The organism is Sphingomonas sp., assembly GCF_017304615.1.
Classification (GTDB): Bacteria; Pseudomonadota; Alphaproteobacteria; order Sphingomonadales; family Sphingomonadaceae; genus Sphingomonas.
On record NZ_JAFKLZ010000001.1, the window covers coordinates 392560 to 503818 of the forward strand.

The window sequence follows — 111259 nt, forward strand, 5'->3', positions numbered from 1 at the left end:
CGGAACGGCTTGCCCTTGTGGCGGATCGGCGAAGGGCCCGGGTGACGCGGAGCGGGCGGGCGCTGGTCGTTGCCGGTCGGCGCGGCACGGTGGAGCTTTGCGCGCGCAGGCGCGGCGGGCGCAGTGCCGGGACCATCGACCGGTTGGATACGGATGCCGCTGTCGTCCTCGCCGTCCTGGCCGGCGCTCTTGATCACCGCGGCCGCGAAGCGCGAGGCAAGGGCGCGCGGGATCTGAAAGCCGGTTTCGTTGGCCTGGATGCGGATCGCGCCGACCTCGTTCTTTGTGATCCCGCCGCGGCGGCAGATCAGCGGCAGCAACCAGCGCGGATCGGCATTCTGGCGACGGCCGACGTTCATCACGAACCAGACGGTGTCGTCGAAGCCGGGGCGATGATGTTGTTTGTCGGGCGCGAGGTTGGGGTTCGGCGTCGAGGTCAGCAATTCCTCGGGCTGCGGCATCGACGCGCGGTGCGCGTGGACCAGCGCGGCGGCGATATCCTCGGGCGACTTCTTCGCCATCAACTCGGCGGCGATCGCGCGGTCGTCGTCGTCGATCTCGACCTCGGCCAACATCGCGTCGAGCATCCGCTCGCGATCCTTGGCGCGGATGTCCTCGGGCGTCGGGACCGGCACCCAGCTGAAATCGATCCGCGCGCCCTTCAGCATCATCTCGACGCGGCGGCGGCGCGGGAAGGGAACGATGAGGACCGCGGTACCCTTCTTGCCCGCGCGGCCTGTGCGTCCGGAGCGATGCTGGAGCGTCTCGGCATCGCGCGGCAATTCGACGTGAACGACGAGGCTGAGCGTCGGCAGGTCGATCCCACGTGCCGCCACGTCGGTAGCTACGCAGACGCGCGCGCGGCGATCGCGCATCGCCTGGAGCGCGTGGTTGCGCTCGCTTTGCGAATGCTCGCCGGACAGCGCGACCGCCGCGAACCCGCGCTCGACCAGGCTGGCGTGGAGGTGGCGGACATTGTCGCGGGTCGCGCAAAACAGCAACGCCGTCTCCGCTTCGTGAAAGCGTAGCAGGTTGATGACGGCGTGCTCGATGTCCGACGGGCTGACCGCGATTGCCTGATAGGCGATGTCACCGTGCCCGCGATCCTCGCCGACGGTCGAGATGCGCAGCGCGTCGTTCTGATACTTCCTGGCCAGCGCGACGATCGGGCGCGGCATCGTCGCCGAGAACAAGAGCGTGCGGCGGTCGCGCGGGGTCGCGTCGAGCAGCGCCTCGAGGTCCTCGCGAAAGCCCATGTCGAGCATCTCGTCGGCCTCGTCGAGCACCGCGACCTTCAGCGTTGACAGGTCGAGTGCGCCGCGTTCGCTGTGGTCCTTCAGGCGCCCCGGCGTGCCGACGACGATATGCGCGCCGTGGCTGAGCGCGCGCCGCTCGCGGCTGGCGTCCATCCCGCCGACGCAGGTCGCGATCCGCGCCCCGGCCTTGGCGTAGAGCCACGACAATTCCTTGGCGACCTGTAGCGCAAGCTCGCGGGTCGGCGCGATCACCAGCGCCATCGGCGCGCCAGGCTGGGGCAGGCGGCCATCCTCGCCGAGCAATTCGCCCGCCATAGAAATGCCGAACGCGACGGTCTTGCCTGACCCGGTCTGCGCGGAGACGAGCAAGTCGCGGCCTTGGGCGGCGGGCTCGCTGACCTGCGCCTGGACGGGGGTGAGGGCGGAATAGCCCTTGGCGGTCAGCGCTTCGGACAGGGCGGCGGGCAGGTGCGAAAAGGGCATGCGATCTCAACAGCGATACGTTCGGCCCAAGGCTAACGCGCCGGGCCGGAAACGGGAATGGAAATAGGGATTGGATGTGCGCCTACGCTCTTTTGCGCCGTTTGGCAAAAGTCAGGCGTGAACCTTCATAGCCGCGTTCATCAAAGTAACGAGCACGGCCACCAGAGCAACGGCGATCACCAGCCAGTAACCCGGCCCGAATGCGGTCGCGCGATCGGGGTCGGCGCTGTCGTACCAGATCGTGTGGACGCCGCTCGGCCGCCAGCCGGCGCGGACGTAGCGCTTGACCTCGGCGACGTGACGCTCGCCATCCTCGTCCTGATAATGGACGGTTTCCTCGATCAGCCGCTGGTTGTCGCCGTCGGTGATCCGCCAGCCGCGCAGCGTGCCCATGCCCCAGAAATCGTCGCGCCGCTCAGCATCGGTATAGTCGCTCGCCCACACCACGGCCGCCGCCGGCTTCCACGCCGCGAACAAGGTCGCCGCGCGATAGAGGCAGTAGAGCAAGCCGAGCACCAGGGCCGGCGCCGCGAGGGTAACAAGATCCCGCATCCCGTTGGCTTGGGTAGCCGGCAAACCTCACGAACCGGTAAAAGCGAAAAGGGCCGGGAGTTTCCTCCCGGCCCTTCGCATTTCATCGGATGGCGACGATCAGGCGCCCGCGAGTTCCGCGGTGTCGACCTTGATCCCCGGACCCATCGTCGAGCTGAGCGCGACCTTGCGGACATACTTGCCCTTGGCGCCGGCCGGCTTGGCCTTGACCACCGCGTCGAGCAGCGCGTCGAAGTTCGCGCGCAGGTCTTCCGCGGGGAACGACGCCTTGCCGATGCCCGAGTGGATGATCCCGGCCTTTTCGACGCGATATTCGATCTGGCCACCCTTGGCAGCCTTGACCGCAGCCGCGACGTCCATCGTCACCGTGCCCAGCTTCGGGTTCGGCATCAGGCCCTTCGGACCCAGCACCTTGCCGAGGCGACCGACGATTCCCATCATGTCCGGGGTCGCGATGCAGCGGTCGAAATCGATCGTGCCGCCCTGGACGATTTCCATCAGGTCCTCGGCGCCAACGACATCGGCGCCGGCGGCCTTGGCCTCGTCGGCCTTCGCGCCCTTGGCGAACACGCCGACGCGGACGGTTTTGCCGGTGCCTTTGGGGAGGGTGACGACGCCGCGGACCATCTGGTCGGCGTGGCGGGGGTCGACGCCCAGGTTGAGGGCGACTTCGATCGTTTCGTCGAACTTCGAGGTCGCGTTGGCCTTGGCGAGCGAAATCGCTTCATCGACGCCGTGGAGCTTCTCGCGGTCGACCGAGAGAGCCTTCTGCTTCTTGCTAACGAATGCCATGTTCTCAGCCCTCCACCACTTCGAGGCCCATCGCGCGGGCGGAGCCTTCGATGATGCGGGTCGCCGCTTCCATGTCGTTGGCGTTCAAGTCCTTCATCTTCGTCTCGGCGATCGCGGTCAGCGCCGAGCGCTTGATCTTGCCCGCGGAGACCTTGCCCGGCTCCTTCGAGCCCGATTTCAGGTTCGCGGCCTTCTTGATCAGGAACGACGCCGGCGGAGTCTTCGTCTCGAACGAGAACGAACGGTCCGCATAGACGGTGATGACGGTCGGGATCGGCGCGTTCTTTTCCATGTCGCCCGTCGCGGCGTTGAACGCCTTGCAGAACTCCATGATGTTCACGCCGCGCTGACCAAGCGCCGGGCCGATCGGCGGCGACGGATTGGCGGCGCCGGCGGGCACCTGCAGCTTGATATAGCCGGTAATCTTCTTTGCCATGGTGGCTTTCTCTCACTCTGTTGGCGGCTCTGAGCGCTACAGCGCCCCGCCGTTTCAAGTTTAGCGGTACAAGCGGACGCACGCGCCCTCCCGCAGGTTTCCATTGCTGTAGCGTTGGAAGCGCGCGCCGATAGCCGAAGCGGGGCGCGGGATCAAGTACGGGGCGACGAAAGGGTTGAGAAGTTGGAAATCGTTTGACAGCCTCCGCGCATGTCAAAGCCGTTCAATCGCGCACAAACGCTGCAAAACACCGCTTTCCTGCGCGAATTGCGGCGCACCGGGAACGTCCGGCTGTCGGCGCGCGCGGTCGGGCTGAAATATTCGACGATCCAGCATCGCCGCCGCGCGCACCCGGCCTTCGCGCTTCGATGGGACGCCGCGTTGGTGTTCGCGCAGGCGCGACTCGCGAAACAGGGCCTGAAGAGTCCGAAGGCGCGGGAGGAGGGCAACAGGACCTCAGGCGGTGAGGCCGTCGTGGTCCGCCGCAACGACGGCAAGCTGCAGATGCGGCGCGCCCAGCCCGGCAAGCTGACCAAGCAATGCGAACAGGCGTTCCTGTCGGCGCTGTCCGTGTCCGCCAACGTCCGGCTGTCGGCCGCGGCGGCGGGCGCGGCGGAGGCGGCCTTCTATCGCCGCCGCCGTCGCGACAAGGGGTTCGCGCGCGAATGGCGGCTGGCGCTGGAGGCGGGGTATGAGCGGCTCGAAATGGCGCTGCTCGCCAGCGCCTCGCCCGCCAGCCACGAGGACGATGCGTGGCGCCACAACGCGCCGCCCGACATGCCGCCGATGACGGTCAACCAGGCGCTGCAACTGATGTACCTGCACCAGAAGGAAGCGCGGCTGGGCGGCACACACGAACTGTTGCGGCGGCGGCGGCCGGGCGAAAGCCGCGCGGAAATGTCGATGCGGCTGACCTTGCTCTACGAGGAACGGCAGGCGCGCGAGCAGGAGAAGATCGCGGTGGCGGAAGCCGAACGCCGCGCGCGGGGCGAGCCGAGTCCCTACGAAGCGTGGCGCGCGGTGGTCGACCTGGCGCAAGTCACCGGCTGGTCGAGCGCGGACCCGGCCAAGACGCCGCATGATCCGGACCGGGCGCTGTTCGGGGGATGGCGGATGCGGGAGTTGAGGAGGAAGCTAGAGTAGGCTTGGCTGCTGCCCGGTATCCTCGCGCGCGGCGCGCTTGAACGCGGCCCCGGCGTCGACCCACGGAATGTCTGGCCGCTTGCCCTGGAACAGTTCGGCAAGCGTCAGGATTTGCAGCCGCGGATAGCTTTTGCCGGTCGCTTCCGAATGGAACCGGCCGACCGCGGCGGCTTCCTTTTCCATCGGGCCGGACGGCATCGCCTTGGTGATGAATACGCCGATCGGCGACTTTTCGCGTTCCATCGCCGAATGGAGATCGCGGATCATCTGGACGCCGACATTGTCGCCGCCTTTGACCGACACCAGCGCCTTTTCGGTCTTCTTGCCGTCTGGCTTGAAATAGATGATGCCGTCGATGCCCCCGTCCGCGCCCTTTTTCTTGCCGCCGAACGGCATGGCGTCGACCATGCTGACCGCCCACCATTGGAACTGGTATTTGTCGCGCCGCGCCAAGTCCTCGGCGGAGGCGAGGTCCTTCGGCGTGCCCTCAACTGTGAACGCGATGCCGGGAAACGCGGCCTTCATCCGCTTTTCGATCAGGCTGATCGCCAGATGGGTGATGTCGATTCCGATCCATTGCCGGCCGAGCTTCTGCGCGGCGTGGACGGCGGTGCCGCAGCCGCAGAACGGGTCGAGGACGACGTCGCCTTCGTTGGACGAGGCGGCGATGATGCGTTCCAGTAGGGCGAGAGGTTTCTGGGTTGGGTAGCCGAGGCGTTCTTGGGCTTGGGAGTTGAGTGGTGGAATGTCTGTCCACACGTCCCCCAGCGGCACGCCTTCCTGCTCGTCCAAATACCGTTTCAGGCGGGGTACTGCACCCGGGCTTGGTTGGATAACGAGGCCGTCTTCATAAGCCTTTTGCATCCGGTCTTTAGTCCAGCGCCATACACGTGTCACTCCAAGAAACTCGTATGTAAGATTGGGGCGATCTTTGTTCGGATTCAAAAGATTATCGAGCTGATACCGCCGACCCGTCTCGGGTTCGACATTGGAGTAATGACTCCGGATATACGCGTCGGAATGACCAATATATTGGGAGTTCCAAGTGGCGCCGGAATCCTTCCGGGTCACCAATATGACGTCATGCGAACTTGCAAATCGGGTGAAGGCGTGGCCCTTCGCCGCCGTCCTATTCCAAATTATTTCGTTGAAAAATTTATCAGCCCCGAACACCCCATCCAGCAGCAGCTTGAGGTAGTGGCTCGCGGTCGGATCGCAGTGCAGATACAGGCTGCCGGTCGGCTTGAGCACGCGGTGCAACTCGATCAGGCGGATCGCCATCATCGACAGATACGCCATCATATCGTTTTCGCCGAGGAAGCCGCGCATCGCGTTCAGCAGGTCGAACGCCTTGGTATTGCCGCTGCGCGCGACCTGATCGAAGGCGTCCTCCGCCACGTCGTTCCAATGCCAGGTATCCTCGAACGCCTCGATCTGCGCGTCGGACGAACTGCCGGTCGGCGATTTGAACAAGATGTTGTAATTGGCGTTCGAATTGAACGGCGGGTCGAGATAGACGAGGTCGACGCTCTCGCTCGGCACATGCTCGCGCAGCACATCCAGATTGTCGCCGTAATAGAGCCGGTTGGTCATCGGCCCACCATGGCGGGAAATCGGGCGCGGCGGAAGGGGGCGTGGTGTTGGGGGCGGACCGACGCGGGAGTGAATCCCGCGTCGTCGTCGGACGGGTTCGCTTCGCGACCCGCCGGCCGGTCGAGCGCCGTTCTCGCGATTTAGCTGACGCTAAATCGCGTGCGGCTCCGACTTACTTGCTCCGCTCGACCTGTTCGAAGTCCAACTCAACAGGCGTCGCGCGGCCGAAGATCGACACGCTGACCTTGACCTTCGCCTTGTCGAAATCGAGTTCCTCGACCACGCCGTTGAAGCTCGCGAACGGGCCGTCGAGCACCTTGACGCTGTCGCCGATCTCGTAATCGACCTTGACCTGCGCCTTGGGCGCGTTGGCGGCGGCTTCGTCCTTCGAATTCAGCATCCGCGCGGCCTCGGCGTCGCTGATCGCCTGGGGCTTGCCGTTGGGGCCGAGGAAGCCTGTCACCTTCGGCGTGTTCTTCACCAGGTGATAGACGTCGTCGTTCATGCTGAGCTTGGCCAGCACATAGCCGGGCATGAACTTGCGTTCGACCGACACCTTCTTGCCGCGGCGCGCCTCGGTGACGGTTTCGGTCGGAACCTCGATCGCCTCGACCAGCTGATCGAGGCCCATGCGAGTCGCCTCGGCCATGATCGCGTCGCGGACCTTGCCCTCGAAACCCGAATAAGCGTGAATGATGTACCAGCGTGCCACGTGGGCGCTCCCCTTGATTGGTCTTACTTGGCCGCGAGGCTCAGGAGGAAGCCGACCAGCGCCTCGAACCCCGAATCGATCGCGAAGAAGAAGATCGCCAGGATCAGCGTCATGATCATCACCATGACGCCGGTCATGATCGTCTCGCGCCGGGTCGGCCAGACGACCTTGCGGGTCTCCGCACGGACTTGCTGGATGAATTCGACCGGGGATGTCTTCGCCACGTAACGGCCTCGCTAATGTTGTTCGCGTCCGGACATAGGACCGCCGCCCGCTCCCGTGAAGGGCCGGACGAAGGATTTCCGATGTCGGATTGGTGCGCGCGATACCCGCTTCGCGGCGGCTTTGCAACGGCGGAGAGGGCGGCGTTGCGAGCGGCTTGCCCGGCGCGCCGCGTTGCGGCAAGCTGCGCGCTCGGAAAAGCGCACGGAATTTGGGGGCCATGCCGGTACCGTATCGCACCATCAGGCCGCGCCCGCCGCGGGCCGAGCCGGTCGCCGCGCCGCCGCCCGCATCGGGCTGGACCGATTCGATCGCGCCGCTGGGCCTGATCGTGGCGGCGCTGGGCCTGATCGCAACCACCGCGCAGAGCCTGCTCGCCTATCTGACGGTCGACACGCCCTATCGCACCCTGGTCTACGAACAGCAGATCAAGCAGGCGGTCGAGGCGATCGATTACATGGAAAGCGCGATGAGCGACGTCGATCGCTGGAGTTCCAGCCGCGACCAGAATCGCCGCGACCCGCTGACCGTTCCCAAGGAGATGCGCGTGAAGATGCGGCGCTTCGCGGAGATCCCCGGGACCGTCTGGCTGCTCAAGCCCGACGCGCGGCAGGAGCTCGCCAACGCCGCGCTCCAGTTCAACAACTACGTCTCGCTGTGCGAGATGCCGGCCTACGTCAACAAGCAGACCAAGCCGGAAGCGTGCCATGATATGTACGCGAAGATCGGGCTATCGCTGGAGGCGTCGAAGAACCGGCTGCTCGATTATGGCAATATCCGGTCGCGGGCCCAGAACTGACGGAGGAAGGAACATGCGCGCCATCGCCAGTCCAGCAGTCGCAGCCGCGCTGATCCTCGCGAGCGCCGGTCCGGCGGGGGCGGACATCGTCAAGCCCAAGCCGGTCAAACAAAGCGGCCCCGCGAACCCGGCGTCGCCGTCCGCGGCCAACGCGACCGATCAACCGCCGGCGCCACGCACCAAGCAGGACCCGTGCGCCGACGTCCACACCTATCGCACCACCGCCGCCCGCGCGATGTGCGTCGCCGAACGCGGCTTTCCGCAGGTGCCCGACGGGGAGTAGGGGGCGGAGAAGGGTTTCGGTTTGTGGAGTGGGAAAGGGCCGCCGCGGCGAAGCCGCGTCGTCGGACGGTTTGGCTGTCGCCGACCGCCGGCCGGCCTCGCTGCGTCTGTCGATTAGCTGCGCTAATCGTCGCGCAGCGGGCCGTGGCAGGGGAGCTCGGATTCGAACCGAGGGCCTTCGGTTTTGGAGACCGACGCTCTAACCAGCTGAGCTACACCCCTAGGCCGCCGCGGCTCCTACCGTTCTCGCGGGGGGAGCGCAAGGCACTCGACTAATCGTAAACCGGTGCTCCGGCGCAGGCCGGAGCGTTGGAGGGTGGGTACGCCGCTTGCGGGCAGGGCTCCGGCCTGCGCCGGAGCACAGTAGAAGCGACGTTATGCCGCCGCCTGGTCGTCCCATTTGCGGTTCGCCAGCGCCCGCGCTTCCGCGACGGGGAGCGGGCGGCCGAAATAATAGCCCTGGACCTTGGTGCAGCCGAGCTCCTGGATCATCTGGTGTTCCTGCTCGGTCTCGACGCCTTCCGCGGTCGTCGCCATGCCGAGCGACTGCGCCAGCGCGACCACGGCGCGGATGATCGCGATCGGTTCGGCCTGACCCTTGGAGGCGGCCTGAACGAAGCTGCGATCGACCTTGATCGTCGAGAATCGCGTGCGCGCGAGATAGCCGAGCGACGAATAGCCCGTGCCGAAATCGTCGAGGCTCAACCGCACGCCGAGGTCGAGGACGCGTTCGAGCACCTGCACCGCGCCGGTGCCTTCGCGCATGAACACGCCTTCGGTCACTTCGAGTTCGAGCCGGTCGGGCGGCAGGCCGCTATTGGCGAGTGCCGAGGCGACGACCGACACGAAGGCGGGGTTGTGGAGCTGTTCGGGCGACACGTTGACCGCGACGCGGATCGGGTGCGGCCATTTGGCGGCTTCCGCGCAGGCCGAGCGCAACACCCATTCGCCCATCGGCACGATCAGCCGGGCGTCCTCCGCTAGGGGCACGAACTTGGCCGGCGAGATCACGCCGAGTTCGGGATGCGTCCAACGTAGCAGCGCCTCGAAGCCCTTCAAACGTCCGTCGCCGGCGGAGACCACCGGCTGGTATTCGAGGTGCATCTCACCCTTTTCGAGGGCCTGGCGCAGCGCCATTTCGAGGACGCGGCGTTCCTCCGCGGCGATGTGCAATTGCGGTTCGTAGGTGTTGAACGCGCCGCCGCCGCCGTCTTTCGAGCGATAGAGGGCAAGGTCGGCCGAGCGGATCAGCATTTCCGCGGTGCGCCCGTCGCGCGGGCCGATGGCGATGCCGATCGACGCGCCGATGAACAGGGTATGCGCGTCGAGTTCGTAGGGCTTGGATAGCGTATCGATGATCGCATGTGCGAGCCGTTCGACGCGCTCGCTATCGGACGCGTCGCGCACCACGACCGCAAATTCGTCGCCGCCAAGCCGCCCGATCAATTCGTTGTCGGTCATCAGCCGCGCCAGCCGCTCCGACACCTGGCCGAGCAAGCGGTCGCCGACCGGGTGGCCGAGCGAATCGTTGACCGCCTTGAACCGGTCGAGGTCGATCATCATGAAGCCGCAGCGCGTGTTCCATTTGTCCGCTTCGGCGATCGCGTGGGCGAGCTGTTCATGGAGCTGGAGGCGGTTGGGCAGGCCGGTCAGCGCGTCGAATCGCGCCATGCGGTTGATCTGGTCGGCGGATTCGCGTTCGGCGGTGATGTCGCGCCCGACGCCGCGGAACCCCAGGAACGCGCCGCGATCGTCGTAGCGCGGGCTGGCGGACAGCGCGAACCAGTGGAGCTGGTCCTTCACCTGGATCTGGAGCATCAGGTCGCGGAACGGTTCGCGCCCCTTCAGCTTTTCCGCCAGCGTGCGCAGCCCGGCGGTGAAATCACCCGATTCCCAGCGTTCGGCGGCGAGCGCCTGGAGCAGGGGCATGCCGTTGATCTTGACGGGGTCGAGGTGCACCGAGCGAGCGAAGCGCGGCGAGGCGCGGACGATGCGCCGCGCGGCGTCGGTTTCCCACAGCCAGTCGCCATCCTCCTCCTCGAATTCGCGGAGCAGCAGGCTGACGGTCTGGTCGCGCTCGGCGAGGCCGATCTCTCCGGCGCGGATCACCACCAAGGCGCGCGCCCGCTGAAGGCAGCCGATCATCAGCAGCACGACGAACAGGACAGTCGCCGCCGCCAGCAGCGGACTGCCGAGCCGGATCAGCATCGCGGTCACCGCCGTGCCGAGAATGCCGAGGAAGCTGAGCGTTGCCGTGGGCAGCGCCGCCATCGACACCGCGCTGGCGGTCATCATCACCGAGAGCAGGATCCACAACGCCATCGCGACGCCGATCGGCGCGTGGGCGCCGAGTGCGAGCGGCGGAATCGACCAGACGCAGGCGAGTCCCACGCCCTCGATCACGGTGTCGCGGACATCGTGCAGAGTCGCACTGATCGCATCGCGATGACGCGATGCCAGGCGGCGGATCGCCACGGTGGTGCCGACGATCCCGGTGACGATGCCCCAGCCGAACAGCAAGGTGCGCGGCACCTGGCCGTCGAACAGCATCACGATCAGCGCGGCACCCACCAGATTCGCGGCGAGCAGGAACATGGCGAGCTGGCGCCCGGCGTGCAGCTGCGCCGCGCGAATCGGCCCCCAGTCCGTGGTGTCCGGGGGGTCATACAGCCCCAGCAGCGCGCGGACGTCGATCCGCGGTTTGGGAAATTGTGACGAAGCGCCTGTACTCACCCCGGCGCGATAGCGCGGGGAGGGTTAGCGAAGGGTTAGGATGGCGGTCAAAAATGCCGCCCCTGCCAACGAAAACGGCTCGACCCTTCGATCACCCGATTTACCGCGCCCGGCGGCTAAGCCGTTCGAATCACGCCGCGATCGCGTAGGGCTTGATCTCGCCGGCGAGGTAGAGGTTGCGCGCCTTGGCCCGGCTGAGCTTGCCCGAGCTGGTGCGGGGCAGGGTGCGCGGCGGGATGAGTTCGATCACGCAGTTCATGCCGGTCACCGACCGCACGCGCTCGCGGATTTCGTCGCGCAGGCGGAGCCGTTCGGCCTCGTCGGTGGTGCGGCACTGGACCAGCACCGCGGGGGTCTCCTCGCCGCCCGGCGCGGTGATCGCGAAGGCGGCGATGTCGCCGGCCTTGAAGCCCGGCAGCTGCTCGACCGCCCATTCGATGTCCTGCGGCCAGTGGTTGCGGCCGTTGACGATGATCATGTCCTTGGCGCGGCCGACGATGTAGATGTAGCCGTCCGACATGTAGCCCATGTCGCCGGTGTCGAGCCAGCCGTCCTTCATGCACGCGGCGGTCGCTTCGGGGTCGCGGAAATAGCCGACCATCAGCGACGGTCCGGCGCACCACACCTTGCCGATCGCGCGGTCGGGGAGCGGGGTGCCGTCCTCCTCGCGAATCTCGATCCGCATGTCGCGCGCGGGCTTGCCGCAATTGACGATGGCGCGGTAGCGCTGGGGCCGGTCGCGGCGGCCTTCCTGACCGGAAAGCTGTGTTTCCTCAACGAGTTCGACGCGGATGCCCTCGCCGGGTGGCATGATCGAAACGGCGAGCGTCGCTTCGGCGAGACCGTAGCTGGGCAGGAAGGCGCTGGCCTTGAACCCGGCATCGGCGAAGGCGTCGACGAACGACTGCATCACGTCGGGGCGGATCATGTCGGCGCCGTTGCCCGCGACACGCCAGCGCGACAGGTCGAAGCGGTCGGCGACATGGCTCTGGCTGCCGATGCGGCGCGCGCAGATGTCGTAGCCGAAGGTGGGCGAATAGCTGAGCGTGGTGCCCGGATTGCGGCTGATCAGGTCGAGCCAGGCGAGCGGACGGCGCGCGAAATCCTCGGTCTTGAGATAGTCGGTCGAGACCTGGTTGGCGACGATCGACAGGAAGCAGCCGACCAGCCCCATGTCGTGATACCAGGGGAGCCACGACACGCAGCGGTCGCCGTCGCCGACGTTCATGCCGATCGAATGCGCCGCGAGGTTGGACAGGAGCGCGGCGTGGGTGATCGCGACGCCGTGCGGGAAGCGAGTCGATCCGCTGGAATATTGCAGATACGCGACGTCGCCGGTCTTGGCCTGGGGCAGGGTCGCGTCGGGTGCGGCGCGCTGGCCGAATTCGGCCCAGTCGATCCCCTCGACGCCGCAATTCTTCGCCGCTTCCGCGCACATCGCGCCGATTTCGGGCGGGTAGATCAGCATCGTCGGGTCGCAGCTGTTCAGCTGAACCGACAACTGGTCGATATAGCTTTGCGCACCGCCGAAGCTGGTCGGCAGCGGCAGCGGTACCGGCCAGGCGCCGGCATAGACCACGCCGAAGAACAGGGCCGCGAAATCGGTGCCTGTCTCCGCGATCAGGGCGATGCGATCCTGCGGCTTCACGCCCGCGGCGATCAGGCGGCGGGCCATCGCCAGCGCGTCCTCGCGCAGTTCGGAAAACGGATAGGGCCGCACCAGCGTCCCGCGCGGATCATGGAAATTGAGACCCTTGGTGCCTTGCGCGGCATAATCCAGGGCCTCGCCCAGCGTCGCGAAGTCGGCGTAGCGGCGGGGCAGCGAGTCGTCGCTCGGGGTGGGGCTAAGCCCGGCCGGTCGTTCCATCACTGCGTCAGTCGTGTCCATTGTCATGCGTTTGTCGCGCCCATGTTCTACGTCCTGCCCATCTACGCGGGCTGTAACCATGCCATTGGTAGACCCCCTGCCAATAGCACGTGTTTAGAATCGGCAATCAGTGTGGCACAAACATGGCGACATGCCTCGGCTTCCTCGTCCTTCCGCCCCGCCGCTCGACCGTCCGGCGCTTGAGCGGCTGGCGTTGCGGTATGTCGAGCGTTTCGCGACGACCCGCGCCCGGCTGACCGACTATCTGAAGCGGAAGATACGCGAACGCGGCTGGGAAGGCGAGGGCGCAGACCCCGCAGGGATCGCCGAGCGGTTCGCCGAACTCGGCTATATCGACGACCGCGCCTATGGCGAGGCGAAGGCGAACGCGATGGCGCGGCGCGGGCTGGGCGCGCGGCGCGTGGCGGGGGCGCTGCACCATGCGGGGGTAAGAGGCGAGGATGCCGAGGCGATCGCGCCGGGCATCGAGGAGCGCGCGGTCGAGGCGGCGATCGCGTTTGCCCGGCGCAAGCGGATCGGGCCTTTCGCCGCGGCAATCGCCGATCGCGAGCTTCGCGAGAAGCATATCGGGGCAATGCTGCGCGCCGGGCACGCGCCCGCGCTCGCCAGGCGGATTGCCGCCATGACGCCGGGGGACGATCCCGGCGATCTGTACACTTGATCTGGATCAAAACGGGACCGAAACGATCGGCCGCGAATCTTTTGGATTTTGCGCCGAACGTGATAGACATAGCTGTTCAGGGGGTAAGTGTGCGCGTCGAACCGCAGCCGGATCACATGGAACGGCCGCTGCAGCCGTCGGAAACGACCGTCGCGTCACCCGCGCCGGCCGAAGAGGCACTTTATACCGGCGTCATCAAATGGTTCGACGTGACTCGCGGGTTCGGCTTTCTGGTCGACGACAATCAGGCGGGCGACGTCCTGATCCACTTCTCTGTGCTCCAGCCGCACGGGCGGCGCAGCCTGCCCGAGGGCGCGCGGATCGAATGCCGCGCGGTGCTGCGCCAGCGCGGGCTGCAGGCGACCGAGATATTGTCGATCGACCTGTCCTCCGCCGTGGAGCCGCCGCCGCGCCTGCGGAGCGAGGGCGAGCGTGTCGATCCGATGGCGATGCTCGCCCAGGCCGGCGAGTTCGAATCCGTCTCCGTAAAGTGGTTCAATCGGTTGAAAGGCTATGGTTTCCTGGTGCGCGGATCGGATTCGAGCGATATATTCGTCCATATGGAAACGCTGCGCCGCGCCGGATTTCACGAAGTCGAGCCGGACCAGCGGATGCGCGCGCGGATCGTCAACGGGCGCAAGGGTCCGCTGGCGGTCGCGGTCGACCGGGACGAATGATCGCATGAAGTTTCGCGGATTGCTGTTGCCGCTGGCGCTGTGCGTGCTGCCCGCGGGGTGCGCGACGGGCGACGCTGCCGGCAATGATACGGGCAACAGCGCGACGGCGGCGCGCACGATCGCGGTGACGATCACGAGCAAGACGGGCGCCCACACCTTCCAGGTCGACCGCGCGACTACCGCGGCGGAGCAGGAGCGGGGCCTGATGTTCCGCACCGACCTGACCGACAGCAACGGGATGCTGTTCTGGCCCTATCCCCCCAACGGCCCGCCGCGCGAGGCGAATTTCTGGATGAAGAACACGCCTAGCGCGCTCGACATCATCTTCATCCGCGCCGACGGCACGATCGCGCACATCGCGGCGGATGCCGTGCCGTACGACGAAACCCCGCTGTCGTCGGGCGAACCGGTGGCCGCGGTGCTGGAGATCAAGGGCGGCCGCGCGGCGGCGCTGGGCATCGCCGAAGGGGACAAGGTTAGCTGGGCGAAATAGATTTTGATTGGACCCCTATGGCCTCTCATTATCAAAGACGATCCGGTAATATCGTATTGCTTAAGTCAATTTTCTCCAATTCCCTCTGGCAGTCATACTCAGATGGTTCTTTTCCGCATGGTACGGAATAGTTGTATACTTTATCCTTGTTAAGGTCGATTAATAGTCGAGCTTGTCGAAGTTTGTCTTCTATTACGCTCTGCATGCCATCTATTTCTCTCACCGCTAGGCCCTGCGGGAAATTTGGATTCTCATCGATAAGTCTTAGAATAAATTCGTTATATGTGATATTATCCTGATATATATCATACATAGTCTGATAAAAAGTTCTAGCTATAATGTCGGACTTTTCTATGTTAAACTCGACATTTAAATATTCTATATCATTTTGATATTTCTTTTTACTTAACATCGCCCCATCGCGGATCTCATAATATTGTTGCGAATGCGGCTTGGGTCTACGTAGGGCGGCGGTGCCCATCGTCTGCATGTCTTGCCGCCCCTCCAGTTGAGTATTGTATGTAATCGATAGCATACCGATCAATTGAAGACGCTGTAATGCTCGATCACGCCAATTTTCCTTATCTTGAATATGTTGCTGTAGATATGGCACGGCAAAAGCCGTGATGATTACGGCAATGCTCAAGACAGATGAGATGCCTGCAATTACGGTCGCTCGTCGGGCCTCGTGCACAGCGGCCCAATCAGGAAGCAGCTCGACTTTATCTTTGGCGCCGGACTGCCGGGAAAGAAAACGTGCATTGGCGATGACTTTTCGAGTCCGTCGGTGACGTCGGGCCACAACCAAAATTCGCATCTTCCGGATCCAGCGTTTCATCGCTGATAAACTACCTGATCGCACAACGATGATTACCCCCAAATGACGTCAGCCAGTTCGTCGACAACCTGCCATATGATTGTTCGCCGCTAAGGGAATCTCCTCAATCCGCAGTAAATTGGCAACAATTTTGCTTTGCAGCGCTGGCGCAATCAAGCCTACTTTCGGATGCACAATCCCGATGGGATCGCCAGTCCGGTTAACTGGCTGCCAGTCCCCCATTCGCTTGCCCTCGCTCCGCCCGCCCGCTAATCGCTCGGCCATGGGCATCAATCTCAATCCCTTCACCTGGTGGAACGGCATCAGTTGGGGCACGGCGGTCGGGCTGATCGGCAAGGAACGCGTCGGCGAGGACGCGCTCGGCAACGTCTATTACCAGGGCGGCAGGGACACGAACGGCAATCCGCGCCGCTGGTGCGTCTATGCCGGCGCGAACGACGCCAGCCGCGTGCCGCCCGACTGGTTCAGCTGGCTGCACCATCAGATCGACGACGTGCCCGACCGCGCGTTGCCGCCGCAGCGGCGCTGGGAGAAACCGGCGGTGCCCAACATGACCGGCACCGCGCTCGCCTATCGCCCGCCCGGCGCGCTGGAAAAGGGCGGCAAGCGCGCGCCCGCGACCGGCGATTACGAAGCCTGGACGCCCGACGCATGAACTGGCGCCGCGTGGTCGGCGTCGTCGCTGCACTGGCTGGCGCGGGAGCGGCGGGCTGGGCCGGGTATAACTGGTATCAGGGGCAACAGGCGAAGGCGCCGGTCGCCGTGGCGTCCGCTCCCGCGACGGCGCTCGACGAAGCCGATGTCGCGGGCGGGGTGGAGACGGTCGACGTGTCGGGCGATCCCAGCAACCCGCAAGCAGGCACGACGCCGATGAAGGACCGCGTCGCCGTGCTCGGCCTGCTCAACAAGCGCAACGGCCAGGCGCGCGACCTGACGCTGAAGCCCGGCCAGGCGGCGCGAGTCGGCAACGCCATCGTCCGGCTGCGCGCGTGCGAACAGACCGCGCCGTGGGAGGCCGAGCATTATACCGGCGCGTTCGTCCAGCTCGACATCGCGCAGACCGACGGATCGTGGAAGCGGGTGCATTCGGGCTGGCTCTACAAGGAACGCCCGAACCTGAACGTCGTGCGCGACCCGGTCTATGACGTGTGGGTCAAGAGCTGCACGATGTCCTTCCCGGCCAGCGGCCCCGACACCGTGACCGCGCCGACCGAGACCAAGGGCAAGTCGAGTGCGCCGAAATCGCCCGATGGCGGGGCGGACGACTCCGCCGCAGCACCGAGCGAACCCTCGATCGCGCCGCCCAGCAACGCGATGTAATCGCCGCGGCTGATCTCCACCGCGCCCAGCGTGGCGAGGTGCGGGGTCATGAACTGGCAGTCGAGCAGGGTGAACCCGCCGGCCTTCAGCCGCGCGACGAGCCAGGCGAGCGCGACCTTCGACGCGTCGGTCGCGCGGCTGACCATCGATTCGCCGAAGAAGGCGCGGCCGAGCGCGAGGCCGTACAAGCCGCCGACCAGCGCGTCGCCGTCCCAGCATTCGACCGAATGGGCGTAGCCGCGGAAATGGAGGTTGGTGAAGGCATGCTCGATCGTCGCGTTGATCCAGGTCTCGGGACGGTCGTCGGCGCTTTCGGCGCAGAGCGCGATGACCTCCTCGAACGCTGCGTCGGCGGTGACGCGGAAGCGGTCCGACGCGATCGTTTTCCTCAGCGAGCGCGACAAATGGAAGCCGTCGAGCGGGAGGATCGCGCGCTTGCGCGGCTCGACCCAATAGACCCCGGCGGCGTCGCGCGCATCGGCCATCGGGAACACGCCCACCGCATAGGCGCCGAGCACGAGGTTGGGGTCGAGGATGTCGTAGGAGGGTTCGGGCAGATGCTTCACCGCGTTTCGCTTCCGTGCTCCGGCGCAGGCCGGAGCGCTGGCAACACTAGGCGAGCTCTATCGCCAACGCTCCGGCCTGCGCCGGAGCACAGGTTGGGGCGAGCGGCCCTCACCGCGCCGGGACCGACAGCCATTGCTCGACCTCTCGCCACAGCCCGGCAAAGGCGTCGGCGGCGAGGGAGCGGGCGGCGAATTCGCCGACCGGCGCGCGCTGCACGCTCATCTGTTCGATCGCACTTGCCATCGGGATGGCGGGCCAGCCGGGGTTCGCCGCGACGCTGTCGGTATGGAGGCGGCGGCGGCGGTCGACCATGACGTGGACCGGCAGCACGCGCTTGGTCGTGCCGAGATAGCCGATCAGCTCCTCGAACGCGCGTTGCGACAGCGGGGAGGGGATGACCGGCACGACGATCAGGTCGGCGGCGCGCATCGCCTGCTTGTTGGTTTCGGTCAGGCCGGGCGGGCAGTCGAGCAGGATGCGGTCATACTCCTTCGCCAGCCCGTCGAGCAGTTTCGCGAGGCGCTTCTTGCGGTCGATCTGGTGGAACAGCAAGTCGAGGTCGCGCAGCGACGCGTCGGCGGGGATCAGGTCGAGCCGCGGGGTCGCGGTCGCGCGGATCAGCTTTTCGGGTGCGGCGTCCTTCGAAAAGATCGACAGGGCGTCGCCTTTCGCCTTCTTGCTCGTCAGCAGGAAGGTGCTCGCCGCCTGGGGGTCGAGATCCCAGAGCAGGGTGCGGCGCGACGACAGCGACGCCGCGGCCCAGGCGAGATTCACCGCCAGCGTCGTCTTTCCGACGCCGCCCTTCAGGCTGTAGATCGCGATGGTCGCCATGACGCGGCGCAGCGTGCCCGTTCGGGGCAAGTGAAGCAACGGCCCGCATCGCTGCGGGCCGTGCCGAAATGAGTTACTTGCTGCAGTTCTGCTTGGGCTTGCCCGGCTGCGTAAGGTCAAACGACTTGTCGTTGCCCGACAGCACCCAGCCGCCCTCGGCGGTCATTGGCTGGCCGGCCGCGCCGCTCAGCGTGACAGGCGACGCGTCGGCGGGCGACGCGACCGAAGCGCTCAGCGAGCCGTCCTTCTTCGCTTCGAAGAAGGTGACCTTCACCAGGCTGTTGTCGCCATGGCAGCGATACGACCCTTCGGTCTTGATCGCCGGCGGCAGCTCGATCGGCGTCGTCGCGACGGTGGTCGTGTTCTCGACCGTGGTGTCGTTCGAGACCGTGGTCGTCGTTTCGGTTTTGGACTGACAAGCCGAAAGCGCGAGAAGCGCGACGGCGGCGGCGGGGAGGATGGGGGTCTTCATAGCACTCCAGCGATTTGCCCACAGAACGCCTCAGGTCAAGCAACTGTTCCGCACCGCAACAATTTACGACACTTAATTGGGGTTCGAAGCGGCGATCGGACGCGGCGTCGCGGCCGACGCGCCCGATTCGCCGGACATGGCGATCCTGGCGGGATTCATGCTAAGGCGCCGGCATGGCCACCGAACCGCCCCGGAAACCGTCCTTTTCGAATCCCATCCTGACGATGGCGATCCTGCCGCTGGCGGTGGGGTTCATCATCGCGGCGTCGCTGTCGGCGGGGCCGCGCGAGGTGTTCAAGGCGCTGACAGGAAAGAAATAAGCGCGGACCATGCCGCCTGCTTCGCCGCGATGCCGACGGTGTGGAGCGGGCTGCTGGAGGGCAAGGGGATCAGCGCATAGCGATCGATCCCGGCCATCTGGCGCGACCCCAGTTTCCATGCTGCGCCGCCGTTGAACGCGATCGCGCGCAAATCCGGCAGGGTCGCGGCGAGCGCGGGCAGATCGTTCGCGGCATGATCGCGGATCGCGGCGTCGGTGCTTCCGGCGCGAGTCGCGCTGGCGACGACATCCCACAATCCGATCCGCGCCGCGATCAGCGCCGCCAGCCGCGCGTCGTAATCGAGCGCCGCCAAGTCCACGCCGGCGGCGGGCGACAGCAGCCGCCAGAACTGGTTTTGCGGATGCGCGTAATAGCGCCCCGCCGCGAGGCTGGCGTCGCCGGGCAAGCTGCCGCAGATCAACAGGCGCGTGCGGGCATCGGCCACCGGGGCGAAGGATCGCTTGATCGTCACGGGAGACGGCCTAGCGCGGAAGCAGGCAGTTGTTGAGCCGCGCGGCGCGGGCGCTATGGTGCGGCGGTCAACGGCGGGAGGGTGCGATGCGGCGGACGGTCTGGGCGAGCGCGGGCTTGCTGGTGCTGGCGGGATGCGGCGGCGGCGCGGACGCCGTCGGCGAGAATTCCACCGGCTCGGTCAAGACGACGGCGGTGGGCGAAGTCGTCGCCAATATCGCGACCCCGACTCCCACGCCGACGCCAACCGTCGAAGCCACCGACACAGCGTCGAACGCCGCCGACGCCGCGACCGATGCGGTGGACGCCGCGACCGGCGACAGCGGGACCACCTCGCACGACGCGATGTAGGGCTTTGGCCCGGCAAAGCTTCGCTCGCTTGCCCCGCGCCGCGGCGCGGGCCATCTAGCGGCCATGCCCATCACTCCCGACACGCTGTCGCTCATCGGCCATACCCCGCTCGTCCGGCTCAAGGAGCCCAGCGAGGCGGCGGGGGCCGAGATCTACGGCAAGTGCGAGTTCGCCAATCCCGGCGCGTCCGTGAAGGATCGCGCGGCGCTGTTCATCGTGGCCGATGCCGAGGAGCGCGGATTGATCCAGCCCGGCGGGACGATCGTCGAGGGGACGGCGGGGAATACCGGGATCGGCCTCGCGCTGGTCGCCAACGCCAAGGGCTACCGGACGATCATCGTCATGCCCGAGACGCAGAGCCGCGAGAAGATGGACACGCTGCGCGCGCTCGGCGCCGAACTCGTGCTCGTGCCCGCCGCGCCTTATTCGAACCCCGGGCATTTCGTTCACACCAGCCGGCGGATCGCCGAGGAAACGCCCAACGCGATCTGGGCGAACCAGTTCGACAATATCGCCAACCGCAAGGCGCATATCGTCGGCACGGCGGAAGAAATCTGGGAGCAGATGGATGGGCGGATCGACGGGTTCACCTGTTCGGTCGGGACCGGGGGCACGCTGGCCGGGGTCGGGCTGGGGCTGAAGGCGAAGGACGAGGGCGTGACGATCGCGCTCAGCGACCCGCACGGCGCGGCGCTCTATGACTATTATGCCTGCGGCGAATTGCGCAGCGAAGGGTCGTCGGTCGCGGAAGGGATCGGGCAGGGGCGGATCACCGCCAATCTGGAAGGCGCGCCGATCGACACGCAATTCCGCATTTCGGACGCGGAGGGGTATCATTGGGTCCGACGGCTGCTCGACGAGGAGGGGCTGTGCCTGGGCCTGTCGTCGGGGATCAACGTGGCGGGGGCGGTACTGCTGGCGAAGCAATTGGGACCGGGTAGCCGAGTCGCGACGATCCTGTGCGACACGGGATTCCGCTATCTTTCGACCCTCTACAATGGGGAGTGGCTGGCGGCGAAGGGGCTGGTTCCCGCGTGATGCGACGGACCGTTCCGCCCGCAAGGTCGACAAGGATGTAAAATTACGTTACATAAATATCACACATGAAAATAGTGGTTCGCGATTCAATACAAACGATGCAGCGCGTGAAGGTCGGGGTGATTGGCCTGGCCTCCGTGCTGCTCCTCATCGGACTGGCGGCGACGATCTTCAGCATCGTCAGCCGCGAGCAGCCCGGCGTGGCGGCCGGCGCGCCCAAAGCCGACGTTGCCGCCAACCTAACCGTATCGAACAGCGCCGCCCCCAATGCGGCGCCGACCACCGAGCCGCTTGCAGAGATCGGCGTCGCCCCGGCGGCATCCCCGACTCCGGCGAAACCGTGAGCGCCCGCGGCCGAGCGATTGGGCCGGTCATGGGAAATTCCTCCACCCTGCGCGCCACCGCACGCAAATCCGCCATTTTCGCACCGTTGCGGCTGTCGATCCCTGCCGGTCGCAGGGATCATCCCCGAGAATCTTTTTGCGTAGTTAGAGTGACTTAGTGAGTCAGGGTTAGTAAAAACCCACAAATCCCCAACAAAACCCATTGTATCCCATGCCGTCCCTTGATACCCCTTGGGGCAGCAAGAGGGGCGTTCTTACCCGTTGATTCGAGTCGCGACGGCGGCGGCGATGGCCGCTTCCGCGCCGGGGAAGGCGCGCGTGTTTGGGTTGGGGCTAAAAGGGTGGCGGGACGCGGCATCTATACGGGAACGGCGTTGCAGCTTGTCGATGACAAGTCGCGCGTCTCCATCCCGGCCAAGTTCCGCGACGCCATCATCGCCAACAGCGACCCGGAAACGCTGAAGGGCGGCGCGACAGTCCGCATCAACGTCCACCACAAATACAATTGCCTGGTCGGCTACGATCAGGCGCGGTTCGAGGAAGAGATTGCGCGTGCGACCAAGGCGTCGCTCGACCGGCTCGACGAGAATGGCGATCCCGACGACAGCCAGCTGCGGCGCCTGTCGGGCGGGGGCGAGACGATCGGGTTCGATTCGACCGGCCGTTGCGTGCTGGTCGGCTGGCACAAGCGCAAGGCGAACATCACCAAGCACGCCTTCTTCTATGGATCGATCCATTATTTCGAAATCTGGGACCCCGAAACGCTGCTGGCCGACCCTCACGCGCCGGAAGTGATGAAAGATGCGTGCCGCGGCGCGCTCGAAGAAAAGGGCCTGATGTGAGCACGCCCACCCCTCATGTTCCCGTGCTCCTCGATGCGGTGATCGACGCGCTCCTCCCCACCCCGGGCGAGCGCCATGTCGACGCCACTTTCGGCGCCGGCGGCTATACGCGAGCATTGCTTGCCGCCGGCGCTTCCGTGTTCGCGTTCGATCGCGATCCGGCTGCGATCGCTGGCGGCCAGCCCCTCTTGGCCGCCAGCGATCGCTTCACTTTGATCGAGGCCCCGTTCTCCGCGATGGAGAGCGAACTCGACGCGCGCGACGCGACGCCGGTCGAAGGCGTGGTGATGGACATCGGCGTGTCGTCGATGCAGCTCGACCAGGCGGAGCGCGGCTTCTCGTTCCAGGCCGACGGCCCGCTCGACATGCGGATGAGCCAGTCGGGCGAAAGCGCGGCGGATTTCCTCAACACCGCGCCCGAGGAGCAGATCGCCGACGTGATCTACCAATATGGCGACGAGCCCAAGAGCCGCCGCATCGCGCGCGCGATCGTCGCGGCGCGGCCGCTGACGACGACGGGGCAACTCGCGAGCGTCGTGCGGAAGGCGCTGGGCCACAAGCCGCACGACAAGAAGGACCCGGCGACGCGGACCTTCCAGGCGGTCCGCATCCATATCAACCGCGAGCTGGGCGAGCTGTCGGACGGCCTCGCCGCCGCCGAGCGCGTGCTCAAGCCCGGCGGGCGGCTGGCGGTGGTAACGTTCCATTCGTTGGAGGACCGGCTGGTCAAGCGCTTCTTCCGGGAGCGCAGCGGATCGACGCCGGCGGGGTCGCGGCATTTGCCGCCGAGCGCGGCGCAAGCGGCGCCGAGTTTCGAGAAAGTAGGGCGTGCGGTGCGCGCCGACGAGGGAGAGATCGCGGCGAATCCTCGCGCGCGGTCGGCAACTTTACGGGTGGCGCATCGGACGGCTGCGGCGCCCTGGGCGGGAGAAGCGTGATGGTGGTGGTGACGCGGTTTCGCTGGTTTGGGTGGTTCGTGCTCTGCGTGGGCGTGGTCCTGGGTTGCTATCTGATGTCGTCGCAAGTCGCCGCGGAGCGCAACAAGCTCGCCGAGGTCGAGCGCGCGATCAATCGCACGCAGCGCGACATCCGCGCGCTGGAAACCGAGTTCGACACGCGGTCCAACCTCGCGCAGTTGCAGCGCTGGAACGGCGACACGCTGAAGCTGTCGGCGCCGACCGCCGCGCAATATGTCCGCGACGACGCGCAGCTCGCGATGCTGGGCCGCGGCGAGCAGCCGCAGGTCCAGACCGCCGCCGCGGTGATCCCGAGCGCGCCGGTCGCGACGATCGAGACGATGCCCGCCTCGGTCACGACCAGCTTGCCCGCCAAGCCCACCGCCAAGCCGGCCAAGGCCGTGCTCGCCGACGCCGTGGCGGCCAAGCCGCGGCTCGCCGCCGCCAAGCCGCGCGAGCAGGTGGCGATGCTCGACCGCCGGATCATGGGCGGTTCCTCGCTCGGCGACCTGATGCGCCGCGTCGATGCGGAGGGCGGCCGCCAATGACGACGATCGCGCGGCCATTGTCGCCGCGCCGCCTGACCGACGATCGCGGCCTGTCCCGCGCGACCGCGCAGAAAAGGCTGATGATCATGATGCTGCTCTACGGCTTCGCCGTGGGCATCGTGCTGACCAAGCTTGCTTTTTTCGCCGTGTTCACTGGTCCCGCCTCCGCCACGACGGTGAAGCGCGTGGCACGGGGCGACATCGTCGACCGCAACGGCGCGCCGCTCGCGCGGACGATCGACGCCTGGGCGATCGGCGTGCATCCCGAACAGATACTGGGCGACAAGCGCGACATCGCGCAGCGGCTGGCCGGCATCCTCGGCCTCGACGAAAACAAGGTCTACGCGCAGCTCGCCGGCAATCGCTTCGCCTATATCGAGCGCGATGCGTCGGCCTCGCTCGTGACCGAAGTCAATGCGATCGGCGAACCGGCGATCGTGTTCGAACGCGAGCCGCAGCGGCTCTATCCGCAGTCCGAACTCGCGGCGCCGGTACTCGGCTTCCTCGACATGGGCGGTAAGGGCGCGAGCGGGATGGAGCGCGCGCTCGACGCGCGGCTGACCGATCCGAGCAAGAGCGGTCAGCCCGTCGCGCTGTCGATCGACCTGCGCGCGCAGTCGGCGCTGGAAAACGAACTCGGCCAGCAAGTCGTCGCGTTGAAGGCGAAGGGCGGGGCGGGCGTCGTGCTCGACGTGCGCACCGGCGAGATCATGGCGCTGGCGTCGTTCCCGACCTTCAACCCCAACAACCCCGGCGCCGCGCCCGCGCCGCAGCGCACGCCCGAGGGGCGCGAAATACCGGGGCCGTTCTTCAACCGCGTGACGACTGCCGCCTACGAACTCGGTTCGACCTTCAAGCCGATAACGGTCGCGGCGGCGATCGACTCCGGCACCGTGACGTCGATGGCGCGGCGGTTCGACGCGACGAAGCCGCTCGCGATCGACCGCTTCCTGATCCACGACGATCGCGGGGACGAGCAGAATCGCTGGCTCAATATCCCGGAGACGCTGATCTATTCGTCCAACATCGCGACCGCACGGATCGCCGACGAACTGGGTGGCGACCGGCTGTCGGCGATGTTCCGCGCGATGGGGTTCGACCAGCCGATGCCGTTCGAGCTGCCGGCGCGGGGGCGGACGTTGTTCCCGCAGAAATTCAGCCGGATCACGACGATGACCTCGGCCTATGGGCATGGCGTCGCGGTGACTCCGCTGCACCTCGCCGCCGCCTATGCCGCGTTGGTCAATGGTGGCGTCTGGCACCCGGCGACGCTGATGAAGGTGCAGCCCGGTCAGGCCGTGCCCGGCCGCCGCGTGATCAGCCAATCGACCAGCGACCGCATGCGCCAGCTGCTCCGCCTCGTCGTCTTGCAGGGCACGGGCAAGAAGGCCGACGCTACCGGCTTCCGCGTCGGCGGCAAGACCGGGACGGCGGAGGTCGCGACCGGCGGGGGATATTCAAAGAAAGCCAACGTCTCGACGTTCGCGGCGGCTTTCCCGATGGATGCGCCGCGCTATGTGGTGATCGTGATGCTCGACTCGCCCAATGGTGCGGTCAACACCGCCGCCTATACCGCTGCCCCGGTTGTCAGCCGATTCATCCTGCGCGCCGGGCCGATGCTGGGCGTGGTGCCGGACGCCGGGCGCGACATTCGGGTCGACGACCTGATGGCGCTGATCTGGCATCGTCCCGGGGAAAAGATCGCACAACCCGTGGCGGATCCCGAATGAAACTTGGCGGGCTGGTGTCGGGCGGCGGCGACGCCAGCGTCACCGGCTTCGCGATCGACCACCGGAAAGTCGCGCCGGGCACGATCTTCGGCGCGTTCGAAGGGGCGAAGGTCAACGGCGAGGATTTCATCCCGGCGGCGGTCGCGGCGGGGGCGATCGCGGTGGTCGCGCGGTCGGGCGTGAGCGTCGAGGGCGCGTTCCACATCGCCGCCGACAATCCGCGCCAGGCCTTCGCGCACTTGGCCGCGCAATTCTTCGCGCCGTTCCCGGAAACGGCGGTCGCGGTGACTGGCACCAACGGCAAGACGTCGACCGTCGAGATGACTCGGCAATTGTGGCGGATGGCGGGGTTCCACGCGGCGTCGATCGGGACACTGGGCGTGACGACCTCCGACGACAGCGTGTCGACCGGGCTGACCACGCCCGATGTCGTGACCTTCCTGTCGAACGTCGCCGGGCTGGCGCGCGAGGGCGTGACGCATGTGGCGTTCGAAGCGTCGAGCCACGGCCTGTCGCAGTATCGCACCGAAGGGCTGACGGTGAACGCGGCCGCCTTCACCAACCTCAGTCGCGATCATCTCGATTATCATGGCGACATGGCGAACTATCTGACCGCCAAGCTGCGGCTGTTTTCCGAAGTGCTCGACGCCGACGGGACGGCGGTGGTGTGGGCCGACGACCCGCAAGCAGCGCGCGTCGTCGATCTGGCGCATGCACGGCGGCAGAGGATCGTCACCGTCGGCGAGCGCGGCGGGACGCTCAAGCTGGTCGGGCGCGATCCGACCTTGCTGGGGCAAGGCTTGACGATCGAGGCCGAGGGGCAAGTTCATAAGGTCAACCTGCCGCTGATCGGTGCGTATCAGGCGGCGAACGCGCTGGTCGCGGCGGGGCTGGTGATCGCGACCGGCGGCGACGTCGCGCAGACGATCCAGAACCTGTCGCGGCTGCAGCCAGTGCGCGGGCGGCTGGAGCGGGCGGTGATCAATCGTGCGGGCGCGCCGGTGTACGTGGATTACGCGCACACGCCCGACGCGCTCGAAGCCGCCATCGCCGCGCTGAAGCCGCACACCGCCGGACGTCTGATCGTCGTATTCGGCGCAGGAGGCGACCGCGATCACGGCAAGCGCGAGTTGATGGGGGAGATCGCCGCGCGATATGGCGACATGGTGATCGTGACCGACGACAATCCACGCAGCGAAGAACCGGCGGCGATCCGCGCCGAAGTGCTGAAGGGTGCGCCCGACGCCACCGAGATCGGGGACCGAAGGCGGGCGATCGGCGAGGCGGTGGCGATCGCTGGACCGGAGGACATCGTGCTGATCGCGGGCAAGGGGCACGAACAGGGCCAGATCGTCGGCGACCTGGTGCTGCCGTTCGACGACGTGACGGTCGCGCGGGAGGCGGCGGCGACATGAGCCTGTGGTCCTCCGCCGCCATCGCCGAGGCAACCGGCGGCGCCGCTTCGGCGGCGTTCGACGTTTCTGGAGTCACGTTCGATTCGCGGGAAGTGGGTCCGGGCGACCTGTTCATCGCGCTGACCGGCGAGAGCACCGACGGTCACCGTTTCCTCGACCAGGCGTTCGAACGCGGCGCGGCGGGCGCGCTGGTCAGCCAGCCGAGCGGGCATCCCAATGTGCGGGTCGCGGACACGTTCGCGGGGCTGGAGGCGCTGGCCAGGGCGTCGCGCGCGCGGACCGATGCGCGGATCATCGGCGTCACCGGGTCGGCGGGGAAGACGGGAACCAAGGAAGCGCTGTTCGCCGCGCTCGACCGGTCGCCGAGCAAGTCGGCGCATCGATCGGTCAAGTCGTACAACAATCACACCGGCGTGCCGCTCAGCCTGTCGCGGATGCCCGCCGAGGCCGATTACGGCGTGTTCGAGATGGGCATGAACCATGCGGGCGAACTTGCGCATCTGACGACGCTCGTCCGCCCGCACGTCGCGATCGTGACGGCGATCGCCCCGGCGCACGCGGCGTTCTTTCCTGACGAAAGCGCGATTGCCGACGCCAAGGGGGAGATCTTCCGGGGCCTCGAGCCGGGCGGCGTCGCGATCATTCCGTATGACAGCCCGCATTGCGACCGGCTGATCGGTCATGCCCGACCCTATGCCGCCAGGATCGTGGCGTTCGGCGTGGGTGAGGGCGCGGACGTCGCCGCGATCGAAGCGGTCCGCGCGGGCAATGGCGGCACCTTCGTCACGGCGCGGGTGGGTGAGCGCGAGCTGAGCTATACGATTTCGCAGCCCGGCCAGCATTGGGTGAGCAATTCGCTCGCGGTGCTCGCGGCGGTCGATGCGGTCGGCGGCGACCTGGCGCTGGCGGGGCTGGCGCTCGCCGAACTGGGCGGGCTGGCGGGACGCGGCGACCGCTTCACCGTGCCGGTCGGCGAGGGGACGGCGCTGGTGATCGACGAAGCCTATAACGCCAACCCCGCCTCGATGCGCGCGACGCTCAGCGTGCTGGGTGGAGAGGAAGGGCGCAAGCTCGCGGTGCTCGGCGAGATGCGCGAACTGGGCGAGAAATCTGACGCCTATCACGCCGATCTCGCCGGGCCGGTACGCGACGCGGGCGTCGAAACGGTCATCCTTGTCGGCGAATCGATGAAGCCCCTCGCCACGGCGCTTGAAGGGCACGTCGATCTCCTGCATGTGCCCGACGCCGCGACCGCGCGCGACCGCCTGTCGGCGGTGCTGCGTGCGGGTGACGCGGTCCTCATCAAGGGTTCGAACGGGGTCGGATTGTCCGCATTGGTCGCGGCTTTGCGCGGCGGGAAGGTATAGGACCAATGCTCTATTGGCTCGCCGCGCAGTTCGGGTTCGCCCACGGCCTCAACCTGATCCGGTATCAGACGTTCCGGGTGGGGGCGGCGGTGGCGACGGCGTTGTTCATCGGCCTGATCATCGGACCGCGCTTCATCGGCTGGCTGCGCATCCGGCAGGGCAAGGGGCAGCCGATCCGCACCGACGGACCGCAGACTCACCTCGCCAAGCGCGGCACGCCGACGATGGGCGGGCTGATGATCCTGACCAGCATGACCGCGGCGATCCTATTGTGGATGGACCTGAGCAACCCGTACGTGTGGGCCTGTCTGTTCGTGACGCTCGGCTTCGGGACGATCGGGTTCCTCGACGATTACGACAAGGTGAGGAAGGCGAGCACGGCGGGGGTATCCGGCAAGGTGCGGCTGCTGGGCGAATTCATCATCGCCGGGATCGCCAGCGCGATCATCGTGAAGACCAACGTCAGCAACGGCACCGAGCTGTACGTGCCCTTCTATAACGGCCACGTCATCGACCTCGGCTGGTTCTACGTCGCGTTCGCGGCGTTCACCATCGTCGGCTTCGGCAATGCGGTGAACCTGACCGACGGGCTCGACGGGCTGGCGTCGATGCCGGTGATCATCGCCAGCGTGACGCTGATGATCATCGTCTACCTGGCGGGCAACGTGAAGTTCGCCGACTATCTCGGCATCCCGCACATCCCGCGCGTCGGTGATCTCGCGATCTTCTGCGGCGCGATGATCGGGGCCGGCCTTGCGTTCCTGTGGTTCAACGCGCCCCCGGCCGCCGTGTTCATGGGCGACACCGGCAGCCTGGCGCTGGGCGGCGCGCTCGGCACGATCGCGGTGACGGCGCACCACGAACTGGTGCTCGGCATCATCGGCGGGCTGTTCGTGGTCGAGGCGATGAGCGTCATCATCCAGGTGTTCTGGTACAAGCGCACCGGCAAGCGCGTGTTCAAGATGGCGCCGATCCACCACCATTTCGAACAGCTCGGCTGGGCCGAGAGCACGGTCGTGATCCGGTTCTGGATCGTCGCGCTGGTGCTGGCGCTGGCCGGGCTGTCGACGCTCAAGCTGCGGTGAGGGCGATGCGGGCATCGATCGAACGGCATTCCCGCGCAGGCGGGGATCCAGAACCGCAAGCGGTTTCGCCTGCGACCCTGGGCTCTTGCCTTCGCACGAGCACGGACACATGATCACGTGCCCCGCCTGGCGCGGCGAACGCTTTGCGGTCTTGGGCTTGGCGCGCTCGGGCGCGGCGACGGTGCGTGCGTTGTTGGCGAGCGGGGCGGAGGTCGTTGCGTGGGACAGCGACGAGGCCAAGCGGACGATCGAAGGCGCGAGCTACGCCGATCCGACGACGGTTGACCTCACCGGTTTCGCGGGCGTCGTTGTCTCCCCGGGCGTGCCGCTCAACCGCCATCCGATCGCGGCCAAGGCGCGCGCGGCGGACGTCCCGGTCATCGGCGACATCGAGCTGTTCGCGCAGGCCCGCGAATACATGCCGTCGCATCGTGTCGTCGGGATCACCGGGACCAACGGCAAGTCGACCACCACCGCGCTGATCCATCATATCGTCGAGACGGCGGGCATCCCGGCGCGGATGGGGGGAAATATCGGTTTGCCGATCCAGGGCGAGGAGCCGTTGCCGATCGGTGGCGTCTATGTTCTCGAACTATCCAGCTATCAGATCGACCTGACGCACAGCCTGGATTGCGACGTCGCGGTGCTGCTGAACATCACGCCCGACCATCTCGACCGCTATGACGGGTTCGAGGGCTATGCGGCGTCGAAGGCGCGGTTGTTCGCGATGCAGGAAAAGGATCACGACGCGGTGATCGGGATCGGCGACGCGGCATCGGCGCAAATCGCGCGCGGGCTGTCGGCGCGCGGCGAGCATCTCCACAAGATCGCGCCCGGCGTGTGCATGGACCAGTCGCGCTGGCCTAGCCTACAGGGGCCGCACAATGCGCAGAACGCGCTGGCAGCGATCACCGCGTGCCAGGCGCTGGGCGTGCCGGAGGCGGCGATCGACGCGGGGCTGGAAAGCTTCACGGGCTTGCCGCACCGGATGGAGCGAGTAGGGGTCGTGGACGGCGTCGCGTACGTCAACGACAGCAAGGCGACCAACCCGGATTCGACCGCGCCGGCGCTGGCGGCGTTCGACCGCATCCACTGGATTTGCGGCGGGCAGGCCAAGACCGACAATCTAGACGCGTGCCGCCCCGCGTTCGGCCATGTCCGCGCCGCGTACACGATCGGCGAGGCGGGGATGCTGTTCCGCGATCTGCTGTCGAACGACATGCCGACGACCTATGCCGGCACGCTGGCCGATGCCGTGGAGCTGGCGCGCGCGGCGGCGGCGCCGGGCGACACGGTATTGCTGTCGCCGGCCTGTGCGTCCTTCGACCAGTTCAGGGACTATGAGGATCGTGGCGACACGTTCCGCCGTCTGGTCGAGGCGCTGGCATGAACGACATGCCGCAAAAGGACGGCGTATTGGCTCGCGTCGCGCGGCGCGGCGGGCGCGCGGACCGATCGGCTTTGGGGTCGTGGTTCTGGGACATCGACTGGATGCTGTTGATCCTGACACTGTTCCTGATCGCGATCGGGCTGGTCGCGGTAGCGGCGGCGTCGCCAGCGACGGCGCAGCGTTATTCGGACGCCACGCACAAGATGGCGCCGCTTTATTATTTCTGGCGGCAGCTCGGCTGGGTCGGGGTTTCGTTGCCGGTGCTGGTGATCGTGTCGATGCTGCCGGCCGATCGCGCGCGGCGGCTCGCATTGATCGGGTGCGCGGGGTTTCTGGTGTGCCTGATGCTGGTGCCGCTGGTCGGGGTGACGGTGAACGGCGCGCGGCGCTGGCTGGGCGTCGGCATTTCGCAGTTCCAGCCGTCCGAATTCCTCAAGCCCTGTTTCATCGTCGCGATCGCCTGGCTGTTGTCGATGAAGGGCAAGGAGGGGATTTCGACCACCGTGCTGACGCTGCTGACGGGCGGGCTGACCGCGCTGACTGCCGCGCTGCTGATGCTGCAGCCCGATTTCGGGCAGACCGTGGTATTCTGCATCGTGTGGGTCGCGTTGCTGCTGATTTCCGGCATTTCGCCCAAGTTCATCCTGGCGCTGGCGGGCGCGGGGGTGGCGGGGATCGCCGCCGCCTATCTGTTCTATTCGACCGCGCGCACCCGGATCGACGCGTTCCTGTTCCCGGGATCGACCGACGCCGCCGATCATTTCCAGACCAATGCGGCACGTGCGACGCTGACCGCGGGGGGCTGGCTCGGCACCGGGCCGGGCGGGGGGCAAATGAAGTTCCGCCTGCCCGAGGCGCATACCGACTATATCTTCTCGGTGATCGGCGAGGAGTTCGGGCTGATCGCCTGCGCGATCGTCGCGGTCATCTTCCTCGCGATCGTCGTGCGGGTGTTCGTCAAGCTGCTCGACGAACAGGACGATTTCCGCATGCTCGCCGCCGCCGGCCTCGCGATCCAGTTCGGGGTGCAGGCGCTGATCTCGATGGCGGTCAATACCGGCCTCGCCCCGTCCAAGGGGATGACGATGCCGTTCATCAGCTATGGCGGGTCGTCGATGATCGCTTTGTCGGTCGGGATGGGGTTGCTGCTTGCCTTTACGCGCCGGAACCCGTTTGTGAGCCGCTCACCCTATGTCGTGAAATGGAGCGGCGAATGAGTAGAGTGCGGCAGTTCGTGCTGGCCGCGGGCGGCACCGGGGGACATATGGTCCCCGCGGCGGCCTTGGCCGAGGAACTGAAGCGGCGCGGGCATCGCGTCGCGTTGATCAGCGACGAGCGCGGCGTGCGCTTTCCCGGCCTGTTCGAAGGCGTCGAGACGCATGTCCTGCCCGCCGGCCGGGTGCAGGGCGGGCCGATCGGCTGGTTACGCGCGGGGCGGGCGATGATGGCGGGGCGCGCGCAGGCGATCGCGCTGTACAAGGACCTCGATCCCGCCGCCGTGATCGGTTTCGGCGGCTATCCCGCGCTGCCCGCGCTGCTGGCGGCGTTCAATCGCAAGATCCCGACCGCGGTGCACGAGCAGAACGCCGTGCTGGGGCGGGTCAACCGGCTGGTGGCGGGCAAGGTCGATGCGATCGCGACCTCCTATGGCAAGGTCGCGCGGCTGGCGGACAAGGTTCGCGGCAAGGTGACGCTGACGGGCAATCCGGTGCGCGACGAGGTGCTCGCCTTGCGCGACCGGCCCTATCCGATGTTGGAGGAAGACAGCATCTTCCGCGTGCTGGTGACGGGCGGGAGCCAAGGCGCGAGCGTGCTAAGCCAAGTGGTGCCCGATGGCCTCGCGATGCTGCCGGTCACGTTCCGCCGCCGGTTGCAAGTGACGCATCAGGCGCGAGTCGAGGACATCGACCGGGCGCGTGCCAAATATGCCGAGCTGCAGATTGCGGCTGATCTCGCGACCTATCTGCCCGATCTGCCCGAGCATCTGGCGTGGGCGCATCTGGTGATTGCGCGGGCGGGCGCCTCGACCATCGCCGAACTGACCGCCGCCGGGCGGCCCGCGATCCTGGTGCCGTTGCCGACCGCTACCGACGATCACCAGACCGACAATGCCCGCGAGATCGCCGAGGCGGGCGGCGCGCGCGTGATCGCGCAGAAGCATTTCACGCCGGTCGAACTCGCCAAGCAGATGCAGAAATTGGGCCTCGACCCCGAAGCGCTGCAGAACGCTGCTGCCCGCGCGCGGTCGTGCGGGCATCCCGACGCGGCGCGCGACCTGGCCGACCTGGTCGAGCGGATCAGCAACCCGGCGGGCGACATGCCGGTCGGCGCTGCGCAACCCGAACTCCCCAGCGGCGGAAAGGTGGCGTACGCATGAGCCGCGCCATCGTTTCACTACGGTCGTGCTCCGGCGCAGGCCGGAGCATTGGCCTCGTCGCGTGCCGCCCAGTTTCCAGCGCTCCGGCCTGCGCCGGAGCACAAGAGGTGATTGCATGACCGGCCTCAAGACCGACATCGGCGCGATCCATTTCGTCGGTATCGGCGGGATCGGCATGTCCGGCATCGCCGAGGTGATGCACAATCTCGGCTACAAGGTGCAGGGGTCGGACGTCGCCGAAGGCTATGTCGTGCAGGGGCTGCGCGACCTCGGCATCGACGTGAAGATCGGTCACGCCGCCGACAATCTCGGCGACGCCGCGGTGGTCGTGACCTCGACCGCGATCAAGCGCGCCAATCCGGAGGTCGAGGCCGCGCTCGAACGCCGCATCCCGGTGGTGCGCCGCGCGGAAATGCTCGCCGAGCTGATGCGGCTCAAGTCGACCGTTGCGGTCGCGGGGACGCACGGCAAGACCACGACGACCAGCATGGTCGCGGCGCTGCTCGACGCGGGCGGGATCGACCCGACCGTGATCAACGGCGGGATCATCAACAGCTACGGATCGAACGCGCGGCTCGGCGACAGCGAATGGATGGTGGTCGAGGCCGACGAGAGCGACGGCAGCTTCCTGCGATTGGACGGCACGATCGCGGTCGTCACCAACATCGATCCCGAACATCTCGACCATTACGGCAGCTTCGACGCGATCAAGGACGCGTTCGTCCAGTTCATCGAGAACGTGCCCTTCTACGGCGCGGCATTGCTCTGCCTCGACCATCCCGAGGTGCAGGCCGTGCTGCCCCGCGTGCGCGACCGGCGCATCGTCACATATGGCTTCTCGACCCAAGCGGACATTCGCGGCGTCAACGTGACCCCGATCCCCGGCGGCAACCGGTTCGAGGCGATCATCCGCCAGCGCGACGGCACGACGCGCTCGATCGAGCATATCGAATTGCCGATGCCGGGCCGCCACAACGTCCAGAACGCGCTGTCGGCGATCGGCGTCGCGCTGGAACTGGGCGTCAGCGACGCGACGATCCAGCAAGGGTTCAAGCAGTTCAGCGGCGTGAAGCGGCGCTTCACCAAGGTCGGCGAGGTCGGCGGCGCGGTCGTCATCGACGATTACGGCCACCATCCGGTCGAGATTCGTGCAGTGCTGGCCGCCGCGCGCGAGGGCGTGTCGAACCGCGTCATCGCGGTGGTGCAGCCGCACCGCTACACCCGGCTCGGCAATTTGATGGAGGACTTCCAGCAGGCGTTCAACGACGCCGACATGGTCTATGTGACGCCGGTCTATGCCGCGGGCGAGCAGCCGATCGAGGGTGTCGATGCGCAGGCCTTGGTCGATGGGCTGAAGCGGCGTGGGCATCGCTCGGCGGCGACGATCGGCTCGGCGGAGGAGCTGGCGAGCGAACTCGCGGGCGTGGTGCAGCCGGGCGACATGATCGTGTGTCTCGGTGCGGGCGATATTACCAAGTGGGCGGCGGGCCTGGCGGCCGGAATCGAGGCGGCGCGGTGAGTGTCTGTTACGCCATGCCGCCGGTGCGTGGCCGCTTGACGCACGGCGCGCCGCTCGCGCCGCTCGTGTGGTTCAAGAGCGGCGGGGCGGCGGAATGGCTGTTCGAGCCGGCGGATGTCGCCGACCTGGAAGCGTTCCTCTACGCGCTCGATCCGGCGGTGCCGGTGATGGGGCTCGGCCTCGGCTCCAACATGATCGTGCGCGACGGTGGCGTGCCGGGCGTCGTGGTGCGGCTGGGCAAGGCGTTCGCCAAGGTCGAACGGCTCGACGACACGGCGCTCAAATGCGCCGGCGGCGCGCCGGGTATCCTCGTCACATCGACTGCGCGCGACGCGGGGATCGGCGGGCTTGAGTTCATGCGCTCGATCCCCGGAACCGTGGGCGGGTTCGTGCGGATGAACGGCGGCGCCTATGGCCGCGAGGTCAAGGACGTGCTGGTCGAGGCCGAGGTCGTGCTGCGGTCAGGTGACCGCAAGACGCTGGCGCTCGGCGATCTCGGCTACACCTATCGTCACAGCGCGTTGCCGGAGGGCGGGATCGTCGTTTCGGCGACGTTTCGTGGGCACCCGGAGGAGCCGGCCGTGGTGCAGGCCGAAATGGACCGCATCGCCGCCGCGCGCGAGGAATCGCAGCCGCTGCGGTCGAAGACGGGCGGGTCCACGTTCAAGAACCCGGAGGGCTACAAGGCCTGGCAGCTGGTCGATCACGCGGGGTGTCGCGGCCTGCGCCGGGGCGACGCGCAAGTGTCGGAGAAGCATTGCAACTTCCTCCTCAACCTTGGCGACGCGACGAGCGCGGACATCGAGGGTCTGGGGGAGGACGTGCGCGAGAGGGTGAAGGCGGACAGCGGCGTGACGCTCGAGTGGGAAATTCAGCGCGTTGGGGTGGCGAAGTGAGCGCGCCGCTCCATGTCGCCGTCCTGATGGGCGGCTGGTCGGCCGAGCGCGACGTGTCGCTGATGTCGGGCAAGGGCATCGTCGAAGCGCTGGAGTCGCTTGGGCACCGCGTCACCGCGATCGACATGGACCGCGACGTTGCCGCCAAGCTCGCCGCCGCCAAGCCCGATGTCGTGTTCAACGCGCTCCACGGCACGCCGGGCGAGGATGGGAGCGTGCAGGGCATGCTCGACCTGATGGGCCTGAAATACACCCATTCGGGTATGGTCACCTCGGTGATCGCGATCGACAAGGTGCTGACCAAGCAGGCGCTCGTCCCGCACGGCATCCCGATGCCCGGCGGGCGGATCGTCAAGTCGGCGGACGTGTTCGAAGGCGATCCGCTCAAGCGGCCCTATGTGCTGAAACCCGTCAACGAAGGATCGTCGGTCGGCGTCGCGATCGTCACCGACGAGGGCAATTACGGCCAGCCGATCGGCCGCGACGTCGCGGGGCCGTGGCAGGAGTTCGAGGAGCTGCTCGCCGAGCCCTATGTGCGCGGCCGCGAACTGACGACCGCGATCCTGGGCGGCAAGGCGCTGGGCGTGACCGAACTCAAGCCCAAGTCGGGCTGGTACGATTACGACGCCAAATACACCGACGGGATGACCGAGCACATCTTCCCGGCGCAAATCCCCGATCACATCGCGGAAGCGTGCAAGCGCATCGCGCTCGAGGCGCACCGGCTGCTCGGATGCCGGGGCGCGTCGCGGTCCGATTTCCGCTGGGACGACGAACGCGGCGAGGACGGGCTGTTCCTGCTGGAGGTCAACACGCAGCCTGGCATGACTCCGCTGAGCCTGGTGCCCGAACAGGCCCGGCATCTCGGCATTTCCTATCCCGAACTCGTCCAGATGATCGTCGACGAGGCGCTGGCGGGGGAGGAGTCATGAGCAAGCGCCCGGTCACGCGCGGCCGTCCGACCAACCGCAAGAAGAAGGCGTCGATCCTCGACCGTATCCTCGCGCACATCCCGCTCAGCCATGTCGCGCTGCGCCGGATCGCGACCTGGACGATCGTGCTGGTCGTATTCGGTGGTGTGTATGTCGCGGGGGCGGTGACGGGGGCAAATGCTGCGATCGGCACCGCGCTCGCCGAACAGGTCGGCAAGGCGGGGCTGCGCGTCGAGCAGATCGAGGTGCGTGGCGTGAAGCGGATGGACGTGACCACCGTCTATGCCGTCGCGCTCGACCAGAAATCGCGCGCGATGCCGCTGGTCGATCTCAACGGCGTGCGCGACCGGTTGCTGCAATATGGCTGGGTGCAGGACGCGCATGTCTCGCGACGGTTGCCCGATACGCTCCTGATCCGCATCGTCGAGCGCACGCCAGCGGCGGTGTGGCAGAATCAGGGACAGTTGAGCCTGATCGACCGCGACGGCATCTATCTGGAGCCGGTTTCCGCCGATGCGATGCCCGATTTGCCGCTGGTGATCGGTCCCGGCGCGGACCGGCAGGAGCCGGCGTTCCAGACGCTGATGGTCGCCGCCCCGGCGTTGAAGCCCCGCGTGCGCGCCGCGACCTGGGTCGGCAACCGGCGCTGGGACCTGCTGTTCGACACCGGCGAGACCTTGTCATTGCCCGAGGGCGAGGACGAAGCGGCCAAGGCGCTCAAGCTGTTCGCGGAAAAAGACGGCACGACCAAATTGCTGGGCAGCGGCGCCTACATCAAGTTCGACATGCGCGATTATCCGAACCGCATGGTCTTGCGGCCGGCGAGCCGCGTCACGACGACGCCCGCGCCGAAGCCGAGCGCGACCGCGAAACCGACGACGACGAAATCCGACCGCGCGCCGACGCGCGACGAGGTGTAAGGGGGAATATATGGCGAAGGCTGGACCCGAAGGACTGATCACCGCGCTCGACATCGGATCGTCGAAGGTGTCGGCGATGATCGCGCAGAAGGGCGACGGCGGCGAGCTGATCGTGCTCGGCACCGGGCAGCGCGAGAGCCGCGGGGTCAAGCGCGGCTGCATCGCCGACATGGGCGCGACCGAGGTCGCGGTGCGCGAGGCCGTCGAACAGGCGGAGCGGATCGCGCAGACCAATATCGAAAATGTCTGGGTGGGCTTTTCGGCGGGCGGGCTGGTCAGCGACGTCGCGTCGATCGAGTTCGAGCTGGGCGGGCACCGGATCGAGCAGTCGGACATCGACGCGCTGCTGCGCGCGGGACGCGAATCGATCGACCCGGCGGGGCGGATGGTGCTGCACGCGCAGCCCGCGCTCTACACGCTCGACGGGATTACCGGGGTCAAGAACCCGCTGGGGCTGCATGCCGACCGGCTGGGCGTCCACATCCATGTCGTCGCCGCCGACGGATCGCCGGTGCGCAACGTCGGGCTGTGCGTCGCCAAGTCGCACCTAGAGGTGAAGTCGATCATCGCCGCGCCGGTCGCGACCGGGCTGGCGTGCCTGAGCGCGGAGGAGCGCGAACTGGGCACCGCGCTGGTCGAGATGGGCGCGGGAATCACCAACGTGTCGTTGTTCGCGGGCGGGATGCTGGTCGGGCTGACCACGATCCAGATGGGCGCGGCGGACATCACCGACGACATTGCCTCGACGTTCGGGGCATCGCGGACCCAGGCCGAGCGGATCAAGTGCTTCCACGGCTGCGCCAATGCGACGCCGCGCGACAATCACGAGGTGATCGAGATCACGCCGCTGTCGGACGATGGCGCGGCCGAGGGACCGCGCATCACCAAGGCTCAGCTGATCGCGGTGATCCGCCAGCGGCTCGAACTGCTGATGGGGGAGATCGGCAAGGCGCTGACCGCGATGAAGTTCGACGGCAATGTCGGCCGTCAGGTCGTGTTGACCGGGGGCGGCGCGGAGTTGAAGGGAATCGCCGATTACGCGCAGTCGTCGCTCGGCCGATCGGTCCGCGTTGGGCGGCCGCGCGGTCTGGCCGGGCTGCCCGATGCGCATTCGGGACCGGCATTTGCGACCGCGGCTGGGCTGGTCCATCACGCCGCGACGAACCCGATCGATCTTCGTGCGCTGGCCAGTGACGAGCGCCAACTGATTCACAAGCCGTCGCCCTTTTCGATGGTTCGTCGCCTGATCCGCACGGCTCGGGCGAATTATTAACAGAATAAGTCACCAAATCCCTATTTGTAGTGGATACAACTGGGGCGATGGTGCAAGAAGTAGTAGGCATAGGGTGTTCCCGCCCATTTTCGGGGACAGGACGGAGACAGGTATCATGGTCGAATTTCTTCCCCCCGAGGTGGACGAGCTGACCCCGCGAATCGCCGTGATCGGCGTGGGTGGCGCGGGCGGCAACGCGATCGCGAACATGATGAGGAACGACGTGCAGGGCGTCGACTTTCTGGTGGCCAATACCGACGCCCAGGCGCTGAAGCAGAGCCAGGCGGGGCAGAAGATCCAGCTCGGCGCGAAGATCACGCAAGGGTTGGGCGCGGGCAGCCGGCCGGAGATCGGCCGCGCCGCCGCCGAAGAGACGATCGACGCGGTCGCCAAGACGCTCGAAGGATCGCACATGTGCTTCATCGCGGCCGGGATGGGCGGCGGCACCGGCACTGGCGCGGCCCCCGTCATCGCCAAGGCGGCGCGCGACGCGGGCATCCTGACCGTCGGCGTCGTGACCAAGCCCTTCGCGTTCGAGGGCAACCGTCGCGCCAAGGCGGCGGACGCGGGGATCGAGGAACTGCAGAAGTATGTCGATACCCTGATCGTCATCCCCAACCAGAATCTGTTCCTGGTCGCCAACGCCAACACCACGTTCAAGCAGGCCTTCGAAATGGCCGACGAGGTGCTGCAACAGGGCGTGCGCGGGATCACCGACCTGATGGTTATGCCCGGCCTGATCAACCTCGACTTCGCCGACGTCCGGTCGGTGATGCAGGAGATGGGCAAGGCGATGATGGGCACCGGCGAGGCCGAGGGCGACAACCGCGCCATCGAAGCCGCGTCGAAGGCGATCGCCAACCCGCTGCTCGACGGTGTCAGCATGAAGGGCGCGAAGGGCGTCATCGTGTCGATCACCGGCGGTGAGGACATGCGGCTGCTCGAGGTCGACGAAGCCGCGAACCATATCCGCGAGCTGGTCGACGAGGACGCCAACATCATCTGGGGTTCGGCGTTCAACCCCGAGCTGGAAGGCAAGATCCGCGTCTCGGTCGTCGCGACCGGGATCGAGGCGGATGCGAGCACCGTCGCGGCCGCGGAGCCGTCGACGCGCGCTTTCTCGTTCGGCCGCCGCGATTCGGTTGCGCCGGTCCCGGCGATCGAAACGCCCGTGACGCCGACGCCAGAGCCGGAAGTCGCGGCTGCCGCCGTGGAGCCGGAAGCCGAAGCCGCGGCCGAGGACGCGCCGCTCGAACTGACCGCACCGGTCGTGGAGGACATTGTGCCCGCCACCGAGGCGCTGGCTGCCAACAACGACGAACTGGTGCTCGACAGCGGTTCGGAGGTCGAGCCTGCGCCGCCGACACGGCTGACGTTCGGCGACGACGATTTCGCGAACGATCGCGGCGCGACGATCGCCACGGGCACCGACGAAAGCGCGGCGCCCAAGGTCAAGATGGGGGGCACCCTGTTCGAGCGGATGCAGAATGTCGCGCGCGGCGCGTTCGGCGAATCCGAACCGGAAGCCCAGAAGGATTCGCTCGACATTCCGCGTTTCCTGCATCGCCAGAACAACCAGTAACTGTCTCACGATGATACGGGGTGTGACGGCTCGTCGCCGTCGCGCCCCGTTTCGCCGTTTGTGGGCCAGACACCCATTTCCCGTTCAGCCTGTACCCGCTCTAGGCTACACCCCAGATGATGTTGCGCCGGACCCTGACCTTTGCCGCGCTCGGTTTCGCGGTGGCGGGCGGCGCGCAGGCGCAGACCGCGAGCGAGAATCGCGACGCCGACGCGCTCGCCGCCGACATGCGGCTGCTCGCGGCCAACCCGCTCGACATCGAGGCGCTGATCACCGCGGGCGAACTGACGCTCAGGATGGGCGACAGCACGGCGTCGGCGGGATTTTTCGGCCGCGCGGAGAAACTCGATCCGCTCAACCCCAGGATCAAGGCGGGGTGGGGCAGTCTGATGGTGCGCGCCGAACGGCCCGGTATGGCGCTCGTGCGGTTCCAGGAGGCCGAGCGGCGCGGGCTGGACCCGGCCAAGTTCGCCGCCGATCGCGGCCTGGCCTATGACCTGATCGGCGAACAGGAGCGGGCGCAGCGCGATTACCGGCTGGCGCTGCGCGACGGGCCGGATGACGAGGTGACGCGGCGCTACGCGCTGTCGCTGGGGATTTCGGGCAAGAAGGACGAAGCGCTCAAGCTGCTCGAGCCGCTGCTGCGCAAGGGCGACCGGCCGGCGTGGCGCGACCGCGCGTTCGTCCTGGCGATGAACGGCGATACGGCGGGCGCGGAAAAGATCGCCGAGACGATGATGTCGCCGGGGCTGGGCGCGGGGCTGACCCCGTTCTTCCGGCGCTTGCCGCAACTGTCCGCCGCCGACCGCGCCTTTGCCGTGACGTTCGGCGAGATGCGAGCGACGCCGGAACGGGTCGCCGACGCGAAACTGACGCCGCCGCTGCCGAAGCTCGGCCCCGATCCCTATGCGCCCAAGGTCGCGGCCGAGCCGCCGCGGGTCGTCGTCGCGGCCGCCGATGACGGTCGCAAGCGCAAGAAGCGCGGGAAGGGCGAGGCCGTCGTTCCCGCGGGGCGGCAGCCGCTTCCCGCGCCGGTCGAGGTCGCGCTCGCGCCGCCGGTCTATGTCGCGCCGCGCGCGCCGACTCCCGCTCCGACGCCAGCGCCCACGGTGATCGCCGCGTCCAAGCCGACGCCCGCGCCGGTGCCGCCGCCGGTGCGCGTCGCCGCCGTCCAGCCCAGGCCGACGCCGCCGGCTCCGACGCCAGCGCCGCCGCCAGCGCCAACACCGGCACCGCCGCCGGTTGCGGTGGTCGCGCCCCCGCCGCCAAGTCCGGCTCCCACGCCGGTACCCGCGCCGTCTCCGACTCCGGCTCCAGCGCCAGCGCCCACCGAAGTCGCGGCGGTCCCCACGCCTACGACCGATGCCGCGCCGGACAACCCGACGCCGACCGCGCCGGTCATGGTCGCGGCGAACCCGACGCCCGCGCCGCCCGCAGAGCCAGTTCCCGGCACCGCTGATCAGCCGAGCGCGGCCGAGGCCGGCGTGCCGCAGCCGACCGGCACCGCGCGCGTAAGCGAGGACACCGTGCTCGCCCGCATCGTCGCCAATCTCGACAAGCCGACGCCCGTGCCATCGCGCAGGGTGCGCCCCGCGGCGGTCGTTGCGCCGCCACCGCCACCCGCTGAGCCGAAGGCCAAGCCCGTCGAGGAACCCAAGCCCGCGCCCTCCCGCACGCGCGGCCGGCCGTCGAAGGAGGAGCTCGCCGACGCCAAGGTCGAATCGGCGAAGAGCAAGGCCCCGCCGGTCGATGCGAAGGGCCGTCCGATCAAGGCGAAGGACGCGGACGACGAACCCGTCCTCGCGCTCGACAAGAATGGCTGCCCGATCCCGCCCAAGCCGGTTAAGGGCAGGGCGGCCGCGCCGATCAAGACCAAGAAGCCGATGACGGCGCGCGAAAAGGCCAACGATGCGCGCTGCAAGGCGGCGACCGCCAAGGCCAAGGCCGATGCGGAGACCAAGGGCGAACCCGCACGCGTTTGGGTCCAGGTTGCGGGCGGCGCGAACGAGGGCGACCTCAAGAAGGCGTGGGCGGCGCTGCAAAGCAAGGCGCCCGATCTGTTCCGCGGGCGGCAGGGCTGGACCACGCCGTTGCGCGCCACCAACCGCGTGCTGACGGGTCCGTTCAAGTCGGACGACGAGGCGCAGGCGTTCGTCAACCGCATGGCCAAGGCCGGGCTGTCGGGTTTCGTCTTTACGAGCACCAAGGGGCAGAAGGTCGAGCGGCTGGGGGCTAAATAGGTTCTCGTCACCCCGGACTTGATTAGCGCTTAATGAGAAGCCCCGCCTAACCAGCCAGGCTTTTTCGTGGCGGCTGGCGTGCTATCGTGCCCGACATGGCAGTAACGTTGCTCCGCGATCCGACCTTCGTGTCCTTGGAGTTCGCATTCGATGATCGGGAGGCGGTACTTTCAGCAATCCGCGAACTGTTCGGCAGCCTAACAGTGGCGGAACGCTTGGCATCTGCCAGCGTGGAAGTGGCCGGCTAGAACTTCGTTTATGACAATGACGGCCCGTGTTTGATCACCACCTCAGAGCGCGGATCAAAGATGTTAGAGACTATCGCGACCCGCTTGGGTCACACTGATATATAGGTTCCGACTTGATCCGGGGTCTCGCTTTGTCCGAGGAAGGAAGAAGTGGGATGCCGGATCAAGTCCGGCATGACGATCGGTTCGGACGCAATCGACGGTTAGATTTCTCGGCTTCGCCCCGCTACATCGCGCCGCATGCCCGATCTCGCGCCCTATGCTTCCGACCCCTGGCTGACGCGCGGGCGGCTCTTTCCGGAGGACGAGACGACGGCGCGGGGGCCGCGCGACGCGTTCCAGCGCGACCGGGATCGCATCATCCATTCAATCAGCTTCCGGCGGCTGCGCCACAAGACTCAAGTGTTCCTGGCGCCGGACGGCGATCATTTCCGCGTCCGGCTGACCCACAGCCTGGAAGTCGCGCAGATCGGGCGGACCATCGCCCGCGCGCTCGGCCTGAACGAGGACCTGACCGAGGCGCTGTGCCTGGCGCACGACATCGGCCACCCGCCGTTCGGCCATGCCGGTGAGGAGGCGCTGAAGGCGGCGTTGGCGGGACAGGGCGGATTCGATCATAACGGCAACACGCTGCGCGCTCTGACCGCGATCGACAGCCCCTATCCGCACTTTCCGGGGTTGAACCTGACGTGGGAGACGCTGGAGGGGCTGGCCAAGCATAACGGCCCTGTGAGCGCGCCCCAATGGGCGCTGGCGACCGCGGACGACATGTTTCCGCTGGAACTGGAGACGTTTGCCGGGCTGGAGGCGCAAGTCGCGGCGATCGCCGACGACATTGCCTACGACAATCACGACATCGACGACGGGTTGCGCGCGGGGCTGCTGAGCCTCGACCAGTTGCTCGGCGTGCCGATGATCGCGGCGCGCTGGGACCAGTGCCGCGCCCGCTTCCCCGACGTCCCGCCCGAGAAGCTGACCGGCGAACTGATCCGTGGGCAGATCGGCGGGATGGTCAACGATCTGATCGCGACCAGCCGCGCCGCCATTGCCGAGGCCGGGATCGCGTCGCCCGACGCCGCGCGCGACGCGGGCCGTCCGCTGATCGGCTTTTCCGACGCGATGCGCGAGGACGAGCGCGGGTTGAAGCGGTTCATGTACGCCAATCTCTATCACCACCCGCTGCAACTCGCGGCGGCGGACCAGGCGCGCGTGGTGGTCGCGGGGCTGTTCGCCGCCTATCGCGCGGATGCGTCGCTGATGACGGGGGAGTGGCCCGAACGGTTGCCCCAGGAAGAACCCTGGCTCAGCCGCCATATCGCCGATTTCATCGCCGGCATGACCGACCGCTACGCCATCGCGCGCTATCGTGAGGTGGTCGGACCCATCGACTTGCCCGAGGGGTTTTAGGCCCCTCGGGCGACAGGCGCGCTATCGAGCGACGAGTACCGTGCCGTTCGACTTGTCGGGCGACACGAACGAGACGGGCTTGCCGTCATATTTACCCTCGACCCAGCCGTTGCGGACGGTCAGCCTGAACGGCTCGCCGGCGGTGACGTTGCGTCCTTCCAGGATGGTGAGGTCGCCTTCCTTGCGTGTGGTGTAGGTGTAGGTCTGGCCATTTCGGGTGAAGCTGCGCTCGACCGGTTCATCGGCGGCGAACGCCGGGGTGGCGAGGGCGATGAGTAGCGGAAACAGGACTGTCTTTCTCATGATCGTTCCTTTCGTCAGTCGAAAGCCGATCGGCATCCCCGCCAAATCATTGTGCGATGCAGCATTTATATTGCGTTGCAACATGGCACGCGAGTGCAAACATCGCCGATCGCGATTGCGCGAAGGGAAAGCATCGCGCCGCCGTTAGGCTGGGACATTTGTGCGACAAAGGGGCGTTATACCCGTCGCATCGCATGGAGACGTGGCAATGGCCGATGCCAGTATCGCGCTCAATCGCTTCGGGCTTGGCGCCCGCCCCGACGAGAGCATTCCGAGTGACCCGAAGCGCTGGCTGAAGGGCCAGCTCGACAGTTTCGAACCCAAGCCGCCTGCGTTCGCCAGCGTGCCGACGCGCGAAAAGGTCGCGGGCGAGCTCGCCGATTTCTACGATCAGCAGCGTCAGTTGCGGCAGCAAGGGCTGGGCCGCCGCCAATTGGCGAACGCGACGACGCCAATGCCGGGCGGGCCACAGGCTTCGCAGCCGGCTGCGCCCGCGCCCCAGATGCAGCCCGGCGGCCCCGCGATGCCGATGGTGCCGATGCCCGGCGCAAAGCCCGACCCCGCCGCGGGCGACCCGCTGATGGCGGCGCGGCGCTTCGTGGGGGGGCAGGTGCGCGACGATTACGCGACGGCGGTCGGCGCCCGCCTGACGGCGGCGTTGACCAGCCCGACGCCGTTCGCCGACCGGCTCGCGCATTTCTGGGCCAATCACTTCGCGGTGTCGGCGGACAAGCTGGAAGTGATCGGTCTTTCGGGGCTGCTCGAGTTCGAGGCGATCCGGCCGAACATGATGGGCACGTTCCGCGACATGCTGAACGCGGTCGAGCGGCACCCCGCGATGCTGCTCTATCTCGACCAGGCGGTGTCGATCGGACCCGACAGCATGGCGGGGCAACTCGCGTCTCGCCGCCCGCGCGCGAACGGCAAGGGGCCGGGACTCAACGAGAACCTCGCGCGCGAGATCATGGAGTTGCACACGCTCGGCGTGCGGTCGGGCTATACCCAGGCAGACGTGACGGAGTTCGCGCGCGCGCTGACTGGCTGGACGGTCAAGGGGATCGGGCGCGGACCGGGCGCGCGGCTGGCCGGGATCGACGACGGATCACCGGGCGAATTCGCCTTCGCGCCGCGGCTGCACGAGCCGGGTGAGCGGACGATCATCGGCGTGAGATATGCGCAGGACGGTGAAAAACAGGCACAGGCGGTGCTCGACACGCTGGCGACCAGCCCGGCGACGGCGCAGCACATCGCGACCAAGCTGGCGCGGCATTTCGCCGGCGATACGCCGCCACCTGCGTTGGTGGCGCGGCTCAAGGCCAACTTCCTCAAGACCGGGGGCGACTTGCCCGCGCTCTACCGCGTGCTGATCGACAGCCCGGAATGCTGGGTGGCGGGACCCGTCAAGTTCAAGTCGCCCTGGGAATGGACGGTGTCGACCGGCCGCGCGCTGGGGATGAAGCAGATGCTGCCGCTCGCAGCGGTCGGCTTGCTCAACCAGCTCGGCCAGCCGACCTGGAAGCCGGGGTCGCCCGCGGGCTATGACGACATCGCCGCGAGCTGGGCTGGACCCGATGCCCTGCTGCGCCGCGTCGAGGCGTCGGAGCGGTTCGCCACGAGATCCGGCGCGGCGATCGACGCGCGGGCGCTCGCCCCTACGCTCTTTCCCGGCGCGCTGACGCCCGCCACCGAACAGGCGCTGGCGCGCGCCGAAAGCCCGGGTCAGGCGCTCGCGCTGCTGCTCGTGTCGCCCGAAATGCTGCGGAGGTAATCATGTACGATCGCCGTTCCTTCCTGATCCGCTCCGGCGCCTTTGCCGGTCTCGCGCTCGCGCCGCGCATGGCGTTCGCCAAGGCGGAGACCGACCGCCGCTTCGTCTTCATCATCCAGCGCGGCGCGGCGGACGGGCTGGGCACGATCGGCGCGGTGGGCGACCCCGCCTTTGCCGGTGCGCGCGGGCAGCTGGCCGAGGATTTCGGGTCCGCGAAGAAGCTGGACAGCATGTTCGCGCTGCACCCGGCGATGACATCGCTGGCGGGGATGTATGACGCGAAGGAAGCCTTGTTCGCGCACGCCATCGCCTCGCCGTATCGCGACCGCTCGCATTTCGACGGGCAGAACGTGCTCGAAAGCGGCGGGACCGGCGCGTACCAAGTCAAGGACGGCTGGCTCAATCGCATGCTCGGCCTGATCCCGTCGGGGGAATCGAAGGCGATCGCGGTGTCGGCGACGGTGCCGCTCGCGCTGCGCGGGCCGCATGAAGTGTCGAGCTACGCGCCCTCGTCGCTGCCCCAGGCGTCCGACGATCTGATGATGCGCGTCGCGTCGCTGTATCAGGGCGACGGCCAGCTCCACGGGCTCTGGAACGAGGCGATGAACACGCGGATGCTGACCGGCGACCTGACCGCCGCCAACGCGGCCAATGCCGCCGCGACCGGCGCGCTCGCCGCTAAGCTGCTCGCCCCCGCCAACGGCGCGCGGATCGCGATGATCGAGACCGGCGGCTGGGACACGCATGCCGGGCAGCGCGGGCGGCTGGCGGCGCAGTTGAAGGGGCTCGACGCGATGATCGCCGCGCTCAAGACCGGGATGGGCCCGGCGTGGAGCGACACGATGGTGCTGGTGGCGACCGAATTCGGCCGCACCGTCGCGGTCAACGGCACCGGCGGCAGCGACCACGGCACCGGCTCCGCCGCGATGCTGATCGGCGGCGGGGTGAAGGGTGGCCGCGTGATGGCCGACTGGCCGGGGCTGGGGCAGGCGGCACTCTACGAAGGCCGCGACCTCAAGCCCACGCTCGGCCTCGACCAGTTCGTCGCGGGCGCGGTGGCGGGGCATTACGGCGTCGAGCCGGGCCGAGTGATGAAGACGCTTTTCCCGGAAACGAATGGCGGAGCGGTGGTGAGCGGGTTGGTCTAGATTAAGACCAAGGATAACCGGTAGCGACCGCGAACGCTGCGAGGTCAGATACGCCGAGCGACCTGAATTCGGGCAGGCCGTTGCCCGCAAACTCGTGCAATTTGGCCTCGAACTCGGCGCGATCTTTCGGCCGGGCATCGAAGTAACTTGTCAGCGTTTGCAGCGCCAGCGACTTATGGCCATGCGCCAGAAGGTAGGTCAGGATGCCGGCTGCTCGCATTTCAGGCAAGACGCCGCCGGGCTGTAAGGGAAGCGCGGCGATCCCCTCGACGGGACCATCGAACGCAGCGAAGAAAGGTTCAACGCGAGAGCGAATGGTTTGGGCAAGATCCTCGGCGGTCTCGCGCCGTGACGCCGGATCGGCGAAATCCCAGGTCATCCATCCCTTCGGCTCGCCCATATAGCCGATCTGGCTGCCGACGAACGGGAGAGGAAGCGGCGTTTTAGGGCGTATCCACTCGCTGGGATGGCGCTTGGACCAAGCCGACACGGCGCGCGAGTAGATCGCCGGATGGACCAATATGGCGGCACGTTGCCCGGCAACGTTGTTCCGGTCCGACTGAATGTTGAGCCGAAAGGTCAGATCGCCGCGCTTTCGCTCCAACCGAAGTTGGCTGGCCGAAAAGGAGTAGTTCAATGCCTCGGTAACGAGGGAAAGGCCGGCAATGATCGCATCTCGCGGCTTTTCGGCGCGCGTGTCCGGGTTTGCTCGTGCCCGTGCTGCCATCAGCTTGTGATAGGCGGTATCGACGATCACGTCCGGAAAAGATCGTGGCTCAGCCATGGAAATGGAATCGGCCACACCGCCGCGTTTGGCAATCGCTTTCGCGAACAGTCAGATTTGAGTGTCGCGCGCGGTTGGTCTAATGGCGCGCCTTCCTTCCATCGCTGGACCCGACATGACGCTCTACACCCGCTTTGCCGCGCATATCGACGCGGCGCTCGATGCCTTGACCGCGAACGGCGATTTGCCGGGCGGGCTGGCACGTGGGGGCGTGACGGTGGAGCCGCCGCGCGATGCGACGCATGGCGACCTCGCGACCAACGCGGCGATGGTGCTCGCCAAGCCCGCCGGGACCAATCCGCGCGCGCTGGCGGAGAAGATCGCCGCGGAGCTGGGCAAGCTCGACGAAGTCGCGTCGGTTGCGGTCGCGGGGCCGGGGTTCATCAACCTGACGCTGACCGACGACACGTGGCGCAACGAACTCGCCGCGATCAACGACGGCGGGGCCGACTATGGCCGCTCGACGACGGGCAAGGGCCAGACGGTCAATGTCGAATATGTGTCGGCCAACCCGACCGGCCCGATGCACATGGGGCATTGCCGCGGCGCGGTGGTGGGTGACGCCCTGGCGTCGCTGCTCGAATGGGGCGGCTACAAGGTCGTTCGCGAATATTACGTCAACGATGCGGGCGGGCAGGTCGATACGCTCGCGCGGTCGGCGCACCTGCGGTATCGCGAGGCGCTGGGCGAGGACATCGGCGAGATCCCGGAAGGGCTGTACCCCGGCGACTACCTGATCCCGGTGGGGCAGGCGCTGGCGCAGGAATTCGGCGACAAGTACGTGGCCGCCCCCGAAAGCGAATGGCTGGTGCTGTTCCGCAAGGCGGCGGTCGCGGCGATGATGGCGCTGATCAAGGCCGACCTGGCGCTGCTCGGCATCCATCACGACCTGTTCTCGTCCGAGGCGGAGTTGCAGGCGGCGAAGAAGCCCGAGGCCGCGGAAAAGGAATTGCGCGCGCGGGGCCTGATCTATGACGGCGTGCTCGAAGCACCCAAGGGCGAGACGCCCGAGGATTGGGAGCCGGTCGAACTGCCGCTGTTCAGGTCCTCGCAATTCGGCGACGATCAGGACCGTCCGATCAAGAAGTCGGACGGCAGCTGGACCTATTTCGGCGCCGACCTCGCCTATCACTGGCAGAAGGCGCAAGGCGCCGACGCGCTGATCGACATCTGGGGCGCGGACCATGCCGGGACGGTCAAGCGGATCGTCGCCGCGGTGCAAGCGCTGACCGGCGGCAAGACGCGGTTCGACGTCAAGCTGGTCCAGATGGTGCGGCTGCTGCGCGGCGGCGAGCCGGTCAAAATGTCCAAGCGTTCCGGAAACTTCGTGACGCTTGCTGATGTGGTGCGCGAAGTCGGCAAGGACGTGGTGCGTTTCACGATGCTGACGCGCAAGGCCGATGCCCAGATGGACTTCGACTTCGCCAAGGTGGTCGAGGCGTCGAAGGACAATCCGGTGTTCTACGTCCAGTACGCCCATGCCCGAGTCGCGTCGCTCAAACGGCGAGCGGCGGAGGCCGGTATCGTCTGCGCCGACATCGATCTGTCCCGCCTTGATACGGAAGACCTGGCGCTGGTGAAGCTGGCGGCGCAGTTTCCGCGCGTGGTTGAAACCGCGGCGGCGGCACGGGAGCCGCATCGGATCGCTTTTTATCTCTACGACTTGGCGGCGGAATTTCATTCTCAGTATAATGTCGGCAACGACCGAGCGGACCGCCGCTTCCTGCTGACCGACAATCCCGGCCTGACCTGCGCGCGGCTTTTCCTGGGCGACGCGATCGGGCAGATTATCCGAAACGGCCTCGCCATTATGGGGGTGGAGGCGGTCGAGGAGATGAAGTGATGCCGGGGGAACAGTGGAGCGAGCCGTCGGTCACCGACAATGACCGGCTGCCGTGGCTCGAGACCGCGGGAGACGAGAATGACGGCGCGCCGTCGCTCGGCCGTGTCGTTGGGCTGGTGCTGGTCGGGCTGGTCGCGCTCGGCGCGGTGCTCGGCGGGATCTACTGGTTCAAGCATCGCTCGACGGCGCCGGGCGACGGCACGCTGATCGCGGCCCCGGCGGGCGATTACAAGGTCAAGCCCGACGATCCCGGCGGGATGAAGGTGGCGGGCGAGGGCGACGCAGCCGTCGCAGCCAGCGGCGGGGCGGCCGGCGGCAACGGATCGATCGCGGTCAACAGCCTTCCCGAAGCACCGATCGTTGGCAAGAAGGCCGGGCCCGATACCAAAAGCGGGGCGGGCGCGTCGACCGCGACCGCCAGCGTCGCCGGCCCCGGCGGCAAGCTGACCGCGCCGCCACCGGGCCGTCCAGTGACGATCCCGAACGGCGGGGGGGGCGGGGCGCTGGTCCAGCTCGGTTCTTTCCCGAGCGAGGCGAGCGCGAACACCGCCTGGGCGCAAGCGTCGAAGCGGTTCGGCTATCTCGCGGGGCTCGGCAAGTCGATCGAGAAGGCGGAGGTCAATGGCCGAGTCTTCTACCGTTTAAAGGTCAACGCGGGCAGCGCGGGGGCGGCGCAGGAACTGTGCGGCAAGCTGAAGGTCGCGGGCGAGGCGTGCATCGTCACGAGCTGACGACCGGGCGACTTGCATCCGTTTGCCTTGAGGGTGTCGAAGGGCGTGCCAAAACGCACGTGCTGCGACACGCTCGGCACGAACGGGGTTTTTTGTTCCGCCGCGCTTACCTAGAGACGGGCGTATGAAGCCCGTCATCTACGGCCTGTCCGGCCTTGCGCTCACCGCCGACGAACGCGCGTTCTACCGGGATGCCGATCCGTGCGGCTACATCCTGTTCAGGCGCAACATCGCCGACCGCGCGCAACTCCGCGCGCTGACCGATTCGCTGCGTGACCTGTCGGGCCGTGCCGACGTACCGATCCTGATCGACCAGGAAGGCGGGCGGGTGCAGCGGATGGGGCCGCCCGAATGGCCCGATTTCCCCGCCGGTCCGGCGTTCGATGCGCTGTACGAGGTAGCACCGGTCTCCGCGATCGAAGCGGCGCGCGCGCACGCCCAGGCCACCGCGCTGATGCTGGCGGAGGTCGGGATCAACGTCGATTGCTGGCCCCTGCTCGACGTCAACCAGCCCCACACGACCGAGGCGATTTCGATCCGTGCGCTGGGCAGCGAGCCGATGCGCGTCGCCGCGATGGGCCGCGCGATCCTGGAGGGGCTGCGCGCGGGCGGCGTGGTCGGCGTGGTCAAGCATATGCCCGGGCATGGCCGCGCGAAGGTGGACAGCCACCATCTACTGCCGACGGTCACGGCATCCGAGGCCGAACTCGACATCGACATCGAGCCGTTCCGCAGCCTCGCCGATGCGCCGATGGGGATGACAAGTCACATCGTGTTTGAAGTGTGGGACAAGGAGCGCCCCGCGACGCTGTCGCCGATCGTCGTCGATCAGGTGATCCGCGGCAAGATCGGCTTCGACGGGCTGCTGATGACCGACGACATCGACATGAAGGCGTTGTCGGGCACGGCGGGGGAGAAAGCCGCGGGGGCGATCGCGGCCGGATGCGACCTGGTGCTCGATTGCTGGGGGCGGATGGAGGAGATGGCGGAGATTGCCGGGCTGCTGGACGATATGCCGGCCACTTCGCTGGCGCGGCTGGAGCGGGCGATGGCGACGATCGCGGCGCCGGAAGGGGATTTTGGCGAGTTGATTGCCAAAAGGGATGAGCTGCTGGCGTTGGTTTGACCTCCCACCGTCATGCCGGGCTTGATCCGGCATCCGCTCATCCGCAGGCTATGTCCTTTGGGGCGCGGCGGACCCCGGCACAAGGCCGGGGTGACGAACAGCTTTTTGGCGCCGCTCAGGTGACAATCGCGTAGCACTCCGCTTACATCCGCCAATGGACTCCGGCCCCGACACGCTGACGCTCGACATCGACGGATGGGAAGGGCCGCTCGACCTGTTGCTCGCGCTGGCGCGGTCGCAGAAGGTCGATCTCAAGCAGATTTCGATCCTGGCGCTGGTCGAGCAATATCTGGCCTATGTCGAACAGGCGCGTGCGCTGAAGCTGGAAGTCGCGGCCGATTACCTCGTGATGGCGGCGTGGCTCGCGTATTTGAAGTCCGCGTTGTTGCTGCCCCGCGACCCTGAGGTCGAACCCAGCCCCGAGGAACTCGCGCTGCGGCTCCAGATGCGGCTCGAACGCCTGAACGCGATGCGCGATGCGGGCGCGCGGTTGCTGGCGCGCGACCGGCTGGGCCGCGACGTGTTCCGCCGCGCCGAGCCCGAAGGGCTGCGCACCGTGCGCAAGGCGCAGTGGCAGGCCGAAATCTACGACCTGATCGCAGCGTACGGCCAGATCAACGCGCGCAATCGCCCGGTCTTCCACGTCGTCCATGATCGTCCGGTGATGACGCTCGACGCGGCACTCGAGCGCGTGTCGCGGCTGCTGGGCGTGCAGATGGAGTGGGCCACGATCGAGAGTTTCCTGCCGGATTCGCTCGACGGGGCGTTCCGCAAGTCGGCGCTGGCGTCGAGCTTCGTCGCCGCGCTCGAACTGGCGCGGATGGGCAAGGCCGAACTGCGCCAGCAATCGCCGTTCGCGCCGCTCTACCTCAAGGCGCCGGAAAGCGCCGGGGCATGATCGCGCCCGACGACCTGACGCGCGCGGTCGAGGCGGTGCTGTTCGCCGCCGACGAGCCGCTGACGGTCGAAATGATCCGTGCGCATGTCGGCGAGGAGGCGGACGTGCGCGGCGCGCTGGAGGGGCTGGCGGAACACTATGCCGGGCGCGGGATCGAACTCGTCCGTCGCGGCGAGCGCTGGCATTTCCAGACCGCCGGCGACCTTGCGCACTTGCTGCGCCGTGACCGCGAGGAAGCGCGCAAATTGAGCCGCGCGGCGATCGAGACGCTGGCGATCATCGCCTATCACGAGCCGGTGACGCGCGCCGAGATCGAGGCGATCCGCGGGGTCCAGATCTCCAAGGGCACGCTCGATGTGCTGATGGAAGCGGGCTGGGCGCGCCCCGCCGGGCGGAGGGAAACGCCCGGCCGGCCGTTGCAGTTCGCGACGACCGCGGAATTCCTGACGCATTTCGGTCTCGCCAGCCGCCGCGACCTGCCGGGGATCGACGATTTGCGCGCCGCCGGGCTGCTCGATCCGATCGATCTGGCGATGGCGGAAATGGCGATCGGCGAAGATGCCGAGGATGAGGTGGCAAATGCCGCCGAAGAGGATTAAGTGGCGTTCATCGCCTGAGGAGATTGAATGATGGGTAGCTTCAGCCTGGTGCATTGGCTGATTTTGGGCGTCGTGCTCGTCCTGGTGCTGGGCGGCGGCCGCTTTTCGAGCATGATGGGCGACGTCGCCAAGGGCATCAAGCAGTTCAAGAAGGGCATGGCCGAGGACGACGACACGCCGCCGAACCGGATCGAGGCCAAGCGCCCCGACCCCGTGATCGACCCCGCCGCCGAGCGCGCCCGCGACGCCGAGCGTTAATTCCGGACGAAAGGTCCGGCCGTGATCTTCGATATTGCCCCCGCCGAATTGCTGGTGCTGGGCGCGGTGGCGCTGGTCGTCATTCCGCCCAAGGATCTGCCGCGCGCGATGCGCTTCGCCGGGCAATGGATCGGCCGCGCGCGCGGCATGGCGCGCCAGTTCCGCTCGGGCTTTGACGACATGATCCGCGAGGCCGAATTCGCCGAGATGGAAAAGAAGTGGAAGGCGGAGAATGACCGCATCATGCGCGAATTCCCGGCGACTCCCGACCAGGCGATGCTGATGGCCCCGGTGCCGCCGGACGATCCCGCGCCCGAAAGCGAGGATGCGCTGGCGATGACGGTCGAGATGCCCGTGGTCGCGCCCGAGCCTGCACCCGCGCCGAAGCGCAAGCCGCCGGCCAAGCCGCGCGCCGCCGCCACAAAGAAGCCGGCGGTAAAGAGGCCCGCCGCGGCCACAAAGAAGCCGGCGGCGAAAAAACCCGCCGCCAAACGCGCGAAACCGTGACGCGATGAGCGACGAGGACGACATCGACGCCAGCCGCGCGCCTTTGCTCGATCACCTGATCGAGCTGCGCAAGCGATTGCTGATCAGCATGGTGACGCTGGCGGTGCTGTTCTGCATCTGCCTCTATTTCGCGGAACCGATCTTCGGATTCCTGATCAGGCCGCTGGCGGCGGCTGGCGAAAAGAAGGTCTATTATACCGAATTGTTCGAAGCGTTCTTCGTCCAGCTCAAAGTCGCGTTCTTCGCCGCGACGGTCCTGTCGTTCCCGGTGGTCGCCAACCAATTGTGGCAGTTCGTCGCGCCGGGGCTGTACCGCAAGGAAAAGCGTGCGCTGTTGCCGTTCCTGTTCGCGACGCCGATCCTGTTCACGGCGGGATGCGCGATGGCCTATTACGTCGCGATCCCCGCCGCGGTGCATTTCCTGCTCGGCTATCAGGTCAAGGTCGGCGACGTGCAGCAGGAGGCGTTGCCGCGCGTCGGGAATTACCTGACGTTCGTGATGCAGTTCCTGTTCGGGTTCGGAGTATCGTTCCTGCTGCCGATCCTGATGATGCTGCTCGAACGCGCGGGCATCGTCACGCTTCAGCAGCTCGCGCGAGCGTGGCGCTACGCCATCGTCGGGTGCTTCGCGATCGCGCTGGTGCTGGCGCCGCCCGATGCAGGATCGATGGTGATGCTGGCGATGCCGCTGGTGGGACTCTACTTCCTGACGCTGGGCGCGATCTGGCTGACGCACCGCCGGCAGGCACGGACGCAGGCAGCAGAAGAAGCGGAAGAACTCGCCTGACCCCAAAAAAATTTAGACCCGGCAGCGTCACCGGGGGGGAGGGGTGGACGCTGCCGGGCCTATGTCGTGGATAGCGAGAGCGGGGGGCATAAGGTCGCTATCCGAATATTAGAACGCGCTTTGCCCGGATCGGTTCCATTCAAAAGCGATTTTTCGGGATTTTTCGGAAATAAATTTTCCCGTTGTTTTTCAGTCTTTTCCTGTGACCGGGACGGCTATTTCGTAGCACCCGGTGAGCGGATCGTGGTGCAGCGGCGCGCGCAACTGGCGCGACAGCCCTTCCATCACGCGCCCGTAGCGTCGAGCGAGCGCCGATTGGAGCGCGTCGCCGTCGGCCAGAGCCGGAGAGCTGACGCGCAGGATCGCGGTGCCCGGCGTATCGGCCGCACGTACCGAAAGCGTAAGCTGAGCGCTCGGCGAAATGCCGATGGCGAGTTCGATGATCTCGGTCAGCAGGAACGCGATCGCGATCGCGTTGTCCTGGCTGACTAGGAAGGGTTCGATCTCCAGTAGGATCGCGAGCTTCGATCCCTCCGGGCTCGTGGCGCGGATGTTGGACGCGAGTTCCCCGATCACCGCGCGCAGGCTGAGGCCGCGATTATCCTCCATCTCCGCGAAATGGTGGCGATGCACCACCGCCAGCGCATCGACGCGGCGCTGGATCGACGCATAAGCGCGCGCCGCTTCCTCCGCCTGCGCGCCGCGCGAATGGAGATTGATGAGGCTGGAGATGACTTGCAGGTTGTTCTTGACACGGTGATGCACCTCGCGAGTCAGCTTGGTCTGGCGCACCAGTCCTTCGGCAAGGCCCGCCTCGTGCAGGATCAGCGTGCGGCTGAGCGACCCGAACGTCTCGCCAAGTTCGCGAATTTCCTGGGCCGGAAGCAAGCGCACATCGGCCGATTCGATCGCCTGGCCGGGGCGATAGGCGGCAACACGCGCGCGCAGCATCCTGAGCGGCCGGATCAGCAGCCGGTCGACCACGAACCACGCGATGCTCGCCGCCGCCAGCCACATCAGCAACGGCACCAGCATGGCGATCGCGATCGGCGAGGTGATCAGGTTGCGCCGCATGCTGACCGACAGCGTCAGGTCGCCGACGCTGAGCGCGGTGTTGATCACCTGGCGGTTGTCGAGCGGTCCGCCCTGGTTGGGCGCGCCGAGCGCAAGTTCCTGGCCGTCCGCGCTCCGGATCGATTCCGCATAGTTGATGCCCGTTGCTGTCGGCTTGGCGACGCCGGCGAGAAAGGCGGTCGGGAAGAAAGCGCTGCCTCTCAAATCACCACCGGCGGCGACGATCGCCAGCACCACGCCTTTTCCGGGCACCAGTCGCGCCGCGGGCCCGCCGCCTACCGTCGCGTCAGGGGCGGGAAAGGGCGGAGTGCCGCCACATAGAGTCCGCCCGGCGCGGTCGATGATCGAAAAGCTGGCCCCGGCTGCGGTCTGTTGCGCGAACACGCCCCGAGCGCGCGCGCAGCTGGGCGCGTCGGCATGGTCGGCGGCGAGCGCGTTCATCGCGGTGGTCAGCGCGGCCATATCGCCGGCCAGTTCGATCGCCAGGTTGCGCGAGCTTTCCTTCGCGGCGACGCGGAGTTGCGACTGCGCCTCCACACTCGCCTGCCGTGTAGTGCTGAGCGTCGCGAGGATTGCGATCAGTGCAAACGGCAGCAATGCCGCCAGCAGGATCAGGAAAATCTTCGCGCCGGTTTGTAACTGGCCGAGCCGAGCGCCGATTCTGGTCCGCGAGCGCTCACCGGCGGCGATGCGGTCCACCGGCTATCCGAGCTTACGGAGAAGATCGAGCATCTCGTCAGGCACAGGCTCGCTGATCGCGTCATGGTACACCGTGCGCAGCGCGGTCCCCATCGCCTCGTCCTTCATCTTCCTGCTCTTGTCGCCATCGCTGCCGGGTTTCCCGCCTTTTGATGACCGCCGATCAGGCAACATTCACCCCCATCAATCACGCCGGCGCTACCGGACTAAAGCTGACATGCGCAACGACACGGCGCTTCATACGCACCGTTATCGCGAATGAAACCAAAAACGCGCTCGATTGTTCCACTAGCGAACAGAAAAATGTCATTTGCGCAAACTCGGCCGTGCTCGCACAAGGGCGCCGCCATTCTGGGGAGATAAAGTACACCATGTCGCTCGGTCAGCAACTCGCGCCTCACCTGCCTTTCCTGCGCCGCTACGGACGCGCGTTGACCGGTAGCCAGGAACATGGCGACCGCTATGTTCGCGCCACGCTGGAGGCGATCGTCGCCGCGCCGGAGGAGTTCCCGCGCGACGTCGAACCGCGGCTCGGCCTGTACCGCACGTTCCAGGTGATCTGGCGCGCGACCAACGCCGATGACGAACCTGCGCTTGGCGGCGACGACCTCTCCATCGACGGGCGCGAGGCGATCGCCAATGCACGGCTGGCGCGGATGGCGCCGCTGTCGCGTCAGGCGCTGCTATTGACCGCTATGGAGGGCTTTACGCCAGAGGATGCCGGGTATTTGATCGATCACGACGCCGACGAGGTCGAGGCGCTGGTGGCTGAGGCGCTCGCCGAGATCGAGAAGCAGACCCGCGCGCGCGTTCTGATCATCGAGGACGAGCCGATCATCGCGATGGACATAGAGACGATCGTGCGCGACCTGGGCCACGAGGTAACGGGTGTCGCGGTGACTCGCGACGAAGCGGTGGCGGCGGCGATGGCGGACCGGCCGGGGCTGGTGCTCGCCGACATCCAGCTTGCCGACGACAGTTCGGGGATCGATGCGGTCAAGGACATCCTGGCCGAGTTCCAGGTTCCGGTGATATTCATCACCGCCTTCCCCGAGCGCTTGCTGACTGGCGAGCGGCCCGAGCCGACCTTCCTGATCACCAAGCCGTTCCAGCGTTCGACCGTGAAGGCGGCGATCAGCCAGGCGCTGTTCTTCGACGACAGCACGATTCCGGCCTGATGGACGGCTCGGAGTGAGCGATTTGGGGATCAAATTGCCGCGTGATCGCGTAAAAGTTCCATCGGTTTCGGAGCCAAAACGGAATTGGTGCGTTCGACGGCCATGACTGACCAAGATCCCTCCAAGCCCGCGGTCCACGGAACGGGCGACGAAGCGCGCGCCGGCGAGACGTCGGGGCACATGCGATACGTGCTGCTGATTTCGATCGTTCTGGCGATCGGGATTTTGTCGGCGATCGTCTGGGTGCCAGTGTTGCTGGGCAAATAATCACCCGATCTCGGTTGCGGTGCCTGCCGATCAGCCTATTTCTTTTTCTTGTCCGCGTTCAGTCCGGAGCCTCATGACCACGACCGATATCGATACCGAGAATGGGGGAGAGGCGATCGAGCACGTCGCGTTGTCGGACTCCGATTTCAAGGATCAACTGGGCCAGGTCATCCCGCACCTTCGCGCGTTCGGCCGCTCGCTGTCGGGCAATCGCGACCTGGCGGACGATCTCGTCCAGGAAACGCTGATGAAGGCGTGGGCCGCGCGCCAGCGGTTCCAGGCCGGCACCAACATGCGCGCATGGACCTTCATCATCCTGCGCAACCTCTATCTCAGCCAGATGCGCCGCGCGCGGTTCAAGGGCGAGTGGGACGATCTCGTCGCCGATCGCGTGCTCGCCGCCCCCGCCAGCCAGGACAAGCATGTCGAATTGGGCGACATGCAGCGCGCCTTGCTCCATTTGCCGCAGCCGCAGCGCGAGGCGCTGATCCTGGTCGGTGCGGGCGGTTTCGCCTACGAAGAAGCGGCGGAAATCTGCGGCGTCGCCGTCGGCACGATCAAGAGCCGCGTTGCGCGCGGCCGGGTGGCGCTGGAAGGCCTGCTCAGCGGTGGTGAATTGGCGTCACGCCGCGAAGCGCCCGACAATCAAGGTCGCACCGCGCTGGACACGATCATGGACGAGGTCGACGATCTGAGCGGCGATCACAGCCCCCGTCCGGATGATGTCGACGACGACGAGGATTAATCCTCGTTGAGGCGATCGAGCAAAGCGGCGAAGTCGGACGGCAGGACCGGAGCACTGTCGAAAATCTGACGCAGCGCGTTGCCCACACCGTCCCCCGCGCGCGGCAAGCCTGCGGCCTGGCGGTCACTGGACTGAGTGTCCGAGGCAGAGAACGCTGAAAAATCCATAACTGTTAAAACGACCGACGCGATGTTTCGTTGCCCCTATGTTGCCGCTCCTTGCTCGATTTAGGTCCGAACCATAACGAACTCCGGGATTCTATCGGACGGGCCGCTGGGCTAGGACGGGGCGGTGAGTAGCCCGGCAGACTTCGAACGCGCCATCGCCCGCGCCATGGCGCACGCACCGTTCCTAAGGGTGGCGATCGAGCAACAGCCTGACCTCTTCGCTGAACTGTCGCGCGGCGTCGTGCCCGATCCGGCGCCGTTCGACCCCGACTTGCCGATCGGCGTCGCGATGCGGCGCGCGCGGCGGCGCGAGGCGTTGATCGTGGCGATTGCCGATCTGGCCGGATCGCTCGACCTGAACGGGGTGACTCGGCGGCTGACCGCGTTCGCCGACCGCGCGCTCGACGCCGCGATCCGCGCCGCGATCCTCGAACGCGCGCCCGATGCCGAGCCGGTCGGGCTGGCCGCCATCGCGTTGGGCAAGCAGGGGAGTTGCGAACTCAATTATTCGTCGGACATCGACCCGATCCTGCTGTTCGATCCCGAGACGCTGCCGCATCGGGCACGCGAGGAGCCGGAGGAAGCGGCGGTCAGGATCGGGCGGCGCGTGGTCGAACTGCTTCAGGCGCGCGACGGCGAGGGCTATGTGTTGCGAGTCGACCTCCGCCTGCGCCCGTCGCCGGAGGTCACGCCGATCGTGCTGCCGGTCAATGCCGCGATCTCCTACTACGAAAGCCAGGCGCTGCCGTGGGAGCGCGCCGCGTTCATCCGCGCTCGCGCCGCGGCGGGCGATCTTCGGCTGGGGCGGCATTTTCTCGATGCGATCCGCCCGTTCGTGTGGCGGCGCTCGGTCGATTTCGGCGCGGTGGGCGAGATCCGCGAGATCACGCGGCGCATCCGCGATCACCACGCACACGGCCAGGCGTTCGGGCCGGGCTATGACCTCAAGCGCGGGCGCGGCGGCATTCGGGAGATCGAATTCTTCGCGCAGATCCACCAGCTCATCCATGGCGGCCGCGATGCCACGGTGCGCGCGCCCGCGACGATGGATGCGCTCGATGCGCTGGCGGCGGCGGGGCGGATCGGGGGCGAGGAGGCGGAGACGCTCAAGGCGGCGTATGTCGTGCTGCGCACCGCCGAGCACCGGTTGCAGATGGTCGACGACCGCCAGACCCACACATTGCCTCGCGCGCAGGATGCCCTCGACAATGTCGGCCTGCTCGCCGGGCTGGGCAGCGGTGCCTCGCTGATCGCGATGCTGAAACCCCATGTCGCTGCGGTCGGCGCGATCTATGATTCGCTCGACCCGCCCGACACCGATGCCTTGTCGCCCGACGACGACAGCCTGACCGCGCAACTCGGCGCGATGGGGTTCGCCGATACCGAAACGGCGGTGCAACTGGTGGAGCGGTGGCGCGGCGGCTCGTATCCGGCGTTGCGCAGCCCGGCGGCGCGGCAAGCGCTGGAGGCGGTGCTGCCCGGACTGATGGCGGCGTTGGGTCAGGCGCCCGATCCGCGCGCGGCGTTGGTGCAGGTCGACACGATGTTGTCGCGCCTGCCCAGCGCGATCAATTTCTTCCGGTTGCTGGAGGCGCGGCCGCAACTCGCGCAATTGATGGCGACGATCCTCAGCCATGCGCCGCCGCTGGCCGAAGCGCTGGGGCGACGGCCGGCGCTCCTCGACGGGCTGATCGACGCGACCGCGCTCGCGCCGATGGGCGATCTGCCGGCGCTGATTGCGGAAATGGGGCGGGGAGAGGACGGCGACGACTACCAGGCGACGCTCGACCGCGTGCGGCGCATCGTTGGCGAAAAGCGCTTTGCCCTCGGCGCGCAGTTGGTCGCAGGGGTGAGCGATCCGCTCGACGTGTCGCATGGTTATGCGCGCGTTGCGGTGGCGGCGGTCGACGTGCTCGCCGCCGCGACGGTCGCCGACTTCGCCGTGGCGCACGGCCTCGTGCCGGACAGCGAGTTGCTGATCCTCGCGCTCGGGCGGCTGGGCGGCGGGGCGCTGACCCACGCGTCGGACCTCGACCTGATCTATCTGTTCACGGGCGATTTCGCGGCGGAATCGGATGGGCCGAAGCCGCTCGGCGCGGTGCATTATTACAATCGCCTCGCGCAGCGGATCACCGCCGCGCTGTCGGTGCCGACCGCCGCCGGGCCGCTCTACGACATCGACACGCGATTGCGGCCATCGGGCGCGCAGGGGCCGTTGGTCGTCTCGCTTGAGGGGTTCGCACAATATCAGCGCGCGGACGCCTGGACGTGGGAGCATATGGCGCTGACCCGGGCGCGCGCGATCTTCGGCTCGGACGCGGCGCGGCTGGCCGTGGGGGCGGTGATCGGCGACGTGCTCCAGACTCCGCGCGATCGGGGCAAGATCGTCGCCGACGCGGCAGATATGCGTGCCGAGATGGCGCGGCACAAGCCGCCGGCGGGGCCGCTCGACGCCAAGCTGCTGCCCGGCGGGCTGGTCGATCTGGAGTTCGCGGTCCATGTCGCGCAACTCACCGGCAATGCCGGGTTCGACCCCGATCTCGGCCTGGCGATCGCGGCGCTGGCGGAGCGGGGAATCATATCCGCGGCGATGGGAGAGGCGTATCGGCTGCTCACGCGGATGCTGGTTCTGCTGCGCCTCGTCGCGCCCGACAGCCAGCCGCCGTCGGAGGCGACCCGCGCGCTGATCGTCCGCGTGTTGGGCGCGGCGGATTGGGATACGTTGGTTGCGCGGTTCGACGCGACGCGGCAGGACGTCGCCCAATGTTGGGCAGCGGTCAGCGGAGGCACGGATGAGCATTGAAGTCGGCGGCGACTTGCCGGACCTCGAACTGACGGGCGCGGACGGCCCGATCCGGCTGCGCGATTATGTCGGCAAGCCGTTCGTCCTCTATTTCTACCCCAAGGACGACACCGTCGGCTGCACCAAGGAAGCGCAGGAGTTCAGCGCGATGATCGGCGAATTCGCGAAGGCTGGAGCCGAAGTGCTCGGCGTGTCGAAGGATACGATCGCCAAGCACGCCAAGTTCGCCGCCAAATACGGCCTGACCGTTCCGCTCGCGAGCGACGAACAGGAAGTCATCGAAGCGTTCGGCGCATGGGTGCCGAAGGTGCTTTACGGCCGCGAATATATGGGAATCGACCGATCGACCTGGCTGTTCGACAAGGGCGGCAAGCTGGTCAAAAGCTGGCGAAAGGTGAAAGTGCCGGGCCACGTCGAACAGGTTCTGACCGCGGTGAAGGAACTCGGCTGAGCCACTGATCGCACTCGCGAATCGGCCGGCAGCCGATATTCGATCGCGCAGTCGTTCATCTCAAATTCAACGACTCGCCGCGCGAACGCGACGGTCTGCCCCGTGAATTAACCTTTGCTATTGCATGAAAACGACGCCCGGGCCTTCTTGTTCCCGTAAGCCGGGCGAGTGTGGGGATGCCCGGTCGGTCAAGCAATTGGGGTCGCCGTTTCCAGCGGTGGCCGACGTCGGGGTCGCCAGGAACACATGATTAGCTTCACGACTTTGCGGAGCGCCGCCGCGCGCTTCGGCCAATTCTTCAAAACACGCGATTTCATTTTTCACGATGGCCGTGATTTGCGGCGCTTCTCGATCGCGGGCCGCACGCAGGCGGCGCTTGCCGCGGCGTTCGCCGTCACGCTGTTCTTCTCGGCCTATGGCGTGGCGCAGGCCGGCGCCGGGGCAATCGCTCTGACCGGCCTGGCCGGCGCACCGCTGTCGCCCGAGGCGAAGGTCGCCAGCATGGAAGTGGCGGTTGCCGACATGCAGGCCAAGATCAAGCAGATCAAATATGTCGCGGACGTCCGCGCCAAGCGCGTCGAAGCGCGCCAGGCGATGCTGATCGCCGCGCTCAACGGCAGCGGCAATGTCCAGCCGGTCGCCTATGAGCCGATCGACGCGAAGGCGGCCAAGGTCGCCGCGGATGTCGTCGCTCCGTTGGCCCGCGTCGAGCGGGATCAAGTGAAACTGGCGGTCAAGGCGCGAGCCGCGACGGAGAAGCGCTATGCGGCCGCAGTGGCGCGCGCCAAGTCGTTCGGGATCGATCCCGCCCGCTTCCAGCCCAAGCCCGTCGCGATGGGCGGTCCTCTGATCGCCGCCGATAGTGCCGAAGCCGCCGCCGACCTCGCCGCCGATGCGCAGTTCCGCGCGCTGTTCCAGACCTGGAAGAAGCTCGACACGCTCGAGGACGGGCTGATCTCGATCCCCTCGGTCCAGCCGGTTGCGGACATGAAGTTCACCAGCAATTTCGGCATCCGTAGCGATCCGTTCCGCGGCGTCGCGGCGTTCCACCCCGGCGTCGATATTCCGTGTTCGACCGGCACCGCCGTCTATGCCACCGCCGACGGCACGGTCGACAAGGCGGAGCGTTCGGGCGGTTACGGCAACATGGTCGAAATCGATCATGGCCGTGGTATCCAGACCCGGTTCGGCCATCTGTCGAAGATCCTGGTCGTTGCGGGTCAGAAGGTGAAGCGCGGCCAGTTGATCGCGCTGTCGGGTTCGACCGGTCGTTCGACCGGCCCGCACCTGCACTACGAAGTTCGCATCGACGGCCGCGCGGTCAACCCGATGCCGTTCCTGACCACCGCGGATTACCTGACGGCGCTCAAGAACCCGCAGCTCAACGCGGTGCCGGTTAGCACCGAGGCGGCGAGCGATTCCGCCGACTGATTGACCTGGACACGGAGAGGACGGGCCGCGCCGGGGCAACCGGCGCGGCCCTTTTTTCATCGGTTGCCGCGACGGGGGGCAGCGCCTATCTCCGGTCCATGGCAACGCTGGCTTCCGACGTGACCCTGACACCCGCCGCGGCCGCGCGCGTCGCGGTGATCGCGGAGCGACAGGGCAAGCCCGCGATCCTGCGGCTGTCGGTCGAAGGGGGCGGGTGTTCGGGATTCCAGTATAAGTTCGGCCTCGCCGACGCGCCCGAGGCGGGCGACACGATTGTCGAGACCGACGGCGCGCGGCTGGTGGTCGATGACATGAGCCTCGATCTGGTGCGCGGGGCGGAGGTCGATTTCGTCGACAATCTGGGCGGCGCGCATTTCTCGGTGAGCAATCCGAACGCCGCGTCCGGCTGCGGCTGCGGAACGAGCTTTTCGGTCTGAGCTCGCGTGAAGATCGTCAGCTATAACGTCAACGGCATCCGCGCGCGGCTGGAGCGCTTCCTCGAATATCTCGCCGAACAGCAGCCGGACATCGTCTGCCTGCAGGAACTAAAGTGCGCCGACGAATTGCTGCCGATCAAGGAGATCGAGGCGGCGGGCTATCTGGGCGCGTGGCACGGACAGAAGGGGTTCAACGGCGTCGCGGTGATCGCGCGCGGGGTGCAGCCGGTCGAGCGCCAGCGCGGGCTGGCGGGCGATCCCGAGGACGAGCACAGCCGCTATATCGAATGCGATGTCGACGGGCTGGTGGTCGCGTCGATCTATCTCCCCAACGGTAACCCGCAGCCGGGGCCGAAATTCGACTACAAGATCAAATGGATGGAGCGGCTGGCGGACCGCGCCCGCGCCTTGCTTGCGGAGGAACTGCCGGCGGTGCTTGCGGGGGACTATAACGTCATTCCCCACGACGACGACACGTTCTCCGTCCGCGCGATGGCGGACGACGCGCTGATGCAGCCGGAAAGCCGCGAGCGCTATCGCGCGTTGCTCGCGCAGGGCTGGACCGACGCCTTGCGCACCCGCTTTCCGAGCGGGGGCGTGTGGACGTTCTGGGACCTCAAGAGCAACGGATGGGCGCGCGATCAGGGGTTCCGCATCGACCATCTTCTGCTGAGCCCGCAAGCCGCCGATCGGTTCGGCGACGCCGGGGTCGACAAGGAGTATCGCGGGCGGGAGCGGCCAAGCGACCACGCGCCGACCTGGGTGAGGTTGAAATGAGGATCACGATGATGCTGGCCGCGATGCTGATCGCGGCGCCGGCCATGGCCCAGGACAAGCCGCGCGATTATTGCCCCGCGCGCCCCGGTCTGGGCACGCCCGCTTGCACGATCGATCCGGGACGCGTGTCGGTGGAAACGTCGCTGGGCGACTGGACGCTCGACAAACAGGGCGGCGATCGCACCGATACCATCCTGATCGGCGATACGCTGGTCCGCGTCGGGCTGACCGACACGATCGAGGTGCAGATTGGCTGGACGCCGCTGGGGATCGTGCGGGAGCGGTCGGGCGGCGTGGTCGATCGCGCCACACGGGTCGGCGATGTGACGCTGGGGTTGAAGGCCAATCTCGCCAATCCGGACGGCAGCGGCTTTTCGGTGGCCGTGCAGCCGTTCGTGACGTTACCCGCGGGACGCCAGCCGGTCGGCGCGGGCGATTGGGGGGCGGGCGTCGTGGTCCCGCTTACCTTCGACCTTTCCAAGGCGGTCAACGTCGAATTCGTGCCGGAGGTCGACGCGGCGGTGAACGGCAGCGGCCGCGGCCGCCATTTCGCCGCGAGCGCGGTGGTCGGGATCGGCATCCAGCTCAACGACAAGCTGACCGTCGAGCTGGAAAACCAGATCCTTCGTGACGACGATCCAGCGGGCAAGACGACGCAGGATCTGGCGGCCCTGTCGTTCGCCTATAAGGCCGGCGACAATTTGCAGTTCGACATCGGCGGCATCGCCGGGCTCAGCCGCGACGCGCCCGACATCGAACTCCTCGCCGGGGTGTCGCGCCGCTTCTGATTGCCGAAAATCGGCAACGCGCCCCATAGTTCAGTAAAATCCGCCAACAACTACAAATGTAGTTTTCTTTAAGTCATTGATTTATTTGATATTCAGTGTTTGGCATACTTAATGCACTAACACGCTCGTCGATGACCCCTTGTCGACGATAAAGGAGCGGACTCATGTTCAGTAAAGTTTCGATCGCCACCATCGCCATGATCGGCCTGGTTTCCGCCGGCCCGGCATTGGCATCCAGCAAGAGCCAGGACTCCAACTCCACCGCGCCGAAGGAACAGTCGGAGACGAAGGCCAAGCCGCGTTATTGCGTCAAGAGTGAACCCGTCACCGGTTCGATCCTGCAGGGCCGGATTTGCAAGACCGCCGACCAATGGCGTGAAGAAGGCATCGATGTCAGCAAGCTGCAGGTGCGCGGCTGATCCTGGCATTGGGTTGACCCCGGCAATCCGTCCCAGGTGCCGGGGTCAGCCCTCATAACGCCTTTTCGTAGATCACATAGACCTTGTTCACGTGGCTATCGATCGCGTCGGCGATCGCGTTCATGCCCTGATTGTCGTCGAGCACCCAGCCGATCTCACCCCGGCTCGCGCCGTAATTGGCGACCGCCGCGCGGCGGATATATTCGATCATCATGAAGGCGAGCTGGCTCGCGAGGCGCGACGATTGCAGTTCCTTGACGACGCCCATCAGCGGCACGCGCATCGTCTTCACCTTGGGCTTGCGCAGCCACAGCAACAGCTTCGCCCAACCGAACGGCAGCAATGATCCGTTGAGCGGCTTGATCGCTTCGTTGAGGTCGGGGAGGGTGATCATGAACGCGACGGGCTTGCCGTCCAGTTCGGCGATGCGGATCAGGTCGTTGAACACGATCGGCTTCAATTTGACGCCGACATCGGCGATCTCGGGCGGGGTCAGGGGGACGAACCCCCAATTGTCCGACCAGGCATCGTTGAGGATCGACAGGATGATCGCGGCCTCCTCGTCGAACTTCGACTTGTCGACCTCGCGGATGTTGATCCGTGCGTTGCGTTCGCCCGCCGCGACGATGCGCCCGATCAGCGGCGGGAATTCCTTGGCGACGTTGAGCTCGTAGGTCTGGAGCGTCTTGGCGGGGTGATAGCCCGCGCGTTCGATCCAGCCCTTATATTCGGGCTTGGCGTGGCCCATCATGATCGTCGGCGGATGATCGTAGCCCTGAACCAGCAGCCCCGGTTCCTCCCAGATAGACATGCTGACCGGCCCAAGCGCGCGGTTCATGCCCTGATCGCGCAGCCAGCCTTCCGCGGTCGCGATCAGCGCCTGCGCGGTTTCCTCGTCCTCGGCGTCGAGATAGCCCCATTGCCCGCATCCGGAGCCGAACCCTTTGTCGGCGGGCATGGTCAAGGCAAGCGTATCGATATGCGCCGAAATGCGACCGACCACGCGGCCGTCGCGTTCGGCGAGGAACAGTTGCGCCTTGGCGTGGCTGAACCAGCCGTTCTTTTCCGGCGTAATCAGCCCCAGCGCCTCGCCCTTGAGCGGCGGCACCCAGTTGGGGTCGTCCTTGTAGAGGCGGAACGGCAGGTCGACGAACTTCTTGCGGTCGGCCTTGCTGTCGATCGGGCGGATGGCGGCTGGGGAGGGCATCGTTACCTCGCAATGGGACAGCGCGGGTTAGGGAAAGGTCGAATGTTGCACAATGGCCAACCGTCACCCCGGCCTTGTGCCGGGGTCTGCGTCACCGCAAGCTGTAACGATGAGAGAGATCATTCCGTGCGTCTATATTCTGGCCAGGGAATACCACAGTACGCTCTATACAGGCGCCCCTCCAACCTCATCGGCCGTATCATCCAGCATCGCGAAGGTGCTTTCGATGGTTTCACCAAGCGTTACGGCATCAAGCGGCTGGTCTATTACCAGGAAGGCGCGATGATGGAGGACGTGATCCGGCGCGAAAAACAGATCAAGAGCTGGCCGCGCGAATACAAATACAATCTGATCGAACGGCTCAACCCTGAGTGGAACGACTTGGCGGTCGGGCTGGGTCTTCCACCCTTGACCGATTGAGAACCCGATGGGCGGACCCCGGCACAAGGCCGGGGTGACGATCATCATATTTCACGATCACACTGATCGGGGATTCTCCCAAGTTGGTTTGCCACCGTCTCGCCACTATATTCGGCCAATGACCCAGCTTATGGATACAGTTGCGACCCTCGATCGCCGGACGACCGGCGGGGCCGACGCCGTGGCCGCGCGGGCGGCGGCGCGCGCGCGGATCGACGACGACAAGGCGATGCTGAAGGCGGCCGCCGACCTGACGCGCGACCTCAATGCGGCCAATCCGGCGATCTACTGGACCGACATGCTGGCGTCGGCGGCGATCGGTTACGCGGCGTTGGTCGCAGCGATCATGGCCCCGTCGGTCGGCTGGGCGATCGTCGCGGGCATAATCTCGGCGCTGGCGCTGTATCGCGCGGAAAGCTTCATCCACGAACTGACGCACATCAAGCATGCGGCGGTGCCGGGATTCCGGCTCGGCTGGAACTTGATCGTCGGCATCCCGCTGCTGACGCCGAGCTTCATGTATGAAGGCGTCCACAATCTGCATCACGCTCGTACGCGTTATGGCACGGTCGAGGATCCCGAATATCTGCCGCTCGCGCTGATGAAGTGGTGGACGCTGCCGGTGTTTATCCTCGTTGCAGCGCTCGCGCCGGTCGCGTTGCTGGTCCGTTATGCGGTGCTGACGCCGCTGTCGGTGATCTTCCCGCCGCTCCGCCGCGTGGTGGTCGCGCGGTATTCGGGACTTCAGATCAACCCGTCCTTCCGCCGCCGCGCGCCCGAGGGCGAGGCGCGGTCGCTGTGGCATCGGCTGGAGGCCGGGGCGAGCGTTTATGCGATCGCGCTGATCGCGCTGACCGCCACCGGGATCATTCCGCTCAAGGCGTTCCTGATCTTCCTCGCTGTGACCTCGGGTCTCGCCGTGACCAACCAGGTGCGGACGCTGGTCGCGCACCTGTGGGAGAATGAGGGCGAGGTGATGACCGTCACCGCGCAATATCTCGATTCGGTCAACGTGCCGCCGCCTGCGGTCCTGCCGATGCTGTGGGCGCCGGTGGGGTTGCGCTATCACGCGCTGCATCATTTGCTGCCGGGTTTGCCCTATCACGCGCTCGGCACCGCGCACCGCCGCATCACCGCCGCGCTCGACGCGGATTCGGTCTATCACAAGGGCAGTTACAAGGGCCTGCCGGTGCTGGTGACGCGGCTCGCGCGGAGCACGATCACGCGACGTTGATCACTCTTCGGTGCGAATGAGCACCGCTTCCCCGATCATCAGGAACAGTAGGAACGGCGCCCAGGCGGCGAGGTAGGGCGGGTAGGCGCCGAGATTGCCCATCGCCAGCGCGAAATTGTCGACCACGAAATAGGTGAAGCCCAGCGCCATGCCGATCACGGCGCGGATGAACAGCTTGCCCGAGCGCGCGATGCCGAACGCGGCGACCGCGCCGAGCAACGGCATCAGCACCGCCGACAACGGACCGGACAATTTGTGCCAAAGCTCGCCTTCATACGATTTGGTCGGGCGTCCCGCCGCCTTCAGCGCGGAGACGGCATCGCGGAGTTGCAGGAACGACAGCCCCTCCGCATTGACGCTCGCCAGCGTGAACTGGTCGGGCCTGACGCCTTCGGCGACGACGACTGAGCCGAGATTGCTCACCTGGCCGCTCGCAACGTCGAACTTGCGCGCGGGCCAGATGCGCCAGCCATTGCCCTCCCGGCGGCCGTTCGCGGCGGTCAGCGTCGCGATCAGCCGGCCCTGCGTGTCGCGGTCGTAAAAGGCGACGCCGCTCAGTGTTGCCGCGTCACCGTCGCGCTTGACGTGCTGGACGTTGATCAGATCCTCGCCGGCCTTGGTCCAGACGTTCGTGCGGTCGCCACGATCGATCGGGATCGGGGCATATTCGACCTTCTTCCAGGCATCGAGCGTCGCAGTCGCGCGGCTGACGATGCGGTCGTTGAACGCGAAGCTCAACACCGCGATCCCCATCGCCGCGACGATCATCGGCGCGAGGATCTGGTGCGCGGACAGGCCCGACGCCTTCAGCGCGATGACCTCGCTATTCTGGTTGAGCGTCGAATAGGTGATGATCGCACCGAGCAGCACCGAATAGGGCATGAAGCGCGCCACGATCTGCGGCGCGCGGAGCGAAATATAGCGCCATACCTCGCCCTGGCCGTTGCCGGGATGCGCAAGAATGAAGCCCGACTCGCTCAATGCGTCGAGGAATTGCAGCACCAGCACCAACGCCGCGAGCACCGCGAAGGCGCGCAGCACGAAGGTCTTCGCCAGGTAGATCGACACCGTCCGCGACGGAAAGAATTGCGTCGCGATCATGCCGGCGTCCCCGCAGCAGTTGCGCCGTCGTCGGCATCGTCGTCCGAACCGGGCTGGATGCGCCGGCCGGGCAGCCAGCGCCGCACCGCCTTGGACACTTTGGCGAAGACTCGTTCGAGCGCGCCGATGGGCTGGCCACCCGGCACGTTGGCGATCGTGTAATACATCCACAGCACTAGAGCCGCGAACAGCGAAAAGGGCACCCATAGCGCAAAGAACGGGTCGATCCGGCCCTGGCCGCCCGCGTCCTGGCCATATTCGTTGATCTTGAAATAGGTCACGATCATCACGATCGCGAGGAACACGCCGAGTGCTGAGGTCGATCGTTTCGGCGGTACGCCCAGCGCCATCGCGAGCAACGGCAACAGGAACATCGCGGCGACTTCGGTCAGGCGGAAATGGAACGCTGCGCGGCTGGTGTCGCGCAGTTCCTCGTCCTTGTTGCTCTTGCGGCCGAGAACCGCGAGCTCGGGCAGGGTGCGCTCCAGATTGCGGCCGCCGCGTCCGCGGAACGGGTCGGTCTTGGGCAGCGGGATCGGCACGTTCCACACGTCGAACCGCAAGACGCGCGGCACCGGCACGCCGACTTCGTTGCGGACCAGCGTGCCCTTGGTGAGCTGGAAGATGATCTCGTCTGGATTGGCGGTGCCGAAGAAGCGGCCTTTCTCGGCAGTGACGGCGAGAGAGTTGCCCTTCTTGTCGGTCTGCTGGAGGAAGATACCCGACAGTTCGCGGCCCTCATCGCGGCTCTGCTCGATGCGCACGGTCGGGCCGCCATTGGGGAAGGTGGTGAACTCGCCGACCTTGATCGACGCGCCCAGCGCGCCGGTGCGCAGTTCGTAGCGCAGCCGCTCATACTGGAACCGCGCCTGGGGCTGGATATAGCCGACGATCGCGAGGTTGAGGATCGCCAGCACCACCGCATACATATACGGCGCCAGCATCAGCCGGTTGTAGCCGACGCCGACCGCACGCAACACGTCGAGCTCCGACGACGTGGCGAGGCGGCGGAACGCAAGCAGGCAGCCGAGCAGCAGCCCGATCGGGATGCCCAGCCCGAAATATTCGGGCAGCAGGTTGGCCAGCATCTGCCACACGACGCTGACCGGCCCGCCTTCGGTTGCGACGAAATCGAACAGGCGAAGCATGCGGTCGAGCACCAGCAGCATCGCCGCGATCACCAGCGTCGAAAACAGCGGGACCGCGATCAGCCGGGCCATGTAGCGATCGATGGACTTCATGTCGGGGTGCGGGGTCGGTCCTTCGGCCGGCTGCGGCGGGGCTTCGTAATCCACCGGCTATAGGCAGGCATTGGTTCGCCGTCAGCCGGAAAAACTGTCTTATTCCGCCGCTAGTTGATCGGGCGACGTAGTGGAGGGAGCGAACGCCATCGCATCGGCGATCGCCTGTTCCAGTCCCGCGAGCGTGAACGGCTTGCGCAGCACCGCCCGCCCGCCGAAGTCGGCCGCCGATCCGTCGCCCGCATAACCCGTCACGAACAGCACGGCGAGGTGGGGGCGCTGGGCCAACAGCCCGGCGACCATTTCCGGCCCGGTCTGGCCCGGCATCAGCACATCGGACACGATCAGGTCGAACGGCCCGGCCTCATCGATCGTCCGTGGCGCGTCGAGCGGATCCGCGCAGGGAACGACGCGGTGGCCGAGTTCCTCCAACGTGCCGACCGTCGCGGTCAGCACGCGCGGGTCATCCTCGACCACCAATATGCCGAGCCCTGTGATCGCCGGCGTGTCGTGGGTGTTCGCGGTGGGCTCGATGGCTGTGGCGGTATCGCCTGCGGCCATGTGGCGCGGCAGATAGAGTGTGACGACGGTCCCCTTGCCGGGTGTCGATTCGATCGCGATCTCGCCGCCCGATTGGCGCACGAACGCGAAGATCTGGCTGAGGCCGAGCCCGGTGCCCTTGCCGACCGGCTTGGTCGTGAAGAACGGTTCGAATACGCGTTCGATCACCTCCGGGGACATGCCGCAGCCGGTGTCGGCGACCGCGATCGCGACATGATCGCCGTCCTGGCAGTTACCGACCTGGCCTGCGGTCAGCGTCATCACACTGGTGCGGATGCTCAGCGTCCCGCGCCCGTCCATCGCGTCACGCGCATTGACCGCGAGGTTGAGCAGGGTGTTTTCGAGTTCGTGGCGGTCGGCCCAGATCGCCCAGTCCGATCCGTCGTCGGCACGCTCGATCAGGATGGCGTCGCCAAGCGTGCGGTCGAACAGGTCCGACATGCCGGCGATCGCGTCGATGGGCTTGATGGCTTCGGGATTCAGCGCTTCCTCTCGCGAGAAAGCGAGCAGCCGCCGAGTCAGCGCGGCCGCCCGGTTGGCGCCTTCGGTCGCGTTATCGAGGTGACGGAGCGCGCTGCCCGGATCATTCTCCAGCGAACGGCGCGCAAGCTCGAGGCCGCCAAGAACAACCGCGAGCATGTTGTTGAAATCGTGTGCGATACCGCCGGTGAGTTGACCCACGGCTTCCATCTTCTGGACTTGCCGGAGCTTGGCTTCCTGTTGGCTGAGCGCCAGTGTCGCCTCGCCGACCGCCTCCTCAAGCATGGCCGAGCGTTCGCGTTCGCTGTCGGCTTCCGCGCGCGCCGCCGCGCGCTCCTGCATCGCCGCAATCGTCAGGGCGCCCAGCACGATCGCGCTCAGCACGATCAGGATGCCGAAGATCGACAGCGTGCGGGCGATTTCGCTCGACCGTTTGACCGACGCCATCGCGGCCGCCGTGCGCTCGTCGAGCAGATCGTGCTCCGCGGCGGTGATATGGTCCAGCTCGCCGTCGATACTGCGCAGCGAGGACGACCTTCCCGCCTCGTAATAGCGCGAATAGGCTTGGCTGTTCTTCTTATAGGCGGTGCTGAGCGCGGTGACCGACAGTTCGTCGCCGCGCCGCTCGAACGCGGCGCGCAGCCGGTCGATCGCCGCTTGCTGGTCGGGATTATCGTTGGTGGCGGCATCCAGACGGTCGATCTGGGCGCGTGCCTGATCCCATTGATCGGTGAACTCGCGCCCGATGCCTTCGTCGCCGCTGATCACGTAACGCCCCAGTGCGGCCTCGGCGCGGGCGATCGAGCCCGACAGCGTTCGCGTCAGGATCATCACGTCGTAGCTATGGCTTTCCAGCTTCAGCGCTTGATCGCGTTGCTCGTTGGCGCTGGATTGCAGGATGACGAGCGCGATCAGGATGCCGACGCCCAGCACTGCCATCACCGCCAGGGTTATACCCCGCCAGATTGCACGTGCTCTGTCGACGAGCCGTGGTTCGGCCTCGCTCCCACTCATCGACCTAGCGTAGCGAATCGGGCGAATCGAAGAAACCCCCGCGATCGGTCAGGCGATGGCGTGCGTCGCCCGGCCCGCGGCTTCGAACATGCCGAGCACGCGGTCGATCTGCTCCGTCGTATGCTCGGCGCACAGCGAACAGCGCAGCAGGTAGGTGCCGGCGGGGGTCGCGGGCGGGCGCGCCATGTTGACGTACAGTCCGCTGTCGAGCAGCGCCTGCCACATCGCCACCGCCTGTTCCTGGTCGTTCAGGATCACCGCGACGATCGCGCTGTCGGGCTTTTCGGTGCCGAGCTTGAAGCCGAGCTTCGTCAGTCCGCCGTGCAAATGCCGTGCGTTTTCCCACAGATGCTGGCGTTTGTTGTGCGCATGCTTGAGCTTACGGATCGACATCGCGGCGGTCGCGACGACGCTCGGCGGCAGGCTGGCGGTAAAGATATAAGGACGGCAGGCGAGGCGGATCGCCTCGAACTTCGGGTGGTTCGACACACAGAAACCGCCGACGGTGCCGACGGACTTCGAGAAGGTGCCGACGATAAAATCGACGTCGCAGCCCTGATCCTCATACACGCCGCGCCCATTGGGACCGAAGAAACCCATCGAATGCGCTTCGTCGGACAGCGTCATCGCGCCGTGCTTCTTCGCGACGTCGACCATTTCCTTCAGCGGGGCGATGTCGCCAAGCATCGAATAGACGCCCTCCAGCACCACCAGTTTGCCCGCTTCCTTGGGCAGGCGGCCGAGCCGCTTGTCGAGATCCTCGACCGAGTTGTGACGGAACCGGACGATCTCCGCATAACCCTGTTTGCAGCCGTCATAGATCGACGCGTGGCTGTCGGCATCCAGAATGACGTATTCGCCCTTGCCGGCGAGCGTCGAGATCATGCCGAGATTGGCCATGTAGCCGGTCGAGAACACGATCGCGCCGGTCGTGCCGTAGAAATCGCGCAGCGCCTCCTCGACCTCCATATGGTCGCGGAAGGTGCCGTTGAGCATCCGGCTGCCATTGGTGCCCGACCCAAACTGATCGAGCGCGTCCTTGCCCGCCTGGATCACGTCGGGATCGAACGTCATGCCCATGTAATTGTACGTACCGAGCAGGATCGTGTTCTTGCCCTTGATGACGGCCTCGGTCGGCGACTTAACCTGTTCCATCACGATCGCGAACGGATCGGTCACGCCGGTGTCGATCAGCGCCTGTCGCTCGGCGATCAGGGCGTCGAACTTCGACATGAGGTCGGTTTCGGGCGCTACCCGGGCGGGATCGGCAGGCAGTTTGTCGCTGGTGAGGTCGGCGTCGGTCATATCATCTCTCTCATCCGTTCGCCCCGAGCCTGTCGAAGGGCGTGCGTCACGTGCTTCGACAAGCTCAGCACGAACGGGGAATTAATTGGCCTTCAGCTTCTCGACCGCGTCGACGAGCTGGCCGACGGTCTCGATTTCGGCCTGCATGTTCATCGTGATGATGATGTCGAACTCGTCTTCGATTGCGGCGACGAAATCCATCACGGTCAGCGAATCCCATTCGAGATCGTGCTGAAACGTCGTCGCGTCGGACAGCGCCACCTGCTTCTTGTTGAACGGCTGGATCAGCCCGGTGACGATCTCGAAGGTCTTGGCGCGGTCGGTCATTGGTGTTCCTTGTGCTGGCCGATGGCGGTGCCAGTGAAATGCGGCGGCTTTATAGCAACCCTTGGGCGCGATACCATGCCGCCGTCGCCGCCAGCGCATCGCGCGTGTCGACCTGTGGCGCCCAGACGTCGGCGGGCGGGCGGGCATGGCTGACCCAGTCCTTATGGCAGAAATAGCGGACGCGGTCGGGGGTGAGCTTGGCGCGCTTGCCGCGGACCAGGCGGTCGCCGGTGGAGATCGTGTCGAGGATCATGCGGGGCAGGGGGAGCGGCAGAACCTTGCTGTCGGTCGCGACGCCGATCGCGCGGGCGAGGTCGCGGTGGTCCCAGCCGTTGGGCGCGCCATCGTCGGGCTCGACGATCTGGCGAGTCAGCGCGTTGCTCGCCGGGAGCGCGATCAACAGGCGAACGAGTTCCTCGACCGCGATGATGGAGAGCCTGCCACCGGCGGGGGGCAACGGCATGACGTGTTTGATCGCGAGCTTGAACAGTTCGAGCATCTCATTGTCGCGCGGGCCGAAGATCGCGGGCGGGCGGACGATCGTCCAGTCGAGATTGCTCGTGTTCAGCACCTTGTCGGCCTCGGCCTTCGACCAGCCGTAATCGGACAGATCGGGTTCGCGGGCGGCGATCGAGGACACCTGCACGAAACGGCGGATGCCGGCCTGTTCGGCGGCGGCGATGACGTTGCGCGTGCCCTCGATATTGCCTGCCGCAAAGCCCGCGCGGTCCGGGGCGTTGATGACGCCCGCGACGTGCAGCACGGCGTCGGCGCCCTCCACCAGCGTGGCGAGACTAGCTGCATCATCGAGCGCCCCGGCGACCCATGTAACGCCCGCGCGGTCGGGCTGCGGGCGGCGGGTCAGCGCGCGGAGTTCGATCCCGGCGGCGGTCGCCTGGTCGATGACATGGCTGCCGACGAAGCCGGTGCCCCCGGTCAGCGCAACGACAGTCACGCGATCACCATATGGTTGCGATGCACCAGCGCGGCGCGGGGCGCATAGCCCAGGATCGCCGCTGCCTCGTCGCTGCGCTTGCCCGCGATCCGCCCGGCGTCGGCCGAGTCATATTCGGCGAGGCCGTTGGCGATCACGCCGTCCGGCCCGGCGATCGCGATCAAGTCGCCGCGCGCGAAGTCGCCCTCGATCCGCACCGCGCCGGCGGGCAGCAGGCTCTTGCCCGCCGCCAGCGCCGTCACCGCGCCCGCATCGACATGGATCACGCCCCGGTTGCGCAGCCGCCCGCCAAGCCAGGCCTTGCGCGCGGGGGCGACGCGTTCGGCGGCGAACAGCGTGCCCGGACCGCCCCGGGTGAAGTGCGCCAGCGGATGGTCGATCTTGCCGCTCGCGATGGCGAGTTCGATGCCCGCGCGCGTGGCGATCCGCGCCGCCTGGACCTTTGACGTCATGCCGCCGGAACCCATGCCCGACGACGATCCGCCCGCCATGCCCTCGATCGCGGCATCGATCCGCGCGACCCGCTCGATCAGCATCGCGCCGGGCTTCGACGGGTCACGATCGTAGAGGCCGTCGACATCCGACAGCAGCAGCACGCCGCGCGCGCCCGCTGCCTGCGCCACGCGCGCCGCGAGCCGGTCATTGTCGCCGAAGCGGATTTCCTCGGTCGCGACCGAGTCATTCTCGTTGATCACCGGCACCACGCCCAGCCCGAGCAACCGGTCGAGCGTCGCCGCGGCGTTGAGATAGCGCCGCCGGTCCTCGAGGTCGTCGAGCGTCACCAGCATCTGCGCGGCGGTAAGCCCGTTAGCGGCGAGACATTCGGCCCAGACCTGACTCAGCGCGATCTGGCCGGTCGCGGCGGCGGCCTGCGCGTCTTCCAGGCTGGCGCGGCCGCCCTTCGCCAGCTTCAGCCGCCGCGCGCCAAGCGCGATCGCGCCCGACGACACCACCGCGATCTGCTGCCCGGCCTTCACGGTGGCGGCGATGTCCGCGGCAAGGCTCGCCAGCCAGTCGCGGCGTACTTCGCCCTCAGGCGTCACCAACAGCGACGACCCGACCTTCACGATCAGGCGGGGGCATTGGGAGGGCGCGAACCGTTCCATCGCCGTTCCGTTAGCGTGGCCGCTTCCGTTATGATACCGTCGCGGAATATTTTCGGAGGGGGAAGTCATCATGAAGCTATTGTCGATGTTAATCGCGTTCGCCGCCTTGCTGGTCGCGCCGGTGGCGTCCGCGCGCGACGCGGGGATCGCCGCGACGATCAAGACGATGATGGACGGCTTCAACAAGGGCGACATCGCCGCCGTGAAGGCGATCCACATCGTCGATCCGACGATCGTCGACAATGTCGCGCCGTTCGTCTGGTCCGGCCCCGGATCGTTCGACAAATGGCTCGGCGATCTCGGCAAGTCGGAAGCGGCGGCGGGCAAATCCGACGGCAATGTGTGGTTCGGCGAGTCGGTCGACGAGCAAATCAGCGACGGCAGCGCCTATGTCGTCACTCCCTGCACCTATACCTACAAGCAAGGCGGCAAGACGATGCGCGAAACCGGCTTCGTCGCGTTCGTGCTCGTTAAGGTAGGGATGGAATGGAAGGTCGCGTCGTGGAGCTGGGCGAGCCCGGCGGGCGTTCCGGTTAAATAAGCCCTAGACCGGCGACCATTCGATCGCGTCCTCGCCCTCGTCGTCCTCGGGAACGGCGCCGGGGGCGGGGCCGATCGCGTCGAGCAATTTGTCGAGCACCCAGTCGACGCCGGTGCCGCTGACGCCGGAGATCGGCAGTACTTCCGCGCCGCTCGCTTCCTCGAGTTCCGCTGACAATGCCGCGATGAGTTCGTCGTCCAGCGTATCGATCTTGTTGAGCGCAACGACGACCGGCTTGTCGGTCAGCCCGCCGCCATAAGCCGCGAGTTCGTCGCGGACGATGCGATAGCTTTCGGCGACGTCGTCGTCATTGGCGTCGACCAGGTGGAGCAACACGCGGCAGCGTTCGATATGGCCGAGGAAGCGGTCGCCGATCCCGGCGCCATCGGCCGCGCCCTCGATCAGGCCGGGAATGTCGGCGATGACGAATTCGCGCTGGTGATGGCGCACCACGCCGAGCTGGGGGCGGGTCGTGGTGAAGGCGTATTCGCCGACCTTGGCCTGCGCGTTGGTGACCTGGTTGATGAAGGTCGATTTGCCGGCATTGGGCAGCCCGACCAGCCCGGCATCGGCGAGCAGCTTGAGCCGCAGCCACACCCATGCCTCCTCGCTCGGCCAGCCGGTGCCGTGCTGGCGCGGGGCACGGTTGGTCGACGTCTTGTAGCTGGCGTTGCCGCGTCCACCGTCGCCGCCGCGCAGGAAGGTGACGCGCTCGCCCACCTTGGTCAGGTCGAGGAGTAGCGACCGCTCCTCGTCATCGGCCAGGACCTGCGTGCCTACCGGCACCTTGATGACCAGATCGTCGCCGCCCGCGCCGGTACGGTTGCTGCCGGAGCCTCCCATCCCGCGGGGCGCGCGGAAATGCTGGGTGTAGCGGAAGTCGATCAGCGTATTGAGACCCGCGACAGTCTCGAAGATGATGTCGCCGCCCTTGCCGCCATTGCCACCATCGGGGCCGCCATATTCGATGAACTTTTCGCGCCGGAACGACACGGCCCCGGGGCCGCCTGAACCCGAGCGGACGAAGATCTTTGCCTGGTCGAGGAAATGCATCGATCAGTCCCGAACGATGCCGTCTTTGAGCGCGGCGTAGGTCAGTGTCCGCGCGCGGTCACGGGGCAGACCTAGCGCGCGAGTCAGCGGGGCACCGAACAAGGCGTCGCCGAGCGCCATGATGACCAGTTGCAGTGTCTCGTCGGCGATCGGGCGTTCGTGGTCGGAATGATCCTCGGCCAGTTCGTCGACAAGGTCGTGGATCGCGCTGAAGATCGGGTCGAGCGCGTTCTCGTTGCCTGAAAGGATCATCCAGCTCGCCAGCGCCCCGGCACCGCCAGTGTCGAACGCATCGAACGCCATGTCGACGACCTGGCGCGGATCGTGGCCGCCGGCGCGCTCGCGCAGGACCGTCTCGCGAATCTCCGTCGTGACATACTCCGCCATCCGCTCGATCAGCGCGGTCTGGAGCCCGGCGGCCGAACCGAAATGGTGGAGCAAATTGGCGTGGGTGCGGCCGATCCGCGCCGCCACGGCCTTGAGCGTCACGGCCTGCGGGCCGAGTTCCACCAGCACGTCGCGCGCGGCGTCGAGCGCGGCTTCGCGCGATTCCTCGGGCGACAGGCGGCGACGGACGGGCAGGGGGGTGACGGACATGGATCGTCTGTCGGCGGTTTGGGCGTCCGGCGCAAGAGCAAGCAATGTCCCTTATCGGGGGGCCGGTTGCTCCGGTTCGAACCTTTCTTCGCTGTTTTTATGCACTTGGGCGTCGCAGCATCCGGGCGGGGCGTCGTCGGTCTGGAGGGGCGAGATGGGGGTCAAGCGTTGGCGGTTGGGTGCAGCGGCGGTGCTGTTGCTGGGTTCGGGCGGCTGCGCGTCGTTTTCGGGCATGCCGAAATCAGTAACCGCGTATCGTCAGCCTAACGGTCTTATCAAGGATATGCGTGACGGTTTGGCGTATGTGAACGCCGCCGGAATCAGTGACGTCGAGCGGAAGCGACGGCGCGACGACGAGATCACGCTTTATATGGCCGCCGCCGACGCACAGTTCGCGAACTTCCTCGGGAGCCTGTCCAGCGAGCGGAACGGCGCGAACGTGGCGCTGGATATTGCGGGGAGCGCGGCGGCCGGGGTCGGGTCGGTCGTGACCAACGCCGCGCCGGAACTTGCCGCGCTCGCCGGGTTCATCGGCAACACCAAGACCAGCATCAACAAGGAACTCTATTTCGAACGCACGCTGTCGGCGCTGATCGTGGCGATGCAGACCAACCGATTGAAGGTCCGTGCCCAGATCGAGGAACACAAGAAATTGCCGGCGTCGGACTACACGCTGGAAATGGCGTACGCGGAACTCCGGGATTACGAAGTCGCGGGCAGCATCAATGGCGCGATTGGCGAACTCAACGTTGCGGCGGCCAAGAGCTTTTCGGATGCGAAGGGCGATTACAGCAGAGCGGTAACGGCGTGTGTTCGCGACGAAAGTTTCGATGCGCCAGGGGGCGAAGCCCGAAAGTCGTTTCGTGCGACGAACAAAGCGGCCGCGACGCTGCCCTGGCCTGCCGACGTGCAGACAAAGGTCAAGAATCTCGGCAATACGATGCGCCAGCTGAATTTGACGCCATCGGCTGATGCCAAGACTCCGCAAGAGGTCGACGCCCAAGCGAGCGCCCTGCAAACCTATCTGACCGGCCTTTGCAAGCCGGCCGATGCGCAACGCCTCAAAGACCTTCTTGAAGGGAAGTGAGATGGACGATCCGACCGTTATTCTCTTCGACGCCGCTTGGGACAAGGATTTGCTGGAAAGGGAAATCCATAGCTACGAAGCGACGAGCGGCCCCATCACGGCGATCGGCGTGACGAACGATCCGACGGTGGGAACCTACACGGCGGGCACGTTCGACAGCGATGCAGATTCACCTGAAAAGCGGACCAAGATCCTGCCGATCGTCGACGGGCACTTTTCCATGCCCGCGGGTGCCGCGGAGGTCTGCCGGGGCTTTGCATTTCTCGACGGAACCGCGACGCCCGTCGTTCTGGCGCGTTAGCGCTCAGGCCTATCCGCCGCCGCCCTTGGTATCATAGGACGGCGGCGGATTTCGGTCATGCCGCGATGGGCATTCGTGGCTCGTCGGCGTCGAAATCGAGGAGCATTTCCACGGTATCGACATCATGGCCGAGCGCCCGGGATGGCTGCGGTACGACCCGGCCCGTCGCGACGAAGCCCAACTTGCTCAGCACGCGGCCCGAAGCGGGATTGCCCGCGAGCCAGCTCGCCCGCAGTCGAGGCAGGCGGAGGCTGTCGCGGGCCAGCGCCACGACGGCATTCCCCGCCTCGGTCGCATAACCGCGGCCCCACACCTCCGGCGTCAGCCAATAGCCGAGTTCGGGGAGGTCGTGATCGTGATGAAGGCCGATGCATCCGATCGGCCGGTCGTCGCGTGCACGCTCGGTAATGACAAAACGCGGCACCGAACCCTGCCAGGCGTCGGCCAGGAACGCCTCCGCATCGCCCTGCCCATAGGGCCATGGCACCCGAGACAACTTCGTCACCACCGACTTGTGCGCGATGGCACGGGCAAGCGCCGGGGCATCTTCGGGCCAGCCGGGCCTTAAAACCAACCGAGGCGTAATCGCGAACATCTTACTCTCCGTGTCTTGGCCGCTGGCACGTGGATGTGACGTGCGCGCGACGGTCGGGTGGAGGGAGCAAGAAAAAAGGGAGCCGGGGCGACCCGTCTCCCTGTTTCGGATTTCGTTCGTGAAACCCCGGATCGCCCTGGTGGGCGACCCGGATGGTCACCCGATGTTATTCGGCCGCGGCCGCCATAATGTCCACCGAACAGAACTTTCGGCCGAGCTTGCCGTCGTGGAACACCACGCGGCCATCGACGAGCGCGAACAGGGTATGGTCCTTCCCCATGCCCACGTTGCGGCCCGGATAGAATTTGGTCCCGCGCTGGCGCACGAGGATGTTGCCGGCGACGGCTTCCTGGCCGCCGAACTTCTTCACGCCGAGGCGGCGACCGGCCGAATCGCGACCGTTGCGCGACGAACCGCCTGCTTTCTTATGTGCCATCTCGTTGCTTCCTTACGCTTCGGCAGCGGCCGGGGCGTCGCCCTCGGCCTTCTTCGCGGCGGCCTTTTTCGGGGCGGCCTTCTTCTCGGCGGCGCCGATCGACACGATCTTCAGAATCGTGTGGTTCTGGCGGTGGCCGTTCTTGCGGCGATAGTTGTGACGGCGGCGCTTCTTGAAGACGATGACCTTCTCGCCCTTCGCCTGCGCGATGATCTCGGCGGCGACGGTCAGGCCGTCGGTCGGCTTCAGCTCCGAGCCTTCGCCCGCGAGCAGCACGTCACCGAGCGTCACAGACGCCCCGGCTTCTCCGTCGATCTTCTCGACGACAATCTTGTCTCCGGCGGCGACGCGATACTGCTTGCCGCCCGTGCGCACGACTGCGAACATGGCCCTCATCACTTTTCAAATAAACGAACCCCGGCAAGCAAAAGCCTGCCCGGGAAAGAGGGGCCAGCTAGGCGAAGCATGCCGCGCTGTCAACCGCCGAGACGCGTGGGAAACGTCCAAAACGTGTGTTGCCCGTCCGCCACACCAATCGTGCGTCGTGTGCAGGCGCAGCATAACTTTGTTGTTACATTTCCATGACGGCATACAGTCCTCAACCGTAGCCGAGGGCGGAGAGGGCCCGAGGCTGCTGTAAAAACAGCAAATGGGGACTCGGCCATGCGTCGCGCTATCATCCTTTCCATGTTCACCGTGTCGGCGATCGCGCTGACCACGCCCGCTTTCGCCCAGGATACGCTCGGCGATCCGCAAGCGACCGAACCGCCCGCCAGGGACATCGTCATCACAGGGTCGCGCGTTCCAGGCCGCACCGTCGCCGATTCGCCGGTGCCGATCGACGTGATCGGCGGCGATCAGCTGACCAATTCGGGATCGACCGAAACCAACAAGGTGATCCGCGATCTGGTCCCCTCGTTCAACTTCCCGCAGCCGTCGCTCACCGACGGCACCGATTCGGTGCGCCCGGCGACGCTGCGCGGCCTTGCGCCCGACCAGGCGCTGGTGCTCGTCAACGGCAAGCGTCGCCACACCGCCGCGCTGATCAACCTCAACGGCTCGGTCGGCCGTGGGTCGTCGTCGGTCGACCTCAACGAGATCCCGCCGATCGCGATCGACCGCGTTGAAGTGCTGCGCGACGGCGCGTCGTCGCAATACGGTTCCGACGCGATCGCCGGTGTCATCAACATCCAATTGTCGAAGAAGGTCGGCGTCAGCGGATCGGTGACGTTCGGCAAATACGACACGACGATGTCGGGCGTGAACGACGTGCTGGGCGTCCAGACGACCGGCGGCGTGCCGACCGTGCTGATCCCCGGCTCCAACGCCCAGGCCGACGTGCTCGCGCTCAATTACGGCAAGGAACGCGAGCGGCACGACGGCGACACGCTGACCCTGGCCGCGCGCGTCGGATTGCCGGTCGGCGATGGCGGCTATCTGGTGCTGTCAGGCCAGTTCCGCGACCGTGACCCGACCAACCGTTCGGGCGCCGACCCGCGGCGTCAGTATTTCACCGTGGGCGATCCGCGCGAACTGACCTTCGACCGGTTCAGCCATGGCTATGGCGACGGCAAGACGGTCGATTACAACGTGTTCCTGAACGCTGGGGTCGACATCGGCCCGAACCTCGAACTCTACACGTTCGGCAGCTATGGCATCCGCGATGGTATCGGCGCGGGCTTCTATCGCCGCTCGAACGACGCGCGCAACCGCGACTGGGCGGCGTCGACGACGACCTTCGTGCCTTACTATGCCGACGGCTTCCTGCCCAAGATCTACAGCCAGATCGAGGACGTGGCCGGGGCGGTCGGGATCAAGGGGGACGTTGGCGGGTTCAACGCCGATCTGTCGGTCGTCTATGGGTCGAACCAGCTCGATTACCAAACGATCGACAGCTTCAACGTGTCGCTTGGCGGTCTCCTGTCGCCGCGGCGGTTCGACTCCGGCGGGATCGCGTTCGGGCAGACCACGGCGAACCTCGACCTCACCAAGAAGTTCGATGTCGGCGGGCTGTCGAGCTTCGGCATCGCGTTCGGCGCGGAATACCGCAACGAGAATTTCAAGATCCGGCCGGGCAGCGTCAGCAGCTATGTCGGCGGTCCTTTTGTCGTCAACGGTGCGGCCCCGGGCGCGCAGGTGTTTCCCGGCTTCAAGCCGGAGAATGCCGTCGATCGTTCGCGCGACAGCTTTGCCGGTTACGTCGAAGTCGATGCCGACATCAGCAAGATGTTCACCATCCAGGCGGCCGGCCGATATGAACATTTCAGCGATTTCGGCGACACGGTGAACGGCAAGGTCGCGGCGCGGTTCGAGCCGATCAAGGGCATCGCGGTCCGTGGGTCGGTCTCGACGGGCTTCCGTGCGCCGAGCCTCGCGCAGCAATTCTTCTCGACCACGTCGACCAACAATGTCGGCGGCACGCTGATCGACATCGTGACGGTGCCATCAACCAGCGCGATCGGCACAGCACTGGGCGGCAAGCAGCTCAAGGCGGAGAAGGCGCTCAACCTCGCGGGCGGCATCGCGCTCAACCCGATTAGCGGGCTGAGCATTACCGCGGACTATTATAATATCCGCATCAAGGACCGCGTGCTGCTGACCGAGAACTTGACCGGGACCGCGGTGGTCAACCTGCTGACGGCGGCGGGCATCACCGGCGTCACGTCGGCCCGATTCTTTGTCAACGGTGCCGACACGCGGACCCAGGGTGTCGACATCGTCGCCAGTTATCGCGTGCCGGATTTCGGCGCGGGCAAGTTCACGCTGACCGCGGGGTACAACTATAACCAGACCAAGATCATCAAGCGCGCCTCGCTGCCGTCGCTGCCGGGGCTGGTGCTGTTCGGGCGTCAGGAATCGTACCGCATCACCGATGGCCAGCCGCGTACGAAGCTGAACCTCGCGGCCGACTGGGATCTCGGCATCGTGGGCGCGACGGTCCGCACCAACCGTTATGGTACCGTGTGGGTGGTCAATACCGGCACGCTTGCCCAGCCGTTGGGCAGCGTCGCGGGAGACCTGAAGCTGACGCCGAAATGGGTCACCGACGTCGAATTACGAGTTCACCCGATCAAGGAAGTGACGCTGACGATCGGTGCGGACAACGTCTTCGATACCTACCCGGATCGCTTGCCGACCGGCGGGGCGACGGGTGCGCCGGGCTTCACGCCGAACAGCTACTTCATCCCGTATTCGCAATTCTCGCCGTTCGGGTTCAACGGGCGGTACCTGTACGGGCGCGTGGCGTTCAACTTCTAGGGGCGGACGGAAGCGGATTTGCTCAGGAAAATCCGCTTCCGCCGCGGCGGGCAGCCATGGCGCGCAACGCCCTCGTCTGATGGCGCGGCAGAATATCCTGGAAAGGGAAGGGGGCCGATCGGCCCCCTTTTTCTTGTTTAGTGCCGGTGCTCGCGCCGCAGACTGTAGCGCCCGTCGATCAGCCCGCTGAACAGGCCGTCGATCGCCGGATGGTCGACCGGTTCGTCGCTGTCGTCATGGAGCAAGTTCTGCTGGCTGACATAGGCGACATAGCTCGACTCCGCATTGGCGGCGAGCAGGTGGTAAAACGGCTGATCCTTGGCCGGACGCACCGCCTCCGGTATCGATTCGTACCATTCCTCGCTGTTGGCGAAGACCGGGTCGACGTCGAAAATCACGCCGCGAATGTCGAACAGGCGGTGCCGCACGACATCGCCGATCGAAAAGCGCGCGGTGGCGACCGGCGGCATCGGCACGCCCGCCGGGGACACGATATCATGGGGTTGGGAACGCTGCATGGCCACAATTTAGGGTTTTTGCGGCATCGCACAAGCACGCGCTTGTGCCCGCGGATCAGTTACGTTAGAGGCCCCGCCTTCGACCCGCGCCGCGGCGTGGAACCCCCGTGCGGAGAGGTGCCAGAGTGGTCGATTGGGACGGTCTCGAAAACCGTTGTGCGGGTAACCGTACCGTGGGTTCGAATCCCACCCTCTCCGCCACCTAGTCTTCTCTTTCGAGACCTTTGCTGCGATCGCCGCTTGCGGTGCCATTCTGCGCCTCATTCGATAGAGGCGTGGTCCGGATCAAAAATGGCACCGTGAAACTCAATCCGATCCCCACAACGGCCGAGCCAGCGAAATCGATCAACGAAGACATGTCTACGACGAACTGGGGACTGGGGAAGCCCGAGAGCCAAATGCCGTCGTTCGTCAGGCCTGTCGATTTGTATAGGGAGATTGACCTCCCAGGAGCAAGACGCCGCCAAGACTGAGCATGCCGGCGGCGACCAAATAGGCGCCGACGAGCGGCAATCCCCCATGAACAGCGAGCGACTGCGCGGCGATAGGGGCGAGCGCTCCGCCGACGATGCCGCCTAGATTAAATGTTATCGATACGCCTGTGTATCGAACGTTCGGATGGAACAGCGACGGCAACCAGCCGCCAAGCGGTCCATAGGTGAAGCCCATCGCAAACAATGAAAGCGCGAGCCATGCGAACACGACCCATAGCGACGCAGCGCCGAGCATCGGTCCAATCAGCAAGCCCGATAGAACGCACCCGAGGAAACCCCAGCGCAGCATGGACGACGCGCCGGTTCGGTCGGCCAGGATCGAGGACGTGATTACGCCGATCGCCAGGAAAATGATCGCGGCGATCTCCAGGCCCAGCATCGCCTGACGCCCATGTCCGAGCGTCGTAGTGCCGTAGCTTAGCGCGAACGCCGTGGTGAGATAGAACAGCGCGAAACAGGCTATGACGCCCGCGGTTCCCGCAATTGTCGCACGGAGATGATGCCGAAACAGGTCGGCGATCGGTACCTTCGCCAGGGTATCGTGCGCTGCCGCGTTGCGAAACGCCGGGGTCTCGGTCAGTTTGAGGCGCACCCACAGGCCGAGCATGACCAACGCCGCACTGGCCAAAAAGGGGAGCCGCCAGCCCCAGGCGTGAAACTGCGTGTCGGTCAGAACTGCACCGAGTAGCAGGAAGAGACCATTCGCCGCGATAAAGCCGATCGGTGCGCCGAGCGGCGGGAACATGCCCCAACGATATTCTCGGCCCGGCGGCGCGTTCTCGACCGCCAGCAACGACGCGCCGCCCCATTCACCACCAAGTCCCAAGCCCTGACCGAAGCGCAGCGTGCACAACAGAGCAGGGGCTATCCACCCGATCTGGTCATAGGTGGGCAGGAATGCGATCGCGACGGTCGAGCCGCCCATCAGCATCAGCGACGCCACCAACGTGGACTTTCGACCCAGGCGATCACCGAAATGTCCGAACAGGGCCGCGCCCAACGGCCGCGCAAAGAATGCCAGGCCAAAGCTCGCATAGGATGCGAGCAGCTGTACCGCTGGGTCTTTGGCGGGAAAGAAAGCCGGGCCGAACACCAAAGCCGCCGCCGTGGCGTAGATATAGAAGTCGTAGAATTCGACCGACGTGCCGATCAGGCTCGCCAGAAGGATGCGACGGTCCGAGGCGTTGGTCATTCGCGTCCTATTCCAACCCGACCTGGATGAGTCGAGCGGTTTCAAAGAAACTGGCCTATCCCGTCAGCAGTACAGTCGCCGCAGCGTCCGACTGCCACGCACCCCAAACTCAATCGATCACGGCCTCAATCAGCGAGCCCAAAAGCGGACCTTCTAAGCGCGGGTCCCGGCTAGCGTTGAGCAGCCAAAGACGCGGAGGACCCAAATCCACCGCGCCTTCGGGGTCTAGATCCTCAGCCTTCGATGAAGGCTAGCAAGTCGGCATTGATCACATCGGCATGGGTCGTCGGCATGCCATGGGGATAGCCTGGGTAGGAGATCAACTTGGCGCCGGCGACGATCTGCGCAGACATCTTGCCGGTCGTCGGGAACGGGACGACCTGGTCGTCCTCGCCGTGCAGCACTAGCGTCGGGACCGAGATCGCCTTCAAGTCGTCGGTGAAGTCGGTTTCGGAGAACGCCGCAACGCCAAGGTAATGGGCAAGCGCGCCCCCGTTCATGCCCTGACGAAGCCAGTTGAGACGAACCGCCTCCTTCACTTCGGCGCCCTCGCGATTATAGCCGAAGAACGGCAACGTGAAGTCGTAGTAGAATTGCGCGCGGTTGGTGGCGGTCTGTTCGCGGACCATGTCGAATACGTCCATCGGCACCCCGTCCGGATTAGCGGCGGTCTTGACCATGATCGGCGCGACAGCGCTGATCAGCACGGCCTTCGACACGCGGCCGGGCTTCGCCCGAGAAACATAGCGGGCGACTTCGCCGCCGCCGGTCGAGTGGCCGATATGGATGGCGTTCTTGAGGTCGAGCGCATCGGCCAGCTCGATGACGTCAGCGACATAGGTGTCCATATCGTGGCCAATCGCTGCTTGGCTCGAGCGGCCATGGCCGCGGCGATCATGGGCGATGACGCGATAGCCTTTCTGGACGAAGAACATCATCTGCGCGTCCCAGTCGTCGGAGCTGAGCGGCCAGCCGTGGTGGAACATGATGACCTGGGCATCGCGGTTGCCCCAGTCCTTGTAGAAGATCTCGGTGCCGTCCTTGGTGGTGATCGTGCTCATCGTCTTGCTCCCGTCGATCCGATGCGGCGTGCGTCGGTAAGGTGAAAGTGCCGTTGGATCGGTATTGACGAAATAGAAATGATTGCATCTAATCATTTCCGAAAATGACACGAAGGCTACCCGACCTCGAAGCATGGGCGATCTTCGCGAAGGTCGCCGAACTGGGGTCGTTCGCGCGCGCCGCGCAGGAGCTGGGCCTGTCGAACCCGACGGTCTCAAAAGCAGTAACGCGCTTGGAGGCGAGGCTCGGCTTGTCCCTCTTTTCAAGGACGTCGCGACGTCTTTCGCTCACCGAAGCCGGTCGCGCGTCGCTCGAACGTGCGACACGCATCTTGCGCGAAGGCGAGGCAGCCGAAGATGAAGCGGCCGAGCAACTCGCAATCCCGCGCGGCCGCGTGCGGATCAGCGCGCCGTTGTCATTCGGTATCGCTTACCTGGCGACCGCTCTCCCTGAATTCATGACGGCCTATCCGGATGTCGCACTCGATCTTTCGTTGAGCGACCGGCAAGTCGATCTGGTCGCCGACGGTTTCGACATAGCGATCCGCATTGCGCGCCTGGAGGATTCGTCACTGCTTGCTCGGCGCCTCTGCGCGGTCCGGCTGCTGCTCGTCGCGTCGCCCGACTACCTCGACGCTCACGGTCGTCCAACCCATCCGCGGCAGCTTATGGACCATGATGTGCTAGCCTATACTGGCGGCAACACACCGGGGGTTTGGCGCTTCAATCACGCGCTTTTCGGCGAGGAAGTTGTGGAGCCCCCGATCCGACTGTGGACCGATAATGCGGACGTTCTTAATCCCGCACTGCTGGCCGGACGGGGAATGGCGATCCAGCCCGAATTCCTCGTGTGGGAGCAACTGAGCGGCGGGGCGTTGGAACAGATCATGCCGGACTGGGAATGCCCGCCGCTTGGCCTGCACCTCATGACGCCGCCCTCATCACTCAGGCCGTTGCGGGTCCAGGCCGTCATCGATCATTTGGCCGCGGCATTGGCGACGACACCTTGGGCGCGCGCGTAGCCCTATCGCCTGCTTTGCGCCCTACTTGTCGCCATCACGGCGCTTAGTGAAAACCCGCACGCGGGCATACCCTTGTCCGCCCTACGGGCCTCAGTAGGTGATGCCCTTGGCCGCCAGCCGAGCATGCAGCGCGGGGTCGACGGCGTCCTCGTGCGCCTTGCGTACCTGGACCAGCGACGCCAGCGGACATTCGACATAATGGATCGCGCGCCAACCCTCGGGCGAGCGACGCAGCGTCATGCTGATGCGCACCGGACCGCCGAACGGCTTTGGGTACAGGCGGTTGCCGGGGAGATAGGTGCTCCAGTTGGCATGGAAGAAGGCAATGGCGACGTCCTCCCCGGCGCGGATCGCGGTGAGGTCGTGCCACGTCAGCAGCCTTTCCGCCTTCGAGCGGTCGACTCCCCAATAACCGAGAATCGCCTCCCACCCGATATGCGGCTCACATTCTTCGGCGAGATAGACCGCCTGTTCCTCGCTTTCATCCCACAGCGCGCGCATCGCGGTGACGTCGTAGCGGTTCCAAGCGGCGAAATAGGCGTCGAGGAAAGCGGAGAGTTCGGTGTGCAGCGGGGTCGTCATCGCTTCAGGCTCCCATTTTGCGAAGATTGAGGGGGCGGCGCGGGATGCTGACCGCCTTTTGCCGGGTGTAGAACGCTTCGGCAGCGCGGCCGCCCTCTGCTCCGACGCCGGATTCGCGGTAGCCGCCGAACGGCGCGCGCAGGTCCCGGAACATCGGCGTGTTGCACCAGATCGTGCCGGCGGAAACCCGTTCCTGCGCAGCCATGATCCGGCCGATGTCGCGCGACCATGCATAGCCGACGAGCCCAAAGCGCGACTCATTGGCGATGCGATAGGCGTCCTCGTCGGTGTCGAACGGCATCAGTGTGGCAAACGGCCCGAAGATCTCCTCCTGGCACAGGCGGTGATCGTTCGAGTCGACTTCCGCGATGGTCGGCTGGAAATAGAAGCCACGCTCGAACCCTTCGGCCCGGTCGCCTCCAGCGAGGATACGGGCACCTTGGTCGGCGGCCGACGGCACGAAGCTCATCACATGGTCGTAATGCTGGCGGGTGGCGAGCGGTCCGATCTCGGTCGCGGCGTCGCGCGGATTGCCGACGCGTACCTTGTTCGCGCGCTCGACGAAGGCCTCCACGAAGCGTTTGTAGATGCCGCGCTGCACCAGCACCCGCGATCCCGCCAGGCATTGCTGGCCGTTGTTTGTGAAGATGCCGATCAGGGCGCCGTCGAGCGCCGTTTCGAAATCGGCGTCGTCGAAGATGATGTTGGCCGACTTGCCACCCAGTTCCATGACCGAAGGCTTCAGATTGGCGCCGGCCGCCGACATGATGATCCGGCCGGTCCGCGTGCCGCCGGTGAACGACACGCAGTCGATTCCGGGATGACGGACCAGCCGGTCGCCCACGCTGGCGCCGAAGCCGTTGACGAGGTTCACCACGCCGGGTGGCAGGCCCGCGCCCTGTATCGTCTCGACCAGCATGGTAAGCCCCAGCGGGTCCTGCTCGGCGGGTTTCAGGACACAGGAATTGCCGAACGCGATGGCCGAGGCGACCTTCATCGATCCCAACGCCAGCGGCGAGTTCCAGGGGGAGATCAGCGCGGCCACCCCGACCGGCTCGCGCCGGACGAAGGTAAGGTAGTTGGGGTCCTGTTCGTACAGTTCCGCCGTCATCTGGCCGATATAATCGGCGAAGAAGCGGAAATTGCCCGCTGCGCGCACCACCTGCCCCTGACGGACCTGCGCATACGGGATGCCGGTGTTGGCGCATTCGACGTCGGCGATGCGGTCTGCGGCGGCGTCGATTGCATCGGCGCAGGCCCGCAGCACCCCCTGACGTTGCTCAACGCTCATGGAGCGCCATTCGCCGCGATCGAAGGCGGCGCGGGCCGATGTGACGGCGCGATCGACCAGCGCGTCCTCCGCCTCCGGCACCTCGGCGATGACTTCCTCCGTCGACGGGTCGACGACCCGGATGGGCGTGCCGGAACCGGCGATGCTTTCGGCATCGATGATGGCGGTGGAATAGCTGGTCATTGGTCGGTTCCTTCGAAGGATATGGCGAGGGCTTCGTAGAGGCGGGGCCGCCATTGGTCTGGGTCGGGCTCGGCGATGCCGATTGCGCGGCACAGACTGCGCGCGAGGCAGAGATTGGAGGACAACAAGGCGACGCCCGGGGGCGGGTCGGCCAGCAGCGCGAGCGACGGCATGCCGGTTCCGCTCAACAGAACCGCATCGACGTGCATTTCGGCGAGCTCCATGGCCGCGGCCCGTGCATCGGCGCTGCCGAGTGCATAGATGCCGCGCGTGTCGCTGCTCCCGGTTTCGATCCGGCGGACCGCCGCGACCTCATAGCCGCTGCTCCGCCAGTAGGCGGCAGCAGCGTCGGCGAGTTCCTGCGGATAGGGGGATGCGAGCGCGATCCGCCGCGCGCCCATTCTGCGCAGTTCCGCGTCGATTGCGTCGGCGGCGGTGATGATGGGATAGCCGAGCCGCTGCTCCAGCCGGGCGATCAGCGCCCGTGCGCGTGCCCGGTCCATCAGATATGAGGAGCCAGTGCAGGCGAAGCCATAGGCTGCGGGGCGCAGCGTATCGAACTGTTCGAGCGCACGATCCAAATGGTCAAGATAGTCCCACAACCGGGCGAGCGGCGTTTCCTCCATACTTGTCAGCCGCGACACCGCGATCGATACGGCGGGTGGCAGGAGGATGCGCAATTCAGCTTCCACTGTGGGGTTGGCCTGCGGCGTGCCGAGGCCGACGATACCGGCGCGGCCATAATCGTACCGCCCCCCCGTCATGCGATGGCCGCTTTTCGGAGCCCGTCGATCATCGAGGTGCGCAGGAGGTATGCGCGCGCTTTTGCCGGGTCAGCCGCCGTTTGTTGAAGCTCGGTCAGCATCTCGCGCCTTTTGGCGGGATCGCGTTCCTGCATCCGTGCCCGGTTGCGATCGGCCTGGGTGAGAATTTCCTGAAGCGCGATCGGGCGGCGGCGGCGCGTATAGCGATCGAGGTGCTCGACCGCCGCACCGTCCAGCACCTGCGCCAGCGTCGCGACGAGTTCGAACGCGTCGTGGATGCCACCATTCATTCCCATGCCGCCCGACGGCGAATTCACATGCGCGGCGTCGCCCGCCAGCAGCACGCGACCGTGGCGGTAGTCGTCCACGATCCGCATATGGATGCGATAGGGCCGGACCTCGCCGATTTCATGCCCGCCGGGGCTGGGGGCGATTTCCTGGAGTTTTCGAGCGATACTTTCTTGCTGTAGCGCGTCCTCGATCGTTTCCTCGCCATCGGGATAAAGGCTGCATCGCCATACATCAGGCAGGCGCAGCAGACTGAACGTGCCTTTCTCCTTCCAGACGTAGTTGACGTTCGACAGGCCGGGCAGATGGTCGTGGAACGGAAAGCGCGTGGTCGCGAGAATGGTGGTTTCGGGATAGGTCCTGCCTTCGAACTTCAGGTCCAGCCTCTCGCGAATAGTGCTGCGCGCTCCATCGGCGGCGATCAGGAACGCCGAGTTGAACTGGTGAAGGCCGCCCCCGGTGTCGCGAGCGGTGACCGATACGCTGTCGCCATCCCGCGTGAAGTCCTCCAGCGAAAGGCCCATGCGGACGTCGCCACCTTCCGCTCGGACGCGATCGAGCAGGATGCGGCACAGTATCGATTGCTTGCATTGCAGACGATAGGGATGAGCGGTCGCGTCAGCTATCGCCGCCAGGTCGAACACCGCGCGTTCGCCGCTCGGATGCATCCTGATCTGCCATGTCGGGCTGACCAACCCCTGGGCGATCAGCGGGCCGGCGACGCCAAGGCTGTCGAGCATATCGAGCGTAGGCGGGTGAAAGGTGGAAGCGCGAAGATCGTCGGCCAGTTCCTCCGAACGTTCGATCAGCGTGAAGGCAATCCCGCGCCGAAGCAGCAGGAGCGCCGCCGTCAGCCCGACCGGCCCGGCCCCAACGATCAATACCGGAGTCATGGTTGCGCCCGTCCTCCCTTGCAATCCAATTTGTACTAGATATAAGACTATTCAGCAGTCGCGATGCCTCTTGTCCAGAGCGAAATTGGCGGCAAGACTGCTCGTCGATGCCGCCCGAAAGGCGCGGGTGCAGGAGGTGAGCGATGGCGTCTGATGCACTGTTGAGCCGGCGGAATTCGGCCATCCCCGATATCGAGGCGCTGGCTCGCCCGACCCTGGAAGAGCGGGGGCGGCAGCGGTTTTGCAGCGCGCTTCGCCGCTACGCGATACAGGATATGCCGGAAATGCTGCGCGCCGATTTCCACGATCGGCTGAAGCCCCGGCTGGAAGCGCGGGGCGAGGCGCCCGACAATGCGCTGGCGATCGAGCGGGCGATGAAGCCCGAATTGTCGTACCGTTTCTATTCGACGCTGCGCTACAACGCGCAGGAAATGTGCTTCCTGTCGGTGCAGGGCAGCATCGAACGGGCGCTGCCGGAAATGATCGAGGTGTCGCGCGACGCGGCCGAGCGAAACCCGGCTGGCGGATCGCTGCGCCTCGATCCCACGCTCGAAATGCCGCGTTACCTGACCGCGCTCGACGTCCATCTGACGCCCGGCTGCTTCCACAACGAATGGATCGACGACGACGTCGCGCAGGGCGCGGTGGTCAGTCTTGGCGCGCGCGTGTTTTCTGCGACGATGAACCACCGAAGCTGGGGCGGCGTGGCGCGGGCGATCAGTCGCTGGATCAAGCATGAGCGCCCCGATTTCCGGCCGCTCCGGATTCTCGATCTCGGCACGTCGTCGGGCAAGAATCTTATGCCGTATGTCGAGGCGTTTCCCGGTGTCGAGGCGCATGGCGTCGATCTGGGCGCGCCCTTATTGCGCTGGGGCCATGCGGTCGCAGAGCACGAAGGCATCCCGATCCATTTCAGCCAACAGAATGCTGAATCACTCGATTTCCCCGACGGTCATTTCGACCTGATCGTGTCCAGCTTCTTCTTCCACGAAATCCCGGTGAAGGCGACGCGGAACGTTCTGAAGGAATGTCGCCGCCTGCTGCGGCCGGGCGGGATGATGGTGAATCAGGAACTGCCCGCGACGGGCCTGGTCGATGCATGGGAAGACTATTTCTGGAACTGGGACACCGACAACAACAACGAGCCGTTTTATACCGCATTCCGCGCGCAGGACCCGATCGAGCTGATGGACGAGGCCGGGTTCGATCACGCACGCAGCTTCGCGCAGATACTTCCCGACGCGAACGCCTATCCCGACCGCCACGCCGCGTTCGACTGGGAAGAGCCGGGTCGGCCGCGCCACGGCAAGGGCGGATGGTATGTCTTCGGCAGCAGCGTAGCTGAATAGCGGCGCCGGTCTTCAACATTCATAGTTAGGGAATTGCGGTGGAGAAGACAGCAAGCTGGTACCGCTGGTACGTCGTCGTCCTTCTCCTGCTGGTCTTCATTCTTTCCTATTTCGACCGCTACATCCTTTCGTTGCTGGTCGAGCCCATCAAGAAGGCGATGAACCTCAGCGATTTCCAGATCGGGCTCCTGATGGGTCCGGCCTTTTCGATGTTCAACGTCCTGGTAACGATCCCGCTCGGGCTGATGGCCGACAAGACCAGCCGCAAGTGGATGCTGGTCGTGGGCATCGTCGTCTGGTGTACGATGACGACGATGAGCGGCTTCGCGATGAGCTTTCTGCCGCTCCTGTTATTTCGCTTCGGGCTGGGCCTGGGCGAGGCAGTGGTCAGTCCGTGCTCGGTGTCGATCATCAGCGACTATTTCAACCGCGAGGAGCGCGCGCGGGCGATCAGCCTGTATATGGCGGGTCCCTATTTGGGGGCCGGGCTGGCATTTCTCGCCGGTGGCGTGCTGGTTTCGGCGCTGCACAGCAGCGGCCCGATGGAATTGCTGGGCTTGGGCCGATTCGAACCGTGGCAACTCGCTTTCTTCCTGGTGGGCATTCCCGGCACCGTCTTTGCGCTGCTGATGCTGACGGTGCGGGAGCCGAAGCGAACTGAAAAGATCGGTGCGCAGAGCGGCGCGCAGGCGAGCGCAGTGAGATATATGCTCGTCCGCTGGCGCGGCTTCGGCGTGGTCACGTTGGGCGCCACCTGCAATTTCGCGATGAGCACGCTCACGCTTTGGAACGTGCCGCTGTTCCAGCGCGTCCACGGATGGACGGTGGTGGAGATCGGAACGGTCACCGGCCTGTTCTATTTCACCGCAGGGCCGATCGGCACCGCACTCGCGCTATGGGCGAGCAAGGCGCTGGGCCGGGGCAAGGAGGACAGCGCGATGCGTGTTCTCATCCTGGGCCTGTTCATCACGGTGCCGATGAGCGCGCTCTATCCCATCCTGCCCAGTCCCGAACTTGCCGTCGCGGCGATGTTCATCGCCTTTATAGGCAAGGCAGCGGCGACGGCCGGGGGTCCGGCCGCGCTGCAGATGATCACCCCGGGCGAGATGCGCAGCCGTTCGGTGGCGATATTCAACACGATCATCACGCTGATCGGCCCGCTGTTGGGGCCGCCGCTGATCGGGGCGGCGACCGACTGGATGGGCACGCCCAAGGCAATCGGGATAGCGCTTTCCGGGTTCGTGGTGATCCTGGGTGTGCCCAGCCTGCTGATCGTCTGCCTGGGCCTCAAACATTATCGCAAGCTGGCTATCGAGATGGCGGGCACGTTGAGGGCGGAGACGGACGGCGCCGGCCCGGTTGGCGGGGCTGTTCCTGCCTAGGCCTGAACGCCGGGCTATGCGCTTGCCAATGCTGTGTTGAGGGCAGGGGGCGGGCTCGCCTTCAATGTCAGGCGGTCGAGGACGATGCTCGAACCATCCTCGCTCGCTCTCGAGTGGCATTGCCGCTTGATTTCACCGCCCGCAAATGATTTGATATAGATATAGGACATATTTACACGGGTTGAATCTTTGCCGGAGCATGGATGAACGCGGCGCCGACATTGGCTGAAGAAGACAGATCGGCCGGAGTCCCCGGATCGCCGCGATGCGATCTGCTGATCGTCGGGGCTGGGTCCGCCGGGCTGCCCGCCGCCATATTTGCGGCGCGGCGCGGCGCCCACGTAGTGTTGATCGATCACGCAGATCGCATCGGCGGATCACTATGGGTGGCCACCGGACAGATGAGCGCGGCCGGCACCCGGTTGCAACGCGAGAAGGGTATCGAGGACCATCCCGACCTGCATTTCGAGGATGTCATGCGGATCAGTCGGGGAACCGCGAATCCGGGCCTTGTCCGTCGCGCGGTCGACAATGCCGCCGCCACGTTCGACTGGCTTATGGACGAGGGGTTCGAGCCACTGCCCGACCACCCCGTGAATGGCTTCGGGCACGAACCCTATCGATTGCCACGCTATTATTGGGGTCGCGATGGCGGGATCAGTATTAAGGACGTGCTGGTCCCGATCGTCGAGGAATTGATCGAACAGGGTGCCGTCACCCTGTGGCTGAACCACACGGTGACCGCGCTGGTGCAGGATGGCGACGGCACCATAACTGGCGCATCTGTGCGAGGGCCCGACGGCCGGGTCCGTGAAATAGACGCGCAGGCTGTATTGCTGACTTGCGGCGGCTATGCCGGCGATCCCGCTGAGTTCGCGCGGCGCAATGGCGTGCCGCAATATAATGCAGCGCCCTGGCACGGATCGCGCGGTGCGGGGCTGGCGCTGGGCGAATCCGTCGGCGGATACGCGCGCGGCGCGGAAAACCTGTTCTGCAATTTCGGGACGCTGTTCAACACCGACAACTTTCCCGCGCACGCCGTGGGTCGGGTCGAGCATTTTCCGGAACGCCGGGCACCTTGGGAAATATATGTCAACGCGAACGGCCAGCGTTTCGTTCGCGAAGATCTTGACAGCGTCGACGCCCGGGAAATGGCGCTTTTTCATCAGCCGGGCCAACGATATTGGATCGTGTTCGATCATCGTATCCTGAATGAGGCGCCGCCGATCGTCGTCGGCTGGACGCGGGAGCAGATGCTGACCGCGTTCGAGGAAGGCGGCCCTTCATTCCTGACAGGCGATACCATCGCCGATCTCGCCGGGAAGGCCGGGATCGACGCCGACGGGCTTGCCCGTGCGATCGAGGGATTCAATTACGGCGTTAAGACCGGCAAGGATTTCCTGGGCCGCCGCCATCGCCCGCTTCCAATCGAGCAAAGTCCGTTTCACGCCATTCGGATGCAAGCGAGTTCGATTTCCAGCTCGATAGGCCTGGCGGTCGATGAAGAACTGCGGGTGATCCGCAGCGACGGCACACCGGTCGGCAACCTCTATGCGGCTGGCGAAATACTCGGCTCCAGCCAGACGATGGGCAAGGCGGCCTGCGGCGGGATGATGGTGACGCCGGCCATGACCTTCGGCCGGTTGCTGGGCGATCATCTTATCCCGCTGGAACTGGGCCGATGACCCTGCCGATCCTGACCGCGCTGCCGGGCGAGCGACGCGGCTATATCGATGGCCCGGACGGTCAGCTGCATTACCGTAGCCACGGAAGCGGGCCCGCGGTCGTGCTGGTGCACCAGGCGCCCTGGGCCTCGATCCAGTTCCGGCACGTCCTGCCGGCCATCGCCGAAGAAGGTTATCGCGCGATCGCGATCGACCTGCCCGCGCATGGCATGTCGGACCCGCCGGCACGACCCGGTATCGATGCCTATGCTGCGGCAATCGGTGCGCTGATCGAGGCGCTCGAACTGGGACCGGCGGTAGTCCTCGGGCATCGCGGCGGTGGGCTGGCGGCGGGCCGCCTGGCGGCAGAGCGACCGGAACTGGTCGCGGGGCTGGTGCTGGACAACGCGCCGTTCCTTTCCGCCGAGGAGCGCGCGGAACGGATCGGCCGCTTTCCTGACGATCAGCGGATTGCGCCCGACGGCAGGCATCTTACCGACCGTTGGGGCTGGGTTCGCCGCGTCGGCGATCCAGACTGGAGCGACGAGACCGTCCATATCTCGGTTCTTACCTATTTCCAGCACGGTCCATGGAAGGAACATGGCCATTCGGTAATCCCTCTGCACGATTTCGAGCGGGATGTGCCGCGCATCGATTGTCCGACGCTGATCCTGGCGAGCCGGACCGACCCGCTGTTCGAATCGGGGCAGCGACTTCACCGGGCTCGGCCCGACTGGAGCTATGCGGAATTGCCCGGCGGTCCGGGCATGGTCCTCGATCGGTATGACGAATGGCTTGTTCCGGTGCGGAATTTTCTTGCCCGGAAGGTCGGCACGCAAAGCGCAAAAACCGGTTTACAAACTTCACATTTGTTATAAACATATGACAAATTCTAGGTTTGCTGGGAACACCATCGGGCGCTGACGGGCGCAAAGCCCGCGCGGGGACAAAGTTTCAGGGAGTCAGGCATGATGACGAGCAAGTGCAAGTTGGGATTCTTCGTGGGTGCGGTGCTGCTATCGACCACTTCCGCGATGGCCCAGACGGCGACCCCGCCGGAACCCGTCGCGGATGACGGTAAGACCTCCGCGACGGAAGGCGGCGACATCATCGTCACCGCCCAGCGCCGCGGCGAGCGTCTGCAGGACGTTCCGCTGGCCGTTTCCGCCTTTACCGCACAGGACATGCAGTCGCGGCAGGTCAACAACACGCTGGATTTGGTCAATTACGTCCCGAACCTGATCGGCCACAACAACACCGCGCTCGGCACGGCGAACACCTATTCGTTGCGTGGGCTGGCGAATACCGAGTCGATCTCGACTTTCGACCCGCCGGTCGGCACCTATGTCGATGACATCTACATCTCGCGTCAGGGCGCCAACAATTTCTCGTTCTTCGATGTCGAGCGGGTCGAGGTCCTTCGCGGGCCGCAGGGGACGTTGTTCGGCCGCAATACGACGGGCGGCGCGATCAACGTGATCCTGCGCAAGCCGGGCGAAGAGGTCGGCGGTTATGTCGATGCCGGTTATGGCCGGTACAATCGGGCCCAGCTTCGCGCTTCGGTGGATTTGCCGCTCAACGCGAAAATCCTGACCAAGGTTTCCGGCTATTACAACCGCGCCGACGGCTATGTCGATGATCTGGTGACGGGTGAAAAGCTCAATGGTGAAAAGAGCTGGGGATTGCGCGGCGCGATAAGGGCGTTGTTGTCAGACAGCGTGACCTGGGACCTGTCGGGAAGCTATACGTATTCCGCGATCGCCAACCTTCCGAATTTCTATGATGCGACGAATGACCGGCGGATCAGCTACACGCCGCTTCGTACCGATCAGGGGCTGGGCACCGCTCTCGTTTCGGCCGGTCTTGCCGACATTCCGTTGGGCAACAAAACTCGCTCGACGCTGATAAGCTCGAATTTCGAGGTTCGGGTCAACGACGGCCTGTCGGTGAATTTCATCACCGGCTACAGCTATCTGCGCCAGAAATACATGACCGACAGCTTCGCGGGCCTGAGCAGCGCAAGCGTGAAGTTCGACGGGGTCAATTTTCTCTCCGGCTCTCGCGGTACGTCAACACCGCTGGTCAACGACAGCTGGAGCAAGCAGTTCAGCCAGGAAGTCAAGCTGACGGGGAACACTTTAGGCGGGCTGCTGACCTATGTCGGCGGTTTCTATTACGTGAACGAGCGCAACTGGACGAACTTCGCCAATATCTCGGTGCCGTTGACAGGCGCGGCGACGGTCAGCGGCGACCGCATCATGCGCAACAACACCGAAGCCTATGCCGGTTATTTCCAGGGTGATCTGCATATCACGCCGAAGCTCACCTTTACCGCTGGCATTCGCTATACCGACGAGAACAAGGTTATCTTGTTCTCGCCGAATGCCAGCCCGCTGGCCCGGTCAGCCGCGATCAACCAGCCGTTTACGACGCAGGATCTGGTCACTGCCGGTATCCCGACCGAATTGCGCTCGAAGGTATGGACCCCGCGTTTCGCGCTGAACTACAAACTGACGCCTGACATTATGGTCTTCGCCTCGGCGACGAAGGGCTTCAAGTCGGGCGGCTGGAACTCGCGTGCTTATTACGCGGCGGGCGCGGTCGCCTTCACCAAGGAGACGATCTGGTCATTTGAGGGTGGTGTGCGGTCGGAATTCCTCGACCACATGTTGAAGGTAAACCTGACCGGCTTCTACTTCAGGGACTATGACGCTCAGTTGCCGGGCGGCGGGTACAATCCGGTAACTAATTCAATCACTTATCTCACGCGCAACGTGGCCGATATGACGAATTACGGCCTGGAAGGCGAAATCACGCTGACGCCCGTGCGCAAGCTCAACCTGTTCTGGACGTTTGGGCTACAGCACGCGAAGTACACAAACCTGAACCAGGCGACCAAGGATCAGATCGCTCGCTGCCTAGCCGGCACCTACGCCAACAATTGTAACACGGGCATCGTCACGCCAGCCGGAACCGTCGCAGAACCGACGCGCGCGCCACGCTTCACCTCGACCCTGGGGGGCAATTACAGTTTCGACCTCGGCAGCGGCTATTCGCTGCAGCCCAGCGTGAACTGGAATTATATCAGCGGGACATGGGTTGCGACGTCGAACGACGTAGCCGGGTTCCAACCGGCGCATAGCCTGGTCAATGCCGGGCTGACCTTCGCATCCGAGAAGGGCTGGTCGCTGGGCGTCGAGTGCAACAATTGCTTCAACGATGTCTACAAGACGTCCTTCCTGATCTATCCGTATCTCAACAACCCGGGGAGCTGGTTGGTTCGGGCGCGCTACAAGTTCTGAGCAGCGCGTGAAGCAAGGGGAGCGAGGGTGGCCCTTCGCTCCCCGTTATGCGAGTATTAGATGATGGCGGGAGCCGATAAAATCGATGTGAAGCTGCCTCGAAAAATCAAGGGCAAGCGGTCTCGCTTCTTCGACGATCCCGCGCTCGATCAGATCATGACTTTCATGCTCGAACTGATGGCCGAATTCTCCGCCCTGCGTGAGCGGCACGATACGGTGGAGCGGTTATTGCAGGAAAACGAGGCGATCACCCTCGAAGACATCGAGGCCTATCGCCCGACCGCCGAGGTCGAGGCAGAACGCGCGCAATGGAACGACGCGTTCATCCGCCGGGTGATGCGCCTGCACGATCCCGATTGAATGTGACAGCCTACCCCCATCTCTTTTCGCCGGTGAGGATCGGCGAACATGTCCTGCCGAACCGCATCGTTCACGCATCGACATCGACTCACTATTGCGCGGACGGGCGCGTTACCGATCGCCTGATCGACTATTACATCAACCGCGCGCGTGGTGGCGCGTCGCTTCTGGTGAGCGAGCCAATGGCGATGTTGCCGTGGCAGACGTTGCCGACCCGCCCACAGGTTCTATCGGGCATCAACCGCGACGCGCTGGCGCGCTGGGCCGACGCGGTCGCGCGCGAGGGCGGCTTGATGCTGGGACAGGTTCAGGACAATGGGCGCGGATTCCGGGCCGGTTTCCGCAACCTCGGCGCGCGTGGCGCGTCGCCGCTGCCGGACGACCTGAGTTGGACCGTGCCCGAGGAGCTTACCACCGCCGAAGTCCACGATATGATCGGCGCGTTCGTGGAAAGTTGCGTGAAACTGGCCGAAGCGGGGTTTGCCGGGGTCGAGATTTCGGCCGGCCACGGCCATTTATTCCACCAGTTCCTCGCCGCGCGATCCAACCGTCGCTCGGATGAGTTCGGCGGTGACCTCGCCGGACGGACGAGGCTGTTGCGGCAACTGATGAACGGCATCCGCGAAGCATGCGGCAGCGGCTTTATCATCGGGGCGAAACTTCCAGCGTGGGACGGCATGACCGATGGAATCGACGAAACCGAGGCCGAGCGGATCACCGCGCTGCTCCATGCCGATAGGGTGATGGATTACCTTACCTATTGCTGGGGTAGCCATTCCGACACGCTCTATACGCACCTGCCCGACAATCACGGACCGCGGATGCCTTATGTCGACGCCATCTGTCGGCTCGGCCGCACGGCGGCGCCCGATGTGCCGCTGGGCGCGCTTGGCCTGATTACCGATCCAAACGAGGGGGAACGGATCGTGCGCGAGGGCCTCGCCGATCTGGTGATGCTGGCGCGGCCGCTGGTCACTGATCCGGCATGGGCGGTGAAGGCGCGCGAGGGGCGCGAGGCGGAAATCCGCTATTGCGTGTCGTGCAATACCTGCTGGGGCATGATTACATCCGGGCGGGGTTTGCTGTGCGACAATAATCCTCGTGTCGGCAGCGCCGACGAGGCGGACTGGCAGCCGGGTGCCGCCGCAGCGCGGCGTCGCGTGGTCGTCGTCGGTGCGGGTATCGCGGGTATGGAGGCGGCCTGGGTTGCCGCAGCGCGCGGACACGAAGTTCACGTTTTCGGCGCATCCGACGACCCGGGGGGCAAGACCCGCCTCCACGCTATACTGCCGGGCGGCGAGGGGCTGAGCAGTATCTACGACTATCAGTTGCTGGCGGCGCGGCGTCACGGCGCGCGGTTGCATCTGGGTCGCCACGCCAACGAGGCGGACATTCTCGCGCTTTCCCCCGATGTCGTGATCCTGGCGACCGGATCAACGCCGTCATGGCCCGCTTTCTTGCCCGATACCTGGCGTGAGGAGGGGCTGATCCCCGACCTGCGCGAGGCCGTGCGCGCGCTTTCGGCCTATCCGGGGCATAATTCCGGTGTAGCCGTGATCTGGGACGAAGATCACAGTGCCTTCACTTACGATGCCGCCGAGTTCCTGGCCGGGCGTTTCGATCAGGTCGTGATCCTTACGCCGCGGGAGCGGATCGCCAGCGACGAATCGCTGGTCGTGCGGCAGGGAGTCTATCAGCGGCTCTATCGCAAGAACGTGCGGATCGTCACCTCGGTGCGGCCGCTGCCCGAACCCCGGATAGAGCAGGGCGAGGTCGCCTATGCCAACATCTTCAGCGGCGCGACGGACGAGGTGACGGACGTGTCGTTCCTGACATACGCGACCGCGCGCCTGCCCGACGATGCGCTGGCCGCGCCGCTGCAGGCGGCTGGCGTGGACGTGCGGACGATAGGCGATTGCAAGGCGCCGCGCATCGTCCTGACCGCGACCGCCGAAGGGTATCACGCGGCGATGAACTTGTAGGAGCAGGAACATGTATCCCGATCTCGAAGGCAAGGTTGCGATCGTCACTGGCTCGGGACGACGAAAGGGGCTGGGCGAAGCGATCGCGCGCAAGCTTGCGGAAGATGGCGTCAAGCTGGTGATCCATGACCTGGGCAAGGTCGAGGGCAATCTTGCGCCCGCCCACGGAATCGGCGCGTCGGAAGAGATGGCCGCGGTTGCCGACGACATCCGCCAAATCAACCCGGACGTCTCCACCTTTCAGGCCGACATGCGTGAGGAGGCGCAAGTCGAGGCTCTTGTCGCCCATGCCGTCGATCGTTTCGGCCGACTCGACATTCTGGTGAACAATGCCGGCGTCGGCTATCTGTTCGGCCCTCTGGTCGATGCGACGCAGGAGATGTGGGACACGGTGCTGAACGTGAACCTGCGCGGTGCGTTCTTCGCGACCAAGCATGCGGTGCGTCAGATGCTTAAGCAGGATGTTCAATCCGGTTGGGGACGCGGCCGCGTGGTGTCGATCGGCAGCCGGGGTTCGAAATCGGGGTCGGCGCTGACCTCTTCCTATATCGCGTCGAAACATGGGCTGGTCGGGCTTACCCGGTCGGCCGCAATCGAGCTGGGTCCGGAACAGATCACCGTCAACGCGGTCTGCCCAAATCACGTAACGACCGGCCTCGGCAGTTGGCAGAACGAGTTCATGGCCAAAGCGCGGGGGCAGACGCTGGAGGACTATATGGCGGCGATGCGGTCGCGTATTCCGCTGGGCCGGGTCGGCGAGCCGAGCGACACCGCCAATGCCTGCGCTTTCCTTTGCTCCGGTCAGGCGCGCTTCATCACCGGCGAAGCGATGAACGTGTCGGGCGGCGAGGAAATGCACTGATCCCCGTCGCTCGCGCTGCTGTCAGATCGCGTCCAGCGCCTCCAGGGCGGCAGCGGCGATCCGCTCGTCCTGTTCGGGATTGCCGCCCGATATGCCGACCGCCCCGGCCACCGCACCATCCTTGGCCCGAACCGGCTGCCCGCCGGCCATCGGCAGATAGTCGGTGAGAGCAAGCAATGCCGGGTCCGCGGCCACGCGATCCGCCAGGACGCGACTGGGCGCTCGCAGCAGCGCCGCGGTGCGCGCCTTGCGGAGCGCGACGTCGCCGGTCAGCATCCCGGCGCCATCCATGCGATGCAGCGCAAGAGCATGGCCGGCGGCATCGGCCACCGCCACGCTAACCGCCAGCCCTTCGCGCGCAGCGGCGGCCAGCCCGGCATCGATCATCGCCCTGGCGTCGGCTCCGTCGATAAATGGCTTGAATTGCATCAGTGTAAAACCTTTCTTGTTGCTAGCCGCGTTGGATGAGCGCACCGCTCCCCGAGATTCCGGAGCGGCGGATACCGATGCCAGAAGGGGGAGAGAGTTTCTTGCCGAGTGAAACTGGGGACGTCGTAGCCGTCGATCGCGGCCAGGCCGTGCCGCTGTATCATCAGATATTCCTGCAATTGCGCGAGGAAATCACCAGCGGTGAACGCGCGTTCGGCTCCCGCATGCCGACCGAGCAGGAGCTCTCCGCCCAGTTCGGCGTATCTCGCATCACCGCGCGCCGCGCGCTGGACGAACTCGCCGAAAACCATCTTGTCGCACGCAAGCGGCGTGTCGGGACGACGGTAGTGTTTCGTTCGCCGGCCAAGCCGATCCAGGGCAATATCGAGCAAGCGCTCGATTCGCTGCTGACCTTTGGTCGGGCGACCAAGGTGAAGCTGCTGGAGGTCGAGACGGTACCGGCGCGGGCGCCGATCGACGAGGCGCTGGAAATTCCCGGCAACAGCGATGTGTTGCGCGTGGTGCGCGTCCGCTGGCTGGAGGATCAGCCGGTGGGGTATTTCATCAGCTATATTCCCGTCGCCTTGGGGGCGGGAATGACTCGCGCGAAGCTCAAGTCGACGCCGATGCTCGCCCTGCTTGAAGAGGCCGGAGTGCATATAGGATCGGCGCGGCAGACGATTTCCGCGACGCTGGCGGACGCGGCCCTGTCCGCGGTGTTGCAGGTGGATATTGGATCGCCGATCCTGCGCGTGAGCCGAACGGTGCTCGATACCAAGGGCGCGCCCGTCCAGCACATATTGGCTCAATATCGGTCCGACCGGTACCAGATCCGTCTCGATCTCAATTCTCCCAGTTCGGCGGCGCAGCTTCTATAACGCAGCCTCTATTTGACATATAGATATAACAAAATAGCCGTTGTATCCAGTCGCTCCAACTGACACAGATGGGGCGCGGGCATGAGCGACTGGACCACCTTCACTGATCCAGAACTGATCCGCATCGTGGCGACGACCGCTTCGGTGCCTGACCTGGACGCGGCGGAAGCCGCCTATACAGGCTTTCTAGACTATCGCGTGGTTGAGCGAGGAGGGGTCGCTCCGTCGCTCGCCGATCATTGGGGTGTTCCCGGCACCGCCGGCGCGCGCTGCCTCACGCTTCGCGCGGCCGGCGAGGCCGACACCTTCGTCCGGCTGATCGAGGCGCCGGCCATTCCGGGATACCGCCCGCTCACGACATTCGGCTGGAACGCCTTCGAGATCATCGTCGATGACGTGCATGCGTTGGCCGACCGGCTCGCGGACTCGCCGTTCGAGATCATTGGACCGCCCAAGCCACTTGCGTTCATGCCGTCGATCGTCGCCATGCAGGTGATCGGTCCGGGCGGCGAGTGCCTGTACTTCACGATGGAAAGCGGCGATCGAGAAACCTCGATCCTGCCGCCGCCGACGGGGTTCGTCGGACGGACCTTCATCGTAGTGTGCGCCGGACCGAATTTCACGTCGATGCTGCGCTGGTATGTCGACCGCTTCGCTTTGCGCGAACGGCCGGTGCGGCAAAGCAAGGTCGACATCATCCAGCGAGCGCAGGGGCTTTCCCGTGACCACGCCATCGAGCTGAGCGCGATCGGCATGCGCCAACGCGGAAATCTGCTGGAACTTGACGGCTATTCCCATGGGCCGGGAAGGGTTGCCACCGACCGGCCGGCGCACCCCGGCATGCTGCCGCCTGGCAACGCGATGGTCAGCTTGGAAGTGAGTGACCTGGCCCTTGTCGCCGACCTCGCCGGGGCAATGCCGGTACTTCGCGAGGAAGCGGTTTATCGTGAACGTCGTTCCTGCACGGTCAGGGGGCCGGCGGGAGAATTGCTAGAACTGATCGAGTCTCGTTAATTGTACTAACAGTATGTCATATTACTTGCGATCGAGGGCGGCTCGTGGTTTCTTCGCGCCATTGGCCCTCGATAGGAGTCGACGATGAACGTTCGCGACGTGCAGCACGCCATGCTGCCGGAAACCAGCACGGAAGAGCGGAGCCGGCAGGAAGCCGTTGTCGCGCTCAGGAAGCTGCTCAACGCCCGGGTGCGTCCCCGCAACATCGATATGTTCGAGAGCGAGGCCCGTCCTGCCTTTCTCGCAACGCAAGGCCGCGTGCCGCAATCTCCCGACGAGGTGCGTCAGGCGTTCCTCATGTCCCCCGCCTATCGCCGGTGGAGCGCCGCCAACCGTGCGGCGCAGGAAATGATCTGGGTGTCGGTGGGCGAGCCCATCTATCGCGATCTAGACCGGATGCGCGGCGCGGCGCGGTCGCTGATCGAGGCCGAGGATCGCAAGGGTAGCCTGTCGTTGAACCCGGACTACGATCCTTCGCCCGAAGTCGCCGCGGTCGACATCCACTTGCAGCCGGGCGGCTATGCCATGGACCGGGACCCCGGCGATGTGATCGCGGGCGCGCTATATGAATGTGGCGGCAACGTGTTTTCCTTCGGCCAGGGCATTGGCCGAGGCGACAGCAAGGCCGGTGTCGTCATCCGTCTGCTCGACGAGCATTTCGGCGGCTTCCGGCCAGCGCGCATCCTCGACATCGGCTGTTCGGCAGGGGCCGCCTCGGCCGCTTACGCCGAGCATTATTCCGAGGCCGAGGTTCACGCGATCGACATCGGCGCCGGAATGTTGCGCTATGCCCATGCGCGCGCAGAATCGCTCGGCGTCGCGGTTCATTTCCACCAGATGGACGCAACGGCGATGACTTTCGCCGACGAAAGCTTCGATCTGGTCGTGTCGCACAACGTCATGCACGAGATCGGGCAGGAAAAGCGTCGCGCGATGATGCGCGAGGCGTGGCGGCTGGTCCGGCCTGGCGGCATCGTGATCCATCAGGATGTCGCGATCCGCGATCAGCCGACCTTGGTCCATCAGGTCGAGCGCGATTGGGACACCCATTTCAACGGCGAGGTGCATTGGAATACCTATGCTACTGCCGATCTTCGCAGCGACATGATCGCCGCCGGCTTCGCCGAGACCGAGGTGAAGGAGCACGACCTCGCCGCGCTGCAGGGCTTTGCCGGTAACCGCTGGTATGCGATCAGCGCGAGGAAACCGGCATGATGGCGACCAGCACCGAGGCGCTGATTGCCCTGATTACCTCGGCGCGCGGGGAGCGGCCTCAATCCATGGCCAGCACGGAAGCCGAGGAGGTTCTCACCGTCGCGCTGGCGCTTCTGGTTGAACTGTCGGTGTCAAACGACCGGATAGATCGGCTGGAGCGTATGGTCGCCGACCTCAGAGGCGAACCGGTCGCGGCTTTGCGCGACGTCCGCTACGACGGGGACGCCGCGCGGGAGCGGCGGGAGGCGACGGAAGCATTGCTGGTCCGGGCGATGCGCATCTTCCTCGATCCGCGCGTGCAGGCAACGACCCCGTCAGTGGTGATCTGATTTCGCGCAACCGTCGCAACGACTGCGACGGGCGTCAGGGCTCGGCCGGTTCGTGCGGCCGAGCCCTTTTGCTATTCCGCCTGCGGGCGCCAGGCGTCGATCAACTCGCCTGCGGTGGCGAACCAAGTCGCGTCATCGCCGGCCAGACGCGCGAGCAGCCCTTCGAATGCATCCATGCGATAGGGCAGCCCCGTGATATAGGGCGTCAGCGTGAAAGGCAGGACGCGGCCCGCACCATATCGCGCTGATTCCACCTTCAGCCAGTCGAGCGCGTCCCCGACCTGCTGCGCGACGCTGTCCATCGATTGCTGCTGGACCGCGATCATTTGACGGTCCGACAATTCGTGGTTGAACGGCACGCTGACGATGGTCCCTGCCTCGGTTGTCGCGATATAGGGCAGATCGTCGTTCACCCAGTCGCACATATAGTCGAAGCCTGCCTCGACCAGCAGACGCGGCGTGTTGAAGCTTTGCGAGCGGGCGATCGATTGCCAGCCGCGCGGTACTGTGCCGATCGCTTTGGTCAGCTTGTCGCGCGCTTCGGTGATGATCGAACGTTCCTCATCCTCCGGCAGGCTGCCGTCGATGGTCGCATTCATGTCGGTGGCGTGCGCGATGATCTCATGGCCGCCCGACACTATGTCGGCGACGATGGACGGATAGCGGTCCGCGATGGCCGAGTTGACCGCGACCGTGGCCTTCACGCCCGCGTTCGCGAAGGCGTCTAGCAGCCGATAGAAGCCAACCCGCGTGCCATATTCGCGTGCGGTGTAGTGCCGATAGTCGGGATAGGGCGTGACCATGTGGCCCGGCGCCCGGAAGGGCTTGTCGTTGGGTAGAATCGGGAACCATTCGAGGTTGACGAGAAGGGTGACCGCGACCGCCTTGCCGCCCGGCCAGGCGATCGGCTTGCGAGCCGGCATCGGCGAGGGAGCATACAGGCCGTGGTCCATGCCCTCGCGGCGTTGGGAATATTCCAGGTAAGCCGGATCGAGCGTCATGCCGCTGCTCCCCCGCTGTACCGCGCGGCATCGGCCGCTACCGCATCGTAATAGCCAGATGAAAGGAAATGGTCGGCGATGTCGCCCGACCGGGTGATCCACGCGCGGCCGTCAGCAGCGATGTGGCGCAAGACCTCCACAAAGGGGCCGATCCGGTGCGGCTGGCCGATCAGGTAGGAGTGGAGCGGAATGCACATGACGGTACCGCCTGGGCCGTCCGCCGCCTCGCCCTCGGCCGCCAGGCGTTCGTACTGGCGGATCAGCGTGTCCGCGTATTCACGCGGACTCATGTTGTAGACGAAGAATCCATAATGGTCGTTCACCTCGATGCTATAGGGCATCGACACCAGGTTGCCCTGCTTCACATGGACCGGTGCCGGCTGGTCGTCGTGATAGAGATCGCAAGTATAGGTCATGCCATATTCGGCGATCAGGTCGAGCGTGCGCGGCGTGTGCGTCAGTGCCGGCGCCAGCCAGCCCTTGATCGTCTGCCCGGTGGCGTCGCGTACCGTGCGGATCGAATCCTCGATGATCGCGCGCTCCTGCGCCTCGTCCATGCCGTAGCTGTAGCGGGTGTTGTAGATACCGTGGCTGAAGAATTCCCAGCCCAGGGCGTTCGCATCGGCAACCACGTCCGGGTGATGCTGGCAAAGCGCGACCGACAGCGACACCGACCCCTTGAAGCCATGTTTTTCCATTACCTCGGCCATGCGCCAATGGCCGATGCGGTTGGCATAGTCGCGATGGCCGTAGCCGACCACATCGGGATGAGGTTTGGGCCAGCTCTTGCGCTGCGGATTGGCGGGCGGGTCGATCTCGTAGAATTCGAGATTGGGGGATACCCAGACCGCGACCTTGCCGCCGCCCGGCCATTCCAGTTTCGTCCGGTCGCGATAGGGCCGGAAGTCGTAGAGGCCGGGATTCTTCTCGCCCTCGCGCATCAGCGTTCCCCCAGCCAGTCGATCACCGCCTGCGCCGGCACGACATCGGCATATTTGAGCTGAAGGTCGGTGAGGTTGGCGAAGTGATAGCTTTCGTGCTTGTCGGCACAGGTCTCGATCGGGACGATGGTTCGATAGCCGCGGCTGAGGCTTTCGACCGCGGTGGCCCGTATGCAGCCCGAGGTCGAGCCGCCCGTCACCACCACGGTGTCGACCTTGTGCCAGACCAACAGGCTTTGCAGCGGCGTTTCGAAAAAGGCGGAGGGCATTCGCTTCGTGTAGATCGCATCCCTGTCGTGATCGATCTCACACCGGTCGTCGAAGGCATGACGGCGTGAGCCGTATTTGATGTTCTGCAGCGAATCGGGCGTGTCGGTGCGCGTGCCCCAGACCCCGGCGTCGCTCGCATCCTTCATATAGGCGACGTGTGTCCAGATGACCGGCATCCCGCGTTCGCGGGCCATGTGCGATAGGGTGTTAACATATTCGATCTGGCGCGGGTCGGTTTCGTACGCGGTCTTGAATTCGTCGATGCGGGTATAGGCGTTCTGGAAATCGACGTTCACGATCGCGAGCTTTTCGCCGAACCCGAACCGCGCGCGCGCGGGATTGGCCATCACCTCCTCGAAGATTTGCCGGGCAGTCTTGTCCTCCCGGATCATCCTGGTGCCGATCGTCATTCCGCAGCCTCCTTGGTACGCACGCGTTGTTCGGGGACGAAGCCGAGCGGAAGCCCGGCATCGGGCGTGAAGCCGTAGAGCGGCTCGCCGGGCAGCGCCTCCGCGACGATCTTGCGAACTTCGAGCAGCTTTCCGAGATCGATGCCGGTTCGGAGGCCCATCGCCTGGAGCATGAAAACCAGATCCTCGGTGACGATATTGCCGCTGGCGCCCGGTGCAAAGGGGCAGCCGCCGATCCCACCGAGCGAGGCGTCGACCGTATCCAGGCCCATGTCGAGCGCGGCGAGCACGTTGGCGAGCCCAAGCCCGCGGGTATTGTGCAGGTGAATGCCGGTCAGCGCCTTGTCGCCCACGACGCCGCGTACCGCGCGGATCATGGATTTGACCGCGGCGGGGTCGGCGTAACCCGAGGTGTCCGAGAGGCCCACCTCGTCGCAGCCAGCCGCCATCAGCTGCTCGGCAAGTCCCAGAATCTGGTCGAGCGGGATAGCTCCCTCCAGCGTGCAGCCAAATACGGTGGACAGGCTGCCCTCGAAATGCGGGCGCCGGTCCTTCGGCAGTCCGGCGATCAACGCTGCGATGGCGCGCGCTTGCTCGATCACCTGAACATGCGTGCGGCGCAGATTGGCGAGGCTGTGCGTTTCCGATACCGACAGCGGCAGGGTGATTTTGTCAGCGCCCGCCGCGACGGCCGCCTGCGCCCCACGCAGGTTGGGTACCAGAACGGCCACGGCAAGTCCGGGAATTGACTTGGCAAATGCGACGATTTCCGCAG

The 111259-nt window shown here is 65.9% G+C and carries 113 protein-coding genes, 2 tRNA genes and 1 pseudogene (2 of these 116 running past the window's edge); 71 read left to right on the forward strand and 45 right to left on the reverse strand.

What is annotated here, in order from left to right; all coding sequences use genetic code 11:
• The 4 genes from J0J06_RS01955 to rplK all read right to left on the reverse strand — a co-directional run.
• On the reverse strand, positions 1-1739 hold the 5' portion of the coding sequence (locus tag J0J06_RS01955) for a DEAD/DEAH box helicase (RefSeq protein WP_294039678.1). It extends 43 nt beyond the left edge of the window; only the first 1739 of its 1782 coding nucleotides appear in the window; its start codon is at positions 1737-1739; its stop codon lies off the left edge, out of view.
• Between the two features lie 111 nt (positions 1740-1850).
• Entirely contained in the window at positions 1851-2291 is a 441-nt protein-coding gene (locus J0J06_RS01960) for a DUF3592 domain-containing protein (RefSeq protein ID WP_294039679.1), read from the reverse strand.
• Between the two features lie 99 nt (positions 2292-2390).
• Complete coding sequence (gene rplA, locus J0J06_RS01965) at positions 2391-3083, reverse strand: 50S ribosomal protein L1 (RefSeq protein ID WP_294039680.1); 693 nt, start codon at positions 3081-3083, stop codon at positions 2391-2393.
• A 4-nt stretch (positions 3084-3087) separates the two neighbouring features.
• Positions 3088-3519, reverse strand: coding sequence for a 50S ribosomal protein L11 (rplK, locus tag J0J06_RS01970; protein ID WP_294039681.1), 432 nt, complete (start codon positions 3517-3519; stop codon positions 3088-3090).
• Positions 3520-3729: 210 nt separating this feature from the next.
• Between rplK and J0J06_RS01975 the strand changes: the two genes are divergently transcribed.
• Positions 3730-4662 (forward strand): hypothetical protein, encoded by a 933-nt coding sequence (locus J0J06_RS01975; protein WP_294039682.1) that lies wholly within the window; start codon positions 3730-3732, stop codon positions 4660-4662.
• Here the strand turns inward: J0J06_RS01975 and J0J06_RS01980 are convergent.
• The 3 genes from J0J06_RS01980 to secE all read right to left on the reverse strand — a co-directional run bounded on the left by J0J06_RS01980 (position 4654) and on the right by secE (position 7191).
• A complete protein-coding gene (locus J0J06_RS01980) occupies positions 4654-6255 on the reverse strand; it encodes a DNA methyltransferase (protein WP_294039683.1) in 1602 nt (533 codons plus the stop codon). The genes J0J06_RS01975 and J0J06_RS01980 overlap by 9 nt on opposite strands.
• Positions 6256-6427: 172 nt before the next feature.
• Positions 6428-6967, reverse strand: coding sequence for a transcription termination/antitermination protein NusG (gene nusG / locus J0J06_RS01985; protein ID WP_294039684.1), 540 nt, complete (start codon positions 6965-6967; stop codon positions 6428-6430).
• Positions 6968-6990: 23 nt separating this feature from the next.
• A complete protein-coding gene (secE, locus tag J0J06_RS01990; RefSeq protein ID WP_294039685.1) occupies positions 6991-7191 on the reverse strand; it encodes a preprotein translocase subunit SecE in 201 nt (66 codons plus the stop codon).
• Positions 7192-7409: 218 nt separating this feature from the next.
• On the opposite strand from secE, the gene J0J06_RS01995 reads away from it, so the two are divergent.
• Together J0J06_RS01995 and J0J06_RS02000 are read left to right on the forward strand one after the other, a co-directional pair.
• Positions 7410-7988 (forward strand): hypothetical protein, encoded by a 579-nt coding sequence (locus tag J0J06_RS01995; RefSeq protein WP_294039686.1) that lies wholly within the window; start codon positions 7410-7412, stop codon positions 7986-7988.
• Positions 7989-8001: 13 nt separating this feature from the next.
• Complete coding sequence (locus tag J0J06_RS02000) at positions 8002-8271, forward strand: hypothetical protein (RefSeq protein WP_294039687.1); 270 nt, start codon at positions 8002-8004, stop codon at positions 8269-8271.
• 144 nt (positions 8272-8415) lie between these two features.
• On the opposite strand, the gene J0J06_RS02005 is transcribed toward J0J06_RS02000, so the two are convergent.
• The 3 genes from J0J06_RS02005 to J0J06_RS02015 form a co-directional block, all read right to left on the reverse strand.
• A tRNA-Trp gene (locus J0J06_RS02005) sits at positions 8416-8492 on the reverse strand.
• A 153-nt stretch (positions 8493-8645) separates the two neighbouring features.
• Complete coding sequence (locus J0J06_RS02010) at positions 8646-11003, reverse strand: bifunctional diguanylate cyclase/phosphodiesterase (protein WP_294039688.1); 2358 nt, start codon at positions 11001-11003, stop codon at positions 8646-8648.
• 130 nt (positions 11004-11133) lie between these two features.
• Positions 11134-12897 (reverse strand): fatty acyl-AMP ligase, encoded by a 1764-nt coding sequence (locus tag J0J06_RS02015; RefSeq protein ID WP_294039689.1) that lies wholly within the window; start codon positions 12895-12897, stop codon positions 11134-11136.
• 124 nt (positions 12898-13021) lie between these two features.
• Here J0J06_RS02015 and J0J06_RS02020 point away from each other — a divergent pair, with 124 nt between their 5' ends.
• From J0J06_RS02020 to J0J06_RS02030, 3 genes are all read left to right on the forward strand, one after another.
• On the forward strand, positions 13022-13552 hold the full coding sequence (locus tag J0J06_RS02020) for a RecX family transcriptional regulator (protein WP_294039690.1): 531 nt from the start codon (positions 13022-13024) through the stop codon (positions 13550-13552).
• 116 nt (positions 13553-13668) lie between these two features.
• Complete coding sequence (locus J0J06_RS02025) at positions 13669-14229, forward strand: cold shock protein (protein ID WP_294040802.1); 561 nt, start codon at positions 13669-13671, stop codon at positions 14227-14229.
• A gap of 4 nt (positions 14230-14233) precedes the next feature.
• Positions 14234-14722: a DUF192 domain-containing protein gene (locus tag J0J06_RS02030; RefSeq protein ID WP_294039691.1), complete on the forward strand. Its 489-nt coding sequence runs from the start codon at positions 14234-14236 to the stop codon at positions 14720-14722.
• A gap of 31 nt (positions 14723-14753) precedes the next feature.
• On the opposite strand, the gene J0J06_RS02035 is transcribed toward J0J06_RS02030, so the two are convergent.
• Positions 14754-15560, reverse strand: a complete 807-nt coding sequence (locus J0J06_RS02035; RefSeq protein WP_294039692.1) for a hypothetical protein — start codon at positions 15558-15560, stop codon at positions 14754-14756.
• A gap of 262 nt (positions 15561-15822) precedes the next feature.
• Here J0J06_RS02035 and J0J06_RS02040 point away from each other — a divergent pair, with 262 nt between their 5' ends.
• Positions 15823-16215, forward strand: coding sequence for an NADH:ubiquinone oxidoreductase subunit NDUFA12 (locus J0J06_RS02040; RefSeq protein ID WP_294039693.1), 393 nt, complete (start codon positions 15823-15825; stop codon positions 16213-16215).
• Positions 16216-16430: 215 nt separating this feature from the next.
• A pseudogene (locus tag J0J06_RS02045) lies at positions 16431-16664 on the forward strand (DUF2155 domain-containing protein); the annotation flags it as partial.
• 35 nt (positions 16665-16699) lie between these two features.
• Here J0J06_RS02045 and aat read toward each other — a convergent pair.
• The 3 genes from aat to J0J06_RS02060 form a co-directional block, all read right to left on the reverse strand.
• Positions 16700-17446, reverse strand: coding sequence for a leucyl/phenylalanyl-tRNA--protein transferase (gene aat, locus J0J06_RS02050; RefSeq protein WP_294039694.1), 747 nt, complete (start codon positions 17444-17446; stop codon positions 16700-16702).
• A gap of 109 nt (positions 17447-17555) precedes the next feature.
• A complete protein-coding gene (locus tag J0J06_RS02055) occupies positions 17556-18278 on the reverse strand; it encodes an AAA family ATPase (RefSeq protein WP_294039695.1) in 723 nt (240 codons plus the stop codon).
• Positions 18279-18351: 73 nt separating this feature from the next.
• Complete coding sequence (locus J0J06_RS02060) at positions 18352-18750, reverse strand: hypothetical protein (protein ID WP_294039696.1); 399 nt, start codon at positions 18748-18750, stop codon at positions 18352-18354.
• Between the two features lie 173 nt (positions 18751-18923).
• On the opposite strand from J0J06_RS02060, the gene J0J06_RS02065 reads away from it, so the two are divergent.
• Positions 18924-19070 carry a hypothetical protein gene (locus J0J06_RS02065; protein WP_294039697.1) on the forward strand — a complete coding sequence of 49 codons (147 nt, stop codon included), beginning with the start codon at positions 18924-18926 and terminating at the stop codon, positions 19068-19070.
• Here J0J06_RS02065 and J0J06_RS02070 read toward each other — a convergent pair.
• Positions 19045-19542 carry a DNA-deoxyinosine glycosylase gene (locus tag J0J06_RS02070; RefSeq protein WP_294039698.1) on the reverse strand — a complete coding sequence of 166 codons (498 nt, stop codon included), beginning with the start codon at positions 19540-19542 and terminating at the stop codon, positions 19045-19047. The two genes, J0J06_RS02065 and J0J06_RS02070, sit on opposite strands and share 26 nt — an antisense overlap.
• Before the next feature lie 86 nt (positions 19543-19628).
• On the opposite strand from J0J06_RS02070, the gene J0J06_RS02075 reads away from it, so the two are divergent.
• The 22 genes from J0J06_RS02075 to J0J06_RS02180 all read left to right on the forward strand — a co-directional run bounded on the left by J0J06_RS02075 (position 19629) and on the right by J0J06_RS02180 (position 44001).
• A complete protein-coding gene (locus J0J06_RS02075) occupies positions 19629-19892 on the forward strand; it encodes a hypothetical protein (RefSeq protein ID WP_294039699.1) in 264 nt (87 codons plus the stop codon).
• A gap of 63 nt (positions 19893-19955) precedes the next feature.
• On the forward strand, positions 19956-20930 hold the full coding sequence (locus tag J0J06_RS02080) for a cysteine synthase A (RefSeq protein ID WP_294039700.1): 975 nt from the start codon (positions 19956-19958) through the stop codon (positions 20928-20930).
• Positions 20931-20995: 65 nt separating this feature from the next.
• Entirely contained in the window at positions 20996-21274 is a 279-nt protein-coding gene (locus J0J06_RS02085) for a hypothetical protein (protein WP_294039701.1), read from the forward strand.
• Between the two features lie 341 nt (positions 21275-21615).
• Positions 21616-22116: a division/cell wall cluster transcriptional repressor MraZ gene (locus J0J06_RS02090; protein ID WP_294039702.1), complete on the forward strand. Its 501-nt coding sequence runs from the start codon at positions 21616-21618 to the stop codon at positions 22114-22116.
• A complete protein-coding gene (rsmH, locus tag J0J06_RS02095) occupies positions 22113-23054 on the forward strand; it encodes a 16S rRNA (cytosine(1402)-N(4))-methyltransferase RsmH (protein ID WP_294039703.1) in 942 nt (313 codons plus the stop codon). Before J0J06_RS02090 ends, rsmH begins: the two co-directional genes overlap by 4 nt.
• The gene (locus J0J06_RS02100; RefSeq protein WP_294039704.1) at positions 23054-23620 is read left to right on the forward strand and encodes a hypothetical protein; all 567 of its coding nucleotides are present in this window, start codon (positions 23054-23056) and stop codon (positions 23618-23620) included. Before rsmH ends, J0J06_RS02100 begins: the two co-directional genes overlap by 1 nt.
• Positions 23617-25350: a penicillin-binding protein 2 gene (locus J0J06_RS02105; protein ID WP_294039705.1), complete on the forward strand. Its 1734-nt coding sequence runs from the start codon at positions 23617-23619 to the stop codon at positions 25348-25350. The genes J0J06_RS02100 and J0J06_RS02105 overlap by 4 nt, the downstream gene beginning before the upstream one ends.
• On the forward strand, positions 25347-26765 hold the full coding sequence (locus J0J06_RS02110) for a UDP-N-acetylmuramoyl-L-alanyl-D-glutamate--2,6-diaminopimelate ligase (protein WP_294039706.1): 1419 nt from the start codon (positions 25347-25349) through the stop codon (positions 26763-26765). Before J0J06_RS02105 ends, J0J06_RS02110 begins: the two co-directional genes overlap by 4 nt.
• Positions 26762-28132, forward strand: a complete 1371-nt coding sequence (gene murF, locus J0J06_RS02115; RefSeq protein ID WP_294039707.1) for a UDP-N-acetylmuramoyl-tripeptide--D-alanyl-D-alanine ligase — start codon at positions 26762-26764, stop codon at positions 28130-28132. The genes J0J06_RS02110 and murF overlap by 4 nt, the downstream gene beginning before the upstream one ends.
• A 5-nt stretch (positions 28133-28137) precedes the next feature.
• On the forward strand, positions 28138-29217 hold the full coding sequence (mraY, locus tag J0J06_RS02120; protein WP_294039708.1) for a phospho-N-acetylmuramoyl-pentapeptide-transferase: 1080 nt from the start codon (positions 28138-28140) through the stop codon (positions 29215-29217).
• A gap of 109 nt (positions 29218-29326) precedes the next feature.
• On the forward strand, positions 29327-30607 hold the full coding sequence (murD, locus tag J0J06_RS02125; RefSeq protein WP_294039709.1) for a UDP-N-acetylmuramoyl-L-alanine--D-glutamate ligase: 1281 nt from the start codon (positions 29327-29329) through the stop codon (positions 30605-30607).
• Complete coding sequence (locus J0J06_RS02130) at positions 30604-31824, forward strand: putative peptidoglycan glycosyltransferase FtsW (protein ID WP_294039710.1); 1221 nt, start codon at positions 30604-30606, stop codon at positions 31822-31824. The genes murD and J0J06_RS02130 overlap by 4 nt, the downstream gene beginning before the upstream one ends.
• Positions 31821-32984: an undecaprenyldiphospho-muramoylpentapeptide beta-N-acetylglucosaminyltransferase gene (gene murG, locus J0J06_RS02135; protein WP_294039711.1), complete on the forward strand. Its 1164-nt coding sequence runs from the start codon at positions 31821-31823 to the stop codon at positions 32982-32984. The genes J0J06_RS02130 and murG overlap by 4 nt, the downstream gene beginning before the upstream one ends.
• 115 nt (positions 32985-33099) lie before the next feature.
• A complete protein-coding gene (gene murC / locus J0J06_RS02140) occupies positions 33100-34503 on the forward strand; it encodes a UDP-N-acetylmuramate--L-alanine ligase (protein WP_294039712.1) in 1404 nt (467 codons plus the stop codon).
• Between the two features lie 14 nt (positions 34504-34517).
• Positions 34518-35399, forward strand: coding sequence for a UDP-N-acetylmuramate dehydrogenase (gene murB, locus J0J06_RS02145; RefSeq protein WP_294040803.1), 882 nt, complete (start codon positions 34518-34520; stop codon positions 35397-35399).
• Positions 35396-36331: a D-alanine--D-alanine ligase gene (locus J0J06_RS02150; RefSeq protein WP_294039713.1), complete on the forward strand. Its 936-nt coding sequence runs from the start codon at positions 35396-35398 to the stop codon at positions 36329-36331. The genes murB and J0J06_RS02150 overlap by 4 nt, the downstream gene beginning before the upstream one ends.
• Positions 36328-37251 carry a cell division protein FtsQ/DivIB gene (locus tag J0J06_RS02155; protein ID WP_294039714.1) on the forward strand — a complete coding sequence of 308 codons (924 nt, stop codon included), beginning with the start codon at positions 36328-36330 and terminating at the stop codon, positions 37249-37251. Before J0J06_RS02150 ends, J0J06_RS02155 begins: the two co-directional genes overlap by 4 nt.
• 10 nt (positions 37252-37261) lie before the next feature.
• Positions 37262-38524 carry a cell division protein FtsA gene (ftsA, locus tag J0J06_RS02160; RefSeq protein ID WP_294039715.1) on the forward strand — a complete coding sequence of 421 codons (1263 nt, stop codon included), beginning with the start codon at positions 37262-37264 and terminating at the stop codon, positions 38522-38524.
• Positions 38525-38636: 112 nt separating this feature from the next.
• Positions 38637-40106, forward strand: a complete 1470-nt coding sequence (gene ftsZ, locus J0J06_RS02165; protein WP_294040804.1) for a cell division protein FtsZ — start codon at positions 38637-38639, stop codon at positions 40104-40106.
• Between the two features lie 119 nt (positions 40107-40225).
• A complete protein-coding gene (locus tag J0J06_RS02170; protein WP_294039716.1) occupies positions 40226-42346 on the forward strand; it encodes an SPOR domain-containing protein in 2121 nt (706 codons plus the stop codon).
• 95 nt (positions 42347-42441) lie between these two features.
• Positions 42442-42594 (forward strand): hypothetical protein, encoded by a 153-nt coding sequence (locus J0J06_RS02175; protein ID WP_294039717.1) that lies wholly within the window; start codon positions 42442-42444, stop codon positions 42592-42594.
• A 240-nt stretch (positions 42595-42834) separates the two neighbouring features.
• Positions 42835-44001 (forward strand): deoxyguanosinetriphosphate triphosphohydrolase, encoded by a 1167-nt coding sequence (locus J0J06_RS02180; RefSeq protein WP_294039718.1) that lies wholly within the window; start codon positions 42835-42837, stop codon positions 43999-44001.
• A gap of 21 nt (positions 44002-44022) precedes the next feature.
• On the opposite strand, the gene J0J06_RS02185 is transcribed toward J0J06_RS02180, so the two are convergent.
• Entirely contained in the window at positions 44023-44304 is a 282-nt protein-coding gene (locus tag J0J06_RS02185; RefSeq protein ID WP_294039719.1) for a hypothetical protein, read from the reverse strand.
• A gap of 208 nt (positions 44305-44512) precedes the next feature.
• Here J0J06_RS02185 and J0J06_RS02190 point away from each other — a divergent pair, with 208 nt between their 5' ends.
• Both J0J06_RS02190 and J0J06_RS02195 read left to right on the forward strand, forming a co-directional pair.
• The gene (locus J0J06_RS02190; RefSeq protein ID WP_294039720.1) at positions 44513-46072 is read left to right on the forward strand and encodes a DUF1800 domain-containing protein; all 1560 of its coding nucleotides are present in this window, start codon (positions 44513-44515) and stop codon (positions 46070-46072) included.
• Between the two features lie 2 nt (positions 46073-46074).
• A complete protein-coding gene (locus J0J06_RS02195) occupies positions 46075-47220 on the forward strand; it encodes a DUF1501 domain-containing protein (protein WP_294039721.1) in 1146 nt (381 codons plus the stop codon).
• 1 nt (position 47221) lies between these two features.
• On the opposite strand, the gene J0J06_RS02200 is transcribed toward J0J06_RS02195, so the two are convergent.
• Positions 47222-48022, reverse strand: coding sequence for a hypothetical protein (locus J0J06_RS02200; protein WP_294039722.1), 801 nt, complete (start codon positions 48020-48022; stop codon positions 47222-47224).
• Between the two features lie 97 nt (positions 48023-48119).
• Between J0J06_RS02200 and argS the strand changes: the two genes are divergently transcribed.
• The 8 genes from argS (at position 48120) to tatC (ending at position 54753) form a co-directional block, all read left to right on the forward strand.
• A complete protein-coding gene (gene argS, locus J0J06_RS02205) occupies positions 48120-49847 on the forward strand; it encodes an arginine--tRNA ligase (RefSeq protein WP_294039723.1) in 1728 nt (575 codons plus the stop codon).
• The gene (locus J0J06_RS02210; RefSeq protein ID WP_294039724.1) at positions 49847-50578 is read left to right on the forward strand and encodes an SPOR domain-containing protein; all 732 of its coding nucleotides are present in this window, start codon (positions 49847-49849) and stop codon (positions 50576-50578) included. The genes argS and J0J06_RS02210 overlap by 1 nt, the downstream gene beginning before the upstream one ends.
• Before the next feature lie 124 nt (positions 50579-50702).
• Positions 50703-51704 carry a glycoside hydrolase family 3 N-terminal domain-containing protein gene (locus J0J06_RS02215; protein WP_294039725.1) on the forward strand — a complete coding sequence of 334 codons (1002 nt, stop codon included), beginning with the start codon at positions 50703-50705 and terminating at the stop codon, positions 51702-51704.
• Positions 51705-51858: 154 nt separating this feature from the next.
• Positions 51859-52602, forward strand: coding sequence for a ScpA family protein (locus J0J06_RS02220; RefSeq protein ID WP_294039726.1), 744 nt, complete (start codon positions 51859-51861; stop codon positions 52600-52602).
• Positions 52599-53201: an SMC-Scp complex subunit ScpB gene (gene scpB, locus J0J06_RS02225; RefSeq protein WP_294039727.1), complete on the forward strand. Its 603-nt coding sequence runs from the start codon at positions 52599-52601 to the stop codon at positions 53199-53201. Before J0J06_RS02220 ends, scpB begins: the two co-directional genes overlap by 4 nt.
• 30 nt (positions 53202-53231) lie before the next feature.
• The gene (locus J0J06_RS02230; protein ID WP_294040805.1) at positions 53232-53459 is read left to right on the forward strand and encodes a twin-arginine translocase TatA/TatE family subunit; all 228 of its coding nucleotides are present in this window, start codon (positions 53232-53234) and stop codon (positions 53457-53459) included.
• A gap of 24 nt (positions 53460-53483) precedes the next feature.
• Complete coding sequence (gene tatB / locus J0J06_RS02235) at positions 53484-53966, forward strand: Sec-independent protein translocase protein TatB (RefSeq protein ID WP_294040806.1); 483 nt, start codon at positions 53484-53486, stop codon at positions 53964-53966.
• Positions 53967-53970: 4 nt separating this feature from the next.
• On the forward strand, positions 53971-54753 hold the full coding sequence (tatC, locus tag J0J06_RS02240; protein ID WP_294039728.1) for a twin-arginine translocase subunit TatC: 783 nt from the start codon (positions 53971-53973) through the stop codon (positions 54751-54753).
• A 189-nt stretch (positions 54754-54942) separates the two neighbouring features.
• Here the strand turns inward: tatC and J0J06_RS02245 are convergent, their stop codons facing one another.
• A complete protein-coding gene (locus J0J06_RS02245; protein WP_294039729.1) occupies positions 54943-56526 on the reverse strand; it encodes a histidine kinase dimerization/phosphoacceptor domain -containing protein in 1584 nt (527 codons plus the stop codon).
• A gap of 3 nt (positions 56527-56529) precedes the next feature.
• Entirely contained in the window at positions 56530-56634 is a 105-nt protein-coding gene (locus J0J06_RS02250; protein ID WP_294039730.1) for a NepR family anti-sigma factor, read from the reverse strand.
• 263 nt (positions 56635-56897) lie between these two features.
• Here J0J06_RS02250 and J0J06_RS02255 point away from each other — a divergent pair, with 263 nt between their 5' ends.
• From J0J06_RS02255 to J0J06_RS02265, 3 genes are all read left to right on the forward strand, one after another.
• Positions 56898-57704 carry a response regulator gene (locus J0J06_RS02255; RefSeq protein ID WP_294039731.1) on the forward strand — a complete coding sequence of 269 codons (807 nt, stop codon included), beginning with the start codon at positions 56898-56900 and terminating at the stop codon, positions 57702-57704.
• A gap of 102 nt (positions 57705-57806) precedes the next feature.
• Positions 57807-57971 (forward strand): hypothetical protein, encoded by a 165-nt coding sequence (locus tag J0J06_RS02260; RefSeq protein ID WP_294039732.1) that lies wholly within the window; start codon positions 57807-57809, stop codon positions 57969-57971.
• 73 nt (positions 57972-58044) lie between these two features.
• On the forward strand, positions 58045-58716 hold the full coding sequence (locus tag J0J06_RS02265) for a sigma-70 family RNA polymerase sigma factor (protein ID WP_294039733.1): 672 nt from the start codon (positions 58045-58047) through the stop codon (positions 58714-58716).
• On the opposite strand, the gene J0J06_RS02270 is transcribed toward J0J06_RS02265, so the two are convergent.
• Complete coding sequence (locus tag J0J06_RS02270; protein ID WP_294039734.1) at positions 58713-58883, reverse strand: hypothetical protein; 171 nt, start codon at positions 58881-58883, stop codon at positions 58713-58715. The genes J0J06_RS02265 and J0J06_RS02270 overlap by 4 nt on opposite strands.
• 166 nt (positions 58884-59049) lie before the next feature.
• Between J0J06_RS02270 and J0J06_RS02275 the strand changes: the two genes are divergently transcribed.
• From J0J06_RS02275 to J0J06_RS02305, 7 genes are all read left to right on the forward strand, one after another.
• Positions 59050-61686, forward strand: coding sequence for a bifunctional [glutamine synthetase] adenylyltransferase/[glutamine synthetase]-adenylyl-L-tyrosine phosphorylase (locus tag J0J06_RS02275; protein ID WP_294040807.1), 2637 nt, complete (start codon positions 59050-59052; stop codon positions 61684-61686).
• Positions 61676-62137, forward strand: a complete 462-nt coding sequence (locus J0J06_RS02280; protein WP_294039735.1) for a peroxiredoxin — start codon at positions 61676-61678, stop codon at positions 62135-62137. The genes J0J06_RS02275 and J0J06_RS02280 overlap by 11 nt, the downstream gene beginning before the upstream one ends.
• Positions 62138-62383: 246 nt before the next feature.
• Positions 62384-63568 (forward strand): M23 family metallopeptidase, encoded by a 1185-nt coding sequence (locus J0J06_RS02285; RefSeq protein WP_294039736.1) that lies wholly within the window; start codon positions 62384-62386, stop codon positions 63566-63568.
• 98 nt (positions 63569-63666) lie between these two features.
• Positions 63667-64005, forward strand: coding sequence for an iron-sulfur cluster insertion protein ErpA (gene erpA, locus J0J06_RS02290; RefSeq protein ID WP_294039737.1), 339 nt, complete (start codon positions 63667-63669; stop codon positions 64003-64005).
• A gap of 6 nt (positions 64006-64011) precedes the next feature.
• Entirely contained in the window at positions 64012-64782 is a 771-nt protein-coding gene (xth, locus tag J0J06_RS02295; RefSeq protein ID WP_294039738.1) for an exodeoxyribonuclease III, read from the forward strand.
• Positions 64779-65570, forward strand: coding sequence for a transporter (locus tag J0J06_RS02300; protein ID WP_294039739.1), 792 nt, complete (start codon positions 64779-64781; stop codon positions 65568-65570). The genes xth and J0J06_RS02300 overlap by 4 nt, the downstream gene beginning before the upstream one ends.
• Before the next feature lie 164 nt (positions 65571-65734).
• On the forward strand, positions 65735-65989 hold the full coding sequence (locus J0J06_RS02305) for a hypothetical protein (RefSeq protein WP_294039740.1): 255 nt from the start codon (positions 65735-65737) through the stop codon (positions 65987-65989).
• 52 nt (positions 65990-66041) lie between these two features.
• Here J0J06_RS02305 and J0J06_RS02310 read toward each other — a convergent pair whose 3' ends face one another.
• Complete coding sequence (locus J0J06_RS02310) at positions 66042-67196, reverse strand: N-acetyltransferase (protein ID WP_294039741.1); 1155 nt, start codon at positions 67194-67196, stop codon at positions 66042-66044.
• 126 nt (positions 67197-67322) lie between these two features.
• On the opposite strand from J0J06_RS02310, the gene J0J06_RS02315 reads away from it, so the two are divergent.
• Together J0J06_RS02315 and J0J06_RS02320 are read left to right on the forward strand one after the other, a co-directional pair.
• The gene (locus J0J06_RS02315) at positions 67323-67616 is read left to right on the forward strand and encodes a GIY-YIG nuclease family protein (RefSeq protein WP_366931188.1); all 294 of its coding nucleotides are present in this window, start codon (positions 67323-67325) and stop codon (positions 67614-67616) included.
• Positions 67617-67734: 118 nt separating this feature from the next.
• Positions 67735-68850 carry a fatty acid desaturase gene (locus J0J06_RS02320; protein WP_294039742.1) on the forward strand — a complete coding sequence of 372 codons (1116 nt, stop codon included), beginning with the start codon at positions 67735-67737 and terminating at the stop codon, positions 68848-68850.
• Here J0J06_RS02320 and lptG read toward each other — a convergent pair whose 3' ends face one another.
• The 7 genes from lptG to proB form a co-directional block, all read right to left on the reverse strand.
• Complete coding sequence (lptG, locus tag J0J06_RS02325; protein ID WP_294039743.1) at positions 68851-69951, reverse strand: LPS export ABC transporter permease LptG; 1101 nt, start codon at positions 69949-69951, stop codon at positions 68851-68853.
• Positions 69948-71192 (reverse strand): LPS export ABC transporter permease LptF, encoded by a 1245-nt coding sequence (gene lptF, locus J0J06_RS02330; RefSeq protein WP_294040808.1) that lies wholly within the window; start codon positions 71190-71192, stop codon positions 69948-69950. The genes lptG and lptF overlap by 4 nt, the downstream gene beginning before the upstream one ends.
• A 99-nt stretch (positions 71193-71291) precedes the next feature.
• Complete coding sequence (locus J0J06_RS02335) at positions 71292-73172, reverse strand: ATP-binding protein (RefSeq protein ID WP_294040809.1); 1881 nt, start codon at positions 73170-73172, stop codon at positions 71292-71294.
• A 123-nt stretch (positions 73173-73295) separates the two neighbouring features.
• Positions 73296-74552 carry an aminotransferase class I/II-fold pyridoxal phosphate-dependent enzyme gene (locus tag J0J06_RS02340; RefSeq protein WP_294039744.1) on the reverse strand — a complete coding sequence of 419 codons (1257 nt, stop codon included), beginning with the start codon at positions 74550-74552 and terminating at the stop codon, positions 73296-73298.
• A gap of 81 nt (positions 74553-74633) precedes the next feature.
• On the reverse strand, positions 74634-74879 hold the full coding sequence (locus J0J06_RS02345; protein ID WP_294039745.1) for an acyl carrier protein: 246 nt from the start codon (positions 74877-74879) through the stop codon (positions 74634-74636).
• Positions 74880-74928: 49 nt separating this feature from the next.
• The gene (locus J0J06_RS02350) at positions 74929-75834 is read right to left on the reverse strand and encodes an SDR family oxidoreductase (protein ID WP_294039746.1); all 906 of its coding nucleotides are present in this window, start codon (positions 75832-75834) and stop codon (positions 74929-74931) included.
• On the reverse strand, positions 75831-76940 hold the full coding sequence (proB, locus tag J0J06_RS02355; RefSeq protein WP_294039747.1) for a glutamate 5-kinase: 1110 nt from the start codon (positions 76938-76940) through the stop codon (positions 75831-75833). Before proB ends, J0J06_RS02350 begins: the two co-directional genes overlap by 4 nt.
• Before the next feature lie 70 nt (positions 76941-77010).
• On the opposite strand from proB, the gene J0J06_RS02360 reads away from it, so the two are divergent.
• Entirely contained in the window at positions 77011-77481 is a 471-nt protein-coding gene (locus J0J06_RS02360; RefSeq protein WP_294039748.1) for a hypothetical protein, read from the forward strand.
• 3 nt (positions 77482-77484) lie between these two features.
• Here the strand turns inward: J0J06_RS02360 and obgE are convergent, their stop codons facing one another.
• On the reverse strand, positions 77485-78534 hold the full coding sequence (gene obgE / locus J0J06_RS02365) for a GTPase ObgE (RefSeq protein ID WP_294039749.1): 1050 nt from the start codon (positions 78532-78534) through the stop codon (positions 77485-77487).
• A gap of 3 nt (positions 78535-78537) precedes the next feature.
• Complete coding sequence (locus J0J06_RS02370; RefSeq protein WP_294039750.1) at positions 78538-79131, reverse strand: TetR/AcrR family transcriptional regulator; 594 nt, start codon at positions 79129-79131, stop codon at positions 78538-78540.
• Positions 79132-79285: 154 nt separating this feature from the next.
• Between J0J06_RS02370 and J0J06_RS02375 the strand changes: the two genes are divergently transcribed.
• Positions 79286-80218 carry a hypothetical protein gene (locus J0J06_RS02375; RefSeq protein ID WP_294039751.1) on the forward strand — a complete coding sequence of 311 codons (933 nt, stop codon included), beginning with the start codon at positions 79286-79288 and terminating at the stop codon, positions 80216-80218.
• 1 nt (position 80219) lies between these two features.
• Positions 80220-80519: a hypothetical protein gene (locus tag J0J06_RS02380; protein ID WP_294039752.1), complete on the forward strand. Its 300-nt coding sequence runs from the start codon at positions 80220-80222 to the stop codon at positions 80517-80519.
• A gap of 55 nt (positions 80520-80574) precedes the next feature.
• Here the strand turns inward: J0J06_RS02380 and J0J06_RS02385 are convergent, their stop codons facing one another.
• The 3 genes from J0J06_RS02385 to rplU form a co-directional block, all read right to left on the reverse strand.
• Entirely contained in the window at positions 80575-81114 is a 540-nt protein-coding gene (locus J0J06_RS02385; RefSeq protein WP_294039753.1) for a GNAT family N-acetyltransferase, read from the reverse strand.
• Between the two features lie 166 nt (positions 81115-81280).
• Positions 81281-81550, reverse strand: a complete 270-nt coding sequence (gene rpmA, locus J0J06_RS02390; protein WP_294039754.1) for a 50S ribosomal protein L27 — start codon at positions 81548-81550, stop codon at positions 81281-81283.
• 12 nt (positions 81551-81562) lie between these two features.
• Positions 81563-81937 carry a 50S ribosomal protein L21 gene (gene rplU, locus J0J06_RS02395; protein WP_294040810.1) on the reverse strand — a complete coding sequence of 125 codons (375 nt, stop codon included), beginning with the start codon at positions 81935-81937 and terminating at the stop codon, positions 81563-81565.
• 276 nt (positions 81938-82213) lie between these two features.
• Here rplU and J0J06_RS02400 point away from each other — a divergent pair, with 276 nt between their 5' ends.
• On the forward strand, positions 82214-84808 hold the full coding sequence (locus tag J0J06_RS02400; RefSeq protein WP_294039755.1) for a TonB-dependent receptor: 2595 nt from the start codon (positions 82214-82216) through the stop codon (positions 84806-84808).
• 137 nt (positions 84809-84945) lie between these two features.
• On the opposite strand, the gene hspQ is transcribed toward J0J06_RS02400, so the two are convergent.
• A complete protein-coding gene (gene hspQ, locus J0J06_RS02405) occupies positions 84946-85326 on the reverse strand; it encodes a heat shock protein HspQ (RefSeq protein WP_294039756.1) in 381 nt (126 codons plus the stop codon).
• Between the two features lie 111 nt (positions 85327-85437).
• Here hspQ and J0J06_RS02410 point away from each other — a divergent pair.
• Positions 85438-85527, forward strand: a tRNA-Ser gene (locus J0J06_RS02410).
• Positions 85528-85737: 210 nt separating this feature from the next.
• Here the strand turns inward: J0J06_RS02410 and J0J06_RS02415 are convergent.
• Positions 85738-87012 carry an MFS transporter gene (locus J0J06_RS02415; protein ID WP_294039757.1) on the reverse strand — a complete coding sequence of 425 codons (1275 nt, stop codon included), beginning with the start codon at positions 87010-87012 and terminating at the stop codon, positions 85738-85740.
• 233 nt (positions 87013-87245) lie between these two features.
• On the reverse strand, positions 87246-88073 hold the full coding sequence (locus J0J06_RS02420; protein ID WP_294039758.1) for an alpha/beta hydrolase: 828 nt from the start codon (positions 88071-88073) through the stop codon (positions 87246-87248).
• 104 nt (positions 88074-88177) lie between these two features.
• Between J0J06_RS02420 and J0J06_RS02425 the strand changes: the two genes are divergently transcribed.
• The gene (locus tag J0J06_RS02425; RefSeq protein WP_294039759.1) at positions 88178-89095 is read left to right on the forward strand and encodes a LysR family transcriptional regulator; all 918 of its coding nucleotides are present in this window, start codon (positions 88178-88180) and stop codon (positions 89093-89095) included.
• A 90-nt stretch (positions 89096-89185) separates the two neighbouring features.
• Here the strand turns inward: J0J06_RS02425 and J0J06_RS02430 are convergent, their stop codons facing one another.
• From J0J06_RS02430 to J0J06_RS02445, 4 genes are read right to left on the reverse strand one after another with little or no spacing between them, the layout of a single operon-like run.
• Positions 89186-89677: a nuclear transport factor 2 family protein gene (locus tag J0J06_RS02430; protein WP_294039760.1), complete on the reverse strand. Its 492-nt coding sequence runs from the start codon at positions 89675-89677 to the stop codon at positions 89186-89188.
• A 4-nt stretch (positions 89678-89681) separates the two neighbouring features.
• On the reverse strand, positions 89682-91151 hold the full coding sequence (locus J0J06_RS02435; RefSeq protein ID WP_294039761.1) for an aldehyde dehydrogenase: 1470 nt from the start codon (positions 91149-91151) through the stop codon (positions 89682-89684).
• Complete coding sequence (locus J0J06_RS02440; protein ID WP_294039762.1) at positions 91148-91915, reverse strand: hypothetical protein; 768 nt, start codon at positions 91913-91915, stop codon at positions 91148-91150. Before J0J06_RS02440 ends, J0J06_RS02435 begins: the two co-directional genes overlap by 4 nt.
• Complete coding sequence (locus tag J0J06_RS02445) at positions 91912-93096, reverse strand: FAD-dependent monooxygenase (RefSeq protein ID WP_294039763.1); 1185 nt, start codon at positions 93094-93096, stop codon at positions 91912-91914. The genes J0J06_RS02440 and J0J06_RS02445 overlap by 4 nt, the downstream gene beginning before the upstream one ends.
• A 143-nt stretch (positions 93097-93239) precedes the next feature.
• Between J0J06_RS02445 and J0J06_RS02450 the strand changes: the two genes are divergently transcribed.
• From J0J06_RS02450 to J0J06_RS02485, 8 genes are all read left to right on the forward strand, one after another.
• Positions 93240-94445, forward strand: coding sequence for a class I SAM-dependent methyltransferase (locus tag J0J06_RS02450; RefSeq protein ID WP_294039764.1), 1206 nt, complete (start codon positions 93240-93242; stop codon positions 94443-94445).
• 38 nt (positions 94446-94483) lie between these two features.
• Positions 94484-95827, forward strand: coding sequence for an MFS transporter (locus tag J0J06_RS02455; RefSeq protein ID WP_294039765.1), 1344 nt, complete (start codon positions 94484-94486; stop codon positions 95825-95827).
• 203 nt (positions 95828-96030) lie between these two features.
• Complete coding sequence (locus tag J0J06_RS02460; protein WP_294039766.1) at positions 96031-97512, forward strand: FAD-dependent oxidoreductase; 1482 nt, start codon at positions 96031-96033, stop codon at positions 97510-97512.
• The gene (locus tag J0J06_RS02465; protein WP_294039767.1) at positions 97509-98369 is read left to right on the forward strand and encodes an alpha/beta hydrolase; all 861 of its coding nucleotides are present in this window, start codon (positions 97509-97511) and stop codon (positions 98367-98369) included. The genes J0J06_RS02460 and J0J06_RS02465 overlap by 4 nt, the downstream gene beginning before the upstream one ends.
• A 90-nt stretch (positions 98370-98459) precedes the next feature.
• Positions 98460-100793: a TonB-dependent receptor gene (locus J0J06_RS02470; protein ID WP_294039768.1), complete on the forward strand. Its 2334-nt coding sequence runs from the start codon at positions 98460-98462 to the stop codon at positions 100791-100793.
• A gap of 87 nt (positions 100794-100880) precedes the next feature.
• Positions 100881-101153: a hypothetical protein gene (locus J0J06_RS02475; RefSeq protein ID WP_294039769.1), complete on the forward strand. Its 273-nt coding sequence runs from the start codon at positions 100881-100883 to the stop codon at positions 101151-101153.
• Between the two features lie 2 nt (positions 101154-101155).
• Positions 101156-103135 carry an NAD(P)-binding protein gene (locus J0J06_RS02480; protein ID WP_294039770.1) on the forward strand — a complete coding sequence of 660 codons (1980 nt, stop codon included), beginning with the start codon at positions 101156-101158 and terminating at the stop codon, positions 103133-103135.
• 10 nt (positions 103136-103145) lie between these two features.
• Positions 103146-103997 (forward strand): SDR family NAD(P)-dependent oxidoreductase, encoded by an 852-nt coding sequence (locus J0J06_RS02485; RefSeq protein WP_294039771.1) that lies wholly within the window; start codon positions 103146-103148, stop codon positions 103995-103997.
• A 21-nt stretch (positions 103998-104018) separates the two neighbouring features.
• Here J0J06_RS02485 and J0J06_RS02490 read toward each other — a convergent pair whose 3' ends face one another.
• Positions 104019-104426 carry a heme-binding protein gene (locus J0J06_RS02490; protein WP_294039772.1) on the reverse strand — a complete coding sequence of 136 codons (408 nt, stop codon included), beginning with the start codon at positions 104424-104426 and terminating at the stop codon, positions 104019-104021.
• A gap of 35 nt (positions 104427-104461) precedes the next feature.
• Here J0J06_RS02490 and J0J06_RS02495 point away from each other — a divergent pair, with 35 nt between their 5' ends.
• The 4 genes from J0J06_RS02495 to J0J06_RS02510 all read left to right on the forward strand — a co-directional run bounded on the left by J0J06_RS02495 (position 104462) and on the right by J0J06_RS02510 (position 107862).
• Positions 104462-105304, forward strand: a complete 843-nt coding sequence (locus tag J0J06_RS02495; protein WP_294039773.1) for a GntR family transcriptional regulator — start codon at positions 104462-104464, stop codon at positions 105302-105304.
• An 81-nt stretch (positions 105305-105385) separates the two neighbouring features.
• Positions 105386-106318: a hypothetical protein gene (locus J0J06_RS02500; protein WP_294039774.1), complete on the forward strand. Its 933-nt coding sequence runs from the start codon at positions 105386-105388 to the stop codon at positions 106316-106318.
• A gap of 84 nt (positions 106319-106402) precedes the next feature.
• A complete protein-coding gene (locus J0J06_RS02505) occupies positions 106403-107533 on the forward strand; it encodes a class I SAM-dependent methyltransferase (RefSeq protein ID WP_294039775.1) in 1131 nt (376 codons plus the stop codon).
• Positions 107530-107862, forward strand: coding sequence for a hypothetical protein (locus J0J06_RS02510; protein WP_294039776.1), 333 nt, complete (start codon positions 107530-107532; stop codon positions 107860-107862). The genes J0J06_RS02505 and J0J06_RS02510 overlap by 4 nt, the downstream gene beginning before the upstream one ends.
• A gap of 71 nt (positions 107863-107933) precedes the next feature.
• On the opposite strand, the gene J0J06_RS02515 is transcribed toward J0J06_RS02510, so the two are convergent.
• The 4 genes in view from J0J06_RS02515 to J0J06_RS02530 are tightly spaced (each overlapping or abutting the next) and all read right to left on the reverse strand, a layout consistent with a single transcriptional unit that may run on beyond the window.
• The gene (locus J0J06_RS02515; protein WP_294039777.1) at positions 107934-108863 is read right to left on the reverse strand and encodes a polysaccharide deacetylase family protein; all 930 of its coding nucleotides are present in this window, start codon (positions 108861-108863) and stop codon (positions 107934-107936) included.
• Entirely contained in the window at positions 108860-109804 is a 945-nt protein-coding gene (locus tag J0J06_RS02520) for a polysaccharide deacetylase family protein (protein ID WP_294039778.1), read from the reverse strand. The genes J0J06_RS02515 and J0J06_RS02520 overlap by 4 nt, the downstream gene beginning before the upstream one ends.
• Positions 109804-110484: an isochorismatase family protein gene (locus J0J06_RS02525; protein WP_294039779.1), complete on the reverse strand. Its 681-nt coding sequence runs from the start codon at positions 110482-110484 to the stop codon at positions 109804-109806. The genes J0J06_RS02520 and J0J06_RS02525 overlap by 1 nt, the downstream gene beginning before the upstream one ends.
• A protein-coding gene (locus J0J06_RS02530; protein WP_294039780.1) for a hydroxymethylglutaryl-CoA lyase crosses the window boundary here: on the reverse strand, positions 110481-111259 show its 3' portion. The gene runs 178 nt beyond the window's last position; the window shows 779 of its 957 coding nt (coding positions 179-957); its start codon lies off the right edge, out of view — the gene reads right to left on this strand; the stop codon is at positions 110481-110483. Before J0J06_RS02530 ends, J0J06_RS02525 begins: the two co-directional genes overlap by 4 nt.

Coding starts and splice junctions, on each gene's coding strand:
- J0J06_RS01960 (WP_294039679.1), bottom strand. CDS start 2,291: ATGCGGGATCTTGTTACCCTCGCGGCGCCGGCCCTGGTGCTCGGCTTG.
- rplA (WP_294039680.1), bottom strand. CDS start 3,083: ATGGCATTCGTTAGCAAGAAGCAGAAGGCTCTCTCGGTCGACCGCGAG.
- rplK (WP_294039681.1), bottom strand. CDS start 3,519: ATGGCAAAGAAGATTACCGGCTATATCAAGCTGCAGGTGCCCGCCGGC.
- J0J06_RS01975 (WP_294039682.1), top strand. CDS start 3,730: ATGTCAAAGCCGTTCAATCGCGCACAAACGCTGCAAAACACCGCTTTC.
- J0J06_RS01980 (WP_294039683.1), bottom strand. CDS start 6,255: ATGACCAACCGGCTCTATTACGGCGACAATCTGGATGTGCTGCGCGAG.
- J0J06_RS01995 (WP_294039686.1), top strand. CDS start 7,410: ATGCCGGTACCGTATCGCACCATCAGGCCGCGCCCGCCGCGGGCCGAG.
- J0J06_RS02000 (WP_294039687.1), top strand. CDS start 8,002: ATGCGCGCCATCGCCAGTCCAGCAGTCGCAGCCGCGCTGATCCTCGCG.
- J0J06_RS02015 (WP_294039689.1), bottom strand. CDS start 12,897: ATGACAATGGACACGACTGACGCAGTGATGGAACGACCGGCCGGGCTT.
- J0J06_RS02020 (WP_294039690.1), top strand. CDS start 13,022: ATGCCTCGGCTTCCTCGTCCTTCCGCCCCGCCGCTCGACCGTCCGGCG.
- J0J06_RS02025 (WP_294040802.1), top strand. CDS start 13,669: ATGGAACGGCCGCTGCAGCCGTCGGAAACGACCGTCGCGTCACCCGCG.
- J0J06_RS02030 (WP_294039691.1), top strand. CDS start 14,234: ATGAAGTTTCGCGGATTGCTGTTGCCGCTGGCGCTGTGCGTGCTGCCC.
- J0J06_RS02035 (WP_294039692.1), bottom strand. CDS start 15,560: ATGAAACGCTGGATCCGGAAGATGCGAATTTTGGTTGTGGCCCGACGT.
- J0J06_RS02040 (WP_294039693.1), top strand. CDS start 15,823: ATGGGCATCAATCTCAATCCCTTCACCTGGTGGAACGGCATCAGTTGG.
- J0J06_RS02055 (WP_294039695.1), bottom strand. CDS start 18,278: ATGGCGACCATCGCGATCTACAGCCTGAAGGGCGGCGTCGGAAAGACG.
- J0J06_RS02060 (WP_294039696.1), bottom strand. CDS start 18,750: ATGAAGACCCCCATCCTCCCCGCCGCCGCCGTCGCGCTTCTCGCGCTT.
- J0J06_RS02065 (WP_294039697.1), top strand. CDS start 18,924: ATGGCCACCGAACCGCCCCGGAAACCGTCCTTTTCGAATCCCATCCTG.
- J0J06_RS02075 (WP_294039699.1), top strand. CDS start 19,629: ATGCGGCGGACGGTCTGGGCGAGCGCGGGCTTGCTGGTGCTGGCGGGA.
- J0J06_RS02080 (WP_294039700.1), top strand. CDS start 19,956: ATGCCCATCACTCCCGACACGCTGTCGCTCATCGGCCATACCCCGCTC.
- J0J06_RS02085 (WP_294039701.1), top strand. CDS start 20,996: ATGAAAATAGTGGTTCGCGATTCAATACAAACGATGCAGCGCGTGAAG.
- J0J06_RS02100 (WP_294039704.1), top strand. CDS start 23,054: ATGGTGGTGGTGACGCGGTTTCGCTGGTTTGGGTGGTTCGTGCTCTGC.
- J0J06_RS02105 (WP_294039705.1), top strand. CDS start 23,617: ATGACGACGATCGCGCGGCCATTGTCGCCGCGCCGCCTGACCGACGAT.
- J0J06_RS02110 (WP_294039706.1), top strand. CDS start 25,347: ATGAAACTTGGCGGGCTGGTGTCGGGCGGCGGCGACGCCAGCGTCACC.
- murF (WP_294039707.1), top strand. CDS start 26,762: ATGAGCCTGTGGTCCTCCGCCGCCATCGCCGAGGCAACCGGCGGCGCC.
- mraY (WP_294039708.1), top strand. CDS start 28,138: ATGCTCTATTGGCTCGCCGCGCAGTTCGGGTTCGCCCACGGCCTCAAC.
- murD (WP_294039709.1), top strand. CDS start 29,327: ATGATCACGTGCCCCGCCTGGCGCGGCGAACGCTTTGCGGTCTTGGGC.
- J0J06_RS02130 (WP_294039710.1), top strand. CDS start 30,604: ATGAACGACATGCCGCAAAAGGACGGCGTATTGGCTCGCGTCGCGCGG.
- murG (WP_294039711.1), top strand. CDS start 31,821: ATGAGTAGAGTGCGGCAGTTCGTGCTGGCCGCGGGCGGCACCGGGGGA.
- murC (WP_294039712.1), top strand. CDS start 33,100: ATGACCGGCCTCAAGACCGACATCGGCGCGATCCATTTCGTCGGTATC.
- murB (WP_294040803.1), top strand. CDS start 34,518: ATGCCGCCGGTGCGTGGCCGCTTGACGCACGGCGCGCCGCTCGCGCCG.
- J0J06_RS02155 (WP_294039714.1), top strand. CDS start 36,328: ATGAGCAAGCGCCCGGTCACGCGCGGCCGTCCGACCAACCGCAAGAAG.
- ftsA (WP_294039715.1), top strand. CDS start 37,262: ATGGCGAAGGCTGGACCCGAAGGACTGATCACCGCGCTCGACATCGGA.
- J0J06_RS02170 (WP_294039716.1), top strand. CDS start 40,226: ATGTTGCGCCGGACCCTGACCTTTGCCGCGCTCGGTTTCGCGGTGGCG.
- J0J06_RS02175 (WP_294039717.1), top strand. CDS start 42,442: ATGGCAGTAACGTTGCTCCGCGATCCGACCTTCGTGTCCTTGGAGTTC.
- J0J06_RS02180 (WP_294039718.1), top strand. CDS start 42,835: ATGCCCGATCTCGCGCCCTATGCTTCCGACCCCTGGCTGACGCGCGGG.
- J0J06_RS02185 (WP_294039719.1), bottom strand. CDS start 44,304: ATGAGAAAGACAGTCCTGTTTCCGCTACTCATCGCCCTCGCCACCCCG.
- J0J06_RS02190 (WP_294039720.1), top strand. CDS start 44,513: ATGGCCGATGCCAGTATCGCGCTCAATCGCTTCGGGCTTGGCGCCCGC.
- J0J06_RS02195 (WP_294039721.1), top strand. CDS start 46,075: ATGTACGATCGCCGTTCCTTCCTGATCCGCTCCGGCGCCTTTGCCGGT.
- argS (WP_294039723.1), top strand. CDS start 48,120: ATGACGCTCTACACCCGCTTTGCCGCGCATATCGACGCGGCGCTCGAT.
- J0J06_RS02210 (WP_294039724.1), top strand. CDS start 49,847: ATGCCGGGGGAACAGTGGAGCGAGCCGTCGGTCACCGACAATGACCGG.
- J0J06_RS02215 (WP_294039725.1), top strand. CDS start 50,703: ATGAAGCCCGTCATCTACGGCCTGTCCGGCCTTGCGCTCACCGCCGAC.
- J0J06_RS02220 (WP_294039726.1), top strand. CDS start 51,859: ATGGACTCCGGCCCCGACACGCTGACGCTCGACATCGACGGATGGGAA.
- scpB (WP_294039727.1), top strand. CDS start 52,599: ATGATCGCGCCCGACGACCTGACGCGCGCGGTCGAGGCGGTGCTGTTC.
- J0J06_RS02230 (WP_294040805.1), top strand. CDS start 53,232: ATGGGTAGCTTCAGCCTGGTGCATTGGCTGATTTTGGGCGTCGTGCTC.
- tatC (WP_294039728.1), top strand. CDS start 53,971: ATGAGCGACGAGGACGACATCGACGCCAGCCGCGCGCCTTTGCTCGAT.
- J0J06_RS02250 (WP_294039730.1), bottom strand. CDS start 56,634: ATGAAGGACGAGGCGATGGGGACCGCGCTGCGCACGGTGTACCATGAC.
- J0J06_RS02255 (WP_294039731.1), top strand. CDS start 56,898: ATGTCGCTCGGTCAGCAACTCGCGCCTCACCTGCCTTTCCTGCGCCGC.
- J0J06_RS02260 (WP_294039732.1), top strand. CDS start 57,807: ATGACTGACCAAGATCCCTCCAAGCCCGCGGTCCACGGAACGGGCGAC.
- J0J06_RS02265 (WP_294039733.1), top strand. CDS start 58,045: ATGACCACGACCGATATCGATACCGAGAATGGGGGAGAGGCGATCGAG.
- J0J06_RS02270 (WP_294039734.1), bottom strand. CDS start 58,883: ATGGATTTTTCAGCGTTCTCTGCCTCGGACACTCAGTCCAGTGACCGC.
- J0J06_RS02275 (WP_294040807.1), top strand. CDS start 59,050: ATGGCGCACGCACCGTTCCTAAGGGTGGCGATCGAGCAACAGCCTGAC.
- J0J06_RS02280 (WP_294039735.1), top strand. CDS start 61,676: ATGAGCATTGAAGTCGGCGGCGACTTGCCGGACCTCGAACTGACGGGC.
- J0J06_RS02285 (WP_294039736.1), top strand. CDS start 62,384: ATGATTAGCTTCACGACTTTGCGGAGCGCCGCCGCGCGCTTCGGCCAA.
- erpA (WP_294039737.1), top strand. CDS start 63,667: ATGGCAACGCTGGCTTCCGACGTGACCCTGACACCCGCCGCGGCCGCG.
- J0J06_RS02300 (WP_294039739.1), top strand. CDS start 64,779: ATGAGGATCACGATGATGCTGGCCGCGATGCTGATCGCGGCGCCGGCC.
- J0J06_RS02305 (WP_294039740.1), top strand. CDS start 65,735: ATGTTCAGTAAAGTTTCGATCGCCACCATCGCCATGATCGGCCTGGTT.
- J0J06_RS02310 (WP_294039741.1), bottom strand. CDS start 67,196: ATGCCCTCCCCAGCCGCCATCCGCCCGATCGACAGCAAGGCCGACCGC.
- J0J06_RS02320 (WP_294039742.1), top strand. CDS start 67,735: ATGACCCAGCTTATGGATACAGTTGCGACCCTCGATCGCCGGACGACC.
- lptG (WP_294039743.1), bottom strand. CDS start 69,951: ATGATCGCGACGCAATTCTTTCCGTCGCGGACGGTGTCGATCTACCTG.
- lptF (WP_294040808.1), bottom strand. CDS start 71,192: ATGAAGTCCATCGATCGCTACATGGCCCGGCTGATCGCGGTCCCGCTG.
- J0J06_RS02335 (WP_294040809.1), bottom strand. CDS start 73,172: ATGGCAGTGCTGGGCGTCGGCATCCTGATCGCGCTCGTCATCCTGCAA.
- J0J06_RS02340 (WP_294039744.1), bottom strand. CDS start 74,552: ATGACCGACGCCGACCTCACCAGCGACAAACTGCCTGCCGATCCCGCC.
- J0J06_RS02345 (WP_294039745.1), bottom strand. CDS start 74,879: ATGACCGACCGCGCCAAGACCTTCGAGATCGTCACCGGGCTGATCCAG.
- proB (WP_294039747.1), bottom strand. CDS start 76,940: ATGGAACGGTTCGCGCCCTCCCAATGCCCCCGCCTGATCGTGAAGGTC.
- J0J06_RS02360 (WP_294039748.1), top strand. CDS start 77,011: ATGAAGCTATTGTCGATGTTAATCGCGTTCGCCGCCTTGCTGGTCGCG.
- obgE (WP_294039749.1), bottom strand. CDS start 78,534: ATGCATTTCCTCGACCAGGCAAAGATCTTCGTCCGCTCGGGTTCAGGC.
- J0J06_RS02370 (WP_294039750.1), bottom strand. CDS start 79,131: ATGTCCGTCACCCCCCTGCCCGTCCGTCGCCGCCTGTCGCCCGAGGAA.
- J0J06_RS02375 (WP_294039751.1), top strand. CDS start 79,286: ATGGGGGTCAAGCGTTGGCGGTTGGGTGCAGCGGCGGTGCTGTTGCTG.
- J0J06_RS02380 (WP_294039752.1), top strand. CDS start 80,220: ATGGACGATCCGACCGTTATTCTCTTCGACGCCGCTTGGGACAAGGAT.
- J0J06_RS02385 (WP_294039753.1), bottom strand. CDS start 81,114: ATGTTCGCGATTACGCCTCGGTTGGTTTTAAGGCCCGGCTGGCCCGAA.
- rpmA (WP_294039754.1), bottom strand. CDS start 81,550: ATGGCACATAAGAAAGCAGGCGGTTCGTCGCGCAACGGTCGCGATTCG.
- rplU (WP_294040810.1), bottom strand. CDS start 81,937: ATGTTCGCAGTCGTGCGCACGGGCGGCAAGCAGTATCGCGTCGCCGCC.
- J0J06_RS02400 (WP_294039755.1), top strand. CDS start 82,214: ATGCGTCGCGCTATCATCCTTTCCATGTTCACCGTGTCGGCGATCGCG.
- hspQ (WP_294039756.1), bottom strand. CDS start 85,326: ATGCAGCGTTCCCAACCCCATGATATCGTGTCCCCGGCGGGCGTGCCG.
- J0J06_RS02415 (WP_294039757.1), bottom strand. CDS start 87,012: ATGACCAACGCCTCGGACCGTCGCATCCTTCTGGCGAGCCTGATCGGC.
- J0J06_RS02420 (WP_294039758.1), bottom strand. CDS start 88,073: ATGAGCACGATCACCACCAAGGACGGCACCGAGATCTTCTACAAGGAC.
- J0J06_RS02425 (WP_294039759.1), top strand. CDS start 88,178: ATGACACGAAGGCTACCCGACCTCGAAGCATGGGCGATCTTCGCGAAG.
- J0J06_RS02430 (WP_294039760.1), bottom strand. CDS start 89,677: ATGACGACCCCGCTGCACACCGAACTCTCCGCTTTCCTCGACGCCTAT.
- J0J06_RS02435 (WP_294039761.1), bottom strand. CDS start 91,151: ATGACCAGCTATTCCACCGCCATCATCGATGCCGAAAGCATCGCCGGT.
- J0J06_RS02440 (WP_294039762.1), bottom strand. CDS start 91,915: ATGACGGGGGGGCGGTACGATTATGGCCGCGCCGGTATCGTCGGCCTC.
- J0J06_RS02445 (WP_294039763.1), bottom strand. CDS start 93,096: ATGACTCCGGTATTGATCGTTGGGGCCGGGCCGGTCGGGCTGACGGCG.
- J0J06_RS02450 (WP_294039764.1), top strand. CDS start 93,240: ATGGCGTCTGATGCACTGTTGAGCCGGCGGAATTCGGCCATCCCCGAT.
- J0J06_RS02460 (WP_294039766.1), top strand. CDS start 96,031: ATGAACGCGGCGCCGACATTGGCTGAAGAAGACAGATCGGCCGGAGTC.
- J0J06_RS02465 (WP_294039767.1), top strand. CDS start 97,509: ATGACCCTGCCGATCCTGACCGCGCTGCCGGGCGAGCGACGCGGCTAT.
- J0J06_RS02470 (WP_294039768.1), top strand. CDS start 98,460: ATGATGACGAGCAAGTGCAAGTTGGGATTCTTCGTGGGTGCGGTGCTG.
- J0J06_RS02485 (WP_294039771.1), top strand. CDS start 103,146: ATGTATCCCGATCTCGAAGGCAAGGTTGCGATCGTCACTGGCTCGGGA.
- J0J06_RS02490 (WP_294039772.1), bottom strand. CDS start 104,426: ATGCAATTCAAGCCATTTATCGACGGAGCCGACGCCAGGGCGATGATC.
- J0J06_RS02495 (WP_294039773.1), top strand. CDS start 104,462: ATGAGCGCACCGCTCCCCGAGATTCCGGAGCGGCGGATACCGATGCCA.
- J0J06_RS02500 (WP_294039774.1), top strand. CDS start 105,386: ATGAGCGACTGGACCACCTTCACTGATCCAGAACTGATCCGCATCGTG.
- J0J06_RS02505 (WP_294039775.1), top strand. CDS start 106,403: ATGAACGTTCGCGACGTGCAGCACGCCATGCTGCCGGAAACCAGCACG.
- J0J06_RS02510 (WP_294039776.1), top strand. CDS start 107,530: ATGATGGCGACCAGCACCGAGGCGCTGATTGCCCTGATTACCTCGGCG.
- J0J06_RS02515 (WP_294039777.1), bottom strand. CDS start 108,863: ATGACGCTCGATCCGGCTTACCTGGAATATTCCCAACGCCGCGAGGGC.
- J0J06_RS02520 (WP_294039778.1), bottom strand. CDS start 109,804: ATGCGCGAGGGCGAGAAGAATCCCGGCCTCTACGACTTCCGGCCCTAT.
- J0J06_RS02525 (WP_294039779.1), bottom strand. CDS start 110,484: ATGACGATCGGCACCAGGATGATCCGGGAGGACAAGACTGCCCGGCAA.